The organism is Lelliottia nimipressuralis, from assembly GCF_004115925.1.
Taxonomy (GTDB): Bacteria; Pseudomonadota; Gammaproteobacteria; order Enterobacterales; family Enterobacteriaceae; genus Enterobacter; species Enterobacter nimipressuralis.
On sequence record NZ_SDDX01000008.1, the window covers coordinates 402,437 to 509,082 of the forward strand.

86 protein-coding genes and 1 riboswitch (1 of these 87 cut by a window edge) are annotated in these 106,646 nt (G+C 56.6%); of the genes, 36 read left to right on the plus strand and 50 right to left on the minus strand.

Translation table 11 applies throughout. The annotated features are described in order from the left end of the window. The 3 genes from ETG88_RS08255 to ETG88_RS08265 all read right to left on the minus strand — a co-directional run. Positions 1-825: the 5' portion of a protein-disulfide reductase DsbD family protein gene (locus tag ETG88_RS08255; RefSeq protein WP_129035147.1), read on the minus strand. 408 nt of this gene lie to the left of the window's left edge; 825 of the gene's 1,233 nt are visible here — the first part of the coding sequence; its start codon is at positions 823-825; its stop codon lies off the left edge, out of view. Between the two features lie 31 nt (positions 826-856). Continuing rightward, positions 857-1,408 (minus strand): peroxiredoxin, encoded by a 552-nt coding sequence (locus ETG88_RS08260; RefSeq protein WP_100778946.1) that lies wholly within the window; start codon positions 1,406-1,408, stop codon positions 857-859. A gap of 94 nt (positions 1,409-1,502) precedes the next feature. Then, entirely contained in the window at positions 1,503-3,128 is a 1,626-nt protein-coding gene (locus ETG88_RS08265) for an EAL domain-containing protein (protein ID WP_338091934.1), read from the minus strand. Between the two features lie 322 nt (positions 3,129-3,450). Between ETG88_RS08265 and ETG88_RS08270 the strand changes: the two genes are divergently transcribed. Then, positions 3,451-4,317, plus strand: coding sequence for a MarR family transcriptional regulator (locus ETG88_RS08270; RefSeq protein ID WP_102104758.1), 867 nt, complete (start codon positions 3,451-3,453; stop codon positions 4,315-4,317). A 55-nt stretch (positions 4,318-4,372) separates the two neighbouring features. Here ETG88_RS08270 and ETG88_RS08275 read toward each other — a convergent pair whose 3' ends face one another. The 10 genes from ETG88_RS08275 to ETG88_RS08320 all read right to left on the minus strand — a co-directional run bounded on the left by ETG88_RS08275 (position 4,373) and on the right by ETG88_RS08320 (position 31,928). Beyond that, a complete protein-coding gene (locus ETG88_RS08275; protein ID WP_100778944.1) occupies positions 4,373-5,548 on the minus strand; it encodes an HlyD family type I secretion periplasmic adaptor subunit in 1,176 nt (391 codons plus the stop codon). After that, positions 5,545-7,737, minus strand: a complete 2,193-nt coding sequence (locus tag ETG88_RS08280) for a type I secretion system permease/ATPase (protein WP_129035148.1) — start codon at positions 7,735-7,737, stop codon at positions 5,545-5,547. The genes ETG88_RS08275 and ETG88_RS08280 overlap by 4 nt, the downstream gene beginning before the upstream one ends. Positions 7,738-7,914: 177 nt before the next feature. Then, positions 7,915-22,329 carry an Ig-like domain-containing protein gene (locus tag ETG88_RS08285; RefSeq protein ID WP_129035149.1) on the minus strand — a complete coding sequence of 4,805 codons (14,415 nt, stop codon included), beginning with the start codon at positions 22,327-22,329 and terminating at the stop codon, positions 7,915-7,917. 123 nt (positions 22,330-22,452) lie between these two features. Next, positions 22,453-23,712 carry a TolC family outer membrane protein gene (locus tag ETG88_RS08290; RefSeq protein ID WP_233446079.1) on the minus strand — a complete coding sequence of 420 codons (1,260 nt, stop codon included), beginning with the start codon at positions 23,710-23,712 and terminating at the stop codon, positions 22,453-22,455. Positions 23,713-24,511: 799 nt separating this feature from the next. Next, positions 24,512-26,383: a bifunctional glutathionylspermidine amidase/synthase gene (gene gss, locus ETG88_RS08295; RefSeq protein WP_129035150.1), complete on the minus strand. Its 1,872-nt coding sequence runs from the start codon at positions 26,381-26,383 to the stop codon at positions 24,512-24,514. 159 nt (positions 26,384-26,542) lie between these two features. Next, a complete protein-coding gene (locus ETG88_RS08300; protein WP_123428469.1) occupies positions 26,543-27,520 on the minus strand; it encodes an ABC transporter ATP-binding protein in 978 nt (325 codons plus the stop codon). Next, positions 27,517-28,494, minus strand: a complete 978-nt coding sequence (locus ETG88_RS08305; protein WP_129035151.1) for an ABC transporter ATP-binding protein — start codon at positions 28,492-28,494, stop codon at positions 27,517-27,519. The genes ETG88_RS08300 and ETG88_RS08305 overlap by 4 nt, the downstream gene beginning before the upstream one ends. Next, positions 28,487-29,332, minus strand: a complete 846-nt coding sequence (locus ETG88_RS08310; RefSeq protein WP_100778937.1) for an ABC transporter permease — start codon at positions 29,330-29,332, stop codon at positions 28,487-28,489. Before ETG88_RS08310 ends, ETG88_RS08305 begins: the two co-directional genes overlap by 8 nt. Before the next feature lie 6 nt (positions 29,333-29,338). Next, the gene (locus ETG88_RS08315; RefSeq protein ID WP_129035152.1) at positions 29,339-30,292 is read right to left on the minus strand and encodes an ABC transporter permease; all 954 of its coding nucleotides are present in this window, start codon (positions 30,290-30,292) and stop codon (positions 29,339-29,341) included. A 46-nt stretch (positions 30,293-30,338) separates the two neighbouring features. Next, positions 30,339-31,928 (minus strand): ABC transporter substrate-binding protein, encoded by a 1,590-nt coding sequence (locus ETG88_RS08320; RefSeq protein WP_100778935.1) that lies wholly within the window; start codon positions 31,926-31,928, stop codon positions 30,339-30,341. A 247-nt stretch (positions 31,929-32,175) separates the two neighbouring features. On the opposite strand from ETG88_RS08320, the gene yghU reads away from it, so the two are divergent. Continuing rightward, positions 32,176-33,045 (plus strand): glutathione-dependent disulfide-bond oxidoreductase, encoded by an 870-nt coding sequence (gene yghU, locus ETG88_RS08325; protein ID WP_129035153.1) that lies wholly within the window; start codon positions 32,176-32,178, stop codon positions 33,043-33,045. 44 nt (positions 33,046-33,089) lie between these two features. Here the strand turns inward: yghU and ETG88_RS08330 are convergent, their stop codons facing one another. Next, positions 33,090-33,773: a molybdate ABC transporter substrate-binding protein gene (locus ETG88_RS08330; protein ID WP_129035154.1), complete on the minus strand. Its 684-nt coding sequence runs from the start codon at positions 33,771-33,773 to the stop codon at positions 33,090-33,092. Next, a complete protein-coding gene (locus tag ETG88_RS08335; protein WP_129035155.1) occupies positions 33,773-34,825 on the minus strand; it encodes an ABC transporter substrate-binding protein in 1,053 nt (350 codons plus the stop codon). The genes ETG88_RS08330 and ETG88_RS08335 overlap by 1 nt, the downstream gene beginning before the upstream one ends. Positions 34,826-35,146: 321 nt before the next feature. On the opposite strand from ETG88_RS08335, the gene ETG88_RS08340 reads away from it, so the two are divergent. Continuing rightward, positions 35,147-36,130: a sensor domain-containing diguanylate cyclase gene (locus ETG88_RS08340; RefSeq protein ID WP_129035156.1), complete on the plus strand. Its 984-nt coding sequence runs from the start codon at positions 35,147-35,149 to the stop codon at positions 36,128-36,130. Continuing rightward, positions 36,127-36,843 (plus strand): L-fucose operon activator, encoded by a 717-nt coding sequence (gene fucR / locus ETG88_RS08345; protein WP_107702835.1) that lies wholly within the window; start codon positions 36,127-36,129, stop codon positions 36,841-36,843. The genes ETG88_RS08340 and fucR overlap by 4 nt, the downstream gene beginning before the upstream one ends. Here fucR and ETG88_RS08350 read toward each other — a convergent pair. The 3 genes from ETG88_RS08350 to yghX form a co-directional block, all read right to left on the minus strand. Next, positions 36,825-37,112, minus strand: coding sequence for a DUF2623 family protein (locus ETG88_RS08350; protein ID WP_095283363.1), 288 nt, complete (start codon positions 37,110-37,112; stop codon positions 36,825-36,827). The genes fucR and ETG88_RS08350 overlap by 19 nt on opposite strands. Positions 37,113-37,210: 98 nt before the next feature. Further along, positions 37,211-38,848: a methyl-accepting chemotaxis protein gene (locus ETG88_RS08355; RefSeq protein WP_129035157.1), complete on the minus strand. Its 1,638-nt coding sequence runs from the start codon at positions 38,846-38,848 to the stop codon at positions 37,211-37,213. Between the two features lie 212 nt (positions 38,849-39,060). Beyond that, the gene (gene yghX / locus ETG88_RS08360; RefSeq protein ID WP_129035158.1) at positions 39,061-39,948 is read right to left on the minus strand and encodes a YghX family hydrolase; all 888 of its coding nucleotides are present in this window, start codon (positions 39,946-39,948) and stop codon (positions 39,061-39,063) included. Positions 39,949-40,030: 82 nt separating this feature from the next. On the opposite strand from yghX, the gene ETG88_RS08365 reads away from it, so the two are divergent. Beyond that, on the plus strand, positions 40,031-41,071 hold the full coding sequence (locus ETG88_RS08365; protein WP_102104854.1) for an aldo/keto reductase: 1,041 nt from the start codon (positions 40,031-40,033) through the stop codon (positions 41,069-41,071). A 69-nt stretch (positions 41,072-41,140) separates the two neighbouring features. Here the strand turns inward: ETG88_RS08365 and ETG88_RS08370 are convergent, their stop codons facing one another. Then, positions 41,141-41,644, minus strand: a complete 504-nt coding sequence (locus ETG88_RS08370; protein WP_100778927.1) for an ESA_00282 family adhesion-associated protein — start codon at positions 41,642-41,644, stop codon at positions 41,141-41,143. A gap of 102 nt (positions 41,645-41,746) precedes the next feature. Here ETG88_RS08370 and ETG88_RS08375 point away from each other — a divergent pair, with 102 nt between their 5' ends. The 3 genes from ETG88_RS08375 to ETG88_RS08385 all read left to right on the plus strand — a co-directional run bounded on the left by ETG88_RS08375 (position 41,747) and on the right by ETG88_RS08385 (position 43,595). Next, entirely contained in the window at positions 41,747-42,151 is a 405-nt protein-coding gene (locus ETG88_RS08375; RefSeq protein WP_095283367.1) for a hypothetical protein, read from the plus strand. Further along, entirely contained in the window at positions 42,144-42,608 is a 465-nt protein-coding gene (locus ETG88_RS08380; protein ID WP_129035159.1) for a cytoplasmic protein, read from the plus strand. Before ETG88_RS08375 ends, ETG88_RS08380 begins: the two co-directional genes overlap by 8 nt. A 90-nt stretch (positions 42,609-42,698) precedes the next feature. After that, the gene (locus tag ETG88_RS08385) at positions 42,699-43,595 is read left to right on the plus strand and encodes an SDR family oxidoreductase (protein WP_100778925.1); all 897 of its coding nucleotides are present in this window, start codon (positions 42,699-42,701) and stop codon (positions 43,593-43,595) included. A gap of 128 nt (positions 43,596-43,723) precedes the next feature. On the opposite strand, the gene exbD is transcribed toward ETG88_RS08385, so the two are convergent. Together exbD and exbB are read right to left on the minus strand one after the other, a co-directional pair. Continuing rightward, positions 43,724-44,149: a TonB system transport protein ExbD gene (exbD, locus tag ETG88_RS08390; RefSeq protein WP_129035160.1), complete on the minus strand. Its 426-nt coding sequence runs from the start codon at positions 44,147-44,149 to the stop codon at positions 43,724-43,726. 6 nt (positions 44,150-44,155) lie between these two features. Beyond that, a complete protein-coding gene (gene exbB / locus ETG88_RS08395; protein WP_100778923.1) occupies positions 44,156-44,887 on the minus strand; it encodes a tol-pal system-associated acyl-CoA thioesterase in 732 nt (243 codons plus the stop codon). 251 nt (positions 44,888-45,138) lie between these two features. Here exbB and metC point away from each other — a divergent pair, with 251 nt between their 5' ends. After that, positions 45,139-46,326 carry a cystathionine beta-lyase gene (metC, locus tag ETG88_RS08405; protein ID WP_100778922.1) on the plus strand — a complete coding sequence of 396 codons (1,188 nt, stop codon included), beginning with the start codon at positions 45,139-45,141 and terminating at the stop codon, positions 46,324-46,326. 142 nt (positions 46,327-46,468) lie between these two features. Beyond that, on the plus strand, positions 46,469-47,128 hold the full coding sequence (gene yghB / locus ETG88_RS08410; RefSeq protein ID WP_100778921.1) for a DedA family general envelope maintenance protein YghB: 660 nt from the start codon (positions 46,469-46,471) through the stop codon (positions 47,126-47,128). A 36-nt stretch (positions 47,129-47,164) separates the two neighbouring features. Here yghB and ETG88_RS08415 read toward each other — a convergent pair whose 3' ends face one another. Together ETG88_RS08415 and ETG88_RS08420 are read right to left on the minus strand one after the other, a co-directional pair. Beyond that, positions 47,165-48,064, minus strand: coding sequence for an AraC family transcriptional regulator (locus tag ETG88_RS08415; RefSeq protein WP_100778920.1), 900 nt, complete (start codon positions 48,062-48,064; stop codon positions 47,165-47,167). After that, positions 48,061-48,279: a hypothetical protein gene (locus tag ETG88_RS08420; RefSeq protein ID WP_102104772.1), complete on the minus strand. Its 219-nt coding sequence runs from the start codon at positions 48,277-48,279 to the stop codon at positions 48,061-48,063. Before ETG88_RS08420 ends, ETG88_RS08415 begins: the two co-directional genes overlap by 4 nt. On the opposite strand from ETG88_RS08420, the gene yqhD reads away from it, so the two are divergent. Both yqhD and dkgA read left to right on the plus strand, forming a co-directional pair. After that, positions 48,259-49,422, plus strand: a complete 1,164-nt coding sequence (gene yqhD, locus ETG88_RS08425) for an alcohol dehydrogenase (protein ID WP_129035161.1) — start codon at positions 48,259-48,261, stop codon at positions 49,420-49,422. The two genes, ETG88_RS08420 and yqhD, sit on opposite strands and share 21 nt — an antisense overlap. A 104-nt stretch (positions 49,423-49,526) precedes the next feature. Beyond that, positions 49,527-50,354: a 2,5-didehydrogluconate reductase DkgA gene (gene dkgA / locus ETG88_RS08430; protein ID WP_100778917.1), complete on the plus strand. Its 828-nt coding sequence runs from the start codon at positions 49,527-49,529 to the stop codon at positions 50,352-50,354. Positions 50,355-50,410: 56 nt separating this feature from the next. Here the strand turns inward: dkgA and ETG88_RS08435 are convergent, their stop codons facing one another. The 5 genes from ETG88_RS08435 to ETG88_RS08455 form a co-directional block, all read right to left on the minus strand. Then, positions 50,411-52,582, minus strand: a complete 2,172-nt coding sequence (locus ETG88_RS08435; protein ID WP_129035162.1) for a YgiQ family radical SAM protein — start codon at positions 52,580-52,582, stop codon at positions 50,411-50,413. Positions 52,583-52,764: 182 nt separating this feature from the next. After that, a complete protein-coding gene (gene ftsP, locus ETG88_RS08440) occupies positions 52,765-54,177 on the minus strand; it encodes a cell division protein FtsP (protein ID WP_129035163.1) in 1,413 nt (470 codons plus the stop codon). 57 nt (positions 54,178-54,234) lie between these two features. After that, positions 54,235-54,972: a 1-acylglycerol-3-phosphate O-acyltransferase gene (plsC, locus tag ETG88_RS08445; protein WP_100778914.1), complete on the minus strand. Its 738-nt coding sequence runs from the start codon at positions 54,970-54,972 to the stop codon at positions 54,235-54,237. A 122-nt stretch (positions 54,973-55,094) separates the two neighbouring features. Then, positions 55,095-57,353, minus strand: coding sequence for a DNA topoisomerase IV subunit A (gene parC, locus ETG88_RS08450; protein WP_100778913.1), 2,259 nt, complete (start codon positions 57,351-57,353; stop codon positions 55,095-55,097). 119 nt (positions 57,354-57,472) lie between these two features. After that, entirely contained in the window at positions 57,473-57,874 is a 402-nt protein-coding gene (locus ETG88_RS08455) for a YgiW/YdeI family stress tolerance OB fold protein (RefSeq protein ID WP_129035164.1), read from the minus strand. 149 nt (positions 57,875-58,023) lie between these two features. Here ETG88_RS08455 and qseB point away from each other — a divergent pair, with 149 nt between their 5' ends. The 4 genes from qseB to ETG88_RS08475 all read left to right on the plus strand — a co-directional run bounded on the left by qseB (position 58,024) and on the right by ETG88_RS08475 (position 61,119). After that, positions 58,024-58,683 carry a quorum sensing response regulator transcription factor QseB gene (gene qseB / locus ETG88_RS08460; RefSeq protein ID WP_129035165.1) on the plus strand — a complete coding sequence of 220 codons (660 nt, stop codon included), beginning with the start codon at positions 58,024-58,026 and terminating at the stop codon, positions 58,681-58,683. Then, positions 58,680-60,029, plus strand: a complete 1,350-nt coding sequence (gene qseC, locus ETG88_RS08465) for a quorum sensing histidine kinase QseC (protein ID WP_129035166.1) — start codon at positions 58,680-58,682, stop codon at positions 60,027-60,029. Before qseB ends, qseC begins: the two co-directional genes overlap by 4 nt. Positions 60,030-60,135: 106 nt before the next feature. Continuing rightward, complete coding sequence (locus ETG88_RS08470; protein WP_100778909.1) at positions 60,136-60,717, plus strand: NAD(P)H-dependent oxidoreductase; 582 nt, start codon at positions 60,136-60,138, stop codon at positions 60,715-60,717. A gap of 87 nt (positions 60,718-60,804) precedes the next feature. Next, positions 60,805-61,119 (plus strand): putative quinol monooxygenase, encoded by a 315-nt coding sequence (locus tag ETG88_RS08475; RefSeq protein WP_100778908.1) that lies wholly within the window; start codon positions 60,805-60,807, stop codon positions 61,117-61,119. Between the two features lie 92 nt (positions 61,120-61,211). Here the strand turns inward: ETG88_RS08475 and ETG88_RS08480 are convergent, their stop codons facing one another. Genes ETG88_RS08480 through ETG88_RS08490 form a run of 3 tightly spaced genes read right to left on the minus strand, consistent with a single transcriptional unit; the run spans position 61,212 to position 65,544 of the window. Continuing rightward, positions 61,212-62,399, minus strand: a complete 1,188-nt coding sequence (locus tag ETG88_RS08480; protein ID WP_129035167.1) for a glycoside hydrolase family 88 protein — start codon at positions 62,397-62,399, stop codon at positions 61,212-61,214. Between the two features lie 28 nt (positions 62,400-62,427). After that, on the minus strand, positions 62,428-63,693 hold the full coding sequence (locus ETG88_RS08485) for an oligosaccharide MFS transporter (RefSeq protein WP_100778906.1): 1,266 nt from the start codon (positions 63,691-63,693) through the stop codon (positions 62,428-62,430). A 33-nt stretch (positions 63,694-63,726) separates the two neighbouring features. Then, positions 63,727-65,544, minus strand: coding sequence for a DUF2264 domain-containing protein (locus ETG88_RS08490; RefSeq protein ID WP_129035196.1), 1,818 nt, complete (start codon positions 65,542-65,544; stop codon positions 63,727-63,729). A gap of 166 nt (positions 65,545-65,710) precedes the next feature. On the opposite strand from ETG88_RS08490, the gene ETG88_RS08495 reads away from it, so the two are divergent. Next, a complete protein-coding gene (locus ETG88_RS08495; RefSeq protein ID WP_129035168.1) occupies positions 65,711-66,550 on the plus strand; it encodes a helix-turn-helix transcriptional regulator in 840 nt (279 codons plus the stop codon). Between the two features lie 21 nt (positions 66,551-66,571). Here the strand turns inward: ETG88_RS08495 and ETG88_RS08500 are convergent, their stop codons facing one another. From ETG88_RS08500 to ETG88_RS08520, 5 genes are read right to left on the minus strand one after another with little or no spacing between them, the layout of a single operon-like run. Beyond that, positions 66,572-67,459: a MurR/RpiR family transcriptional regulator gene (locus tag ETG88_RS08500; RefSeq protein ID WP_100778903.1), complete on the minus strand. Its 888-nt coding sequence runs from the start codon at positions 67,457-67,459 to the stop codon at positions 66,572-66,574. Then, entirely contained in the window at positions 67,456-68,403 is a 948-nt protein-coding gene (locus tag ETG88_RS08505; protein WP_102104779.1) for an iron-siderophore ABC transporter substrate-binding protein, read from the minus strand. The genes ETG88_RS08500 and ETG88_RS08505 overlap by 4 nt, the downstream gene beginning before the upstream one ends. Positions 68,404-68,415: 12 nt before the next feature. Beyond that, positions 68,416-69,468: a FecCD family ABC transporter permease gene (locus ETG88_RS08510; protein ID WP_129035169.1), complete on the minus strand. Its 1,053-nt coding sequence runs from the start codon at positions 69,466-69,468 to the stop codon at positions 68,416-68,418. Continuing rightward, on the minus strand, positions 69,465-70,448 hold the full coding sequence (locus tag ETG88_RS08515) for a FecCD family ABC transporter permease (protein ID WP_129035170.1): 984 nt from the start codon (positions 70,446-70,448) through the stop codon (positions 69,465-69,467). The genes ETG88_RS08510 and ETG88_RS08515 overlap by 4 nt, the downstream gene beginning before the upstream one ends. Then, a complete protein-coding gene (locus tag ETG88_RS08520; RefSeq protein ID WP_129035171.1) occupies positions 70,445-71,257 on the minus strand; it encodes an ABC transporter ATP-binding protein in 813 nt (270 codons plus the stop codon). The genes ETG88_RS08515 and ETG88_RS08520 overlap by 4 nt, the downstream gene beginning before the upstream one ends. Positions 71,258-71,637: 380 nt before the next feature. Between ETG88_RS08520 and ETG88_RS08525 the strand changes: the two genes are divergently transcribed. Further along, entirely contained in the window at positions 71,638-73,779 is a 2,142-nt protein-coding gene (locus ETG88_RS08525; protein WP_129035172.1) for a TonB-dependent siderophore receptor, read from the plus strand. 83 nt (positions 73,780-73,862) lie between these two features. Here the strand turns inward: ETG88_RS08525 and parE are convergent, their stop codons facing one another. From parE to nudF, 5 genes are read right to left on the minus strand one after another with little or no spacing between them, the layout of a single operon-like run. Next, positions 73,863-75,755, minus strand: a complete 1,893-nt coding sequence (gene parE / locus ETG88_RS08530) for a DNA topoisomerase IV subunit B (protein WP_129035173.1) — start codon at positions 75,753-75,755, stop codon at positions 73,863-73,865. A 27-nt stretch (positions 75,756-75,782) separates the two neighbouring features. Next, the gene (yqiA, locus tag ETG88_RS08535) at positions 75,783-76,364 is read right to left on the minus strand and encodes an esterase YqiA (RefSeq protein WP_102104785.1); all 582 of its coding nucleotides are present in this window, start codon (positions 76,362-76,364) and stop codon (positions 75,783-75,785) included. Next, on the minus strand, positions 76,364-77,191 hold the full coding sequence (cpdA, locus tag ETG88_RS08540) for a 3',5'-cyclic-AMP phosphodiesterase (protein ID WP_100778895.1): 828 nt from the start codon (positions 77,189-77,191) through the stop codon (positions 76,364-76,366). The genes yqiA and cpdA overlap by 1 nt, the downstream gene beginning before the upstream one ends. A 27-nt stretch (positions 77,192-77,218) precedes the next feature. Continuing rightward, positions 77,219-77,641 (minus strand): DUF1249 family protein, encoded by a 423-nt coding sequence (locus ETG88_RS08545; protein WP_102104786.1) that lies wholly within the window; start codon positions 77,639-77,641, stop codon positions 77,219-77,221. Next, positions 77,638-78,270 (minus strand): ADP-ribose diphosphatase, encoded by a 633-nt coding sequence (gene nudF / locus ETG88_RS08550; RefSeq protein WP_100778894.1) that lies wholly within the window; start codon positions 78,268-78,270, stop codon positions 77,638-77,640. The genes ETG88_RS08545 and nudF overlap by 4 nt, the downstream gene beginning before the upstream one ends. Positions 78,271-78,472: 202 nt before the next feature. On the opposite strand from nudF, the gene tolC reads away from it, so the two are divergent. The 3 genes from tolC to ETG88_RS08565 all read left to right on the plus strand — a co-directional run bounded on the left by tolC (position 78,473) and on the right by ETG88_RS08565 (position 81,939). Continuing rightward, positions 78,473-79,951, plus strand: coding sequence for an outer membrane channel protein TolC (tolC, locus tag ETG88_RS08555; RefSeq protein ID WP_123428410.1), 1,479 nt, complete (start codon positions 78,473-78,475; stop codon positions 79,949-79,951). 159 nt (positions 79,952-80,110) lie between these two features. Then, positions 80,111-80,776, plus strand: coding sequence for a DUF1190 family protein (locus ETG88_RS08560; RefSeq protein WP_129035174.1), 666 nt, complete (start codon positions 80,111-80,113; stop codon positions 80,774-80,776). Between the two features lie 2 nt (positions 80,777-80,778). Then, entirely contained in the window at positions 80,779-81,939 is a 1,161-nt protein-coding gene (locus ETG88_RS08565) for a glutathionylspermidine synthase family protein (protein WP_100778891.1), read from the plus strand. 90 nt (positions 81,940-82,029) lie between these two features. Here the strand turns inward: ETG88_RS08565 and ygiD are convergent, their stop codons facing one another. Further along, a complete protein-coding gene (gene ygiD, locus ETG88_RS08570; protein WP_102104790.1) occupies positions 82,030-82,818 on the minus strand; it encodes a 4,5-DOPA-extradiol-dioxygenase in 789 nt (262 codons plus the stop codon). Between the two features lie 196 nt (positions 82,819-83,014). Between ygiD and zupT the strand changes: the two genes are divergently transcribed. Further along, positions 83,015-83,788, plus strand: a complete 774-nt coding sequence (gene zupT, locus ETG88_RS08575; protein ID WP_100778889.1) for a zinc transporter ZupT — start codon at positions 83,015-83,017, stop codon at positions 83,786-83,788. Between the two features lie 31 nt (positions 83,789-83,819). Here the strand turns inward: zupT and ribB are convergent, their stop codons facing one another. Next, the gene (ribB, locus tag ETG88_RS08580; protein ID WP_095283406.1) at positions 83,820-84,473 is read right to left on the minus strand and encodes a 3,4-dihydroxy-2-butanone-4-phosphate synthase; all 654 of its coding nucleotides are present in this window, start codon (positions 84,471-84,473) and stop codon (positions 83,820-83,822) included. A gap of 105 nt (positions 84,474-84,578) precedes the next feature. Continuing rightward, a riboswitch (FMN riboswitch) is annotated at positions 84,579-84,729 on the minus strand. A 237-nt stretch (positions 84,730-84,966) separates the two neighbouring features. Between ribB and ubiK the strand changes: the two genes are divergently transcribed. Beyond that, a complete protein-coding gene (gene ubiK, locus ETG88_RS08585; RefSeq protein ID WP_095283407.1) occupies positions 84,967-85,260 on the plus strand; it encodes a ubiquinone biosynthesis accessory factor UbiK in 294 nt (97 codons plus the stop codon). 139 nt (positions 85,261-85,399) lie between these two features. Here ubiK and hldE read toward each other — a convergent pair whose 3' ends face one another. Genes hldE through ETG88_RS08600 form a run of 3 tightly spaced genes read right to left on the minus strand, consistent with a single transcriptional unit; the run spans position 85,400 to position 91,048 of the window. Then, positions 85,400-86,830, minus strand: coding sequence for a bifunctional D-glycero-beta-D-manno-heptose-7-phosphate kinase/D-glycero-beta-D-manno-heptose 1-phosphate adenylyltransferase HldE (gene hldE, locus ETG88_RS08590; protein ID WP_129035175.1), 1,431 nt, complete (start codon positions 86,828-86,830; stop codon positions 85,400-85,402). Positions 86,831-86,870: 40 nt separating this feature from the next. Then, the gene (glnE, locus tag ETG88_RS08595) at positions 86,871-89,726 is read right to left on the minus strand and encodes a bifunctional [glutamate--ammonia ligase]-adenylyl-L-tyrosine phosphorylase/[glutamate--ammonia-ligase] adenylyltransferase (RefSeq protein ID WP_123428406.1); all 2,856 of its coding nucleotides are present in this window, start codon (positions 89,724-89,726) and stop codon (positions 86,871-86,873) included. A 20-nt stretch (positions 89,727-89,746) separates the two neighbouring features. Beyond that, the gene (locus ETG88_RS08600) at positions 89,747-91,048 is read right to left on the minus strand and encodes a CYTH domain-containing protein (RefSeq protein ID WP_100778885.1); all 1,302 of its coding nucleotides are present in this window, start codon (positions 91,046-91,048) and stop codon (positions 89,747-89,749) included. Between the two features lie 229 nt (positions 91,049-91,277). Here ETG88_RS08600 and ETG88_RS08605 point away from each other — a divergent pair, with 229 nt between their 5' ends. Together ETG88_RS08605 and ETG88_RS08610 are read left to right on the plus strand one after the other, a co-directional pair. Beyond that, on the plus strand, positions 91,278-91,898 hold the full coding sequence (locus tag ETG88_RS08605; RefSeq protein ID WP_100780817.1) for a TIGR04211 family SH3 domain-containing protein: 621 nt from the start codon (positions 91,278-91,280) through the stop codon (positions 91,896-91,898). A 61-nt stretch (positions 91,899-91,959) separates the two neighbouring features. Then, positions 91,960-93,201 carry a multifunctional CCA addition/repair protein gene (locus ETG88_RS08610; protein WP_107702818.1) on the plus strand — a complete coding sequence of 414 codons (1,242 nt, stop codon included), beginning with the start codon at positions 91,960-91,962 and terminating at the stop codon, positions 93,199-93,201. Between the two features lie 14 nt (positions 93,202-93,215). Here ETG88_RS08610 and bacA read toward each other — a convergent pair whose 3' ends face one another. Both bacA and folB read right to left on the minus strand, forming a co-directional pair. Next, positions 93,216-94,037 carry an undecaprenyl-diphosphate phosphatase gene (bacA, locus tag ETG88_RS08615; RefSeq protein WP_100778883.1) on the minus strand — a complete coding sequence of 274 codons (822 nt, stop codon included), beginning with the start codon at positions 94,035-94,037 and terminating at the stop codon, positions 93,216-93,218. Between the two features lie 105 nt (positions 94,038-94,142). Next, the gene (gene folB / locus ETG88_RS08620; protein ID WP_129035176.1) at positions 94,143-94,511 is read right to left on the minus strand and encodes a bifunctional dihydroneopterin aldolase/7,8-dihydroneopterin epimerase; all 369 of its coding nucleotides are present in this window, start codon (positions 94,509-94,511) and stop codon (positions 94,143-94,145) included. A gap of 107 nt (positions 94,512-94,618) precedes the next feature. On the opposite strand from folB, the gene plsY reads away from it, so the two are divergent. The 8 genes from plsY to ureG all read left to right on the plus strand — a co-directional run bounded on the left by plsY (position 94,619) and on the right by ureG (position 100,321). Further along, entirely contained in the window at positions 94,619-95,233 is a 615-nt protein-coding gene (gene plsY, locus ETG88_RS08625; RefSeq protein ID WP_100778881.1) for a glycerol-3-phosphate 1-O-acyltransferase PlsY, read from the plus strand. A gap of 137 nt (positions 95,234-95,370) precedes the next feature. Next, positions 95,371-96,198, plus strand: a complete 828-nt coding sequence (locus ETG88_RS08630) for an urease accessory protein UreD (protein ID WP_129035177.1) — start codon at positions 95,371-95,373, stop codon at positions 96,196-96,198. 9 nt (positions 96,199-96,207) lie between these two features. Further along, positions 96,208-96,510: an urease subunit gamma gene (locus tag ETG88_RS08635; protein ID WP_039031754.1), complete on the plus strand. Its 303-nt coding sequence runs from the start codon at positions 96,208-96,210 to the stop codon at positions 96,508-96,510. Positions 96,511-96,520: 10 nt separating this feature from the next. Further along, positions 96,521-96,841 (plus strand): urease subunit beta, encoded by a 321-nt coding sequence (locus ETG88_RS08640; protein ID WP_129035178.1) that lies wholly within the window; start codon positions 96,521-96,523, stop codon positions 96,839-96,841. Further along, positions 96,834-98,537: an urease subunit alpha gene (gene ureC / locus ETG88_RS08645; RefSeq protein ID WP_129035179.1), complete on the plus strand. Its 1,704-nt coding sequence runs from the start codon at positions 96,834-96,836 to the stop codon at positions 98,535-98,537. The genes ETG88_RS08640 and ureC overlap by 8 nt, the downstream gene beginning before the upstream one ends. A 9-nt stretch (positions 98,538-98,546) precedes the next feature. Continuing rightward, positions 98,547-99,005 (plus strand): urease accessory protein UreE, encoded by a 459-nt coding sequence (ureE, locus tag ETG88_RS08650; protein WP_129035197.1) that lies wholly within the window; start codon positions 98,547-98,549, stop codon positions 99,003-99,005. A gap of 14 nt (positions 99,006-99,019) precedes the next feature. Beyond that, on the plus strand, positions 99,020-99,694 hold the full coding sequence (locus ETG88_RS08655) for an urease accessory protein UreF (RefSeq protein ID WP_129035180.1): 675 nt from the start codon (positions 99,020-99,022) through the stop codon (positions 99,692-99,694). Between the two features lie 9 nt (positions 99,695-99,703). After that, on the plus strand, positions 99,704-100,321 hold the full coding sequence (gene ureG, locus ETG88_RS08660) for an urease accessory protein UreG (protein WP_102104800.1): 618 nt from the start codon (positions 99,704-99,706) through the stop codon (positions 100,319-100,321). A gap of 74 nt (positions 100,322-100,395) precedes the next feature. Here ureG and tsaD read toward each other — a convergent pair whose 3' ends face one another. Then, positions 100,396-101,409: a tRNA (adenosine(37)-N6)-threonylcarbamoyltransferase complex transferase subunit TsaD gene (gene tsaD / locus ETG88_RS08665; protein ID WP_100778874.1), complete on the minus strand. Its 1,014-nt coding sequence runs from the start codon at positions 101,407-101,409 to the stop codon at positions 100,396-100,398. A gap of 227 nt (positions 101,410-101,636) precedes the next feature. Here tsaD and rpsU point away from each other — a divergent pair, with 227 nt between their 5' ends. From rpsU to rpoD, 3 genes are all read left to right on the plus strand, one after another. After that, a complete protein-coding gene (rpsU, locus tag ETG88_RS08670) occupies positions 101,637-101,852 on the plus strand; it encodes a 30S ribosomal protein S21 (RefSeq protein ID WP_001144069.1) in 216 nt (71 codons plus the stop codon). 237 nt (positions 101,853-102,089) lie between these two features. After that, a complete protein-coding gene (gene dnaG, locus ETG88_RS08675) occupies positions 102,090-103,835 on the plus strand; it encodes a DNA primase (RefSeq protein WP_129035181.1) in 1,746 nt (581 codons plus the stop codon). A gap of 206 nt (positions 103,836-104,041) precedes the next feature. Continuing rightward, positions 104,042-105,889 (plus strand): RNA polymerase sigma factor RpoD, encoded by a 1,848-nt coding sequence (gene rpoD, locus ETG88_RS08680; RefSeq protein ID WP_100778872.1) that lies wholly within the window; start codon positions 104,042-104,044, stop codon positions 105,887-105,889. 76 nt (positions 105,890-105,965) lie between these two features. Here rpoD and mug read toward each other — a convergent pair whose 3' ends face one another. Next, entirely contained in the window at positions 105,966-106,472 is a 507-nt protein-coding gene (gene mug / locus ETG88_RS08685) for a G/U mismatch-specific DNA glycosylase (RefSeq protein ID WP_129035182.1), read from the minus strand. Positions 106,473-106,646: the final 174 nt, after the last annotated feature.

Consider the following 106,646-nt stretch of genomic DNA (forward strand, 5'->3'; position numbering starts at 1 on the left):
CGGTAACGGCACGATGGCGACAACAAAAAACGCCACCGTGATAGCCAGCAGCACTTTGTAAGAGTGGCCGAGATAGCGTCTGCGCTGCGCGATACCGTACAGCCACGCGGCAAAGCTCACCACCACTGCGCTCGCCAGCATCACCGCCAGCGCCGTGGTGCCGGCCTGCTGCGCCAGCACCCACACCAGCCAGGCAAAGGCGCCCAGCATTGGAAACGCTAGCCCACGCTTGAGCACATCCATCCACGCACCAGGGCGCGGCAGGCGACGGGCAATTGCCGGGAACAGGGAGACGAGGGTAAAGGGGGCGGCAAAACCGAGCGCCAGCGCGAAGAAAATGGCCAGTGAAACCGCAGGCGGCTGCACCAGAGCATAGCCCACGGCACCCGCCATAAATGGCGCGGAACACGGCGTGGCCACCACAATCGCCAGCGCGCCGGTCAGGGCAGAACGAACAAATGCTCCGCGACCGACAGAGATCTCCCCTGCCCGCTGCAGCGACAGCCCAACCTCAAATACACCGAGCAGGTTGAGTGCAGCCCCGAGAATAATCAGCGCCAGAACCGCAATCACCAGCGGTGACTGCAGCTGAAATCCCCATCCCACGGCGGTTCCCCCGGCGCGAAGCGCCAGCAGCAGCGCCGCCAGCGCCATCATGGTGAAAATCACCCCGAGCAGAAAACCCAGCCCTTCGGTTCGTGCGCTTTTCGTGTCGCCCTGATGGCGCATGATCCCCAGCGCTTTCAGGGAGATCACCGGGAAAACACAGGGCATGAAATTCAGGATCACGCCGCCCAGAAAGGCGGCAAAAATGGCGGTTAACATAGCAAACCTCGAATGCGAACGTCGGCGTTAATCAGGAGTGCGATTTCGCATATTGCTTCACGGCGTCCATCGTTTTCTGAATGTGCGCATCCGGGTTGCGGTCGGTGTAGCTCAGCAGAATTTTGCCATCCGGGGCGATGACGAAAGAGGTGCGATCGGAGAGGGTTTTACCGTTCATCTGCATCAGCGTTTCATACTCGGCCGCCACTTTCGCACCAGGATCGGCTGCCACCGCAAACTTATCGCGGCACTCCAGTTTCGAGAATTCATCCACCTGGTCGACGTTACCGGCGGTTACCCCCACCACCGTGGCGCCCAGTTTTTTGAAATCATCCGTCGCTTCGGCGAAGGCGTGGGCTTCCAGCGTGCAGCCCTTGGTAAATGCCGCCGGGAAGAAATAGAGCACCACCGGCCCTTTTTGCAGCGCCTGCTGTAAGGTGAACGTCAGCGGTTTACCGCCGAGCGCGCCCTGAAGGGTAAAATCGGGCGCTTTCGCTCCGGCTTCGAGCGCGGCCTGGGTGTTCATGGAAAACAGTGAAAGGGTCAGTACGGCGGCGGCGGACGCGATTTTCAAACGTTTCATGGTCAACTCCATCAGGGAAAAGGGGGGCTATCTGAATAATAGTTCGTTAGCCCGCGAGCAAAAGTTTCGCCCGACCATAAAAAATGTATCGCTGTTAGCTAAATTTACGCACCAGAAAATCGAGATCCTCTTCTTTTACCGCTCTGGCAAGGTAATAACCTTGAAAACTTTTGATGCCAGCGGCGGATAAGGTATTAAATTTTTCCTCGCTGTCCACCCCTTCGGCGACACAGGCAACGCCAGTAATATCGCTGTAATACTGCATCGCTTTAATCAGACTGAAATCACTGTCGTTTGCGGCAAATTTATCAACGATATCTTTATCAAGTTTCAGGCCATCAAAAGGAATTTGTCTCACCGGGAACATAACGTGATCGCTTGAAAAACAGTCATCTAAAAACAATCTGCACCCCGTTTGGCGCAGGCGCTGCATGGTGTCCGCAATCCCTTTATCCAGCGTTACATCAATCGTTTCGGCGAACTCAAACACCAGTTTTTCTGCCCAGTGTTCATCACTTAACATTTCAACGGCTTTTTTTGCCATCCCTGGTAAGGCATTTCCGGATGCCAGTTCAGGAGGGATATTAACGGAGAAATAATATTTCCCATTATATTTGTTAATCCCGCGAACGGCGGCATCAATAACCAGAGCCATCAGCTGCAACCAGATATTTTTATCATGCAAGTTCGCCAGAAAATCTGCCGGTTTAAGGATGACGCCTTTACGATTCCAGCGCAGTAATATTTCAAAGCCAACGCCTCTTTTATCACTGTCGGTAATAATCTGATACACCGGAAATATTTCTTTATTTATCAGCGCGGTGGTGAAACGCCCGTCTAAATAAGCATTATCATGACTCACAGGCTCGCCTGAAACAGCGAATGTCGCCCGAAACAGCGCGCCACGGCTTAAAAAGGTATTGATCAGCTGCAATTTCCGCAGGCCCTCTTTGCGATAAACGTATATCGTTTTGATCGCCAGACCACAGGCTTTTGCCTGGGCTTTGACCGACACGCCACGATAGAAAGAGAGCACAGAATCTAACTCCCGGCTCGTCAAACCCTTTTCAAAACAATCTTTTACTTTTCTCTCAAGGAACGCGGCCTCTTCCAGCGGCGGGAACACTGCCGTCACAATATCCTGACAGGGGTGCGATAAATTCGCGACGCGTATATTTCTGAGTTTATTTTTATCCCTGATCAAACTGTACAATGTGCGGTAAAGCCAGTTTGCCGGTAATTGACTGTAAATAAGGACGGTGACTTTCGCAGGTTTGGCGTTGAGCAAGACGATCATTTTTTTCAACGAACCTAAAATTTCGCAGATATCTCCTTTAAGGAATACAGAAATCGTTGCACCTGCACTGGCGTACACCGCATTCAGTTCTTCCTGGGATGGCTCATCACCATCGACCATAATACGGTAAGCGCAGATCCCGCTGTTATTCAGAAGCATTTCATACCCTTGCCAGGCATAGCTGCAGGAAGAAATGACGTATTGATTCTGAAAACGTTTCAGGTAGTTGGCACGTGCATCCCAGGCCATGATAATCTCCAGCGAAATATAAATGAGGGTAAAAATGTTTATTGCGAAAAGACGATAGCTGTCAAAATCAATGACCAGAAATAAAAAATAATGATGTTTGCGAACGCCTTTGACACCTTTGCCACTGCGTCTCTGAATAGCGAGATCATAACAAACCGGGAATGTTATCACCATAGATTTAATATCGTATTTTTGTATAAAACAGGTATCTCCTGTGTTTTTTGTTTAAAACAAAAACATTACTCATCGCGACAGGTGGACATATTTACGTTAATTACCCAACGTATTTAACGTAAATATGTTCATTCAGTAAACATCCACACATTCATTCAACTTCATTTCGTCATCCTCTGCCCACCACGCAAATACACACTTCCTGAATATTATTCATAAATACCAAAAGTAAATTCCACTTATCACATGTATAATAGTGAAGCTAAACATTCAATAGAGAAATGAATACCCCCATTGGCTCGTCTCAACATAGGACAACCGTATGGATATCCATATATCATCAAGGGCTTTACTGCTTCGAAGGGATGTGATTAAAAATAACCCAAGATTCAGCGAAGCAATAAAACAACACTTCACCATTAATGATGCCATCTACAAAAAACAACCGTTGTTCTACAAAACGATGCTCCAGGAGTCACGGTTCAATATTGTGTTATCGATGTGCTGTTTTGTTTTTGGCGATCAGGCCTCTTCAGTATCAGAAATAAAAGAGTTATGTACCCGATATAAAATTGCCAGTCCAAATAGTGTCATAGCCATCATTACTTTACTCAGAACTACCAACAGAATTAAAACCTGGCGGTGCACCGAGGATCGGCGCAAGACCATCATCGAACCAACAAAAAAAGGATTAGACGAACTTAAAAATTATATGTCCGGGGCCTTTTTACCCGTAAGCACTTTATATCCTGATTACAACGTCAATATTAACCTGCTGGATAATGATACGCTCAGACACAGTTTTTTTCGGCGGGCCGCAGAATATCTTTTTCGTGGTGTTACCTTTAAAAAGATTTTGCCAGAGGTAGGATTATTTATTGAGAAAGATGGCGGGCGCATGATCATGCTGTATCTTTATCTGCAGGCGATGAAGAATAAAAATGCTCACGGTGCAACCATTGATTATTCAGCCAGCGTGCTGGCAAAAGAGTTTTTTGTTTCCAGAATTCATGTAAACCGGATCATGAAATCCGCTCAGGAGGCTGGCTATCTGAAAGAGCGAGAAGATGGACGCATCAGTATTTATCCAAATTTTTTACAGCTGGTCGAAAACTATGCCGGACTTTACTTTGCCTACGTCACGCATTACCTGAATATTCATCCTAAAGAGCGACTGTCTTCTGTCTGATTAAATTTCACCGGAAAATTGAACTGGCGAGCGGTTTTCCGATCGCCAGTATTCATTATCTTTCGCGCAGGGCCTCTTTGGTTTTATTCAACGGTTTCAGCAGGTAGTCAATGATGGTTTTACTGCCCGTTTTAATATCCACGGTCGCAATCATCCCTGGAAAAACAGGAAATTCTTTCCCCTGCTTATTCGTCAGGTGATTACTCGTGGTTCTGATATAGACCCGGTAATAGTAAACATCTCTTTTAACATCATCCTGAATCGTATCAGGAGAAATCATGGTCACTTCGCCTTCCAGCCCGCCATAGATGGAGTAGTCATAGGCCGTCACTTTGACCAGCGCTTTTTGCCCCGGATGGATAAAGGCCACATCGCGCGGGGAAATTTTGGCTTCAATCACCATCTGATCGTCGAGCGGCACTAGGCTCAACAATTTTCCATTTGGCGGGATCACGCCTCCGACGGTAGTGACATCAATATCTTTAACAATCCCGCGGACCGGCGCGTTGAATGTCAGACGGGTGAGGGAATCTTCACGCCCTTTCATCACCGAACGCTGGGCTTCGATTTCCGCATTCGCCTTGGCTAACTCTTCACGGGCGCGAACGTAATACTGGTTTTGCATTTCCGTGATTTTATTCTCAAGCTCATTTTTTTGACGCTCAAGACGCAGAACTTCCACCTTGCTGGCCGCCCCCTGGGTGACCAGCGGTCGGGTCAATGATAGCTCGCGCTGAATAAGTGTTACCCCCTGGCGCAAACCGGTAAGCCCTTTTTCCAGGCTGTCGCGACGAGAGTGATACAGCGCGGTCTCCTGTTTGACCAGCTCAACGTCATCGTCCAGCTCTTGCGGGAAAACCAGCGCACTTTGATTGGCCTCCGCGTTCAGGCGCGCGGCAGTTGCCATCGCGGCATTCAGCCGGGATTCACTCTCCAGCACGCTGGACTCGGTTTTGGTGCGATCCAGCTGCGCCAGCTGTTGCCCACGCTCGACGATATCCCCTTCACGCACCAGCAGCTTATGGATAATCCCCCCTTCCAGCGACTGAATAACCTGCTCATGCGAAGAGGGAATCACTTTACCGCTCCCGGTGGTCACTTCATCAAGCTGGAACATACTTGCCCAGATCGTGAAAAGAGCAAAGAGCGCAAACAGAGACCAGGCAACCAGCGTCGAGCGCGGGAGTTTAGGCTCCTGAAGACGGCTGTTGAAACGAGAAAAATCACTCATGCCACCCCCTCCTCAGTTGCGGCCTTCGCGGGAGCGGACGGCTTCATTTTCACGGTGCGCTGCGCCGCCTTCTGCGGGGCCATACCATGGTTATTCAGGATCTTGTCGCGCGGGCCATCCATAATAATTTTGCCGTTTTCCAGCACGATGATGCGATCGACCAGTTCCAGAATCGGCAGACGATGCGTGGCCACCACCAGCGTTCGCCCGTCGCCGAGCCAGTTTTTGAGATGATGGATAAACTGCTTTTCGCTCACTTCATCAAGCCAGGCGGTCGGCTCATCAAGCAGCAGGATATTCGGTGCGGTGAGTAACGCGCGCGTCAGCAACAGGGCCTGTCGCTGGCCGCCGGACAATCCGGCCCCGCCTTCGCTGATCACATAGTTCAGCCCCATTTTTTGCTTGCGAACAAACTCCAGCGCCCCGCTGACGGTTAATGCCTGATGAATCTCCTCGTCAGTCGCCAGCGGATTCCCCATCACAATGTTGTCGCGCACGGAGCCAAAGAACAGGCGCGCCTGCTGGCTGAGGAACTGCATATCGCGGCGCAGATCGGCCGTGTCGAGGTGATTCAGCGCCACATCATCGAGCAAAATGGTGCCCTGCTGCGGTTCCTGCATCCCCGCCAGAAGCTGTAACAGCGTGCTTTTGCCGGAACCATTGCGCCCCAGAATCGCAATCCGCTCGCCCGCATTGATGCTCAAACGGGGGATGTTCAGGACGTTTTGCTTCTCTTCTTCGTCGTAATAAAAGCCGACCTCCTCCAGCACGTAGTGGCCACGCAGATGGGCTTTATGCACCTTTTTACCCTGCAGGGGATCGTCAATCGGACGCTGCATCAGATCGTCCAGCCCCTTGCGGGCCACTTTTGCCGACTGCCAGCGCGACAACACGCCGGAAATTTGCGACAGCGGCGCGATAGTGCGCGAAGCAAGAATCGATGTCCCCACCAGCGCACCGGTGGTCATGTCACCGCTGATCACCAGATAACAACCAATCAGCAGGACCACGGCATAGACAATCGACTGAACTTCCTGCGTCCACGTCAGAAGCAGGCCGGTGAGCCAGCGCTGTTTCATCCCGACGCTCGCCGCCACGTCGTTCGAGTTGTTCCACTGGTTCTGAAAACGCTGCTCCGCGCGCATCAGTTTAATGTCTTCGATGCCCTGCACCGCCTCGACCAGCGTGGCGTTACGAATGGCCGATTCGCGCATCCCTTCCGTGGAGAGCTTTCCGAGCGGACGCTGGATCAACAGACCCGGAATCAGCAGCAGCGGTACCGCAAGCAGCACCACCAACACCAGCGGGCCGCCGATCATCCACAGAATGAAAACGAACAGCAGGAAAAACGGCAGATCGGAAATCGCCGCAATCGTCGTGGAGGTGATCAGCTCGCGAACAGACTCCAGCTCGCGAATCTGGGCGATAAAGGAGCCGGTTGATTTTGAGCGGGCACCGTTTTTAATGCGCAGGGCGTGGGCGAACACCCGCTCCGAAATGCGCAGATCGGCGCGCTTCCCGATCACGTCTGAGATGTGTACCCGCAGCATACGCATCACAAATTCGAAGGTAATGGCGAGCATCACGCCGCCAAACAGCACCCACAGGGTGGCCTCAGACTGAGAGGGCACCACGCGATCGTAAACCTGCATGGAAAACACCATCCCAGACAGGGCCAGCACGTTCGCCACCAGCGCCACCAGCATGATGTCGCTGTAGCGACGCCAGTCTTTCAGCGCCAGCTGCCAGAACCAGTTCTTTTCATAAGGTTTGATGTAATCATCGACCCTCGCGTCGGGCGTCGACTCCAGCGGGCGCAGCACGATTAACCCCGTCAAACGGGTACCCAGCGCGTCGCGCGTCAGACTCGTTTCCAGTCCACCGTCACCGCTGAACTGCAGGCTGACGTTGCCCTCTTTGTCCATCCGGTTGATGACCGCAACCTGCCCGCCATCAAACTCCGCTAACAACGGCAGACGCCACGGATCAATCAGTGCTGCATCCGCCGGCACAACGCGCAGCCTAAGCCCGAGCTGGCGCGCCATATCGTTGAGCACCTGCTCTCGCGGAGAGTGGCTCTCGTGATGAATCGTGACCCGGACGTGTTCTTGCGAATAGTCCAGCCGGTAATGTTTTGCAACGAGCACCATGGCCTCAAGCCAGGGTTCGTACTGCGGGTGAGTCTTCATTTAGCAACGTCCTGTTCAGGGCGAAGATGTCGCTCTGAAATGATATCCCTGTGGAACGGCCAGAATGTAAACCCTTTCTGAACGTGTCGACAAAAATACCTTAATATTTATGTGGTTAGTCGTATTACTGTAAAGATACGAAAAATGCCGCGAGAATCGCTTCTCGCGGCCTGAGGTTTACGCAACTAACAGCTGATGGTTTGCCAGCAAGGTGGCCAGATCCGTCTGTACCCCGTTCAGAGTGACCACCGTAGTCGGATCGAACTGGCTGCCCGTTCCGTCGCGGTCGATCTGAATTTCGGTGTTACTGCCGTTCTGCACCACGCGCAGGTAATCCGTAATATTCCCCGCGCTGCTGTCCAGAGTGGCGACACCGTTGACATAGCTCGCCGAGCCGGTGCCGGTATACCCGCTGTCGGATAACAGCTCGCGCAGGTCGATACGGTCGGTATCCGCCGTCCCTTCCCAGGTCCCGACGGTGAAGCCGTTAACCTGATCGCTGCCGTTACCGCCCGTGGCGTCAGCGGCGTTGATGAGCTTGTACAACAGCGTGTCGTGCCCGCCGCTGCCAATATTGAAGGTGTCGTTCCCGCCACGGCCTTCGAACTGGTTATCCCCGCTGTTGCCGGTGATCACGTCGTCGAAGTCCGAGCCTGCAATCCCTTCAATATTCTTCAGGGTGGTGGTGTTAAACCCGGTGTCTTGGGCTGTCGTGACGCTCAGGTCCACCGTGATGCCCGCGCTCGCATTGCGGTAATCGACCACATCCATCCCGCCGGTGTTGCTCCAGGTATCGTGATCCGACGTGGTGCTCCAGCCGCCGGAACCGTTGTAGGTATAACTTCCTTCTTCGGCGATAAAGGTGTCGTTATAGCCGGTCCCGGTCAGCGTTCCGCTGTGGCCCCCCGTTGCGGCATCGGCTGTCAGCACATAGCCTTCTTTGCCGTTGCCTGCTTCCAGTCCGTCCCAGGTCACGTTGGCGGAAGCACCGTTGGTGAACTTCACAATCTCTGCGGAGTAGGTTTCATCCGGATTCAGGCCGTAGAAACTGACCAGCGCCGAGCTGTCATTCACCCCGAAACCGGACTGGGCGTTGATGATTTGCGACGCCACCAGCTCACCGCGCGCGTTGTACAGATTCACGGTGTTGCCGTAATAGCTGTTGATGCCTTCGCTATCGACAATACGCAGGTGCATGGCCGTGCCGTCTGCAATGGTCTGTTTGTTCTGCACATAGACCACTTTGCCGTTCTGCTGAGACACCAGCAGATCCTTCGCGCCATCCCAGTTGTAATCCACCGCCGCAATCCCGGTGACATTCACCAGGCCAGTTGCCAGCTGGCTTGACGTCCACGTCGTTCCGTTATTGTTGTTGGTGAACAACGTTGCGGTTTGCGAGCCGCCGTAGGTGCTGAACTTGATCACGTCCATTTGGCCGTCACCGTTCCAGTCCACCGCCGCCGACAGATAACCCGCCGTGGCGTTTGAGGCTTCCACCGCACTCTTCGAGGCCGACAGCTGGCCGTTACCGTCGTTGTAATAGATCACACCGCCGGTATTGCCGTAGCTGCTGCCGAGATAGAGATCCATATACCCGTCGCCGTTGAAATCAGCCCAGGTCATCGACGCCGCCGTGGTGGTGTTTGCCGCGTTCACCACAAACACGTTGGTGATGTTTTGCCCGACAGTGAGCGTGCCATTCCCGCCGTTGTTGATGACCGTCATCGAGTACGCACCGCTGCGGTTGGTGTGCTGGACGATATCCACGGTGCCGTCGTTGTTAATGTCCACCCCGGAGATTTCACGTCCTGAGTCAAACTGGCCGTAGAAACCGCCTTCCCCGCCGGTTCCATCCGGTGTCAGCGTGCCGTTGTTGTTGATCAGGTAGGTCAGGGAGTCCATCCCGGCATCGCCGTAGGCCATGTCCAGATAACCATCACCGGTCTTGTCGTAGGCAATCACGCCGCCGTACCAGATAGTGGTGCCCATCGCCAGCTGGCTGGCGGTGTAGCTGGTGCCGTTGTAGGTCCACATCACCTGCGTTGAACCGGCGTAGGTAGTCTCGGTGGCGAAAATATCCGCTGTACCGTTTCGGTCGAAATCTGCCGCCGTCTGGCTCACCACGTTATAGCCACGGGTGTTGGTCAGCGCGGTATTGCTGTAGGTCGACATATCGCTGCTGGAATACGAGCGTCCGTTAGCGATGATATTCCACAACCCGCTGCTGTTCATGCCGAGCGTCATGGTGGAGTTGTCGCTGCTGCCGGTGGTGCTGGCCCAGTCGGTATTCACCGAGTCGGTTCCGATGGTCAGGCTGCCGGTGGTGGTGCCTGTCGTGTTGCCGTTACCCGCGCTGCTCTTCACCTGCGCCGTCACGCTGTAGCTGCTGGCAGCCAGCGCATCGCCGTCCGGTATCTGCACATACCAGGTGTTGTGATTCGGGTCGACCACTACCGCACCGCCGGTTTCGGAGGTGTAGGTTTTGCCGTTAACTGTGACCACCAGATACTCGCCATTGGTCAGCTCAGCGGACAAGGTCCCGCTCAGGATCGGCGTGGTGTCCGACGTGGTCTGCCCGGTGATCGCCGCCGTAGTGGTCGGAATGCTGGTATCGACGCGCAGCACGAAATCATCGGAATCCGTGCTGTTCCCCGCCGTGTCGGTGACACGCAGCACGTAGGTGTGGTTGCCGTCAATCAACCCGCTGTCCTGGAAGTACCAGCTGGTCGCCCCGTTCATCGTGACCTGACCCAGCTTCACGCCGTCGCGGTACAGTTCGGCAATTTCACCCGCCGCCAGGGCCTGATTCAGCGTCCCGTTGATCTGTGGCGTGGTGTCATCGGTGGCGACAGACGATCCGAAATCGCTCTGGCGCTCGCCTTCGTTGTCCGTGTAGCTCACCACGGTACCCTGCGTGACAGGCGGTGTGGTATCGACCGTCACCACCTGCTGCGCGGTCGAGCCGACGTTGCCCGCCTCATCGATAATGCGCACCTGGTAGGTGTGGTCACCTTCCGGGAGCACGCGAGGATCGGTGTAGCTCCACTGCGTCTGTGTCACCGTGGCATCGGTCCAGGTGGCACCGCCATCCATACTAATCTGCACGCGCTCGTCGCTGGCAAGCGCTCTGCCAAGCGATCCGCTGACCGTCAGGGTGGTATCGTTGGTGATAAAATCACTCGCGGATTGCCCGGTGTCATCGCTGATGGCATCAACCGTAATACCGTATTGCGGTGCCTGGGTATCGACAGTCACCACCTGCGAGGTGGTCGCGCCCACGTTGCCCGCCTGATCCACCACGCGAACCTGATAGCTATGGTCGCCATCGCCCAGCGTACGCGTGTCGGCATACTGCCATTGGGTGCCGTTGACCGTGGCATAGACCCAGGTCTGCCCACCGTCGAGACTCACCTGGACAAACTCATTCGCCCCGAGCGTTGCCCCTAGCGTGCCATGCAGCGTGTAAGAGGTTTCGCTGGTCAGGAAGTCATTGTTATCAAAGCCGGTATCGACGGTGATGTTATCCACCGTAACGGTAATCGCCGCATCAGGCGCAATCGTATCGACGGTCACCTGCTGATGAGCGGAATTCCCCACGTTACCCGCCGTATCAATGACGCGTACCCAGTAGTCGTAAGTCTGGTTTTGCAGCGTGCGGCCGTCCGCGTAGTACCAGCTATTGCCTACCACGGTGACGTTCTGCCAGGTATTGCCACCATCCAGGCTAATCTGCACGTACTCGCCGTCCGACAGCGTCGCACCCAGCGAGCCGTGCAGGGTCAGGGAGGTATCCTGGGTGACAAAGTCACTGTTGCTCAGCCCGGTGTCGTCGCTGATGCTGTCGATGGTGACGGTTTTACTCGCGTCCGGCACCACCGTATCAATGGTCACCACCTGGCTGGTAGTGGCGCTGATGTTGCCTGCGTCGTCAATCACGCGCAGCTGATAGTTGTAATCGCCGTCGGCCAGCGTGCGGCCATCGACCCAGGTCCAGCCCAGGCCGCTCACGCTCACGTTAGTCCAGGTCACGCCGCCATCAGTGCTGATTTGCGCATATTCGCCGTTGCCCAACGCCGCGCCCAGCGTCCCTTTCAGGGTGATCTGGTTATCGCTGGTAATAAAATCGCTGCCGGATAGCCCCGTATCCTGGGTCACGGAATCCACGGTAATGGTGGTGGAGGCAGGTGCAGTGAGATCGACCACCACGTTCTGGCTGTCGGTCGCGCCCACGTTACCCGCGTTATCCACCACCCGGACCTGATACGTGTAAGTCCCGTCCGTCAGCGTGCGGCCATCGGTATAGCGCCATTGCGTGCCGGTGACCGTCAGATCGCTCCAGGTCACGCCGCCATCAAGGCTGATCTGCGCCTTCTCGTTATTGCCGAGCTGTGCGGTCAGGGAGCCGTTGACGATAACCTGATTATCGTTAGTGATGAAATCGCTGCTGCTCAGACCGGTGTCGTTGTGCAGAGAATCAATGCTGATCCCCATCGACGGCGCGGTCAGATCCACCGTCACGTTATGGCTATCGCTGGCGCTGTTGCCGATGGTGTTGCTGACCTCGGCATGAATGACATATGCGCCACCGTCGGCCAGTGCGGTCACATCCGCGCTGCCCAGGGTGTATTCCCAGCTGCCGTCGTTTTGAACGGTTGTGGTGTAAGTTTTGCCGTTCAGCGTGAGGGTGACCGTCCGGCCCGCAGGTGCGTCGGTGGTGCCGCTGATCACCAGCGGGGTGCCGTGCTCTGCGGCGTTGACAATATCATCGTCGGCAAAGGTGTTGATGCTGATGGTCGGCACGTCACCGTTCAGGGTCACGTCATGCGTGGTGCTGCCAGGGTTTCCGGCTTTATCGCTGACGGAGGCGGTAATGGTGTAATCACCGTCGCTCAGGCCGAGGAAATCGCGCCCGGAGACAAACACCGACCATTTACCGTCGGCGTCAACCATCGCCTGATAGCTGTGGCCGTTGAAGGTCACCGTCACCCTCTGGCCCTGTTCGGCGGTCGTTGTGCCGCTGAGGGTTTGCCCCGCCAGCTGTTCGCTGTTGTTTACGATATCGTCGCCCGCCACGGTATCAATGGTAATGACCGGCGCAACGGTATCCACCGTCAGGGTATGGGTGGTCTGACCGCTGTTACCGGCTTTATCGCTTACCGACGCAGTGACGGTTAACGCCCCTTCGTTCAGCGCCGCGAGATCCGTTGCCGGAACATTCAGCGTCCAGGTTCCGTCGCTGGCGATCTGGGCGGTATAGGTCTTGCTGCCCAGCGTGACGGTAACCATTTGTCCCGCTTCCGCGCTGGACGAACCGTGGATCGTCAGCGGCTGCTGCTGTTCGACGGCATTCAGAACATCGTCGCCCGCGAGCGTGGCGATACTGACCACCGGCGGCGTGGTATCGACGCTCACCGTGTGGGTGGATGACGCACTGTTACCCGCGCTGTCCTGGGCGGAGACGGAGACCTGATAGTGCGCTCCATCCGCCAGCCCCGCGACGTCTGCCGCAGGAACAGTGGTCGTCCAGGAGCCATCGCTCTGGATGTTCGCCGTATAGTTTTTACCATTCAGCGTAACGGTCACCTGCGTCCCGCTGGCGAACTGGGTGCTTGAGCCGCTGATGGTCAGCGCGCTGCCCGCTTCCGCCGCGTTAATCACATCATCGCCGCTGATGGTTGCCACCGTCAGGGAGACAGAAGCGGTGTTCACCACCACGTCGTGCGTCTGAGTGCTGCTGTTACCCGCGCTGTCCGTCACGGTGGCGCTGATGGTCACCGTACCGTCCTGCAACGCTGAAATCACGCTGGCTGGTACACCGACGCTCCACTTGCCGCTGGCATCCACCGTGGTGGTGTACTGCTGGCCGCCGATCGTGATAATGAGCTTATCGCCCACCGCCGCGCCCGTCGCCGTACCGCTGACAATCTGCGCCTGTCCGTGCTCAACGCTGTTGATGACGTTATCGCCCGCCACCGTATTGAAGCTGATAACGGGCGGCGTGGTATCGAGAGTGATCGCCTTGCTGGCGCTGCCTGGGTTTCCGGCGTTATCGCTCACGCTGACCTGCACCGAATAGCCGTTATCCGCCATCGCCGCCAGATCGCCCGCCGGAACAGAGAGGTTCCAGCTACCGCCAGCCTCTACCTGGGCGGTGTACGTTTTACCGCCCAGCATGACGGTCACCGTCTGGCCCACTTCTGCGGTAGTGGTACCGGAAATCACAATCCCTGCGGCGGCTTCGCTACCGTTGATGACGTTATCCCCGGCGACCGTATCAATCGTGACGGTCGGCGCAGTGCTGTCGACGCTGTACTCGCGCCCCGCCGAGGCGCTGTTGCCGTTGACGTTGGTGACGCTCACCTGCACGCTGGCGTCGCCCTCTTTCAGACCGTTCAGATCCGCCGAAGGCACCGTGACGGTCCATTTCCCGTCTGCATCCACCTGCGCGGTATAGGCTTTCCCGCCAAAGGTGATGTTGACCGTCTGATTCGCTTCGACGTTCGTGGTGCTGCCGGAGAGCACCAGGTCCGCCCCTTTTTCCGCCGCATTGATCACATCGTCGGTCGTAATGGCATCGATACTGATCGCCACATCCGCCAGATCGACTTTCACGTCGTGGTTGATGGAGACCGGGTTTCCGGCGCTGCTCTGGCCTGCCACCGTAATGGTGACGTTGCCTGCCGCCAGCGCACCGACGTCTGCCGCAGGGACAGCGGCGCTCCAGGTGCCGTCCGCCAGCACCGTCGCCGGATAGGTTTTGCCGTTGACGGTGACGGTCAAGGCACTGCCCGCCGGGAGGCCGTCGCTGTCGCCGGTGATAATCAGGTTCTGCCCGTGTTCAATGCGGTTGATCACGTCATCGCCCGCCACAGTATCCACGCGCAGGCCTGGCAGGCTGGCGTCGATGGTGATGTCGCGCTCGCCGGAACCGCTGTTGCCCACGCCATTGGTGACGGAGGCGGTGACGGTCAGATCGCCGTTGCCCAGCGCCGTCAGCACGTCCGCCGGGACGTTCACCGACCAACTCAGATCGTTTTGTACTGTGGTGGTGTAGGTATTGCCGCCAATGGTGACGGTCACGGTGTTGCCCTGCTGGGCATTCACCACCATACCGCTGATGGTCTGGCCCGCCGCCACTTCGTCGGCGTTAATCACGTTGTCCGTAGCAATCGCATTAATAGTGACGCCTGGTAGCGCCGTATCCACCTGCAGGTTTGCACTGCCGCTGATGCTGTTGCCCACGCCGTTGGTGGCGCTGGCGTTAAGGGTGTAGTTTGCTTCGCCGAGACCCGCGAGGTCGGCTGCCGGTATTGTCAGGCTCCAGCGACCATCTGCGGCCGTTGTGGCGGTGTACTGCTTACCGTTCAGCGTGACCGTCACCCGTGTGCCTTCGGCCAGGTTTGCGCTGATCCCGTCGACGCTCAGGTCGTGACCCTTTTCTACGGCATTCAGCACGTTATCGCCGGAAATGGCATTGAAGCCCAGAGACGGCAAACCGGTATCGACAGTTACGTTATGGCTGCCGCTGCCGGTGTTGCCTGCTGCATCGGTGACGTTCACGGAGACCGTCACCGTGCCATCGCTGAGCGCCGAAATCACGCTGGCTGGCACGCCAACGCTCCAGTTGCCGCTGGCATCCAGCACCGTGGTGTACGTCTGGCCGCCGATGGTCACAGTGACGCTATCGCCTGCCGCCGCGCCGGTGGCTGAACCACTGATGATTTGCGCCTGAGCATGCTCGGCCACGTTAATGACGTCATCGCCCGCAATAGTATTGATGGTGATCACCGGAACGGTGACATCCACCGTCAGGTTGCGATCGACCGACGCCGGGTTACCGGCTTTGTCAGCCACCGAGGCGTGGATCGTGGTAACGCCGTCCGCCAGGTTCGCCACATCCGCCGCCGGAACGTCCAGCGTCCAGCTGCCGTCTGCGCCCACCGTGGTGGTGTAAGTTTTATTGTTCAGCGTCACGACGACCGGCTGGCCCGCTTCCGCCGTGCTGGTGCCGCCGATCGTCAGATCAGCTTGCGCTTCTGCCGCGTTGAGAATGTCGTCTGCCGCAACAGTGTTGATCGTCACGCCCGGCGCGGTGCTGTCGACGCTGTATTCGCGTCCCGCCGAGGCGCTGTTGCCGTTAACGTTGGTGACGCTCACCTGCACGCTGGCATCGCCCTCTTTCAGCCCGTTCAGATCTGCTGATGGCACCGTGACGGTCCATTTCCCGTCCGCATCCACCTGTGCGGTATAGGCTTTCCCGCCAAAAGTGATATCGACCGTCTGGTTTGCTTCAACGTTCGTGGTGCTGCCGGAAAGCACCAGGTCCGTCCCTTTTTCCGCCGCATTGATCACATCGTCTGTCGTGATGGCATCGATACTGATCGCCACGTCCGCCAGATCGACTTTCACGTCATGGTTAATGGAGACCGGATTCCCGGCGCTGCTCTGGCCTGCCACCGTAATGGTGATGTTGCCTGCCGCCAGCGCGCCGACGTCTGCCGCAGGAACGGCGGCGCTCCAGGTGCCGTCCGCCAGCACCGTCGCCGGATAGGTTTTGCCGTTGACGGTCACGGTCAGGGCACTGCCCGCCGGGAGGCCGTCGCTGTCGCCGGTGATAATCAGGTTCTGTCCGTGTTCAATGCGGTTGATCACGTCATCGCCCGCCACGGTATCCACGCGCAGGCCCGGCAGGCTGGCATCAATGGTGATGTCGCGCTCGCCGGAACCGCTGTTGCCCACGCCATTGGTGACGGAGGCGGTGACGGTCAGATCGCCGTTGCCCAGTGCCGTCAGCACGTCCGCCGGGACGTTCACCGACCAGCTCAGATCGTTCTGTACCGTGGTGGTGTAAGTGTTGCCGCCAATGGTGACGGTCACGGTGTTGCCCTGCTGGGCGTTCACCACCGTACCGCTGATGGTCTGGCCCGCCGCCACTTCATCGGCGTTGATCACGTTGTCCGTAGCAATGGCGTTGATGGTGACGCCTGGCAGTACGGATTCCACGTTAACCGTATGCACCGCGCTCCCGCTGTTGCCTGCGCTGTCGGTTGCCGACGCGCTAATGTCATACAGCGCTTCGCCCAGCGCCCCGACCTGATCCGCCGGAACGGTGGTGGTCCATTTGCCCTCGCCGTTGACGATGGCGCTGTAGGCTTTGCCATTGAGCATCACCGTCACCATCGCGCCAGCCGCCAGGCCCGTCGCGGTACCGCTGATCGTCAGCTCCTGGGCTTTTTCGGCGTTGTTGATGACGTCGTCACCGGAGACCGTATCAATGGTTAAGACGGGCGCAGTGAGGTTGACCGCCACGTCATGGGTGGTGGTGTCGCTGTTACCCGCTTTGTCCGTCAGCGTTGCCGTGAGGGTATGATCGCCCGCGATCAAGGCTCCCACGTCTGCGGCCGGAACGCCCACGATCCAGTTGCCAGAGGCATCCAGCGTGGCGGTGTAGGATTTGTTGTTGAGGGTGACGGTCACGACATCGCCCGCTTCAGCGCCCGTCACGTGGCCCGTGACGATCAGCGCCTGGCCATGCTCGGTGCTGTTGATGATGTCATCGCCGGAAAGGGTATCGATGGTGAGCTGCGGCACCGTGGCGTCCACCAGCACGTCACGGTCGGCGCTCGCCGGGTTGCCCGCTTTGTCGGCCACGGATGCGGTCACGGTGTACTGACCGTCGCTGATTCCAGCCATATCGGCCGCCGGAACGGTGACGCTCCAGTTGCCCCCCGCCAGAACCGTGGTGGTGTACTCTTTTCCGTTCAGCGTGACGGTCACGGGTTGACCCGCTTCGGCGTTGGTCGTCCCGTTCACCACCAGATCCTGCTGCGCTTCCGCCGCATTGACGATGTTGTTATCGCTGATGATCTCGATAGAAAGTGACGGCGCGGTGGCATCAACGCTGTATTCGCGGCCCGCCGAGGCGCTGTTGCCGTTGACGTTGGTGACGCTCACCTGCACGCTGGCATCGCCGTCTTTGAGACCCGCCAGATCCGCCGATGGCACGGTGTACGTCCAGTTGCCGTTGGCATCGACGGTCGTGGTATAGGTTTTGCCCCCAAAGGTCAGGGTGACCGTCTGGTTCGCTTCGACGTTCGCCGTGGTGCCGGAGAGGACCAGATCGGTCCCTTTCTCCACCGCGTTGATCACATCGTTGCTGGCAATCGCGTCAATGCTGATCGCCACATCCGCCAGATCGACCTTCACGTCATGGCTGATGGAGACCGGATTTCCGGCGCTGCTCTGGCCTGCCACCGTGATGGTGACGTTGCCTGCCGCCAGCGCACCGACGTCAGACGCAGGAACGGCGGCGCTCCAGGTGCCGTCCGCCAAGACCGTTGCCGGATAGGTTTTGCCATTGACCGTTACGGTCAGCGCGGAGCCAGCCGACAGGCCGGTGCTGGTGCCCGTCACCATCAGATGCTGGCCGTGTTCAACGATGTTAATCACATCGTCGCCCGCCACCGTGTCCACGCGCAGCCCCGGCAGATTGGCGTCGATAGTGATATCGCGCTCACCCGTACCGGTATTGCCGTGACCATTCGTAACCGACGCTTCGACCGTCAGATCGCCGTTGCCGATTGCGCTCAGCACATCTGCAGGGACATCCACCGACCAGCTGAGATCGCTTTTAACGGTCGTGGTGTAGGTGTTGCCGCCGATAGTCACCGTAACGGTATCGCCGTTCGCCGCGCCGCTGACTTTACCGCTGAGGGTCTGCCCGGTCGCCACTTCCGAGGCGTTGATAATATCGTCGCTGGCGATGGCGTTTAGGGTGATCACCGGCAGGGCGCTGTCGACCAGCACGTCGTGCGTGGTGCTGCTGTTATTGCCCGCACTGTCCGTGACGCTGGCCGTCACGGTGTAATTCGCCTCACCCAGCGCGCTGACCGCCGAGGCCGGAACGGTTACCGTCCAGTTCCCGCTGTCATCCGCGATGGCCGTGTATTGGATGCCGTTGAGCGTGACGGTGATCACCGTGCCCTGCGGCTGGTCGCTGGTGCCAGAAAGTGCCAGATCTGCGCCTTTTTCAGCCGCATTGATCACATCGTCATCGGCAAGCGTGTTGATCGCAATCACCGGTTTTGCGGTGTTCACCACCACGTCCACCGAGTTACTGCCCGTATTGCCGGCACTGTCAGTCACGGAGACGTCGATAGTCCAGGTTCCGTCTGCCAGCCCCTGAATCACGGAGGCGGGCAGGCCCAGGCTCCAGTTGCCCGCCGCATCCACTGCGGTGGTGTAATTCACGCCGTCAATGGTAACGGTCACCAGATTGCCTGCGGCCGCGCCCGTCACCGAGCCACTTAAAATCTGCGCCTGCGAGTGGGCGGTGTAGTTCACGGTGTTGGTGTCGGTGACAAAATCATTAATCGTCACCTGCGGAACCGTAGCGTCGACCAGGCCGATTCGATCGGTGCTGGCGCTGTTTCCAGCCACATCGCTGACGCTCGCGTTGATCGTCACGTTGCCGTCGGCGAGGGCACCCACATCGGCGGCAGGAACGCTCAGCTGCCAGCTGCCGTCATTCTGCACGAGAGCCTGATAGGTTTTGCCGTTCAGGGTGAGGGTCACGGTCTGGCCCGCTTGCGCGCTGGTGCTGCCGCTTAAAATCAGATCCTGCTGCGCTTCTGCAGCGTTGATGATGTTGTCGTCGGTCAGGTTGTCGATAGCAATCGTCGGCGGCTGGGTGTCCACCGTGATCACGCGTGACGCATCGGCGCTGTTGCCGCTGGTGTTGGCTACGCTCACGCTAATCTGCGCGCGCCCGTCGCTCAGCCCGTCCATCGCGCTGGAAGGGACCGTCAGGCTCCATGAGCCGTCCTGCTGAACCTGGGCCGTGAAGGTCTGATCGGCAAATTTCACTACCACCGTCTGGCCCGCTTCAACGCCCTGCGTCTGGCCGGAAAGGGTAAGATCAGCCGCTTTCTCGGCGGCATTCAGCATGTCATCAAGGGTCACCGTGTCAATGGACACGGCGACAGGAGAGAGATTCAGTTCAATGGGATGTTCAGCAGAAACGGTATTGCCCCACTGATCCTGCGCGCTGGCCACAACCAGAATATCGCCCGCGGTCCAGTTTTGCAGGTCTGCCGCCGGGACACCGATCTGCCAGCTGCCGTTGGCGGCAATGACCGCCGGATAATCGATATTGTTGATGGTGACGGTCATCTGTGAGCCTGGCGCCAGGTGGCTGCTCGAGCCGGTGACAGTCAGATCCTGGTGCTGCTCGATGGCGTTAATAACGTCGTCGCCAGAGATGGTGTTGACGCGTAGGCCCGGCAAGGCGGCGTTGATATTAATATCGCGCTCGCCGGTGCCCGTGTTGCCGTGAGCGTTGGTCACCGATGCCGTGAAGGTCAGATCGCCGTCGCCAAACGCGTTCAGATCGGCGGACGAAATCGATACATTCCAGCTCAGATCGTTGCCGACGATGGCGGTGTAGCTTTTGCCGCCGACGGTAATGGAGACGGTGTCGCCCGCAGCCGCACCAACGACGCGGCCACTGAGCGTCTGGTCAACGGCAACTTCCGCATTGTTGACCAGATTATCGCCCGCAAAGGTATTGATGATCACCTGCGGCAGCGCCGTATCCACCAGCAGCATGGCGTCCGCGCTGCCGACGTTGCCCACGCTGTCCGTTCCGCTCACGCTTACGGTGTAGAGGGTATTCGCCAGATTCAGCACGTCAGTCACCGGCACCTGCACCAACCAGACGCCGTTCTCCACGGTGGCCTGGTAGCTGATGTTATTCAGGGTTACGGTTACCGCGCTGCCGTTCGGCAGATTACTTGTACCGCTGAGATCGAGTGGCAACATCGCTTCCTGAGCGTTCAGCACGTTGTCCTGGCTGATAGGGTCGATCGTTAACTCAGGTGCTGCACCGCTCAGGGTAAAATCGTGAGTGGCATTCCCGGTGTTACCGGCCGCATCCGTCACCGCAACGGAGAGCGTAAAGTGACCTTCGCCGAGCGCGCTGATTTCGTTTGCCGGAACGCCCACGCTCCAGCTGCCATCGGCTTGCACGACGCCCGTATAGTGCTTACCGCCCAGCGTCACGGTAACCACGTCACCTTCGGCTGCGCCGCTCGCGCGACCGGAAATAATCTGCGCCTGACCCTGCTCATCGGCATTGATCACGTCATCACCCGCGACGGCGTTCACCGTCACGACAGGGGCTACGGTATCGACGCTGAAATCAGCGGTGGTGGAGGTGGGATTTCCGGCTTTGTCGTTGACGTTTACCGTGACCGTATGGGAACCCTCAGCGAGTGCGTTGACGTCGCTGTTATTCAGGGTCAGGGACCATGTGCCGTCACTGCCGACGGTGGTGGTGTAGTTTTTGCCGTTGAGGGAGACCGTGACAATTTGCCCGGCCTCGGCGTTGGTTTTACCGCTCAGCGTTAATGGCTGGCCGTGCTCGGCGGCGTTGAGGATGTTGTCCTGCGAAATGGCATCCACGGAGAGCGTCGGCGCGTGGGCATCGACGTTCAGCGTCTGATTTCCGGTGACGGTATTGCCCGCCGCGTCTTTGCCGGTCACGGTGACCGTCCAGGTGCCGTCCGCCAATGCCTTCGCATCAGCCGCCGGAACGTTAACGCTCCATGCACCGTTCGCGCCGACTTCGGTGGTGTAGGTCTTACCGTTCAGCGTGACGGTCAGGTCGGTGCCCTGCGCGAGATTTTTGCTGCTGCCGGACAGGGCAAATCCTGCGGACTGCTCGCTGGCATTGATGACGTTATCTCCGGCAGTGGTGCTCAGCGTGACGCTGGCATCGGCGGTGACCACATTCACGGTGATGCTGCCCGCAGAAGTCGTTTTGCTGCCGTCGATTTGCACTACCGACCAGGTGTGTTCGCCGTCGGCTTGCGTCGGCAGTTTTACCGTCCAGGTGCCATTGGTGCCGACCATCGCGCTGGCGATGGTGTTGCCGCTGCTGTCCTTGATCTGAATGGTCGCGCCTGGCTGGCCGGTGCCGCTAAAGGTCGGGGTGTTATCGTCCGTGACCTCTTTTGCACTCAGCACACCCTGCTTGTCACCCTGTTTATCCGTCACGAGGAAGGTCGGCGTCGCACTTTCGACCTCTTTGGTGTTGTCGATGACTTTGGTTTTGGTGTCACCATCCCCGCCGTGTGCCAGCAGCGCGCCAATCGCCCCGCCGCCTAACGCGGCCCCTGCGATCCAGCCCCATGGGGCATCGCTTAAGCTACTGGCCTGTTCCAGGAACGGCTCGATGGTGGAAATCGGCGTGGCCTGCGCGCTTAATTCCACCGCCGCCATCCCCGCGGCCTCTTCCGTCTCTGCAAAGGTGATATGAGTCAGTTCCTGCTGGTCATTGAACACCAGTTCGGAATGGTTTTTGCCCTCTGGATCGTCGAGAAAATAGTTATTGCATCGAATCACGCTGCCATCTTTCATGTAAATCAGCAGATCCTTACCCTGGCGCATATAACGTGCGACATCCTGGGCCGATCCGTGGATTTCAATGACACTGGGTGCAGAAACAGATACCGAGAGATTTCCCTCTCCGGTCAATACTGTTTTCTCAGCGGTTTTGCGAATAATGACATCGACAATCTTAGCGTTACTCATATTTCTCTCCTTGCAGGTACACGGGTGCCTGTGAGTATTTCTATCCTGAGGATGTGACTATCCCCGGGAATGAAAATCTCCCATTCTTCTTGAACTTATATCCGCAGCGTCAGCCGCGTTTCTCTAACTTAAATCAGGTAATTTGGCCGCAGCGTTTTTTTCAATTCCAATACGTTGCATGAGATTATCAACGGCTGACGCATAATTAACTGCACTCGCCCAGCTATCATATTCTGCTGATATTTTGGAGGAGGTTGCCTGCCAGACATCTTGTTCGACGCTCAGGAGATCGTTAATACTTCGCTTACCGAGGGTATATTCATTTTTATAAACTTCACGGGCGCGTAACGCATTTTCCAGCTGGACATTTCCGGCCTCCATTCGGCCACGCGCCCCGCTCCAGTCTGCCATTGCGACTGAGGCTTTTTGCAGGACATCAAAGCGAGCCTGATCCACCTGCGAAGCGGCCATAGCACGCGCCCCTTCAGCCTGGCGAACCCTGGCGGACACTGCGCCGCCCTGGTAAAGAGGGGCATCAATATTCAGCTGGATCTGGTCGTCCCAATAGGAGCGATTATCCGATTCATAGCGCGTTCTTCCCCCTTTCAGGCTCAGGGTCGGCCAGTGCTGGGATTTCGCCCGTTCAATGCCGTACTGGGCAGAACTCTCCATGGTTCTCGCCGCCAGAACGGAGGGGATCAGCGTGTAGTCGATGCTATCAAGGGAATCCTGCTGCACCTCAAGCGTGGACGGTAACGGGGAGAGCTGTTGTGCATCAATTCCCGTCAGAACCGACAGCCTGGCGCGGGCACTTTTCAGCGCCGCGTTGTATTGCTCAAGGGTTGCCTGCATTCCCGCCACGCGGGTTTGCGTTTGCAGCTCATCAGAGGTGGAGCTAAGGCCCGCACTGGAGCGTAATTTCGCCAGCTGTTGCACATTTTTCAGGGCGAGGATGTTCTCCTGCGCGGCCTGGGTCAGGTCTGTATAGCGTTTCACATCCACATAGCTCAGCGCGGTTTTCTCTGCGACCGACGATAACGTCGCCATCAGCTGATACCGATAGCTGTCATGCTGGGCGGAAGACTGGCTGATCGCGCTATTGGTTTTGCCAAAGTCGTACACAAGCTGCGTCAGGCTCAAGCCCCACGCCGCCGAATTTTTCAGCGAACCGCTGGAGTCCGTCGTCTGGCTATGGCCCGTATTGCCGTTCAGTGAAATTTGCGGCATCCACCCGCTTCGGGCTTCATCAATCTGGGCCTGACCAATCCCCATCTGAGCGGCTTGCTGGCTCACGGAGGGATCGCGATCGAAAGCAAAAAGAATGCTCTCTTTTAATGACGTGCGTGCGACGGGAGCGCTGCCAATCGTCCCGTTATTTGCCATCGATGAGGACATCGTGGCCGCAAATAAAACAAGGGCGGCAGGTATCTGGGTATATTTGAACGCTCTCAAGATAGATCTCCCTTACTATTCCACCCCTGAGGATGGTGTATATCGTTTTCTTCGCCTCCCCCACTTAGCCAGTGGTAAAAATCTTACACGTAAGAATTTTTCAACGTTTAATGAATGTGCGAAAAAGCCTAAGCACCAATTTTCACTAACGGAAATCAGTAGCAGATAATCGTTTTTAAGAATTTACTTATTCAACATTTCTTAACGGCGAGCATAACAAAATGTCTTAAGTGGAACTATACCCACAATGTTAACAAGGTGTTAATGCTAAGAGAAAAAATGCGGTTTCCAGACAAACCGTGAAAATAGGGCCTAAATCGGCCTGGAATAAACGCATTGTTATTTAAGAAAATATTTAAAATACCTACCTGTACATTTTTGCGTTTATTTCTCAATGAATATGACACAAAGATTTTCAAAGAAATGTCAGTTTTAGTGCCATGGTTATTATTTAAACAACAAAGAAAAAATAATCCCTTAAGAAACAGGATACTGCGCCATCAATTGTTAATAATTGGCATTTAACACCAGTAATTTCTTTATAAGCAGTCATTCAATCTAAATGTGAAAAAATAAACAGAACAATAACAATATAACAGGTGAATTATTAGCACATTCGGGATAACTCATTACGTTTATTCATCAATCGATGGCATCAGCCCGAAAACGGCAATAAAAAACCCGCAGTGGAATCTGCGGGTTTTACCGTTTCGACGCGCGTTGTGCCGGATTAGCTCTCCTTATCCTTCTCCACAATCAACGGCTCGATATCGCTCTCTTTCTTGATCACCAGCGAATCATCCCCGCGCAGGCAGGTGCCGCCGTAGTTGCCGCCGACGGTAAAGGTGCAGACCTGGATGTATTTCCCGTCCACTTTCGGCAGGCACCACAGCTGCTGGTAGATATTTTTACGATCCGTGAATTTACCGCTGGATTTATCCAGCAGCTCCTCTTCGGCGCTGATCAGATCGATATTGCTGCCGCAGCGACCGGCGATAGGTTTCACCGCATAGCCGGTTTTGGTGAGCAGTTCGTTGACCTCGAAATCCGTATCCAGCAGATAGCGGTGGTTCGGGAACAGCTGCCACAGCACCGGCAGAATCGCTTTGTTACCGGGGATCACGGTCCACAGCGGTTCAAATACCAGCACTTCCGGGCGCAACAGCACGTCAATTAAACGCACCTCTTGCTGGGGATGACCGGTGCGAATCGGCACGGCGGCGTATTCGGTTTCGCTCACTTCACGCACCTGCTCGATCGCCGTTTCCCACGCCCAGGTTTTCCAGACACAGTTCACCGCGCGACCTTCGTCATCGATAAGCTGCCCTGCCGCATCCCAGCTCAGCGCTTCCAGACCGTGCAGAATTTTGGTGTCAAAACCGGCCTGCATCAGCGAGCGCTGGATAAAGAGCGCGTGATAATCCTCTTCGATATCGTTGTCCTGCATGATATGCACGAACGGACGCGCATGGCTGTGTTTCCACGCGCCGGTCAGCTCTTCGAGCAAGCCTTCCGCCGGGTTATGCCCGGTGCCGCGATAGCCATTTTTCACCCACTCTTCGAGGATCAAACCGCCTTCCGTATGGCAGGAGGCGGAATCGGCGTTGTACTCGTACACCTTCAGCCCGCGCTCATCCATACAAAAATCCATACGACCGGTGATCATATGGTGACGACGCCACTGCCAGGAGAGGCGCAGGCGCGGCCAGAGGATTTTCGGGATGTCGAAAAGCGCGAGTAAGTTGTCGTCTTTCAGCACTTTATCGGTGGCGTGGAGATACATCAGATGCAGCTCGTTGGTGGCCTTGATCAGCTCCTGCTCGGCACTTTCGGTGATGGTGAAATACTGGCAGGGATCTTTGTTGATCACATGCCCGTTGGCGCGAACGTAAGCCTGCTGGAGAGCATCCTTTTCGTTGAGCCATTTCCCGTCGAACTGGCGTTTGTTGGGCAGTCGCGCCCCGCTGATTTTCAGCTGTTCACCGCCGATTTCCGGCTGCGGCAGGCTGTGCTCTGTGTCGTCGGTCTGGATCATCCAGCCCAGAATAGTGGTATCCGTGAAGGTGTCGTGCAGGGTGTAGCAGCCTTTTTCGACGGACAGGCGCAGCTCGCGCGTCCACTGCTGCCCGACCGGCAGCGGCGAATGGAGTACGTTCTGCTCGGCAATGCGCACTTTATCGCCCATCAGTTGAGTGATGACGGCCACATGGCCGGTCTCATGAAACTCACCGCCCTTTTGCCAGATGAGCAGCGAACCGGCTTTTGGCGCGCGTTTCGAACCGTTGGCAAACGCCTGAAGCGGCAGGATGGTGTCGTTCACCACGGCGCGCAGGAAGCGCAGGGAGAAGATCTCCCACGCCATGCCGACGTCGGTAAATACCATGCCGTAGTTGAGGAACAGGAAGCGGCGCGCGAACTCTACGCACTGCCATTTGTGGCCCATATATTCGTTGCCGATATAGCTACGAAACTCCGCGTCTTCGGGGTAGTGGCGCGGGTCAAGACTGCTGTAGTTCGAGGAGTAAATTGCCACGCCACCCGGCGCATAACCTAACAACGTCCCAAACGGAGCGTCACTGCTTTGCTTTCCATTATTTCGCATGAATCCAACCTAAAAAGGCAGGCGGCAAGATGATGAGGGTTGTCGTCTGCGTGTTGACATGAATCAGACAGAAGAGGATTTATCATACACCTGATAAAGGGACAATTCACAGTGCGAGCCGGGCGTGCCTTCGCGCCGCCCGGCGTTGTTCGCGGCACCTTAGACCTTAAATAACCAACAGGCCGCAAAATGCCCCGGCGAGATCTCCTGCATGGCGGGCTCCTGCGAGCGGCAAACCGGCATGACGTGCGGGCAACGGCTGCAAAATTTACAGCCAGGAAGCACCGACGTAGGGCCGGGGATCTCCCCGCGCAGGGTCGCCTGCTCAAGATGGCGGATGCGCGGATCGGGCAGCGGAACGGCGGCCAGCAGCGCGCGCGTATAGGGGTGCGCCGGATGGGAATACAGCTCGCCCGCCGGGGCCACTTCCACCAGCTTTCCGAGGTACATTACCCCGATACGGCTGGAGATATGGCGCACCATCGACAGATCGTGGGCGATAAACAGATAGGTCAGCCCCAGCTCCTGCTGCAGGTCCTGCAAAATATTCACCACCTGCGCCTGCACCGACACATCCAGCGCCGAGAGCGGTTCATCGCACAGCACAAACTCCGGGCGCACCGACAGGGCACGCGCAATGCTGATGCGCTGGCGCTGACCGCCGCTGAATTCATGGGGGAAGCGCTGCAGATGTTCCTGTTTAAGCCCCACTTTATAGAGCAGGGTTTCCGTTCGTTCCCGCTGCTCCTCGCGGCTGTAGCCGTGGATCTGCATCGGTTCGGCCACCAGCTGCTGCACCGTCATACCCGGATTGAGCGACGAGTACGGGTCCTGGAAAATGGCCTGCATTCTTTTACGCAGCGGCTTAAGCTGCTTTTCGCTGGCCTGCGCAATCTCCTGTCCGGCAAAGTGAATTTCCCCGGAGGTGATATCAAACAGGCGCAGCATTGCGCGCCCAAGCGTCGATTTTCCGCAGCCTGATTCGCCCACCAGACCAAAGGTTTCTCCGCGCTGAATATCAAAACTCACGCCGTCGACCGCTTTCACCGCCACGCCTTTGCGCAGTAGCCCACCCTGAACCGGATAGTGTTTACGCAGTTCACGAACGCTCACTAAAGGGGCATTTTGCTCGCTCATGCCTGAACCTCCTTATCAGCCCATAACCAGCAGGCCGCACGGTGGCCCTCGCCTACGGAATAAAATGCGGGTTGGCGCTCACATTGCGGCATCCGTTTCGGACAGCGCTCGGCAAACGGGCAGCCCGGCGGCGGATCGAGCAGGCCAGGCGGCGTTCCTTCAATAGGTGACAGGCGGTGATTTGCCTCGTCCGCGCGCGGCAGGGAGGCCAATAACCCCTGGGTGTACGGGTGCGCCGGACGATAAAAAATATCCTCCACACTCCCCTCTTCCATCACCTGCCCGCCGTACATCACCACGACACGGCTGCACACCTGCGCCACCACGCCGAGATCGTGGGTGATCAGCAGAATGGCTGTCTGAGTCTGCTGTTGCAGGCTTTTCAGCAGGCGCAGGATCTGCGCCTGAATGGTCACATCCAGCGCGGTTGTCGGTTCGTCGGCGATCAGTAGTTTCGGGTTGCAGGAGAGCGCGATGGCGATCATCACGCGCTGGCGCATCCCGCCGCTAAACTCGTGGGGAAACTGATCGTAACGGCGCTCCGCTTCGGCAATCCCCACCTGATCGAGCATGGCGATGGCCGCCGCTTTTGCCGCCTTTTTGGACAGCCCTTTGTTGCGAACGAGGATCTCCGACATCTGCCTGCCGATGGTCACCACCGGATTCAGGGCTGTCATCGGGTCCTGGAAGATCATCGCAATGTCGTTGCCACGGATCTTGCGCATTTGCTCGGGGGTCTTCTTCGCGAGATCGTCATTCTGAAAGCGAATACTGCCGCCGGAGATGTGCCCGTTGCTGCCGAGCAGCTGAATGATCGATTTGCAGGTGACGCTTTTCCCGCACCCGGATTCCCCGACGATGCCGACCAGCTCCCCGGCCTGCACATGAAAACTCACGCCGCGCACCGCCTGTACGTTGCCGTCGCGGGTGCGAAACGAAGTGTGCAGATTATCGAGTTCTAATAAGTTATTCATCGCGGTTCGCTCCCGGCTCAAAGGCGGTGCGGAATACGTCGCCGAGCACGTTAAAACTAAACACCGTCAGCAAAATCAAAATGCCCGGGAACATCGCCAGCCAGGAGGCTTCGCCGATGTACGACTGGGCGTTGTTGAGCATACTCCCCCACGACGCAGCGGGCGCCTGCACGCCCAGCCCGAGGAAACTGAGGGTCGATTCCATCAGAATGGCCGATGCGATATTCAGCGTCGCCGCCACAATAATTGTCGGCAGCACGCCGGGAATAATATGGCGCAGAATGATGCGCAGCGGATGCTCGCCGGACGCGCGGGCATACAGAACATATTCGCGCTCTTTGACGCTGAGCGTTTCGGCACGCACCAGCCGCGACATGCTCATCCAGGTCAACAGGCTGATAATCAGGATGATGTTATCCACGCCCGGCTTGAGGTAGGCGTTCACCACCAGCAGCAGGAAAAACGCCGGAATAGCCATCAGAATATCGACGACGCGCATCATCAGGTTATCGAGCCAGCCGCCAAAATAGCCGCTGATGGTACCGACAAGCGTGCCGATCAGCGTGGAAAAAAGCATCGCCAGAAAACCGACCATCAGGGAGATCTGCCCGCCGTACAGGGCGCGGGTGAAGTAATCGCGCCCATATTCGTCGGTGCCAAACCAGTGCGCCGCGTCAGGCGGCAGGGTGCGCGCGCCAAGGGACATCTGATCCGGATCGTAAGGGCTTAGCCCTGCGCACAGGGCGGCGACGATAAAAATAAAGAGAACAAAGAGTGAAAACTGCGCCGGACGGTTGCGGCGCAGCTGGTGACGTACTTGTTGCCAGCGTCTGCTCATCCGGGGTTACCTCAGGGTACGAATACGGGGATCGGCGAAGCGATAGAGCAGATCGGCGATCAGATTGCCGACGATCAGCATCATCGACGACAGCATGATGATCGCCATGATCAGCGGGTAGTCCAGCGAGGTGATCGACTGAATGCCCAGCAGCCCCATCCCCGGCCACGAAAAGACGCTTTCGGTTACGTAGGCCCCCACAACCAGCTCGCCAAACGACAGGCCAAACAGGGTGATCACCGGCAAAAGTACGTTTTTCAGCACATGGCGGAACAGGATACTGGTGCGCGTGGCGCCATACGCCAGCTGGGTTTGCACATAGTCGGCGGAGAGCTGCGAAATGGTGTTCGAGCGGATATAGCGCACGTAGCTGGAGAGGTTATAGAAGGTCAGCGCAATGCACGGCAGCACGCCGTGACGCACCACGTCCAGCCAGTTGTCCTCCATACCGATAGTGCGCATCCCCATGCTGGGGAACCAGTTCAGCTGCACGGCAAAAATGGTGATCAGCAGAATACCGAACCAGAAAATGGGTACAGAAATACCGATATAGGCGAATAAGTTCAGGATGTGATCCAGCCAGCGGTGTTTGAACGCGCCCGCGAGCAGCCCCAGCGGAATGGCGAGGAGGATCGCCATCACCAGCGACGCGCCCATCAGCCCAAGCGTGGCCGGAATGCGTTCGCCGATCATCTCCAGCACCGGGCGATGGTAAATCAGCGAATAGCCCAGGTCGCCCTGCAAAACGTTTTTCAGCCACAGAACGTATTGCGTCACCAGGGGCTTATCCAGCCCCATGCTCTGGCGGATACGTTCGATATCTTCCGGGGCCATTCTCGGCGTGATGTACGCCGCCACCGGATCGCCGGGCGCGAGTTTGACCAGCAAAAACGCCACCAGCGAAATAAAGAAAAGCATCGGCAGCAGTTGCAGCAGCCGACGCGTCAGTAATGTGTTCACGACATGCCCTTAAAAAACACCCCGGCCAGTTGGCCGGGGCAACGACTTATTTTTGATAGATTTTTGAAAGGTCCTGGAACATATAAACCGGTTTCGGTTCGGCTTCCTGCGTCCCGCCAAAGCGTTTGTCCACGGCAACTGTCGCGTTGGTGTAGGCGATGGGGTAGTAGGTCATGTCGTTGGCGACGGTCTGCTGAATTTGCTTGTAGATTTCAGCACGTTTGCCGCTGTCGGTTTCTACTGCGCCTTTGTCCCACAGGGCGTCGAACTGCGGGTTTTTATAGTGCGCATAGTTGTAGGCTTCGTTGCTCATGAACAGGGATTTGTAGCCATCCGGCTCCGCACCCATGATGTAACCGCCGAGGTTCAGCTCCCACGCGGTGTTGTTCATATCCAGGCTGCGCTGAGACATGGCGTTGGAGTCGAGCGGCATCAGTTCCACATTCACGCCAATGCCTTTCAGCTGCTGCTGAATGTAGAGCGCCATGCTCTCCTGGGTTTTGTTGGTGTTCACATAGGCCAGGCGCAGCTTGAGATCGGCTGGCGCGCCGGACGCTTTCAGCAGTTCTTTGGCTTTTTGCTGATCGAACGTGTACTGCTCAACGTCGTTGGTCTGATAAAGCGTGTCCGGCGTCAGGAACGAGCTGGCCGGTTTAGCATAATCCAGCGAGGTGAACGCGGTTTGGGTCAGTTCGTCTTTGTTGATGGCATAAGCAATCGCCTGACGAAGCGGTTTGCTTTTCATCACCGGCACGTTCTGGTTGAAAGTCATGTACGCCAGACGGCCTTCCGGATAGACCACAAAATCAAATTTGCCGGTATTCTTCAGGCGGCTGACGTCCTGCGGGTCGACCATCTTCAGATTGATTTCGCCGTTTTGCAGCGCAAGGTTTGCGGAGTTGCTGTCTTTGGCAAAGCGATAGGTCACGGAGTCGAGCTTCGCTTTGCCGTTCCAGTAATCGTCAAAACGGGTCAGGGCGTAATATTGCCCCGCGCGGTACTCTTTAAACTTGAACGGACCGGAACCTACCGGCGCATCGTTTTTGGTGCTCTTTTCCAGATCCGCTTCTTTTGCGAACACGTGTTCCGGAATCGGGTAGATCTGCACCAGCGTTCCGGTAAAGGCGGCGCTGACCTGTGGCAACGTGAACTTCACGGTGCGATCGTCGACTTTACTCACTTCGACAGGCTTACCGCCGTAAGTAAACATGCTGCGGAAGAAGCTGTGCTGTTTGGCTTCGAGGAGCTTATTAAAGGTGAAGACCACGTCGGAGGCGGTCAGCGGCTGGCCGTCCTGCCATTTCAGATTCGGTTTTAAGGTCAGGGTATAGCTGAGATTATCGGCGGACGGCGTCAGGCTTTCGGCCAGGCCCCATTCGATTTTGCCGTCGTTAAAACTGTAGAGCGGCGCGTACAGCGCCTGCATGATGGTCAGCGTGGTACGGTCGCTGGCGTAGAGTGGGTTTACGGCCAGCGGGTCGCCGGACGTGATACCGATAATGAGCGAGCCACCCTCTTTTGGCGCATCACTTTTTGCTGCTGGCGCGTTCGCCGTTTCATTCTTTTTAGCATCGTCACAGCCCGCTGCGGCTAATGCCATGGACACCAGAACAGCAGATAACAGTAGCTTGCGCATATCTCACTCACTCCTTGCCTCAATAATATTAAATACTGAAAAGTTCTTTTTATTCAGGAGCATCATATTCAGCTTTGTCATATTGCGCATTAACAATGAAAATGCGATTTTCGATTAAGCTTATAACCAATTTGATATATATAAGCGCCAGAAGGAATAGGGCCTAATCAATTGCGCTCGCAACGTTAAAGGGTTCACGAATCTCCTGCTACACTGCCTCAACACATCACTAAAAAGGCAGATCAACATGTCAGACAACACCTACCAGCCACCGAAAGTGTGGGAATGGAAACAGAACAGTAACGGCGGCGCGTTCGCCAATATCAACCGCCCGGTTTCTGGCGCGACGCATGAGAAAACGCTGCCAGTGGGCGCGCATCCCCTGCAGCTCTACTCCCTCGGCACGCCAAACGGCCAGAAAGTGACGATTATGCTGGAAGAGCTGCTGGCGCTTGGTGTGACAGGCGCGGAGTATGACGCGTGGCTGATCCGCATCGGCGAAGGCGATCAGTTCTCCAGCGGGTTTGTGGACGTGAACCCAAACTCGAAAATTCCGGCACTTCGTGACCACTCTGTGAACCCGCCACTGCGCGTATTTGAATCCGGGAATATCCTGCTTTATCTGGCAGAAAAATTCGGTCACTTCCTGCCAAAAGATCCGGCGGGACGCACCGAAACCCTGAACTGGCTGTTCTGGCTGCAAGGCTCTGCCCCGTTCCTTGGCGGCGGTTTCGGCCATTTCTTTAACTATGCGCCAGTGAAAATTGAGTACGCGATTGACCGTTTCACCATGGAATCAAAACGCCTGCTCGACGTACTGGATAAGCAGCTGGGGCGCGGTCGTTTTGTCGCGGGAGATGAGTACAGCATCGCCGATATCGCCATCTGGCCATGGTTCGGCAGCGTGGTGCTTGGCAACGTGTACAACGCCGCCGAGTTCCTGGATGCAGGCAGTTACAAGAATGTTCAGCGCTGGGCCAAAGAAGTTGCCGAGCGCCCGGCGGTGAAACGCGGTCGCATCGTCAACCGTACCTTTGGCGAGCCAAGCGAACAGCTGCATGAGCGCCATGCCGCCAGTGACTTCGACACCCAGACCGAAGACAAACGTCAGGCGTAATACGCTGACAGATTGCCCGGTGGCGCTGCGCTCACCGGGCAAAATTACACGCCGAAACCGCCCTGCTGCAAAATCGCTTTTGCCTGATCCGACTGTAAATAATCCGCCAGCACCAGCCCCTGGGGCGTCATAACTGCGCTTGCATATTCCGCTCGCGGGTTAAAAGGCGCAGGTATGTCCAGCACGCTCAGGCCGGCAATCTGACGAAGCGCGGGCGCATAGCTGGCGTAGCCGATAAACAGATCCGCCTGATCACTTTCAATGATCCACTCTGCCGCCAGTTTACCCTGCGGAACCGGGGCAGACGCCCGCCCGCCGACCAGCGCCATCGCCCGCTCCCGCACAGGGATGCCCGCTTCGCCCATACGTGTGAACAGCTCCTGGGTGTAGTCGCCGGAGGGATCGCACCCCGCCGTGGAAGTGCCGAGGCGCAAATCGGGCCGCGTAAGCAGCGAGAACCAGTCATCGTCGTCGCGAAGCACCTCGCTGCGCGCTGTCAGGCAGAGCTGATTGCGGGCAAATACCGCCACGGAAGATGCCAGCCCCTTTATGAGCAATGCCTGAGGATGGGCGACATTTGCTGACGCAAACAGATCACACGGCTCTCCGGTTTCAATCCGTTCCCGCAGCAATCCGGCCGGACCAAACTGCGTCTCAACCGGATGCGGGAAATGGGCCAGTAATTGCGGCCATATACCGCGCAGGCTGCCCGCTGCCAGCACGCGCATCAGTCGATACCCTGGTAATGGGTGCGGTAGAAACGCTGATACCATTCGTCGGCGATTTTGCGCATATCAACGTCTTTAAACTTCTCAGGATAGAGTTTTTTCGCCATCCACAGTTCGCCAATGCCCATCGCTTCCGGCATCGGGTAGCCCCAGGCTTTGGCGTAGTCCGGCATCAGGTAGACGCGATGGTTTTTCACGGCGTCGATCACCTGCCACTGGGCCGAACCCTTGATTTCATCGACCACCGATGGATAGCGATCCTGCACAAAGATGACCTGCGGATCCCAGGCGATAACCTGCTCCATCGCCACGGTTTTAAAACCCTGAATGGTCGCCGCCGCCACGTTGACTGCGCCCGCATGGGCCATCATCAGACCGGTGTATTTCCCCGAACCGTAGGTGGTCAGTTCCGGATTGGCCATATAGGCGCGAATACGTTTCTCTGCAGGGATATCCTTCAGACGGTCGCTGACCATCTTGCGCCCTTTATCTGTGGCGGCGATCAGATCTTTGGCCTCCTGCGGTTTGTTGACGATCTCACCGATCAGCGTGATCCCCTCGCGCAGACCCAGATCGTAGGCTTTTTCTTCGTCGGCAAGGGTTGGGTTCAGCTTCGCTTTTTCGCCCGGCGCGTCGTGGCGCAGGGAGATGGCGATCACCGGGATACCCAGGCTGCTGATTTTGTCGATCATCTCCTGCGGCGCGTAGTTGGTGACAAACACCACCTGCGGATGCAGAGCGATCAGTTTTTCCGGGTCCACATGGGTGAGATCGCCGAGCGTCGCTTTCTGGTTCAGCTCCGGTGCCAGGCGGGCGTAGCCCTCGCCAAGCTGCTGTTTCCAGTTCCCCATCACGCCGACGATTTTGTCGGTCGCGTTCATTTGCACCAGTAAGTTCAGCGTCTGATGCTGAAGCACTACCACGCGGTCGACCTTATCGGGAACGGTGACGGTACGGCCAATTTGATCGGTTATCTGGCGGGATGCCTCAGAAGATAACGGGAGTAAAATCAGTAAACTAAAGGTAACTGCCTGCCAAAATCGATTGTTCATAATGCCCTCGCACTTTCGTTATGCACAGAATTATATAACGATTTGTGACGCAGATCTTCGCCTGCTTTGTGGGTAGGCATTATTGCCATGAAAAAATGAACACCCCGGCATTAAATAATTCCCTGACCGGTTTCGTCTTTTGCAAATAAAAGGCAAAGGGCGAGAGTGAAAAAATAATCCGCTGCGAAAAATTATTTCATCCCTATTTTCTTAAAAGAAAACAGATGTACTTATTGCAAATCACGCTCTTTTTTCAACAGCATATTTACAACCGACGCTAAACTGGCAAGAATAATTTTTATTTCCCCTAAGAAACGTCCCATGTCAGAACAGGCGCTACGACAGCAGATTCAGAATCTGAAAAAGCATAACGCCCGGCTTGCCAGGCTGGCGCGTGACGCCCGCAGTAAGCTCAGCGCTGCGCTGGACGGCACGGGCCTGTGTCTGTGGCAGCTCGACGTGCCCAGTGGGAAGTTAATTATCTACAATCGCCGCTGGGGCTCGATGCTCGGGTACCAGCCGAAAGAGCTGAATGCGCAGTTCGACGTCTGGCGCGAGCACCTTCATGCCGATGATAAACAGATGGTGCTGGATGCGTTTTATGACCATCTCCACGGCAAAACCCCGTTCTACGAAGCCCTGCACCGCATGCAGCATAAAAATGGCACCGTCAGTTGGGTGCTCGATCGCGGGCGTGTCAGCGAATGGGATGAGCACGGGAATCCGCTCAAGGTCACCGGCACCCACATTGATATGACGAAGGAAAAGCAATACGAGGAGCAACTCGCGCTGCTGGCGAACCACGATCCGCTGACCGGCCTTGCCAATCGTCATGCGCTAATCAAACAGTTCCGCGCCCTGAAAGAGCAGGGTCCACTCTGCGTGGCTTTTATCGATCTGGATGATTTCAAAACCGTTAACGACACCTTTGGCCATCGCAGCAGCGATGAACTGCTGATTCAACTGAGCCAGCGCCTGCGCGAAACCTGCCCGCAGGGTTCTGTCGTAGGGCGTCTGGGCGGCGATGAGTTTGTTCTGCTGTTGCCCTTCCCGCTCTCCAGTCTGTGGGTGAACAGCACCGCGCACAGCTGTTTGCGCGCGGCGCTGACCCCTTTCGAGCTGGATAACGGCCAGGCGCAGGTGGGGGCATCGATTGGGATAGATGAGGTTCAGCCGCAGGATGATTTCGTAAACGCCCTGCGCCGCGCCGATCAGTCGATGTACCAAATCAAACACACCGGAAAGAACGGGGTGGCGATCGGCTCCACGCTTATCTCGATTTCCCGTACCGGAACGGACGCGTGAAGGCCAGCCGCCAGCAGAGCATTATCCAGCTACTGAGCGACTGCGACGGGTTGACCACCGACGCGCTGGCAGAGCAGCTGGCGGTCAGCAAAGAGACTATTCGCCGCGATTTGAAAGGGCTGCAGCAGCAGGGGAAAATTGTGCGTCACCATGGCCGCGCGCGGGCCATTCACCCGGACAACCGCGACGGCGGTGAGCCGTTTGGCGCACGCCTAAAGAGCCATTACGCCGATAAAGTGGATATCGCCCACCGCGCGCTGGACTGGGTCAGCAGCGGAATGACTCTTGCCCTCGACGCCAGCTCGACCTGTTTTCATCTGGCGCGCCAGCTTCCGGACATCGACCTGACGGTGTTCACTAATAGCCTGCCCATCTGTCACGAAATGGCGAAACGCGAGCGCATCACGCTTATCTGCACCGGCGGCACGCTGGATCGTAAGTATCGTTGTTACGTCAATCCGGCGCTGATCTCCCTGCTGAAAGGCGTGGAGATAGACCTGTTTATCTTTTCCTGTGAGGGGGTGGACGAACAGGGCGATATGTGGGACCCGGCCGAGCACAGTGCGCTCTTTAAAACGCAGCTGTTACGCCGCGCCAGCCAGTCGCTGCTGTTGATTGATAAGAGTAAGTTTCAGCGTGCGAGCGAAGTCAAAATCGGCTCGCTGTCGCAGGTGACGCAGATGATTACCGATGCTCACCCCTCCAGACGGTAGCCCGCCATAAAGTAGCGCAGCGTGGTACTCGACTGATTTTCTTTGAAAAAATCCATCACCATATCGCGGTCCAGCCCGTAGCGGCGTGTCAGGATACCGGCCTCCCACGCGCTGAGCTGGCGATCGCCGGTTTTCTCAAACATCCGGTGCGAAAATCCCAGCACAAATCCCCGTTTATAGTCAGAGCAGAAATGCGCGACGTTCTTTGCGGTATCCGCCTGTGCCGCGCGCATCCCCGCCATCAACCCTTTGCCAAAATGGTTTTCCATTGATTTACCCTCAATCGCTATATATTAAATTATATAGCGATATTTTGAGCGATGGCTAGTGGAAATTAAGGCCGCACGGGGCGGCCTTTAGGGATGAATCAGAACGAAACCCACTCGTCGGGCGTACCCGATGCGTTAGCCCGCGCGGGCGCTTTCGGCGACGCAGTAGGCGCACCGTTTTGCGGTTCCTGCGCGGACAGGCGGAATTTCTGCACTGAGCGTTGTAGCTCTTCCGTCTGACGTTCCAGCGCCGGGGCGGCGGCGGAGACCTGCTCTACCAGCGAGGCGTTCTGCTGCGTTACGCCGTCCATCTGGGTGATCGCCACACCGACCTGGGAAATGCCTTTGCTCTGCTCTTCCGACGCCGACGCGATCTGCTTCATGATGGTGGTCACTTCGGTCACGGCACGCAGGATCGCTTCCATGGTGGTCCCGGTATCGCTGACGATTTTCGAACCCTGCTCGACGCGTGAAACGGAATCGGCGATCAGGCCTTCGATCTCCTTCGCCGCATTTGCGCTTCGGCTGGCCAGGTTACGCACTTCGCCTGCCACCACAGCAAATCCCCGGCCCTGTTCACCGGCACGCGCCGCTTCGACCGCCGCGTTGAGTGCCAGAATATTGGTCTGGAAAGCGATGCTGTTGATGACGGTAGTGATCTCGGCAATCTTCTTCGAGCTGGCGGAAATTCCGCTCATGGTGGTAACCACGTCATCCACCAGCGAACCGCCACGGCTTGCGGTAGTGGAGGCAACATCGGCCAGCTGGCTCGCCTGACGCGCATTTTCGGCGTTGAGTTTCACCGTGGCGGTGAGCTGTTCCATGCTCGCGGCGGTCTCTTCCAGTGCGGCGGCCTGCTCTTCGGTGCGTGAAGAGAGATCGTTATTTCCGCTGGAAATTTCAGTGGCTCCGCGCCAGATATTCTCGCTGCCGGAGCGGATCGAGCTGACCGCTTCGCGCAGGCTGTCCTGCATTGCGGTTAACAGAGGCACCAGGCGGCCCACGCAGTTACGCCCAAACGGCGTAATCGGCTGGCTGAGATCGCCCTGCGCAATCTGGCGAAAATGCTCGCGAATGCGATCCAGCGGTTTCACCAGCATCGCCACCAGGTAACGGTCGGTGAAGAGGAGGATCAGCAGACCGATAATCGTCGCGGCGATGATCACAACGCGCGTCATGCTCGTCAGGCTGTCCACCACGTCACGCGTACTGTCGAGCGTGCTGGCAGCGGAAGTGTTGAATTTATCCGCCGCTGCACCGAAAGCGCGGCTCAGCGGTGGCGTGACGTTGTTGGCCTGCTGACGATATCCCTCGATCGTTCCCTGTTGCGCCTGCTGCATTTGCAGGGCAATCCCCTGATCCAGTAACGCCTGCCAGCTGCTAATCACTTCAGCAGAGACGCTTTCGTCCATCGGGCCTGGCGAAATGGCCTTCATCTCGTTCAGCTTCTTGCTCATATTCTCCAGCGCCTGCTGCGCGGGGGCTAAATCGGGATTTCCACCCGCAACTTTGGCTTCCATTGCGCGGCTGAGGCGCGTGACAAAGCGGAAATATTGATCGTTACCCTGACTCAAAATAGTCATTTGTTTCACGATCTGGCGATCGATGTCATTACCGTCTGAGACCCTGGAAAGTGACCAGGTGCTGTAAAGCCCAACCCCTGCCCACATCAAACAAAAAATACCCAGAATCGTCAGCATGACGAACCGGATAGTAAAATTACGAAGCATTTGCATAAGAGTATCCTTGCCGTTAGGGAAAACTCGCTTGAGACGAGTCTTATCTTCGTTATCGGCAATGCCTACACTTTAAGGAGTATTTTTATAAAAACTTGCACATCTAAACTTTTAAAAAAAATAATATTGCCTAATACCCTTATAATTAGCACGCAAATATAATAGAAAAAGACCGGAATTTTCCGGCCCTTTTTTGAAACATTAAATTCATATTACTTCAAATATTTCTCAAACCATCCCAGAGTCCGTTTCCATGCCAGCTCCGCTGCGGGCTCGTCATAACGCGGGGTCGAGTCATTATGGAAGCCATGATTTACGCCGGGGTAAATATAGGCTTCATAGACTTTATTATTCGCTTTCAGGGCGGCTTCGTACGCTGGCCAGCCTTCGTTGATGTTCTTATCCAGCTCGGCATAGTGCAGCAGCAGCGGCGCGTTGATTTTCGGGACATCAGACGCCGCGGGCTGGCGGCCATAAAACGGCACCGCGCACTCCAACTCCGGATAGGCCACCGCGGCGGCATTCGAGACGCCGCCGCCGTAGCAAAATCCGGTAATCCCCACGTTGCCCGTCGCATCGGGATGTTTTTTCATAAACTCCACGGCGGCAAAGAAATCATTCATTAATTTGGTGGGGTCCACTTTCTGCTGCAGCACTTTCCCCTCTTCATCATTCCCTGGATATCCGCCGACGGAACTTAATCCGTCCGGTGCCAGCGCAATATATCCCGCCTTCGCTACCCGGCGGGCAACGTCTTCGATATACGGATTTAAACCGCGGTTTTCATGGACCACGACCACCGCCGGCACTTTTCCCGTCGTCTTTGCAGGCTTCACCAGATAACCCCGCACTTCACCGTGTCCGTTGGGTGAAGGGTAGTGAATGTATTCCGGCAAAATATCGGGATCGGTGAATTTCACCTGTTCAGCAAGGGCGTAATTCGGTTTGAGCATATTGAATAACGCCAGCGCCGTAACACCGCCTGCCGCGTAGCGCGCCGCAAGATTGAGAAACTCGCGTTTGGTTATTTTGCCGTGGGCGTAATAGTCATAGTAATCGAGCAATTCTTGCGGAAAATCTTTCGCGGTCAGCCGGGTCATCGCATATCTCCAGGAATTGTGATTTTATAAGGATAGAATGAAAACGCTGTTTCGAAAATTCATCACTAAAAAAGGAGATATCATGTCCTGGACCCCTACTTCAAGCCGCTACGACACCATGCAGTACCGTTACTGCGGGAAGAGCGGCCTGCGTTTGCCCGCGCTATCACTTGGATTGTGGCACAGCTTTGGTCACGTTCAGGCGCTGGACAGCCAGCGCGCACTGCTGCGCAAAGCTTTTGATTCAGGCATTACCCATTTTGATCTCGCGAATAACTACGGCCCGCCTCCAGGCAGCGCGGAAGAGAATTTTGGTCGTCTGCTGCGCGAGGATTTTGCCGCGTATCGCGATGAACTGATTATCTCCACCAAAGCCGGATACGACATGTGGCCTGGCCCGTACGGATCTGGCGGTTCGCGGAAGTATCTGCTCGCCAGTCTCGACCAGAGCCTGAAACGCATGGGCGTAGAGTATGTCGATATTTTCTATTCCCACCGCGTTGACGAAAACACGCCGATGGAAGAGACCGCCGCCGCGCTGGCACAGGCTGTTCAGAGCGGGAAAGCGCTCTACGTGGGGATTTCCTCTTACTCGCCGGAACGCACGCAGAAAATGACTGAACTGCTGCGCGAGTGGAAAATTCCACTGCTGATCCATCAGCCGTCCTACAACCTGTTAAACCGTTGGGTGGATAAAAGCGGCCTGCTGGATACCCTCGTGGCAAACGGCACCGGCTGTATTGCTTTTACACCGCTGGCGCAGGGGCTGCTGACGGGCAAATACCTGAACGGTATTCCGGATGGTTCGCGTATGCAGCGTGAAGGCAAAAAGGTGCGCGGGTTGACGGAAAAGATGCTGACCGACGCGAACCTGAACAGCCTGCGACTGCTCAACGAAATGGCGCAGGCGCGCGGGCAGTCAATGGCACAGATGGCCCTGAGCTGGCTGCTAAAAGATGAGCGCGTGACGTCTGTGCTCATCGGCGCCAGCCGCCCTGAGCAGATCGAAGAGAACATTCAGGCGCTGCAAAATCTGCACTTTAGCGACGATGAGTTGAAGAGGATTGATCAGCACGTTGCGGATGGAGAGTTGAATTTGTGGCAGGCATCGTCAGATAAATAGAGAACGCGGCGTGATGCCCTCCGTCGCCTCTCATGGCCCGGTAAGCGTCGCGCCACCGGGCCTGCTAGCCTACACCGTAGCAGGGTCCACCACCGGGCGCTCGTACTCCGGCCAGACCAGCACCACCAGCTCCGGGTAAGCTTCCAGACTGAATTCGCGGAAACACTGACGTAAATTCAGCACGTCCAGATCGGAATGCGAGACCTTCTCACCATTCAGGCAGCGCTTTTTGATATTGTCATAATATTTATAGACCGCCGAGTTCAGATCGCTGCAACGGCGCTGGGCTTCAAAAAGACCGGGGCGGTCGTTTATTTCCGTCATCTTCATCCGCTTAATTGTGGCATGAAGAAAGTCGATATATTCATGATTGACGCGCCAGTACCATACCGGCGTTATCGCATTCATCAGCAGTGAGAAATGGTCCTCACCCTCTTCTTTGGTCATCGGAATCGGCTGGGATGACTCGCCAGTTTGCTGTAAGTCTTTCGTTTTATTGAACTCACGCATCAATAAAAGAACACCAGCGGTAAGCAATAGCAATGTAATGACAGAATAAAAAATGCTGTTCATGGGATGGCTCCATTTTTTTTGATTTTAAATTTGCCTCATGTTATTGTCAACGAATCTCACGCCCTATTTGAACCTACCCTGTTGAAATTAAAGGATATTAAAATGCTGCCCGACAATCTTGTGCCGGTCCGGTACCACATCGCCTCTGTGGTCCCTAAATCGGCGGAAGCAGAAAGCAATGCTAATTTCACTCAGGGAAAAAGAAAACTATCCGATTTTGAGGCTGACATATTAATTGGTGTTACCCGTACCGGTAAATCACGTAATATGCTGTTAGAAGAGCATGACCGCCATATAAAAGATCGGCTATTTCGCGTGGTGAAGATTGAAGCCTTTGCCCACCTGCTTAACGACCTGCAGGCCGAGGGAGAAATAGACGCTCAAACATTAAGTCAAATAATGGCTGAAAAAACCGAAGAAATAAACGAAGCTGGCAACGAAATTTGGCTTAATCTAATTACCCGAGAAAAAAACAACCCTATTTTTTATAAACTAGAGGATGATTAACGTGAAAGAAGTTGAAGATAATAACGTTTATTTGACTTTAGATAACCATAAAAGCGATGAGTTTATCTTAAAGCAAAATCTCGACGCATTAATAAAACATAAAAATGACGAGATGACCCGCATTGCGCAAGACATGGTATCGATCCCGGCTGCGCTGGTTCGCCTGAAGTGGGAAAATCGCCGCGAGATCTACTCGTTGCAGGTGAAAGAAGAGATTTATGGCGCGATGATTAACGCGGTCATATCCCTCAAGCCCGAACTGAAAGAGAAAATCATGGGCCGCATTGAGAGCAACTACCAGCATCTGCTCTCCAGAGAGGCCTCCACGCTGCGCTTGACGCGCAAACTGGCTGACGGTGGCTATCACACCTCGAACGTCACCACCGTCGCTCTCGACGAAGATGCGCTGGCGGCAAAAGTGGACGCCCCTTCCCACACGCCTGCAGAGCCGAAATAGCCTCACCAGTCAGATTCCCCCGAATACGACAACCTCCTCCTCTCGCTCTTCTACACTTAATGGCCTAACTCACCCAACAGGAGAGGCCTTATGTCAAAACATCAGACACATATCCAGGACCCAACCACCCAGTACTACACCGGCGACTACCCTAAGCAAAAGCAGCCAGCGCCTGGCGTGCAAGCGAAGATGACGCCCGTGCCAGACTGCGGCGAGAAGAGCTACAAAGGTAGCGGCAGGCTCCAGGATCGTAAGGCACTGGTGACTGGGGGTGATTCCGGTATCGGGCGCGCCGCCGCCATTGCTTACGCGCGTGAAGGCGCTGACGTGGCGATTAACTATCTGCCTGCGGAAGAAGAGGACGCCCAGGAGGTCAAACAGCTGATCGAAGAGGCGGGCCGTAAAGCGGTGCTGATTCCAGGCGATCTGAGCGATGAGTCCTTTGCCCGCTCGCTGGTGCATAAAGCCCGCGAAGCGCTGGGCGGGTTGGATACGCTGGCGCTGGTTGCCGGTAAACAGGTCGCTGTCGAGAAGATTGCCGATTTGACCACCGAACAGTTTACGCAAACCTACGCGGTGAACGTGCTGGCACTTTTCTGGATCACACAGGAGGCAATTCCCGTCCTGCCTGCCGGTTCCAGCATCGTGACTACCTCGTCCATTCAGGCCTATCAGCCAAGCCCGCATCTGCTCGATTACGCCTCGACGAAAGCGGCGATACTGAACTACAGCCGTGGGCTGGCAAAACAGGTGGCAGAGAAAGGCATTCGCGTTAACGTGGTTGCCCCTGGCCCGATCTGGACGGCACTGCAAATTTCTGGCGGCCAGACGCAGGAGAAAATTCCGCAGTTTGGTCAGAAGACGCCGATGAAACGTGCGGGGCAGCCTGCTGAACTGGCTGGAGTGTATGTCTATCTGGCGAGTCAGGAGTCGAGCTACGTTACGGCAGAAGTGCACGGCGTGTGCGGCGGGGAACATTTAGGCTAGTGCTGTCAGTCTGCCCGGGGGCGCTACGAATATCGCGCCTGCGGGTTTGTCCCGCCTGAGACTTTCTCTTACACGTTACTCACGAAAGAGAGAAAACAAAACGGCAACTTGCGTTGCCGTTTTTACGTTTATTTCGCCGCCGTTTTCTCTTCGCCGACCAGTCCGATTTTGAGATAGCCCGCCTGGTGCAGCGTATCCATCACTCTCATCATGGTCTCGTAGTCGACGGTTTTATCCGCGCGGAAGAAGACGGTAGTGTCTTTTTTGCCCTGGGTCAGCGCATCCAGTGCCGGAATAACGGATTGATCGGTGACCGGGTCGTTGCCCAGGAACATCGATTTATCAGCTTTCACCGACAGGTAAATCGGTTTTTCCGGACGCGGCTGCGGCTGGCTGGAAGAGGCCGGCAGATTGACCTTCACGTCCACCGTCGCCAGAGGCGCGGCCACCATGAAGATAATCAGCAGAACCAGCATAACGTCGATAAACGGCGTTACGTTGATTTCGTGCATTTCGCCGTTATCGTCCAGATTTTCATTAAGACGCATTGCCATAACGTATCAACCTACACGCAGTTTCGAAGCAGAATGTACCGGCTTAACGGAGCTGGCGCTGAGGTCGAGATCGCGGCTTTGCAGCAGCAGAACCTGTGCGGCAACATCACCGAGCGTGGCTTTGTAGCTGCCAATCATACGCGCGAAGATGTTATAGATAACCACCGCCGGAATAGCAGCGATAAGGCCGATAGCCGTTGCCAGCAGCGCTTCCGCGATGCCCGGTGCCACTACGGCGAGGTTGGTGGTTTGCGTCTGAGCAATACCGATGAAGCTGTTCATGATGCCCCACACGGTACCAAACAGACCCACGAACGGGGAGATCGCACCGATAGTTGCCAGATAACCATTTCCGCGGCCCATGTGACGGCCCACGGCGGCAACGCGACGTTCCAGGCGGAAGCCCGTACGCTCTTTAATGCCTTCGTTATCTTCACTGCCTGCGGAGAGTTCCAGTTCGTTCTGAGCTTCGTTGACCAATTGGGTGGTCAGGCTTTTCGCATGGAACGCGGAGGTGATGTCAAATGCCTGATTCAGCGAGCGTGCTTCAGCCAGCTGCTGTTGCTCGCGCTTAAGGCGGCGCTTTTGAGAAATCAGCTCAACGCTTTTGCTGAAGAAAATTGCCCAGGTGATCACGGACGCCAGAATCAGGCCGATCATCACAATCTTAACCACGATGTCAGCATGTTGATACATGCCCCAAACGGAGAGATCCGTCTGCATCAAATTATTACCCACTCTGTATCTCCAGGACGCAAATCACAAATTCTGAGCATAATAATATCAAAACCACGTCGAATTGATAGTAGTTCTCATTAGTATTTGCATAGTGCCGTAAATTTCGCTCATTTTCCTTGCGCTTACGCAGTAAAAATTTCTTATGCGTATTTTTCATAAAATATTGTGCTTATTCGCTAAGCATCCGGATGCAGATTTTCGCAATCGTGGTAGTCTGGACGTCCAGACGGATAAAAACAGGTTTAGCGAACATGACAGAGAAGCATCTTGATACCACGCTTGTGCAGGCAGGACGCAGTAAAAAGTACACTCAGGGTTCGGTAAATAGCGTGATTCAACGCGCCTCCTCGCTGGTCTTCGATACTGTTGAGGCCAAGAAGCACGCCACCCGCAACCGCGCGAAAGGCGAGCTGTTTTATGGGCGTCGCGGCACCTTGACCCATTTCTCATTGCAGGAAGCGATGTGCGAGCTGGAAGGTGGCGTCGGCTGTGCCCTGTTCCCGTGCGGTGCCGCTGCGGTGGCGAATACGATTCTGGCGTTCGTTGAACAGGGCGATCATATCCTGATGACTAACACCGCCTACGAGCCAAGCCAGGATTTCTGCACCAAAATCCTGACCCGTCTGGGTGTCACCACCGGCTGGTTCGATCCGCTGATCGGCGAAGGCATTGCGGAGCTTATCCAGCCGAATACGCGCATTGTGTTCCTGGAATCTCCCGGCTCTATCACCATGGAAGTGCATGACGTTCCGGCGATTGTCCGCGCGGTGCGTCGCGTGGCGCCAGACGCTATCATCATGATCGATAACACCTGGGCGGCGGGCGTGCTGTTTAAAGCCCTTGAGTTTGACATCGATATCTCGATTCAGGCGGCAACGAAATACCTGATTGGCCACTCAGACGGCATGATTGGCACGGCGGTGTCTAACGCCCGCTGCTGGGATCAGCTGCGCGAAAACGCCTACCTGATGGGGCAGATGGTAGATGCTGATACCGCTTATATGACCAGTCGCGGGCTTCGTACGCTGGGCGTGCGTCTGCGTCAGCATCACGAAAGCAGTCTGAAAGTGGCTGAATGGCTGGCGCAACATCCGCAAGTCGCTCGCGTGAATCACCCTGCGCTACCGGGCAGCAAAGGCCACGAATTCTGGAAACGTGACTTTACGGGCAGCAGCGGTCTGTTCTCATTTGTTCTCAATAAACGACTGAGTAACGACGAGCTGGCAGCCTACCTGGATAACTTCTCGCTCTTTAGCATGGCTTACTCCTGGGGCGGCTTTGAATCGCTCATTCTGCCGAATCAGCCTGAACAACTTGCCGGTTTGCGGCCGGGCGGAGAAATCGACTTTACCGGCACGCTGATCCGACTGCACATCGGTTTAGAAAATGTTGATGATCTGATCGCGGATTTATCGGCAGGTTTCGAACGCATCGTGTAGAGTGCGGGCTGTAAATGTACTCCCGGACCGTTTTACAGACACGTGCAGCAGAAAAGACTGCATTTGTTGGGTCCCCGATCAACCCCACTGGGCGAAATCAGGAGTACAATAGCCACATATCAGTTGTTCCACAGGAAAGTCCATGGCTGTCATTCAAGATATTATCGCTGCGCTCTGGCAACACGACTTTGCAGCGCTGGCGGACCCGCACGTTGTAGGTGTTGTTTATTTCGTTATGTTCGCCACGCTTTTTCTGGAAAACGGTCTGCTGCCGGCCTCGTTTCTTCCGGGCGACAGCCTGCTGTTATTAGCCGGGGCGTTAATCGGTAAAGGCGTTATGGACTTCGCCCCCACGATCGTGATTTTAACGTCGGCCGCCAGCCTCGGCTGCTGGTTGAGCTATGTGCAGGGCCGCTGGCTCGGCAATACGCGCGTGGTGAAAGGCTGGCTGGCGCAACTGCCCGTGAAATACCACGAGCGCGCCACCTGCATGTTTGACCGCCACGGCCTGTTGGCTCTGCTCGCCGGACGTTTTCTGGCGTTTATTCGCACCCTGCTGCCAACGATGGCCGGGATTTCTGGCCTGTCGAACCGCCGCTTCCAGTTCTTCAACTGGCTGAGCGCCCTGCTGTGGGTCGGCGTTGTGACCTCTTTGGGTTATGCCCTGAGCATGATCCCGTTTGTGAAGCACCACGAAGATCAGGTGATGACCTTCCTGATGATCCTGCCGATTTTCCTGCTGGTTGCAGGCCTCGTCGGGACGCTGTTTGTGGTGATCAAGAAGAAATGCTGTAACGTCTAATCTTGTCCGTCTTCTCCCTCCCCGGGAGAGGACGCTTTACATTCCCTGCATCGTTCTGATACGCGCCGCATCTTCCCCCGGCGTCACGCCAAAATAGCGTTTAAACTCACGGCTGAACTGCGACGCACTTTCATAGCCAACGCGCATCGCCGCAGCGCTGGCTTTCATCCCATCGTGAATCATCAGCATCCGCGCTTTGTGCAGGCGATAGCTTTTCAGGTACTGCAACGGCGACGTGCTGGTGACGGATTTAAAGTTATGGTGGAACGCCGAGACGCTCATATTGGCCTCTGACGCCAGCTCATCCACGCTCAGGTTTTCCGTGTACTGGCTCTCAATACGTTTTAATACGCGGCTGATGAGGCTGAAATGGGTCTGACGGCTCACTAGTGCCAGCAGCGCCCCGCCGCCCGGTCCCATCAGAACGTGATAGAGGATCTCGCGGATTATCTGCTTGCCGAGAATACGCGCGTCGAGCGGGCGTTCCATAACGTCCAGCAGACGCTCAATGGCGCACAGAATCTCATCGGAGAGCGTCGCGGAGTTAATGCCGCTCGCCGCCATCGCGGGCTGGAACAGTTCGTCTTCACCGATATCCATCAGCAGTTCCTGAAGCTGGAGAATATCTACGTTGACGCGAATGCCCGCCAGCGGAACGGCCTCAGTCGCATAGGTTTCACATTCAAAGGGTAAAGGTACTGTGAGGAGTAAATATTCGTTGGTGTCGTAACGGAACACGCGCTCATTGATATAGCCAATTTTATGGCCTGAAAAGAGAAATACGATGCCGGGCTGGTACATCACTGGCGTGCGCGTACCGGGCTGTGTGCCGTATAAAAGACGTATATCCGGCAACAGCTCAGTGAGCGTATTTTCTTTATCTTTCAGTCTGTTAATTTGCCCCGTCAATTGCAGGCAAATCTCATCGCGGTTCATTCAGGTTTACTCCCGATACGGTTTCCATTGTTGCCAGTTTGCGCACCTTTTCGCATTTTCTCCAGCCCTCTGTAGAAATGGGCAAGACAACGGCAGGAATGTGCATTGAGAGGCGTGCCTTCGATGGCCACAATGGGCACCATCAGGCAGCCATCGACGCCGCCACGTTTTTCACCCACATAAGGGAACGAGCAATGAATAATTTTAATCTGCATACCCCAACCCGCATTCTGTTTGGTAAAGACGCCATCGCCGATCTGCGCGACCAGATCCCAGCCGGGGCGCGCGTCCTGATCACTTACGGTGGCGGCAGCGTCAAAAAAACCGGCGTGCTGGACCAGGTGTACAGCGCGCTGGAAGGCGTGGACGTACGTGAATTCGGCGGCATCGAGCCAAACCCGTCCTACGAAACGCTGATGAACGCAGTTAACATCGCCCGTGAAGAGAACATCACCTTCCTGCTGGCAGTCGGCGGCGGGTCGGTTCTCGACGGCACCAAGTTCATCGCGGCTGCGGCCCATTACGCCGATGGCGTGGACCCGTGGGAAATTCTGCAAACCGGCGGCAGCAAAATCACCAGCGCCATCCCGATGGGCTCTGTACTGACTCTGCCAGCGACCGGTTCTGAATCCAACAAAGGCGCGGTCATCTCCCGTAAAACCACCGGTGACAAACAGGCCTTTATGAACGAACACGTTCAGCCTGTGTTTGCGGTGCTGGACCCGGTTTACACCTACACCCTGCCGCCGCGTCAGGTGGCTAACGGCGTAGTGGATGCCTTCGTTCACACGGTTGAGCAGTACGTCACTTATCCGGTCAACGGCAAAATTCAGGATCGCTTCGCGGAAGGTATTCTGCTGACGCTGGTAGAAGACGGCCCAAAAGCGCTGAAAGAGCCAGAGAACTACGATGTGCGCGCAAACGTGATGTGGGCGGCGACTCAGGCGTTGAACGGTCTGATTGGCGCAGGCGTGCCACAGGACTGGGCGACCCACATGCTGGGCCACGAACTGACCGCGATGCACGGCCTGGATCACGCCCAGACGCTGGCGGTGGTTCTGCCAGCTCTGTGGAATGAAAAACGCGACACCAAACGTGCCAAACTGCTGCAGTATGCAGAACGCGTATGGAACATCACTTCCGGTTCTGAAGACGAGCGTATCGACGCGGCAATCGCGGCGACCCGTAACTTCTTCGAGCAGCTGGGCGTGCCGACTCGCCTCTCCGGTTACGGCCTGGATGGCAGCTCTATCCCTGCCCTGCTGGCTAAACTCGAAGAGCACGGCATGACGCAACTGGGCGAGAATCACGACATTACGCTGGACGTCAGCCGTCGCATTTACGAAGCGGCCCGCTAAGCGTTTTTGTCATCCCGCCTTTCGTTTTTTGACATTTCGTCCAGACTTAATGCACACCACATCACCGGGGACACCCCCGGTGATGAGCAAATGGAGGAGGAAAAATGGCAAACCAAACCGTAATTAAGCTTCAGGACGGCAACGTCATGCCCCAGCTGGGACTGGGCGTATGGAAAGCCGGTAATGACGAGGTCGTGTCCGCCATTCACAAAGCACTGGAAGTCGGCTATCGGTCTATCGATACCGCCGCCGCGTACAAAAATGAAGACGGCGTCGGCAAAGCGTTGGCCAGCGCCAGCATCCCGCGCGATGAGTTATTCATCACCACTAAACTGTGGAACGACGACCAGAAACGCCCACGCGAAGCCCTGCTGGAAAGCCTAGAAAAACTTCAGCTCGATTTCGTCGATCTCTATCTGATGCACTGGCCGGTTCCGGCAATCGATCACTACGTTGAGGCCTGGAAAGGTCTGATCGATCTGCAAAAAGAGGGGCTGGTGAAGAGTATTGGCGTCTGTAATTTCCAGATCCATCATCTGCAGCGGCTGATTGATGAAACGGGCGTCGCGCCGGTGATCAACCAGATTGAGCTGCATCCGCTCATGCAGCAGCGTCAGCTGCACTCCTGGAACGCCACGCACAAAATTCAGACCGAATCCTGGAGCCCGCTGGCTCAGGGCGGCGAAGGCGTTTTCGATCAGAAAATTATTCGCGACCTGGCCGAGAAGTACGGCAAAACCGCCGCGCAGATCGTCATTCGCTGGCATCTGGACAGCGGTCTGGTGGTGATCCCGAAATCGGTCACCCCGGCGCGTATCGCCGAGAACTTCGACGTCTGGGATTTCCGCCTGGATAAAGAGGAGTTAAGCGAGATAGCGAAGCTGGATCAGGGCAAGCGTTTGGGGCCAGATCCGGATCAGTTTGGGGGGTAACACCCTCGTTCAAAAGCCCGACAAACGTCGGGCTTTTTTATTGCCGGGCGACAGGCTTAGCGCCCTGCCACTTTCCCGCGTTTTTTGTTCGCCGCCGGCGTCTGGCGCTGATGCGCAACAGGCGTGTGTTTGGTCAGTGCCGGACGCGTATTGCGGTTCTGGCGACGCGCTTCGCGCATCTCATCCAGAGTCGGCGCAGGCACCAGGCATTCGCGGCGCGAGCCAATCAGATGCTTTTTACCCATATCTTCCAGCGCCTGACGGATCAGCGGCCAGTTGGCCGGATCGTGATAGCGCAGCAGTGCTTTATGCAGTCGACGCTGTTTGTCACCTTTCGGCACCACCACATCTTCACTCTTGTAACCAATTTTACTCAGCGGGTTCTTGCCGGTGTAATACATGGTCGTCGAGTTAGCGAGCGGCGACGGATAGAAGTTCTGCACCTGATCGAGACGGAAACGACGCTGCTTCAGCCACAGAGCCAGATTCACCATATCCTCATCGCGCGTACCAGGGTGCGCTGAGATGAAATAGGGAATCAGGTACTGCTCTTTACCCGCCTGTTTCGAATAGGTGTCAAACAGCTCTTTAAAGCGATCGTAGCTGCCCATGCCCGGCTTCATCATCTTCGACAGCGGGCCTTCTTCCGTATGCTCAGGGGCGATCTTCAGATAGCCGCCAACGTGATGGGTCGCCAGCTCTTTGATGTAGCGCGGATCTTCCACCGCGATGTCGTAACGCACGCCGGAGGCGATCAGGATCTTCTTGACGCCTTTCAGATCGCGGGCGCGACGATACAGGTTGATCGTCGGCTGGTGGTTGGTGTCCATGTGCTGACAAATATCCGGATAGACGCACGACAGACGGCGGCAGGTCTGCTCCGCGCGCGGTGATTTGCAGCGCAGCATATACATGTTGGCGGTCGGGCCGCCCAGATCGGAGATCACGCCGGTAAAGCCCGGAACTGTGTCGCGAATGGCTTCGATCTCGTTAACGATCGAATCCTCAGAGCGGCTCTGAATAATGCGCCCTTCGTGCTCGGTGATCGAACAGAACGAGCAGCCGCCGAAGCAGCCGCGCATGATGTTGATCGAGAAGCGGATCATCTCGTAGGCAGGAATTCGGCTATTGCCATAGGAAGGATGCGGCACGCGTTTGTACGGCAGTGCAAACACGCTGTCCATCTCTTCGGTTGAGAGCGGAATGGCTGGCGGGTTAACCCAGATATAGCGCTCGCCGTGCTTTTGCATCAGCGCACGTGCGCAGCCTGGGTTAGTTTCATGATGCAGAATGCGTGACGCGTGCGCGTAAAGCACCTTGTCGCCTTTCACTTTTTCAAAGGACGGCAGCAGAACGTAGGTTTTTTCCCACGGTTTTGGGCGCGGCGGCTGCACGACCACGGCTTTGGCTTCGGCTTTCTTCGGTTCGACCGGTTTGTTGTCCGCACACGGCAAATCTTCGCCATACGGGTGCGGGATCGGGTCGATTTTGCCCGGCATGTCGATGATACGGGAATCCACCCCGCTCCAGCCCGGTAGCGCTTCTTTCACCATGATCGCCGTGTTACGCACGTCGCGGATATTACCGACAGGTTCGCCCTGCGCCAGGCGGTGCGCCACTTCCACCAGCGGACGCTCGCCGTTGCCGAAAATCAGCATATCGGCTTTGGAATCCACCAGCACCGAACGGCGCACGGTATCAGACCAGTAATCGTAGTGCGCGGTACGGCGCAGGCTCGCTTCGATTCCCCCCAGGATGACCGGCACGTCTTTCCATGCTTCTTTGCAGCGCTGGGTATAAACCAGCGTGGCGCGATCCGGACGCTTACCGGCGACGTTATCGGCGGTGTAGGCATCGTCGTGGCGCAGTTTGCGATCGGCTGTGTAGCGGTTGATCATCGAGTCCATGTTCCCGGCGGTAACGCCGAAGAACAGGTTGGGTTTGCCGAGGCTCATGAACGCGTCTTTGCTGTTCCAGTCTGGCTGGGAGATGATCCCTACGCGGAAGCCTTGCGCCTCCAGCATACGGCCACAAATGGCCATGCCGAAGCTCGGGTGATCGACGTACGCATCGCCCGTCACCAGAATAATATCGCAGCTGTCCCAGCCCAGTTGGTCCATCTCTTCGCGGGACATCGGCAGGAATGGCGCCGGTCCGAAGCAGGCAGCCCAGTGCTGGGGCCAGGAGAAGAGGTCTCGATCCGGCTGGATCAGGGATATTGCGCTCATAATGCTTCCGAAGAAAAAATAGACAAAGGGCGGGGATTATACGCTGGATTTATACATGAAATGAAGGGGTATTATGCGGGCATTTTCGCCGCTCGCCCGGCGGCGCTGCGCTTAGCGTGCCTGGGTTCGCGGAATCTGTAAGCCGGGTAAGGCGAAGCCACCGCCCGGCCTGTGGAGGCGTGCTAGGCCAGCGGATTCACCAGCAGCTGCCCTACGGAACCGCGATCCGACATCTCCAGCGTCTGGCTGTGGAACAGGAACGGGAAGTGCGGCCATGAAGGCTGTCCGTAGTAGACCAGCAGCTCTACCTGCCCATCGACCCAGACCGTGTCTTTCCAGCCGCGATCCTCCGGGAACGGCATCGCGCCGTTGACGTTACGGATCAGGAAACTCACCCCTTCGATATGGAACGCCTGCGGCATCTCTGCACGCACCGTCCAGCGCTCCCAGGTGCCCTGCTGCGCTGTAATATCGATACGATTGACGTCCCACAGCGCACCGTTGATACCCGGATCGTCGCCGAGGCTGATATCACGACTGCGCACCGGCGTCCCGCTCAGGATCTCCTCCGGCAGCAAACGCATCGGCAGACTGTCCGTCACCAGCGGTAACAGACCCGTCGGACGCAGGGTCAACACCAGCGTAGACACCAGAATGCTCGACGGCTCGAAGAAGCCGCGAATACGATCCACGATGCTCGCCGCCTCGCCGCAGGTAATCGACACTTCATCCCCGTTGGTCATATCCACGAGGATTTCACGCCGCTCACCCGGCGCCAGCGCCAGCTGTTTAACGGAAACCGGCGCGGGTAAAAAGCCCTGATCGCCGGAGATCACATGCAGCGCGCGGCCATCGCTCATCTGCAGCTGATAGCGCCTGGAGTTGGACGCATTCAGCAGACGCAGACGGACCCAGCCGCGAGAGACTTCGACGTACGGGCTTTGCGCGCCGTTCACCATCAGCGTATCGCCGACAAAACCGCCGCTGCCCGGCTCGCTGTACTCCGGCGAGCCAAAGTTATCGAGGCGTTTGTCCTGAATGATGACCGGGAAATCATCGACACCGTAGTGGTTCGGGATCGGCAGCGATTTACTCACCTCGTCTTCCACCAGCCACATTCCGGCCAGACCGTTGTAGACCTGCTGCGCCGTGCGGTTTGGCGTGTTCGCGTGATACCACAATGTCGCGGCACTCTGGCGAATCGGCAGTACGGGTGCCCAGTCAGCGCTCGGCGTCATCATGCGCGCCGCGCCGCCCATCAGTGGGCCGGGGACCTGCAATCCGCTGATGGTCATGGCGACGTTTTCCGCCAGGCGGTTGCTGTAAATGAGCTTTACGTCATCCCCGCTCCAGACGCGGATCGTCGGCCCGAGATAGCGGCCATTCACCCCCCAGACCGATGCGCGCGTGCCCTGGGTAAAGGACCAGTGCGTGCGCTGCATGGTAAGGAAAAGCGGTTGCCCACGACGAGATTCCAGTAACGGCGGAATGGGCAGCGGCTGTTGCTGCCCGGCGGCGTTGGCTGTCAGCGGAACCGCGCCAGCACAAAGGGCGATTCCCGAAGCCTGAATAAACTGACGCCGACTGAGTGACATATTTGCTCCATGTGAAACGACGATAAAACGCGGGAATTCATTTCCCTGAAACTCCGGTTAAATCTTGCCGGAGGCTTCTCTCTCTGCGACTTCTTTGTCGAGCACTTCGATTTGACGCGCCATCAGCTCACGGCAATGGGCAGCCAGTTCACGCACCTGGTCTTTACCGTATTTGCTGGTGTCCACGGGTGGCAGCATCTCAACAATTACCAGCCCGTTTTTCAGGCGGTTAAGGTTAATTTTATTCGAAGTATTGGAAACACACACAGGAATAATTGGCACACCTGCAGCAATTGCGGCGTGAAACGCGCCAGTTTTAAATGGCAGCAGGCCGCGACCACGGCTGCGCGTCCCTTCCGGGAACATCCAGATAGAGATTTTGCGTTTCTTAAAGTGATTGACCACTTCGGCAATGGTGCTGTGCGCTTTGGCGCGGTTATTACGATCGATCAGCAAGTTACCCGTGAGCCAGTACAGCAGGCCGAAGAACGGCACCCACAGCAGGCTCTTTTTACCCACCGTGACCGTTGGCGGCAGCACGATGTTCGCGGCGGTGACCATATCGTAGTTATTCTGATGATTACCGATATAGATGGCGTTGCCGAAATTTTCTGCGCCTTCCGGCAAGCGGGTTTCGACCTTCAGGCCATACAGCGGCGCCAGTCGACCAAACATGCGGCCAAAGGTGGAGACATGCTTCGGGTTACGCGGGCTGAACAGGCAGTAAATGCAGCCGAACACGCAGACCAGAATGCAGTAGATAACGGTGAGAATTGCACGAACAATGAATAGCATAGCGACCTCAGAAGCCCTAACAGCTGACAATTATATACTCCAATGCCAGCCAGGTAAGGACTTTGTGTAAAGACAGATAATTTTAGCGAGAACCCCCTCCCGAACGGAGGGGGAGAGGCACATTACTCTTCGCTATCGCCCGATTTCGCACGCAGTGGAGAGTCAATCTCCACGCGGTCGATACGCTGCAGCCCGCGCATCAGCGAGCCGCGACGCCCGCGCTCGCCCACCACTTTCTGCAACTCTTCCGGACGCAGTTTGATCTTACGCTTGCCGACATGAATGGTCAGCGTGCTTTGCGGCGGCAGAATGAAGAGATGCGCCAGACCGTCTTCGCCTTTTGCGGCTTCCGCCGCCGGGATATTGATGATCTTGTTGCCCTTGCCTTTCGACAGCTGCGGCAGGTCGCTGACCGGGAACATCAGCATCCGTCCAGCCTGGGTGATCGCCAGCAGCATATCGCTGTCGTTCTCAATCACCAGCGGCGGCATAACGTGGGCGTTATCCGGCAGGCTGATCATCGCTTTACCCGCGCGGTTACGGGCAATCAGATCGTTGAAGGTACAGATGAAACCGTAGCCGGCGTCGGAGGCCATCAGCAGTTTCTGCTCTTCACCTTCCATCAGCATATGATCAACGGTCGCACCCGGTGGCAGCGTCAGCTTGCCGGTGATCGGCTCGCCCTGCCCGCGCGCCGACGGCAACGTGATCGGGTCGATGGCGTAGCTGCGCCCGGTGGAATCAAGGAACACCACCGGCTGGTTACTCTTGCCTTTCACCGCCGATTTGAAGCTATCGCCGGATTTGTAGCTCAGCCCCGGCGCGTCGATATCGTGGCCTTTCGCGCTGCGCACCCAGCCGCTCTGGGACAGCACGATAGTCACCGGCTCAGACGGCTGCATGTCGTGCTCGTTCATCGCTTTCGCTTCTTCGCGCTCCTGCAGCGGTGAACGACGGTCGTCGCCAAAGGCTTCCGCATCCGCCTGCAGCTCTTTCTTCAGCAAATTGCTCATCTTGCGTTCGGACGCCAGAATCGCCTGCAGCTGATCGCGCTCTTTCGCCAGCTCGCTCTGTTCGCCGCGAATTTTCACCTCTTCCAGTTTGGCGAGGTGGCGCAATTTCAGTTCGAGGATCGCTTCAGCCTGGGTTTCGCTAATGCCAAAACGTGACATCAGCGCGGGCTTCGGCTCATCCTCGGTGCGAATGATCTCAATGACTTCATCGATATTGAGGAACGCCACCAGCAAACCTTCAAGGATATGCAGGCGCTTAAGGACTTTTTCCAGACGATAGTTCAGACGACGGCGCACCGTATCGCGACGGAACGCCAGCCACTCAGTCAGGATCTCCAGCAGGTTTTTCACCGACGGACGACCATCCAGACCGATCATGTTCAGGTTGATGCGGTAGCTTTTTTCCAGATCGGTAGTGGCGAACAGGTGGTTCATCACCTGGTCCATATCGACGCGGTTAGAGCGTGGGACAATCACCAGACGCGTCGGATTTTCGTGGTCCGATTCGTCGCGCAGGTCATCGACCATCGGCAGCTTTTTATTGCGCATCTGGGCGGCGATCTGCTCCAGCACTTTCGCGCCGGACACCTGGTGCGGCAGCGCGGTAATGACCACGGCGCCGTCTTCTTTATTCCACACCGCGCGCATGCGCACAGATCCGCGACCGTTCTGGTAGATTTTGCGGATTTCAGCGCGGGAGGTGATGATCTCCGCTTCGGTCGGATAGTCCGGCCCTTGCACGATATCCAGCAGTTCATCCAGCGTGGTTTTCGGCTGTTCAATCAGGGTAATGGCGGCTTTCGCCACTTCACGCAGGTTGTGCGGTGGAATATCCGTCGCCATGCCAACCGCGATGCCGGTGGTGCCGTTCAGCAGGATATTCGGCAGACGGGCAGGCAGCATTTTCGGCTCCTGCATCGTGCCGTCAAAGTTTGGCACCCAGTCCACCGTGCCCTGGCCGAGTTCGCCGAGCAGCAGTTCTGCATATTTTGATAAGCGCGATTCGGTGTAACGCATCGCGGCGAAGGATTTCGGATCGTCCGGTGCCCCCCAGTTTCCCTGGCCATCGACCAGCGGATAACGGTAGGAGAAAGGCTGCGCCATCAACACCATCGCTTCGTAACAGGCGCTGTCGCCGTGCGGATGGTATTTACCCAGCACGTCACCCACGGTACGGGCGGATTTTTTGAATTTGGCGCTGGCGTTCAGGCCCAGCTCAGACATCGCGTAAACGATGCGACGCTGAACGGGTTTCAGGCCATCGCCGATAAACGGCAGTGCCCTGTCCATGATGACGTACATGGAATAGTTCAGATAGGCGTTTTCAGTGAATTCATGTAGCGCGAGGCGCTCTGCCATATCGCTCATTAAATGTCATTCCTCAACTCAGAAACCTGTGGGTTTCAGGCAATATTGCCGCAGATACTACCCTATCTGACGAGTTGAGTCACAAAGAAAAAGGGCCGCAGAATCGGCCCTTTTCGTCATTATTTGTTCAGTTTGATAACTTGTTTGACGTCGATTTCAAACTCATTCCACTCTTTATCGACCTTACCCTGAATCTCGACCTGATCCTGCGGGGTGATGGTCTGCCCGTTCCAGCGTTTGTGGTCAATTTCCACATTCACCGTACCGGTGGTGTCGCGGAACAGGTAGCGGTCGTCGGACAGGCGCTCGGTAATGTTACCGCGCAGTTTGACCCAGCTGTCGTCCTTCTGATCTTTGACTTTGGCCGCGGTGGTCAGGTTAGCGTTATTGTCCACAAATCCGCCCTGCTGGGTTTGGGTTTGCGCAGGCGTTGCAGATGGACCGTTAAAGCCGCCTTCTGCAGCAAATACCGGAGCCGTGGTCATCATCATGATTGCCGTAATAGCTGCGAATTTTCTCATCGTTATCTCTCCCTTTAATGTTGTTTAGAACGCCATTAAACAGGGTAAACCTTAACAACTTCTTAAGGGGAAAATTTAAATTTTTTGCTGTACAGCATGATGTCACAGGGGGTTTACTGCACATAAACCGCAGCATCAAGGAGGGGAACATGCGCATCTTACTGGTAGAAGACGACAGGCTGATTGGCGACGGCATCAAAGCGGGCTTAAGCAAAATGGGCTTTAGCGTTGACTGGTTTACCGACGGCAGCACAGGCAAGGCCGCGCTCTATACCGCCCCTTTCGATGCGGTGGTACTCGACCTGACGCTACCGGGCATAGACGGCCTCGACATCCTGCGCGACTGGCGCGAAAACGGGCGCAGCGAGCCGGTGCTGATCCTCACCGCGCGCGATGCCCTCGATCAGCGCGTCGAAGGTCTGCGTCTCGGCGCGGACGACTATCTGTGCAAACCCTTTGCCCTGGTCGAAGTGGCGGCGCGGCTCGAAGCACTGCTGCGCCGCAGCCACGGCAAATCCCGCAGCGAACTGCGCCACGGCAACGTGACGCTGGACCCCACAAGCCTGGTCGCTACGCTTAACGGCGAAACGCTGGCCCTCAAACCGAAAGAGTTCGCTCTGCTGGAGCTGCTGATGCGTAACGCCGGGCGCGTGCTGCCGCGCAAGCTTATCGAAGAAAAGCTCTATACCTGGGACGACGACGTCTCCAGCAACGCCGTCGAAGTCCACGTTCACCATTTACGCCGCAAGCTCGGCAGCCATTTTATCCGCACCGTTCACGGCATCGGCTATACCCTGGGTGACGCATGAAACTGACTCAACGCTTAAGCCTGAAACTGCGCCTGACGCTACTTTTTCTCGTGCTGTCCCTCGGCGCATGGCTGGCGGCAAGCGTGGTGGCCTGGCAGCAGACCACCCACAAGCTCGATAAACTGTTCGATACCCAGCAGATGCTGTTTGCCAAACGGCTGATGACCATGGATCTCGACGAGCTTAACGCGCCCATGCGGATGAGCGATGTGCCCAAAAAAGCCAAACACGGCCATCTTGATGACGACGCGCTGGCGTTTGCCATCTACGCCAGCGACGGGAAAATGCTGCTGAACGACGGTGAAAATGGCCGGGAAATTCCTTATCACTACCGTCGCGACGGATTTACCGACGGGCAGCTGAAGGACGACAACGACGCGTGGCGTTTCCTGTGGCTGACCGCACCGAACGGGAAATACCGGATTGTCGTCGGGCAAGAGTGGGAGTATCGCCAGGAGATGGCGCTGGATATTGTCACTTCGCAGCTGACCCCCTGGCTGGTGGCGCTGCCGCTGATGCTGCTTTTGCTGATTGTTTTACTCGCGCGCGAACTGCGCCCTCTGAAAAACCTCGCCCTGACCTTGCGCCGTCGTTCGCCCGACGCCACCGACCGGCTGGCAACCGATGGGCTGCCGACGGAGGTGCGCCCGCTGCTCGACGCCCTGAATCATCTTTTTGCCCGCACGCAGGAGATGATGACCCGCGAGCGGCGCTTTACCTCAGATGCCGCCCACGAACTGCGCAGCCCGCTCACCGCTCTGAAGGTGCAAACCGAAGTGGCGCAACTGTCGCTGGACGATCCCGAGGCGCAGGCGAAAGCGCTCAACCAGCTTCACGCAGGCATCGACCGTGCCTCGCGGCTGGTGGATCAGCTCCTCACGCTGTCGCGCCTCGACTCACTGGAAAACCTCGATGATGTTCAGACGATTGCGATGGCCGATCTGCTGCAATCGTCGGTGATGGACAGTTACCATTCGGCGCAGCAGGCGGGCATCGAATTGCGCCTCAACATTCACGCGCCTCAGGTGGCGCGCGCTGGCCAGCCGCTGCTGCTGAGCCTGCTGGTGCGCAACCTGCTGGATAACGCCGTGCGCTATAGCCCGCGTGGAAGCGTGGTGGATGTCACGCTGGATGCACAGAGTTTTACCGTACGCGACAACGGGCCGGGAATTTCGCCGGACGCTCTGGCGCGCATCGGCGAGCGTTTTTATCGTCCTCCGGGCCAGGAGCAGACCGGCAGCGGGCTGGGATTATCCATCGTCAAACGCATTGCGACGCTGCACGGCATGCGGGTAACGCTCGCCAACGCGCGCCAAGGCGGGTTTGAAGTGACAGTAAGCTGGTAGTTGGATTATTGCGCTATAAGCAAAAGACTTTGCACATTTTGCTCATTTTTCAGCACCGTTATTACGGGTAACATGACTGCCAAACTTGCCAGTCTGAGGACAAATTATGAGCAACATTCTGATTATCAACGGTGCGAAAAAATTCGCCCACTCTAACGGCCAACTGAATGACACCCTGACCGAGGTCGCGGATGGTTTCCTGCGCGACGCCGGGCATGATGTTAAAGTGGTTCGCGCCGACAGCGATTACGACGTCAAAACCGAAGTGCAGAATTTCCTGTGGGCCGACGTGATTGTCTGGCAGATGCCAGGCTGGTGGATGGGCGCGCCGTGGACCGTCAAAAAGTACATGGACGATGTCTTCACCGAAGGTCACGGTTCTCTGTACGCCAGCGATGGCCGCACCCGTTCCGACGCCTCTAAAAAATACGGTTCCGGCGGTCTGCTGCACGGTAAAAAATACATGCTGTCCCTGACCTGGAACGCGCCGCTGGATGCCTTCACCGATGAAGATCAGTTCTTCCACGGCGTTGGCGTGGACGGGGCTTACCTGCCGTTCCATAAAGCCAATCAGTTCCTGGCGCTGGAGCCACTGCCGACCTTTATCGTCAACGACGTGATTAAAATGCCGGACGTGCCGCGCTATATCGCAGAATATCGCAAGCATCTGGCTGAGATTTTTGCTTAACTGGTTATTCAATTAAGACCCAATTAATTCAAGTTGCAGCCAACGCAGCTGCAACTAGAAGTATGCCGGGTAGAGAAGGAGTTAACCATGCTTACCGTTATTGCTGAAATTCGCACTCGTCCAGGTCAACATCACCGTCAGGCGGTGCTGGATGAATTCGTGAAAATTATCCCGACCGTTCTGAAAGAAGAAGGCTGCCACGGCTACGCGCCGATGGTTGACGCCGCCGCAGGCGTAAGCTTCCAGACCACCGCGCCCGATTCGATCATCATGGTTGAACTGTGGGAAACCGTGGCACACCTGGAAGCGCATCTGCAAACCGCGCACATGAAAGCGTGGAGCGAAGCGGTGAAAGGGAACGTTCTGGAAACGCATATCCGTATTCTGGAGCAAGGGGTTTAAGTTTTTGTCTTTTGCCGGGCGACACCGCGTTTACCCGGCATTCAAAACCTGAGCCAAAGGCCCGGTAAGCTTAACGCCACCGGGCTTTTTTATTACCAGTACAACTTCCAGCTCTGGGTAAAACGCACCAGCGCCTCCACGTAGAAGTAATCCCCCCAGCTCGCGCACTCATCCACGCCTTTATTGCTCGCCAGATGGTAAACCGAGTGCTTCAGCAGCCCGTTACCCTTCTCGTCTTTACCCATCAGATAGTGACGGGTCAACGATGACATCATCCCTTTCGCCCACTCCAGATAGCGCTCGCGATCCGGGTCCGTCACCGGCAGGTGCTTAACCAATTCCAGCAGGCCGCACACCGCAATCGCCGCCGACGATGAATCGCGCAGGGCATCGGTGCCCACCAGCGCCAGATCCCAGTGACAAACGTAATCCTCCGGCAGGCGGTTCAGGAAATAGTTCGCCAGCCGTTTCGACAGGGCAATCATCGTCTCGTCGCCGGTATAGATGTAGCTCAGCAGGAAACCGTAAATTCCCCACGCCTGGCCGCGCGACCAGCAGGAGTCATCCGCGTAGCCCTGCTGCGTATTGCCGTAGCGCGGCGCACCGGTTTTGACGTCCATGTAGTAGGTGTGGAACGTCGACGCATCCTCGCGGATCAGGTAGGTCGCCGCCTGCATCACGTGCGCTTTCGCCGCGTCGGCAAAGCGCGGATCGCCGGTCTGCTCCGTCGCCCAGTAGAGCAACGGCAGGTTCATGTTGCAGTCGATGATCATTCGTCCGGCCTGCTCCGGGTCGGACAGATCGCCCCACGCCTGGATGATCTTCGCCTTCTCGTGGAAGCGCTCAAGCAGCGCTTCGGCGGCCAGCAGCGAGAAACCACGCGCCTCGCGATTGCCCGTCAGACGCCAGGCCGCCACGCACGACAGGGTATAGAGGAAGCCTAAATCGTGGGTATTGGTATCATGGCGCCCGGCGATGCGCAGGCCAAACGAGCGGACGTTTTTCTCGGCCAGCGCACGGAATTTCTCGTCACCGCTCATCTCCCACGCCAGCCAAAGCTGCCCGGTCCAGAAACTGGTGGTCCATTCCACGTTTTCCGTCAGGGGATAAAAGCCCTCTACACAGGTTTCAGCCGGGAATTTTTCACCGAACTCCGTTAAATGACGGCTAATCAGTTCGAGGACATGATCCCGCGCCGAGCTTAATGCATCACTGAACACGCGCGCATCAACGGGTGCAGGAATATCGGACAGGCGTTCCTCTGCGATACGATTTAACATATTTCGGTTCCTTCTTTGACAGCAAAAATTAGCGTGATGGATTTTGTTCTGCGATGTTGATGGCCTGCGCGCCGCGCCATTTGCTCTGGCAGGCAGATAAGGTAAAGGCAGAAATAAGGGTAAATGTCAGTGCCGTGGCACCCATGATGATATAAGTCTGCTCAAAGCCGATACGGTCATACATATATCCGGCAGGCGATGACACCACCACGTTTCCGACATACAGCATCGCCTGATAGCCTAATAAATACATGGTGGCGTTGACGCGTTTGTCGAAATGCTCAGCGATATATTTAAATACCGACACCAGCAGCAGACAGATTTCCAGGCCGTATAACGGTTTGAGAATCGAAATTAACAGGTGGGAATCGCACATGCCGGAAATAATCAGGCGTGCGCCCACCACTAATCCCACAATTAATAATCCGCGTTTGGCACCTATAAAGTTAACGAACAGCGGGATCACCATATACATCAGGAATTCCATCCCCGACTGTACCGTGCCCAGATAGCCAAAGACCGCGTTGCCCTGATGCACATCGTCGAAGAAGGTGACGAAGTAGCGCGAGAACTGCTGTTCAGCAATAAACATCATCCACGCCACGCCCGCCACATACAGGCAGAAGGCCCAAAACTTGCGATTACGCAGCAGCGCGTAGACGTCCGACGGCGCGATTTTCTCTTTGGTCAGCACTTCCCCGGCATGAACGGAGTTAGTGTTCACTTTCAGGTTTAGCAGGACAATCAGCATGATGACCGACGCGACGCTGCCCATAATAAAGTTATACGCCGGAGAGAGGTTAAACAGCAGGCCGGAGAAGGATGACGCCACCGCCCAGCCGAGGGAACCCCACATACGAATCTGACCAAACTCCATGCCATTCAACCGGCTAAAGCGATCGGAATAGGATTCGCACGCCGCCACGCCCGCATACCAGGCAAAGCTTAAATAGAGCGCACCGATAATAATCCCGAGCAGTGTGTTGGACATCAACAGCGGCTGATAGACGTAAATAAAGAACGGTGCCATCAGGGCCGACATGGCCACCACAAAATAGAGCAGATATTTGCTCATCCCGATTTTATCGAGAATATAGCCGTAAATAGGTTTCAGAATAACGGAGAAGACACCGTTAACCGCAAATACCGTACCAATCACCGAACCGCTCAGGTTCGCTTTTTGGCCGAGCCAGATGGCCAGCAGGCCAATACTGGCCGACCAGGTAAAGAAATAGAGAAAAATAAAGGTACTAATTTTGTAGTATTCGGTTTTATTCGTTGAGCTGATTTTCATAGAATCCTCGCCAACAGGTAGGGTCCAGAGTGTTTATATAAAGAACGACAACTGACGTTCGCTGCCCGGTTCGTGAATCACGACCTGGTTATTGTTTATTTTCAGCCGCGGCGTGACCGCGTAGTTTTTCTGCTCCCCGGAAGCGGTGACAGCGCAGCAGAGCCAGCTTTCCCCGACCGGAATTTGTGTGGCAAGCACGGGAATCGATGCGCATTGCGCAAACATCACGCTGCTGTTCGGCGGCGTAACAATGCTGTCGGGCTGGCGCGAAAGATTGGGCGACAGATCGACAATCACGCTGCTGCCAATTTCCGCATTCAGAACACAGCCGCGCGCCTGCAGGCGATGCGCCGTTTTGATCACCGCAAAGCCCCCTTCCACCGTCTGCAAGGTGCGCGCGCTATTGATGCGATGCAGACGCAGATGCCACTCGCCGAACGGCACCAGCCAGGTGTCGATCTGCACGTCGTGCCACGGCGACCAGCGCGAGAAAATGAAGTTCTCATCAACGCGCACCGCGTCGCAGTCGCGCCGACCCCGGAAATAGTTATCGCCATCACTGAGCAGCAGCATCGAGTCGCAGGCCGCGTGTTTGATGCCGTAGCGCCCGCGTTCAATGGTGAAACCAAAGCGGCTTGAGTAGGCAAATTTGGTGTACTTCGCCTCGGTGTTGACGTAATTGTTCAGCTCCAGCTGCCCGGCGGTGAGCAGGGTCGCGTGCTGTGAATTGTCGGCGTGGATCAGGATCTGCTGCGCGTTGGGGATAACGTGTTTTTCAGCGCGTTCCGGCAAAGGCTGTTCCTGTGCCTGCCAGAACGGATGATCTTCACCCAGCGCCAGGATCAGGTAGGTTTTCAGCGCCCAGTACGGCGATCCCGGCGAGTTGTAATCCTCGCACATCGCCAGATTGGGATAGGCAAATCCGAGCGTCAGAATACCGTCGCGATCGAGGATCGGCTGCTGCTGCCACCAGCGCAGATGACGCAGAATGATCCCTTTCACAATGCCCGGTGTGAATACATCCAGCTCAGAAAACGCCACCGCGCTCCAGAACGCGACCATCGCAAAACGGTAGGTCAGGCTGCGGCCAAAGGGGATCGATGCCCCGTCGGCGGCAGACATAAAGATAAAATCGTCGGCAAACTGGCGGGCGCGATCGCGCAGCACTGCGGCCCGCGCCTCGTCGCCGCTCAGGGTGGCGTAGATCAGGCCATAGAAGTGGAACGCCATCGAGATGTAATAGTCTTTCGGGCGGCCCACACCATCGGAATACCAGCCGTCGCCGATGTAGTAAGCGTCCATCAGCGCAAAGCGACGATCGATGGCAGACTGGTCGAACGGCAGTCCGGCGCGTTTAAAACCAAGCTGGACCATAATGGCAAAATAGTTCCAGTTGCTGTCCGGCATCTGGGCATCAGTGATCTGATTCAGCCAGGCGCGCAGGTTTTGCACCTCCCGCTCGCTGAAGAGATCCGTGAGCCGGTTTTGCAACAGCGCAAGCCCAAGGCCATAGGCCGCCATCTCCACCAGACGCTGATCGTAAGGCGCGGTTTCGCCCCAGTAACCGGCGCTTTGCGGGTCCGTCCCCTGTTTAATCGCAGTGATGTATTTCTCGCTGTAAGGCGTGCGCTCGCCGGAAGCCAGCAGCGGAAACAGCCCCCACAGGGCACGCGACAGCCCTTCCATTTCGGCAATATCCGTCGCGTAATGCGCGCAGGTATCACCCAGAGAAATGCGTGAACTGCCCGGCGCAAACTGCTTGTCCAGCGCGCCTAACAGGGTATTTAGCTCCGCCACCACATCCTGACGGGAAGACAACGGATTTGATGTTTCTTTCTTTGCCGCCCACATACGCTCGTCCTCGTAATCATCTGCGGCAAAGAATAGTGAATGCATAACCCTCAGAAATGTTAGCCGTGTCACAGGGAAGAGAGATGAATAAACCTGAAGTTGAGAAAATTTAAAAAGGTGGTTTATAACGAGAAAGAGACGGGGAAAAGTTGAGTTTTATTGCACTATGCGCGACACGCCAAAATCCGACCGTCTGGAGCTGATCGCCCTGAATGACACCATCGTGTCGTTCAGCCGCCTGTTCGCTAATACGGTGCGCTATCACCACTGGCATCAGTGTCTGGAAATTCTCTATGTCGAAGAGGGATTTGGCGTGGCGATTGTCGATAACCGCCACTACACCATGCGCCCCGGACGGCTGTTTTTCTTCCCGCCGTTCACCCTGCATAAGGTGATGGTGGATGAACAGGCCGAAGCGATTTATCGCCGCACCATTATCCATCTCGATCACCACGCGGTGCTGAAAGTGCTGCGAGATTTTCCGCAGGCGCAGCAGCGGCTGCAAAAACTGTCGCGACGCGGCGGGCCGGCCTGGGTCGCTGATGTTGCTCACTGTCAGGTGCACATCCATCACCTGCTGAGCTGCTACCAGCCGCCGATGAACAGTGAAAGTATCGCCAGTCTGCTGATTGCGCTGTTTGCCATGCTGCCGGACGACAGCGACGGCGCGCCCGGCAGCAGCCACGGCATCGCCAGCCAGGTGATGTTCTGGCTGGATGAGAACTATCAGGTTAAATTTAGCCTCGATGCGCTGGCGGCGGAACTGGGCAAATCCCGCAGCTACGTTTCCCGCAAATTCCATCTGGAAACGGGCGAGAAAATTCACGATTACCTGAATACGCTGCGGCTGCGAAGAGCCTGTGAATGCCTGTTACACAGCGAAGAGAGCGTGCGGGATATCGGTGCGCGGGTCGGGTTTTCTGACGTGACCTATTTTATCAGCGCCTTCAGGAAGGGCATCGGCGAGACGCCCCTTCAGTACCGAAAAAATCATTCGGGCCGTTGAGCGGTATTTTGCCCGGCAGCTTCACGCGCTTTTCTTCCCCGGCTTTAATCCACGGTGAAATTCATTGATGCGCTTCATGGACTTAATCGTGCGCTGCGGCGCGGTGGAGGCCACCGACAGCACAATCATCTCCAGGCACAGCATCACCGTACCATGCAGCGGGATTTTGCCTTTCTCATTGCCGCGCGGAACGTGGATCACCACGCTCGCCTCTTTACTGAAACGTGAATCGACGGCGTTGGTAAGCAGGATGGTTGGGATCCCCAGACGCCGCGCTTCACGAAGGGTCGTCTGCCCTTCCCGGTGCGCGGATTTTTGCGCCATCATCACCAGCACATCCCCGCGCTGGAGTTCGATCAGCTGCTCGGCAAGGTTAATTCCGGTGCGGTTCAGTGCCGTCGCCGGCAGGCCAATGCGACTGAACAGTCGCGCGGTGTATTCCGCCAGAATTCCCGACGCGCCGATGCCAAAAATCGCCACCTGCCGCGCTTCGCCCAGCAACGCCACCGCCTGCGCCAGGGCGTAGCGGTTGGCCGGTTCAGACAGCACTTCGCAGGTGTGCTGATGCCCTTCGAGGACGAAATCGATGCTCGAATTGACGTCGCTGGTCAGCGCTTTCACCGTGGTGGTGATCTTTTCGCTGGAGCTGAGCGTGGGGCCAAACCAGTGCTCAAGCGTCTGTTTGAGGTCGCGTAAACCGGCAAAGCCCAGCGCCTGAATCGCCCGCACCACGGTGGCATCAGAGGTTTTCAGCAGCGCGGCAATCTCCATCGCCGTCTGCTCCATCACCGCTTCGCGATTATCGTTGATGTAGCTGGCCACCAGCAGCAGACGCGGCGTCAGCTGATGCCCGCGAGCACGAAAACGCTCGCCGTAGAGATCGACCCGCGATTTGTCTTTTCTGATCATTTCGCCTCCGGCAGCGGACGCCCGGCGATTTGCGACTGCACCTGCGCCGCCATTAATCCCAGCGAGGCAAAGGAGTTGGAGATTGCCTCTTCGCGTGAGATCAGCACGTAATGTCCGGTGCGACAGGCATTAAGGAACTGACACCAGCCGGGCATCACCGCCTCCATCGCTGCCAGCTCATCCTGCGGTTTACCGCCCGTATCGCCGCGCCAGGTGGCGAAGACGAAATCCGCATCCAGCTCCGGCAGACGCTCAGCGCTGACGTCGATACGCCCGCCTTCAGGAATCGCGTCGATGAGTTTCGGGAAGGTGAATCCGGCATCGCGCAGTACGCGTCCCAAAGAGTGATAGCTGTGCATCACGGTGATTTTGCCCTGATTAGCCTGAATCACCGCGACGCTGATTTTGTGCGTATCAATCGTCGCTTTAAGCGCCTTGATCTGCTCCTGGTAGCGACGTTCAAGAATTTTCAGCCGCGCCTGCGTGCCGGTTAACTGCGCCAGCTTGCGGTAGATTTCCGGCGCCCCGCCGTCGAGGTGATCGATGCTCACCGTCGGCGCGATTTTCTCCAGCATCGCGACAGGCGTATTGCGGGTTGGTTCGGTGATGATCAGATCCGGCCTCGCGGCGGCGATGGCTTCAATATCGATATCCGCAGTGCCGATAAACTGAATCGCAGAGTTATCGAAATCCACGCCGGTCAGCAGCCCGCCGGAGCGAATAAAATGGCTGCCGTCCGGGCGCGTACGTCCGTGGCTCGCCACCGGCGGCACGCCGAGTTCAATCAGCGGAATAGTGATGTCGAGATCGTGCAGCGAGACGATGCGTTTCGGGTGCAGCGGCACCGTGACCGTGCGCCCCAGATCGTCGGTAAAGGTTTGAACAGGTTCAGCGGCGCTTGCGGAAAAGCCCGCCAGCAGCAGCAACATTAACACTACGCGCATAACACTCCCCTTTTAAAACCGGTCCCGGCGCGCCCAGAGCAGCACCAGGAAAAACGGCCCGCCAATCAGCGAGATAACAATGCCCGCAGGCAGTTGCAGCGGCAGAAACGCCAGCCGCCCGACATTATCTGCCAGCAGAACCAGCAGCGCGCCCAGCGCCGCACTGCCCACAAGCAACGTGGTCTGGCCGCCGCGCAGCAGAAAACGCGCCATGTGCGGCGCAATCAAACCGACAAATCCAATGCTCCCGACGCATGACACACAGGCGGCTGTCAGCAGCACCGGGGCCAGCACGCGAATCAGGGCCAGACGTGCGATGCGCACACCCAACCCGGTGGCCGTCTGGTTACCGAGCAGCGCGACATCTGCCGCGCTGGCCGTTAACAGCAGCAGCGCAGCCCCGGGTAGCGCCCAGCCTGCCGCCACGCTCACCAGCGGCCAGCTGGCGGCATGCAGGCTACCAGCCAGCCACAGCAGCGCGGTCTGCACGTCGCGCACGTCTGCCGTCGTCATAAAGACGCCCATTCCAGCGGAAAAGGTCCAGGAGACGCCGATGCCAATCAGGATAAAACGCGGACGAGAAATATCGCGGGCGAGCACCACCACCAGCAGCGCCGTCATCAAGCCGCCCGCCATCCCCACGACCGGACGCCAGAACACTGACATCGCCGGGAACTGGAAAATCAGCAGCAGTACCGCCACGCTACACCCCTCTTTCACGCCGATCAGCCCCGGATCGGCCAGACCGTTGCGGGTGATGGACTGCATCGCCGCGCCCGCCATGCCCAGCATCGCCCCGCAGAGCACAGCCATCAGCAGGCGCGGCAGACGGATATCCTGCACGATGTAGCGCGCGTCGGGGCTAAGAGCGTCAGGAGAAAACAGCGCGCGGGCCACGTCTGAGGTGGGAACCGGAAGCGTGCCGTGGGTCAGGCCCATGACCAGCAGCGCGGAGATCAACGCGGTTAAAACGGCTAACCCTGCCAGCGCTTTGGGGCGGATTAGGGTTGAAAATCGGCCCCAACGCAGCGGGCGCAATTCGGCGCGCAGAACGGCCCGGCTCATCGGAACATCCTCGCGGCAATCAGGATAAACACGGGCGCGCCCACCAGCGCGGTCATCACGCCGGTCGCCAGTTCGTGGGGCATAAACAGGGTGCGCGCGGCGATATCTGCCAGCAGTAACACCAGCGCGCCGCAGCAGGCCGAGAGCGGCACCATGACGCGCAAATCCACCGACACCAGACGGCGAATCAGCTGCGGAACGACGAGGCCGATAAACCCAATCGGCCCGGCGATCGACACGGCGGCACCGCACAGTAACGCGATGGCGATCAGCGCGAGTATCCGCGTGCGGATAAGGGACACGCCTAGCCCCTGCGCCATGCGATCGCCCAGCGCCAGCATGTTCAGGGAAGGTGAAATGGCTATGGAAAGGGCCAATCCGCCCGCCGCGACCCAGGCGGCGTTTTGCGTGGCCGCCCAGCTTAAGCCTGCCAGATCGCCCGCCAGCCAGGTGCGCATCGCCAGCAGGGTTTGTTCATCAAGGATCAGCACCGCTGCGGTGATGGATGAGGCGAAAGCCGACAGCGCCACGCCGCAGAGCGTCACTTTCATCGGCGTCAGGCCAGTGCGACCGGCAGACGACAGCGCGAGCACCAGCAGGAACAGGAGTGCCGCGCCCGCCGCCGCAATCAGCGGCCGCCCAAACGGCAGCGCCAGCCCGAGGGCGCTGGTTAAAACCACTGCCAGTGCGGCTCCGGCGTTTAGCCCCAGAATATGCGGTTCACCCAGTGGATTGCGGATCACCGCCTGCAGCAGTACACCCGCCACGCCGAGCGCAGCGCCGGTAGTAAGCGCTGCCGCCAGACGCAGCAGGCGCAGGTTGATGATCACATTGTGATCGAAGTTGCGCGGGTCAAACGCCAGAAACGCCTGCACCACGGTCTGCGGGGCGATAAACCGCGCGCCAAGGCCCAGATGGATAATCGCGCCCATAAGCAGCAGCGCCAAAAACAGGGCAGAAGCCAGTCCTGTGCGCATCATGCTTTTTCGCTGCCGCGACGAAATGGGATAAAGAACGGTTTGCCGGTCATCGGGTTGATCGACATTTGCACATCGACATCAAACACCGTTTTGATGAGTTCCGGCGTGCAGACGTCGCCCTCATGAAGCACGCCCTGCACTTTGCCTTCGCGTAAGAAGACCAGCGTATCGCCGTAGTTCACCGCAAAGTTCAGATCGTGGAGGACTACCACCACCGTACGGCCGTGGTGACGGGTGAGATCGTGCAGGAGTTCGAGGATCTCCACCTGATAGCGCAGATCGAGAAAAGTCGTCGGCTCGTCCAGCAGAATCACTGGCGTTTGCTGCGCCAGCGCCATCGCGATCCAGCAGCGCTGGCGCTGACCGCCCGAGAGACTCTCGACGGGCAGATGGGCAAAGGCTTGCGTGCCGGTCAGACGCAGCGCCTCTTCCACGGCCTGTTCGTCGGCATCGGTCCACTGGCGCATAAAATTCTGCCAGGGAAAACGCCCGCGCGAGATCAGCTCAAATACCGTCAGCCCTTCCGGCAGCAAAGGCGACTGCGGCAGAATGCCCAGTTCGCGTGAAACCGCTTTGGTCGGCTGGTCGTGCAGGACTTTGCCGTCGAGCAGCACCGCGCCGCCCATCGGCTGCAACAGGCGCGCCATCGTACTGAGAAGCGTCGATTTCCCGCAGCCGTTCGCCCCGACCAGCACGGTCATTTTTTCAGAAGGGATAGTGAGGGAAATATCATTGACGATAATTTTTTTCTGATAGCCAGCAGAGAGGTTTTCGACAACCACCCCCTGCTTTGTCGCGTTATGAGCCACGTGTGCGCCAACTTAATCAAATAACAAATAAATAAAAATAAATCTCATTCTCTTTTGTGAGTTTGCCGCTGCGCCATGTAGTAGTCAAGGGGATAAACACCCTGAAAAAACCAGGGATTAGTCGACCGATACGCATGTGATAAGAAAGTCATTAATTGATTATTTTCAGTCAATTACATTTTTTAGCAGCATCCCAGATCAGGTGATTTTTTGCTGTAGCCGAATTTTGCTTTTTTCCATTTACTACTACATTCCTGCATGATTGAATGATTCTCAATTACATACCCGACTCCGCACAGGCAAACGGGTAGCGCTTTACGGGCAATGACACACCATCTTCACCCGCGACCATGCGCGGGTATTTCGGGAAAACAGATCCAATGGCTATGTACACACCTTCATTCTCTGGGATTAAAGGGCGCGCGCTCTTTTCACTGCTGTTCCTCGCGCCACTGGCGCAGGCGGCTGACAGCACCACCGCGAAAGACGGCGAAACGCTGACCGTCACCGCCGATCCTTCCGCGAAAACCGATGCCACTAACGGCTATCAGCCGCTGAACACCTCCACCGCCACGCTCACGACTATGCCGATGCTGGACATCCCGCAGGTGGTCAATACCGTGAGCGATCAGGTGCTGGAAGATCAGCACGCCACCACGCTCGACGAGGCGCTGTACAACGTCAGCAACGTGGTGCAAACCAATACCCTCGGCGGGACACAGGATGCGTTTGTGCGCCGTGGTTTTGGCGCAAACCGTGACGGGTCGATCATGACCAACGGCCTGCGCACCGTGCTACCGCGCAGCTTTAATGCCTCGACGGAGCGCGTCGAAGTGCTGAAAGGCCCGGCGTCGACGCTGTACGGCATCCTCGATCCAGGCGGGCTGATTAACGTGGTGACGAAGCGCCCGGAAAGAGAGTTCGGCGGTTCGATCTCGGCGACTTCCACCAGCTTTGGCGGCGGCACCGGACAGCTCGATGTGACCGGCCCGATTGAAGGCACCCGTCTGGCGTATCGCCTGACGGGTGAGTATCAGAAAGAGGATTACTGGCGTAATTTCGGCAAAGAGCGCAGCAACTTTATCGCGCCGTCTCTGACTTGGTTTGGCGATGATGCTACCGTCACGGTGCTCTATTCGCATCGTGATTATCAGACGCCATTCGATCGCGGCACGATCTTCGATTTAACGACCAAACAGCCGGTTGATGTGGATCGCAAGACGCGCTTTGACGAACCGTTCAACATTACCGACGGTGAATCCGATCTGGCCCAGCTTAACGCGGAGTACCGTCTCAACAGCCAGTGGACCGCCAAATTCGACTACAGCTTTAGCCAGGATAAATACACGGATAACCAGGCGCGCGTGATGGCCTACGATTCCGCCACCGGCAATCTGACCCGCCGCGTGGACGCCACGCAAGGCTCGACTCAGCGCATGCACTCCACCCGCGCGGATCTGCAGGGGAACGTGGATATTGCCGGGTTTTACAATGAGATCCTGACCGGCGTCTCTTATGAGAATTACGATCTGCTGCGCACGGATATGATCCGCTGTAAGAACGTTAAAGATTTCAATATTTACAACCCGTCCTACGGCAATCTGAGCAAATGCACGACCGTGTCAGCATCGGACAGCGATCAGACCATTAAGCAGGAGAGCTATTCCGCCTACGTGCAGGATGCCCTCTATCTGACGGATAAATGGATCGCCGTCACCGGCCTGCGCTATCAGTCCTACACGCAGTATGCGGGGAAAGGCCGTCCGTTTAACGTCAATACCGACAGCCGCGATGACCAGTGGACGCCGAAAGCGGGGCTGGTTTACAAGCTCACGTCATCGGTGTCGCTGTTCGCCAACTATTCGCAGACGTTTATGCCGCAATCGTCTATCGCCAGCTATATTGGTAACCTGCCGCCGGAAACATCCAATGCCTACGAAGTGGGCGCGAAGTTTGACCTGTTCGACGGCATTACCGCCAATATCGCGCTGTTTGATATCCATAAACGCAACGTGCTTTACACTGAGAGCGTCGGTGATGAGACGGTGGCGAAAACCGCCGGGCGTGTGCGTTCGCAGGGTGTGGAAGTGGATCTGGCAGGCCGGTTAACCGAGAACACCAATGTGATCGCCAGCTATGGCTACACGGACGCGAAGGTGCTGGAAGATCCGGATTACGCCGGTAAACCGCTGCCAAACGTGCCGCGTCACACAGGTTCTCTGTTCCTGACTTACGACATTAATAATGTGATCGGCGGGAATACCCTGACGCTCGGCGGCGGCGGGCATGGCGTGAGTCGTCGCTCCGCCACTAACGGCGCGGATTATTATCTGCCGGGCTACGTGGTGGCCGACGCTTTTGCCGCGTACAAACTGAAGCTGCAGTATCCGGTGACGCTCCAGCTGAACGTGAAAAACCTGTTTGATAAGACCTATTACACGTCGTCGATTGGTACCAATAACCTGGGGAACCAAATTGGCGATCCGCGTGAAGTGCAGTTTACGGTGAAGATGGATTTTTGATGTAAAAAAGCCCGGTAGCGCTACGCTTACCGGGCTTAGCATTTATTCCCACTCCCTTTCGGGAGTGAGTCAGCATGAGGACATCAGGCCTCAATATCCGCCATATCGCCTTTTTCCTGCAACCAGTTACGTCGGTCTTCTGAACGCTTCTTGGCTAACAGCATATCCATCATTGCGTTGGTCTGCTGCTCGTCTTCGTCGCTGATAATCAGCTGCACCAGACGACGAGTATTAGGGTCCAGCGTGGTTTCACGCAGCTGCATCGGGTTCATTTCGCCCAGCCCTTTAAAGCGCTGCACGTTAGGTTTGCCTTTCTTGCGCTTCAGCTGCTCCAGCACACCCGCTTTCTCTTCTTCCGTCAGGGCGTAATAGACCTCTTTGCCGAGGTCGATACGGTACAGCGGCGGCAGCGCAACGTGAACGTGACCGTTCTTCACCAGCGCGCGGAAGTGTTTCACAAACAGGGCGCACAGCAGCGTGGCGATGTGCAGACCATCGGAGTCCGCATCCGCGAGGATACAGATCTTGCCGTAACGCAGCTGGCTTAAGTCGTCGCTGTCCGGATCGATGCCAATCGCAACCGAGATGTCATGCACCTCCTGAGACGCCAGTACTTCATCGGAGGAGACTTCCCAGGTGTTGAGGATCTTACCCTTCAGCGGCATGATCGCCTGATATTCACGGTCGCGCGCCTGTTTGGCTGAGCCGCCCGCCGAGTCACCTTCGACGAGGAACAGTTCGGTGCGATTCAAATCCTGCGCCGTGCAGTCGGCCAGTTTACCCGGCAGAGCCGGACCGCTGGTCAGCTTTTTACGCACCACTTTCTTCGCCGCGCGCATACGGCGCTGGGCGCTGGAAATCGCCATTTCAGCCAGCATTTCTGCCGTCTGAATGTTCTGGTTCAGCCACAGGCTGAAGGCGTCTTTGACCACGCCGGAGACAAAGGCCGCGCATTGGCGCGAAGAGAGACGCTCTTTGGTCTGACCGGCAAACTGTGGGTCCTGCATTTTGACCGACAGGACATACGCGCAGCGATCCCAGATATCTTCCGCCGACAGCTTCACGCCGCGCGGCAGGATATTGCGGTATTCGCAAAACTCACGCATCGCATCCAGCAGACCCTGACGCAGACCGTTGACGTGCGTACCGCCCTGCATCGTCGGGATCAGGTTGACGTAGCTTTCTGTCAGCAGCTCGCCGCCTTCGGGCAGCCACATGAGCGCCCAGTCGACCGCTTCCGTATCACCGGAGAAGTTACCGAGGAACGGTTTTTCTGGCAGGGTTGGCAGGCCGTTAATCGCTTCGCCCAGATAGTCGTTCAGACCATCCTGATAGCACCAGCGCTGCTCGCTGCCGTTCACTTCGTCTTTGAAGGTAATTTCAACGCCAGGGCACAGCACCGCTTTCGCTTTCAGAATGTGCGTTAAGCGCGAAACGGAGAAACGTGGGCTGTCGAAGAAGCTTTCGTCGGGCCAGAAATGGACGCTGGTCCCGGTATTGCGTTTGCCGCAGGTGCCGATGACCTGCAGGTCCTGAACTTTATCGCCGTTTTCAAAGGCGATGTTGTAGACCTGGCCGTCGCGGCGCACGGTCACTTCCACGCGCTTCGAGAGGGCGTTGACCACGGAGATCCCAACGCCGTGCAGGCCGCCGGAGAACTGGTAGTTTTTATTGGAGAACTTACCGCCCGCGTGCAGACGGCAAAGGATCAGTTCAACAGCAGGGACACCCTCTTCCGGGTGAATATCGACCGGCATACCGCGCCCGTCGTCGATCACTTCGAGGGACTGGTCGGCATGCAGGATCACATCGATGCGTTTGGCATGGCCTGCCAGCGCTTCGTCCACACTGTTATCAATAACTTCCTGGCCCAGGTGGTTTGGGCGAGTGGTATCGGTGTACATCCCAGGGCGGCGGCGAACCGGCTCAAGCCCGGTGAGTACCTCAATGGCATCAGCGTTATAGGTTTGCGTCATGATTTAGCTAGCAATTCGCATTGGTTGTCAGAGGCTGTGCAGCCCAAGAAAATCGACAATCTGGGTGAAATGATTCTCAAAGTCCGTGAAAGCATGGTTTCCGCCTTCTTCTACAGTCTGGCGGCAAGAGGCGTAATACGCCACCGCCTGGCGGTAATCCAGCACTTCATCACCCGTCTGTTGCAGCAGCCAGAGGAGATCTGGCGCGTCAAGCGGGTCTATTTGCATCACTTTGAGGTCGTAAATATGGCGAGACTCTAGCACATATTGCTGCCCGGTGTAGGGGTTCTCGTTCTGGCCGAGAAAGTCCGTCAACAGCTCAAACGGGCGTACCGCCGGGTTGACGACGACCGCTGGCAGCATAAAGCATTGGGACAACCAGGTGGCGTAATAGCCGCCGAGCGACGAGCCGACAACGCCGAAGGATTCGCCGCCGTGTTCCATCACGATGGACTCCAGCATCTCTGCCGCATCCGCCGGATACGGCGGCAGCTGCGGGACAATCATCTCGATATGCGGATGATGTTCGCTGAGCCACTGGCGAAACTGGGTCGCCTTTGCGGAGCGCGGCGAGCTGTTAAACCCGTGCAGATAAAGGAGCGTAGACATCAGTATCCTTCTGAAGCAGTGTCAGGACGGAACTGTGCCCCTTCCAGACGACACACTTCCGTGGTCAGCCGGCCATCCGCATGGAGTTCCAGCCAGCGCCATCCCGGCGCGATGGTATCTAAGGTGAAGTTGGCGCAGTGCGGTTTAAACTGCACACAGGTCGACGGCGTCGCCAGCAGACGGCGGCCATTCCAGTCGAGATCCTGTTCCTGATGAATGTGTCCGCACAGCAGATTGTTCACATGGGGATATTTCGACAGCACGCGGTCGAGCGCGGCAGAGTTGCGCAGGCTGTGCTGATCGAGCCAGCTGCATCCCGCCGGGAGCGGATGGTGATGCAGCAACAGCAGGGTATGGCGTTCGGGTGCGTCAATGAGTTTGCTTTCGAGCCACTCCAGCTGGAAATCGCTCAGCTCGCCGTGCGGCACGCCAAAGACCTGGGTATCCAGCAGCAGAATTTGCCAGTGATCGCCCACGAACACACGCTTGGCCGGTGAAATACCCGCGTCCTGAAGCGCGCTGTACATGGCGGGCTGAAAGTCATGATTACCCGGTAACCAGACGCAAGGCACGCTGAAGCTCGCGATCCCTGTAGCAAAATGCTGATAGGCCGCGGCGCTTTGATCCTGTGCCAAATCCCCCGTCGCAACGATCAAATCACAGTCGCGGTTTTCGAGGTGAATGGCATCAAGTACAGCCTGATAACTCTCCCAGGTATTCACACCCAGCAGCGTTTCATGCTTTTCGGCGAACAGGTGAGTATCAGTAATTTGTAATATCCTGACTGGCGCCCCACCAGCAACAGTCAGGTTCAACAGGCTTTCCAAATGGTGTCCTTAGGTAGGTTTATGACGCTAACAAACCGGAATCGCCATTGCTCCATGTGCTAAACAATATCTTAGCCAGTCAGCTAAAAACTGGTTAATTTGATGCTTTTCGTCGCGTTGATGCAACTTTTTATTAGGATAATCATATCGCGCTTTGAAGCGAAAGATCTGCTGACTCGAACACACTTCAGCCACCATCGCGTCGTGATAAAGCCTGACGGTCATCGACGGCAGGCTCCAGTAGCTGACGGACGGCGCCGTTTGTTTAATCTCGACCAGCGTAGTGTAGCGAGTGGATTCCACAATCGTTAATCGATATTGCGCATTGCTCACCTGATAGCTCACCGTTTCGCCGGCCGCATCGGTGCGCGGCAAAAGGCGACGTAATTGTGCGAAGTTGGTCTCGCACAGACGCATCATTTCTGGGAAGTCAGGTGTATAACGCTTCATTTTTTCCACTCTTTTCGTAAGTCTTGATAATGCAGCTGTAGCCATTGCAAAGCGATGACAGACGCTGCGTTGTCGATTTTCCCCTCATTGACCCATTGATAAGCCTGCTCCCGACTCACCACATGAACACGAATATCTTCGTTTTCATCTGCCAGACCGTGAATACCTTGTGCGGTCGTGGCGTCCACTTCACCCACCAGAATGGAAGAGCGCTCGGTGGTGCCACCTGGGCTTGCCAGATAGCTCAGCACCGGTTTGGTCCGGCCGACAATCAGCCCGGCTTCTTCCTGCGCCTCGCGGCGGGCGACCTCTTCCGGCGTTTCGCCCTCTTCGATCATTCCCGCGACGATCTCCAGCAGCCATGGGCTTTCGCTGGTATCCAGCGCGGCAATTCGAATCTGTTCAATCAATACCACTTCGTCACGCACTGGGTCAAAGGGTAGCAAGACTGCGGCATGCCCGCGCTCAAAAATTTCACGTCGAACTTCGCCACTCATTTCACCGTTAAACAGGCGATGCCTAAAACGGTAAAGTTCCAGTGAAAAAAAACCGCTATAAAGCGTTTCCCGTGCAATAATTTCTACATCGTTTTTAGAGAGCGTCACTGGCAACTTATCTGGTTTTTGCATGGCGATATCCTAGTCACAATTGTGTTGAAATCATGAATTTCAAGGCTGTTTGGCTGCCGTTTGACAGGCTATATGATAGATTGGTGCAAATTACCGCCAGATGGCACGTAACGCCAACCTTTTGGCGTGGATGATTCTGTTAGAATCGGCAATTATTTTTAATTAGATCAGCGCTAATACTGCTTCACAACAAGGAATGCAAATGAAGAAATTGCTCCCCATCCTTATCGGCCTGAGCCTGACGGGCTTCAGCGCGATGAGCCAGGCAGAAAACCTGTTACAGGTTTATCAGCAAGCACGTCTGGGCAACCCTGAGCTGCGTAAGTCAGCCGCCGACCGTGATGCTGCGTTCGAAAAGATTAATGAAGCACGTAGCCCGCTGCTGCCGCAATTGGGTTTAGGTGCAGATTATACCTACAGCAATGGATTCCGTGACAACAACGGTGTGAACTCCAATGTCACCAGCGCCTCACTGCAATTAACGCAGACCTTGTTTGATATGTCCAAATGGCGTGCCCTCTCCTTACAGGAAAAGAGCGCCGGTATTCAGGACGTAACCTATCAGACCGATCAGCAAACGCTGATCCTGAACACCGCTACCGCTTACTTCAACGTACTGAGCGCGATCGACTCGCTCTCCTACACCGAAGCGCAGAAACAGGCGATTTACCGTCAGTTGGACCAAACCACCCAGCGTTTCAACGTGGGCCTGGTCGCCATCACTGACGTGCAGAACGCCCGTTCGCAGTACGACAGCGTGCTGGCGAACGAAGTGACTGCCCGTAACAACCTCGACAACGCACTGGAATCTCTGCGTCAGGTGACCGGCAATTACTACCCAGAGCTGGCGTCTCTGAACGTTGATAACTTCAAGACTGACAAACCGCAGGCGGTTAACGCCCTGCTGAAAGAAGCTGAAAACCGTAACCTGGCGCTGCTGCAGGCTCGTCTGAGCCAGGATCTGGCGCGCGAGCAAATCCGCCAGGCGCAGGATGGTCATCTGCCAACCGTGGGGCTGACCGCATCGACGGGTGTTTCTGATACTACCTACAGTGGCTCAAAAACCAACACCACCCAATTCGATGACAGCAACCAGGGACAGAACAAAATCGGCCTGAACTTCTCTTTGCCTCTGTACCAGGGCGGCATGGTGAACTCTCAGGTGAAACAGGCACAGTACAACTTTGTTGGCGCAAGCGAGCAGCTTGAAAGCGCGCACCGCAATGTGGTTCAGACCGTTCGTTCTTCCTTTAACAACGTGAACGCCTCCATCAGCAGCATCAACGCTTACAAACAGGCCGTTGTGTCTGCGCAAAGCTCCCTGGATGCGATGGAAGCAGGTTACTCCGTCGGTACGCGTACCATCGTTGATGTGCTGGATGCGACCACCACGCTGTATAACGCGAAGCAACAGCTCTCCAGCGCTCGTTATAATTACCTGATTAACCAGCTGAATATTAAATCCGCGCTGGGTACGCTGAACGAGCAGGATCTGCAAATGCTGAACAGCACGCTGGGTAAACCGGTTTCAACAACGCCTGAAAGCGTTGCCCCTGAAAACCCGCAGCAGGACGCCAGCGCTGATGGCTACAATGCCAACAGCACCGCCCCTGCCGCTGAGCCAGCCGCGGCTCGCACCACCACAACAAATAGCACCGGAAACAACCCGTTCCGTAACTAATTGTTGAATAATCCCTCTCCCTTTCGGGAGAGGGTCACATTTGAACGTAAGCCAACGTAAAGATCCCCCTGAATCCCCCTCTGCGCTTCATTTTCGACCACTCATCCTCTATCCTGAGCCTTATTTACTTCGTTCTACCACTGGGTCCTGGAAGACAAAATGAAACGGACAAAAACGATTAATCACGCTTCGTTCCGCAAAAACTGGAACGCACGCCATCTCACCCCTGTAGCCCTGGCATTCACCGCCGTATTTATGCTGGCAGGCTGTGAGCAATCCGATGAAACAGTATCGATGTATCAGAATGCCGATGACTGCTCGTCAGCCACCGGTAAAAGCGCGGAATGTACCACTGCCTATAACAATGCTCTGAAAGAAGCAGAACGTACCGCGCCGAAATACGCCACCCGTGAAGACTGTATCGCCGAGTTCGGTGAAGGTCAGTGCCAGCAGGCACCGGCTCAGGCTGGAATGGCACCTGAAAACCCGGCGCAGGCCCAGTCCAGCGGCAGCTTCTGGATGCCGCTGATGGCAGGTTACATGATGGGCCGCATGATGGGCGGTGGAATGGGCTTCCAGCAGCAGCCGCTGTTCAGCTCCAAAAATCCGTCCAGCCCGGCCTACGGTAAATACACCGATGCGAGCGGCAAAAACTACGGCGCGGCGACGCCAGGCCGTTCGATGACGGTTCCGAAAACCGCGATGGCGCCAAAACCTGCGACCACCAGCACCGTGACGCGCGGCGGCTTTGGCGATTCCGTGGCGAAACAAGCGACCATGCAGCGTAGCGCGACAGGTTCCACCACTCGCTCAATGGGCGGCTGATAATGGAACGAGTCAGTATTGTCGAGCGCCCGGACTGGCGCGAAAAAGCCACCGAATATGGTTTCAACTTCCACACCATGTACGGCGAACCGTACTGGTGTGAAGATGCCTATTACAAGCTCACCCTCGCCCAGGTCGAAAAACTGGAAGAGGTGACAGCCGAACTGCACCAGATGTGCCTCAAGGTGGTGGAAAAGGTGGTTGCCAGCGATGAGCTGATGACCAAATTCCGCATTCCAAAGCATACCTGGGGTTTTGTACGTCACGCCTGGCAGACCCACCAGCCTTCACTCTATTCACGCCTCGATCTGGCGTGGGACGGCGTAGGCGATCCTAAGCTGCTGGAAAATAACGCCGATACGCCGACCTCGCTGTACGAAGCGGCGTTCTTCCAGTGGATCTGGCTTGAAGATCAGGCGGCGGCGGGCAACCTGCCGGAAGGCAGCGATCAGTTCAACTCCTTGCAGGAAAAATTAATCGAGCGCTTCGCTGAACTGCGCGAGCAGCACGGATTTAATTATCTGCATCTGGCCTGCTGTCGCGATACCGTTGAAGATCGCGGGACCGTGCAGTATCTGCAGGACTGCGCAGCCGAAGCGGAAGTGGCGACTGAGTTCCTGTATATCGAAGATATCGGTTTAGGCGAGCGCGGCCAGTTTACGGATACGCAGGACCAGGTGATTAGCAACCTGTTCAAGCTCTATCCGTGGGAATACATGCTGCGTGAAGTGTTCTCCACCAAGCTGGAAGACGCGGGCGTACGCTGGCTGGAACCGGCCTGGAAGAGCATTATCTCTAACAAAGCGCTGCTGCCGATGCTGTGGGAGATGTTCCCGAATCACCCTAACTTGCTGCCTGCGTATTTCGCCGAAGATGATTATCCGCCGATGGATAAATACGTCATTAAGCCGATCTTCTCCCGCGAAGGGGCGAACGTTTCCATTATTGAAAACGGCAAAACCCTCGAAGCGGCGGAAGGCCCATACGGCGAAGAAGGGATGATCGTGCAGGAGTTCTATCCGCTGCCGAAATTTGGCGACAGCTATGTGCTGATTGGCAGCTGGCTTATCAACGATCAGCCTGCGGGGATTGGGATTCGCGAAGATCGCGCGTTGATCACCCAGGATCTGTCGCGCTTCTATCCGCATATTTTTGTGGAGTGATGGGTTTGCCGGGTAGTGGCTTCGCCTTACCCGGCCTGCAAAATCGCACGAACCTGAAGCCCGGTAAGCATAGCGCTACCGGGCTTTTCGTTAGCCAATTTGCACCGACAGCATACTCAAACTGCCCATCTCGATCCCCTCCACCGGCACGGTCACCGGTTCACTGCCGTCCCACGCGCCCAGCACGTACAGCAGCGGCAGGAAGTGCTCCGCCGTTGGATTAGAGAGCGAACCGCCCTCGTGATCCAGATAGTTCACCAGCGGATGTTCTTCCGCAGGTCCTTGCCAGGTGAGATTGGCTTTTACAAAATCATTGAACGACGTCGCCCATGGGTATGGCGTGTTTTCACCGTGCCAGCGGGCAGTGCGCAGGTTATGCACCACGTTACCGCTCGCCACCAGCATGATGCCTTCATCGCGCAGTTTTGCCAGCTTGCGACCGATCTCAAGGTGCCACGCCGCCGGTTTAGTGCTGTCGATACTCAGCTGCACCATGGGGATATCGGCGTCCGGATACATTTTGATCAGCACGCCCCAGGAGCCGTGGTCAAAGCCCCAGGCCTCTTTATCCAGCGTCACCGGAACAGGCGCCAGCAACTCCACCAGCTGTTGTGCCAACGCTGGTGAACCCGGTGCAGGGTAATGGGTGTCATACAGCGCCTGCGGGAAGCCACCAAAATCATGAATGGTTTTCGGTGCTTCCATGGCCGTGACGCCGGTGCCGCGCGTAAACCAGTGTGCAGAGATCACCACGATGGCCTTCGGACGCGGCAACGTCTCGCCCAGGTGACGCCAGGCACGCGTATAGACGTTATCTTCCAGAACGTTCATCGGACTACCGTGGCCCAAAAACAGTGCTGGCATACGAGAAGAAGTCATGGTGATATCCTTACATAGGGTGTTTATTTAATGTCACTACATTACCCGCTATCTGCACAACAAGAACTCAGATAAGCGTGATGAAGATCTTCAGAAAATTTGAATGTAAGAAATATGTAAAGCCGGAAATGTCCTCTCGCTTTGCGGCAGATTAGTCATTAACATTAATGAGAATCATTATCATAAGGAGCATTGAATGTCAGTACCCTTGATTCTGACGATACTTGCGGGTGCCGCCACCTTCATCGGTGCCATTCTTGGCGTGCTCGGACAGAAGCCTTCGAACCGCGTGCTGGCGTTTTCTCTCGGATTTGCCGCCGGGATTATGCTGCTGATCTCCCTGATGGAGATGCTGCCTGCGGCACTCGGCACCGAAGGGATGTCGCCGGTTCTCGGCTACGGCATGTTCGTCGTGGGCCTGCTGGGGTATTTCGGTCTCGACCGGATGTTACCCCATGCGCATCCGCAGGATCTGATGCAGAAAAGCGTCAAACCGTCGCACGGCAACATCAAACGCACGGCCATTTTGCTCACCCTCGGCATCAGTCTGCACAACTTCCCTGAAGGTGTCGCCACTTACGTGACGGCGAGCAATAACCTTGAACTGGGCTTTGGGATTGCGCTGGCGGTGGCGTTGCACAATATTCCTGAAGGACTGGCCGTCGCTGGCCCGGTTTATGCTGCGACAGGCTCAAAACGCACGGCGGTCTTTTGGGCCGGGATTTCGGGTCTGGCAGAGATATTAGGCGGCGTGCTGGCGTGGCTGATTCTTGGCAGCATGATCTCCCCGGTGGTAATGGCCGCAATTATGGCTGCGGTGGCGGGGATTATGGTCGCGCTGTCCGTAGACGAACTGATGCCGCTGGCGAAAGAGATCGACCCTAACAATAACCCCAGCTACGGCGTGCTATGTGGAATGTCGGTGATGGGATTAAGTCTGGTACTGCTACAAACAGCAGGAATTGGATAAAAAAACGCCGGGATAACCCGGCGTTTTTTATTTAGCTGGCTTTACGTTCATGCGCCTGGCGGTAGGCCACCAGATCTTCGATGGTCACCACAGCCATATTGTGTTTCTTCGCAAACTCGATGCACTCTGGCGCGCGGGCCATGGTGCCGTCATCGTTGGTCAGTTCACACAGCACACCCGCAGATTTAAAACCTGCCAGCGTCACCAGATCGATGGTCGCTTCAGTGTGGCCGCCGCGCGTCAACACGCCGCCCGGCTGCGCGCGCAGTGGGAAAACGTGGCCAGGACGGTTCAGGTCTGATGGCTTAGCATTATCCGCGGTGGCAGCACGCACGGTCGTCAGGCGGTCAGCAGCAGAAACGCCGGTGGTCACACCGTGCGCGGCTTCGATGGTGACGGTAAAACCGGTACCGAATGCGCTGGTGTTGTTTTCGACCATCATCGGCAGATCGAGCTGTTTACGACGTTCGTCGGTCAGACAAAGACACACGATGCCACTGCCGTGACGAATGGTCAGCGCCATCTGTTCAACGGTCATGGTTTCAGCGGCGAAAATCATATCGCCTTCGTTTTCACGGTCTTCATCATCGAGAACCATCACACCGCGATGTTCACGGAGTGCGGTAAGAGCAAGCTCTACACGGTCAGTAGAGGTGCCAAAAGCGGAAAGTAGCGTCTGATTCATGGTAAAAAAACCTCATTAAAATTATGGTTACCAGAATCAGGGCAGTCTTAGGAGCACCGCGTAAGCGGTAAAAAAATAACGTGAGCGGGCCTTGCCCGGCTTGATCGTTACTCTCTCCCATCCGGACTCTAACCGTCGGCTCCGGAATTACACCGGATCTGCTGACCTTTGAGTTTTCACCCAAAGCGCTCGCGGGCTTTCAGCGCAAGGCTGATTTACCGCCGGTGGGGAATTTCGCCCCGCCCTGAGAATAAGCGAGATAACTATAACGCTATTGATTATGCTGGGCAATGCATAAGCATCAAACAATTCTGGATTTGCATTTCATTATCCAAATTGCCTTTGCGTCGACGGCCCCCTCAACCCCCGTTCACATCGTTAACGTGACTTTGGGTGGATTTCACGCTTACCGCATCGCAAATGATTTTGTGCAAAAGATCGCGGGTAACGCGCTACAATGTTCGCTAACACCTTCTGATCAAGGGAAACGACCATGATTGACCCGAAAAAAATTGAACAAATTGCCCGTCAGGTTCATGAATCTATGCCGAAAGGTATTCGTGAGTTTGGCGATGACGTCGAGAAGAAAATCCGCCAGGTGCTGCAGTCGCAGCTGACGCGTCTTGATCTGGTGAGCCGTGAAGAGTTCGACGTGCAGACGCAAGTGCTGCTGCGCACCCGCGAAAAGCTGGCGCTGCTGGAGCAACGCCTGACCGAGCTGGAAAACCGCAGCCAGCCCGCAGAAGTGAAACCGGCACCGGCGATTCCGCCCGTCGACCAAGCATAAAAAAGCCGGGTGGCGCCTGCGCCTTCCCCGGCCTGCAAATCGGAAAAAAAAACGGCAACCTCAGTTGCCGTTTTTTGTATTTGCACCCTCTCACTGTGGAGAAGGTTAAGTGAGAGCATCAGCCCGCACCAATCCCATTTTACTGGCTGTCTTTCTGGATCTTCTTAATGATGTTGGTGGTGGAACACCCGTCCTCAAAATTGAGTACCATCACTTCGCCGCCGTTGGCCCAGACCTCTTCACTCCCCGCAATCTGCTCCGGCTTATAGTCGCCGCCCTTCACCAGCAGATCCGGCAGAATGCCAGCAATCAGACGCCGTGGCGTGTCTTCTTCAAAAGAGACCACCCAGTCGACCGCTTCCAGCGCGCCGAGCACAATCATGCGCTGCTCCAGTGGGTTCACCGGACGCGTTTCACCCTTCAGACGTTTGGTAGACGCATCGCTGTTCACCGCGACAATCAGACGATCGCCAAGCTTACGCGCATTCGCCAGATACGAAACGTGGCCGGCGTGCAGAATGTCGAAGACGCCGTTGGTCATGACCACTTTCTCGCCGCGCTTGCGCGCCGCAGCCACCGCAGTTTTCAGTTCGTCTTCGCTCATCACGCCAAAACCGGTATCCGCACGTCCGCGTACCGCATTTTCCAGCTCGATCGGCGAAACGGTAGACGTCCCCAGTTTACCGACCACGACGCCTGCCGCCGCGTTGGCAAAGTAGCAAGCCTCTTCCAGTGAATTGCCCGCCGCCAGCGTCGCCGCCAGCACGCCAATCACCGTATCGCCTGCACCGGTCACGTCGTACACTTCCTGCGCCTGCGTCGGCATATGCAGCGGCGCTTTGCCCGGCTGCAGCAGCGTCATACCCTGCTCAGAGCGGGTCACCAGCAGAGCGGAGAAGTCGAAATCGGCGATGATTTTCATCCCGCGCTCCACGATCTCTTCTTCGTTTTTGCACTTGCCTGCCACCGCTTCAAATTCGGAGAGGTTAGGCGTCAGCAGCGTCGCGCCGCGATAGCGTTCAAAATCGGTCCCTTTCGGGTCGATCAGCACCGGCACACCCGCTTTACGCGCCAGCTGAATCATCTGCTGTACGCTGGCGAGCGCACCTTTGGCGTAGTCAGACAGCACCAGTGCGCCGATATTGCCCAGCGCCTGCGCGATACGCTCGTGTAGCGGCTCAGGATCAACACCTTCAAAACCTTCTTCGAAGTCGAGGCGGATCAGCTGCTGGTTGCGGGACAGCACGCGCAGTTTGGTGATGGTTGGATGCGTTGGCACAGAAACGAAATCACACTTCACGTTCACGTCGGCCAGCGTTTTGCTGAGCGCGCGTGCCGCATCGTCAATGCCGGTCAGCCCTACCAGACGCGAATGCGCGCCGAGAGAAGCAATATTCATCGCCACGTTTGCCGCGCCGCCGGGACGCTCTTCAATGGTATCGACCTTGACGACCGGGACCGGTGCTTCCGGGGAGATGCGGCTTGTCGGCCCGTACCAGTAGCGGTCCAGCATCACATCACCGACAACCATAACTCCAGCACGTTCAAACTCTGGCAGTGTTACTTTCATTCCTGACTCCAGAAAGATTCACAATTTGCGCGCGATAATATCACACTTGTTTTGTTACGCACGGTTCCACCAGCCACTTCTGCCAGCTGGTTCGAACGCGTTCTCGCTCAATGCTGAAACATTCCGCCGCCACATGGCCCGGCTGTTCCTGTAACGCCAGATGATGCAATTCATCGCGAAGCGTGGTGTAGGCGTGGGTTAACGCCTGCGCTTCTTGCTCATCCATAATGTCGTTTTGCGCCAGCAGTTCCAGAATGCGCACGTTATCAGACCAGCGTGTCAGCTTCGGCTTGTCGTGCGCATGACGAAGCACCAGATACTGAGTAATAAACTCGATATCGGTGATCCCCCCCTCATCGGCTTTGATATCAAAGCGATCGCGATGCTTGTTACCGAGATGGGCGCGCATCTTCTCGCGCATCTCTCGTACTTCGGTTTGCAGGGTTTCGCCCTCACGCGTTGCGGTAAGCACATCACGGCGAATGGCGTCGAACTGCGTTTTCAGCTGCGGATCGCCGTACACCACGCGGGCACGCACCAGCGCCTGATGCTCCCACGTCCAGGCTTCGTTTTGCTGATAATCCGCAAACGACTCGGTAGACGTGACCAGCATCCCCGCCGCGCCGGACGGGCGCAGGCGCGCATCCACTTCGTACAAAATCCCGGAGGAGGTGCGGGTGCTGAAGAGGTGCATAATGCGCTGCGCCAGACGCAGGTAAAACTGACGCCCGTCGATTTCGCGGTCGCCATCAGTCATGACATCCACCGGGCAATCGTGCAGGAAAATTAAATCCAGATCGGAGCTGTAGCCCAGCTCCCAGCCGCCCAGTTTGCCGTAGCCGACCACGGCAAAACCCCGTCCTTCGCGATCAGCCAGATGTTTTGGCTGACCGTAGCGCACCACCATTTGGCTCCAGGCCTGCTGGACTACCGCGTCGATGATCGCTTCCGCCAGCCAGGTTAAATGGTCGCTGACTTTCATCACCGGCAGGGTGCCCGCGATATCGGCCGCCGCCACGCGCAGCATCTGCGCCTGTTTAAACTGCCGCAGCGCTTCGAGCTGTTGCTCTTCGTCCTCTTCCGGAACCCGCAGCAGATACTGCCGCAGTTCGTCGCGATACGCATCCATCGCTGTCGGTTGATAGAGGGTGTTAGGGTCAAGCAGCTCATCCAGCAGCAGCGGATAGCGCGCCAGTTTGCTCGCCACCATCGGCGATGCGGCGCAGAGTGAAATTAAATGTTTGAGCGCACCGGGGAATTCACTCAGCAGCTCAAGATAGGTCGTGCGGGTGATGATGCCGGTGAGCAGCGGCGTCAGGCGCGACAACGGAATCGGCGCATCCGCCCGCGAGCAGACGTTGCTTAGCAGGTGCGGCATCAGGTGGTCAAGCACCTGCCGTCCGCGCGGGCCGATGGCGCGTTTGTTCATCTCCATGCGGAAATCGGCGATCAGCGCCACCACGCGATGACGGTCGTCGTCGCTCAAATGCGCCAGCACCGGCGTGGTGTCATCTTCCTGCAGCGCATCCTGCCACAGCTCGCGCCAGTGTTCGGACAGCGTATCGTCCGGCGATTCGCTCTCGTCATCCCCAATCAAATCGTTAAAAATGCGTCGAACGCCCGCCATATGGGCGTCCAGCGTCTCCGTCAGCCCCTGCCAGTCATCAACGCGCATGCCCCAGGCCAGCCGCGCGCGGTTCAGATCGTCGCCCGGCAGCGTCTGGGTCTGTTCGTCATTGATGCTTTGCAGCAGGTTTTCGAGACGACGCAGATAAAGATAGGCATCGTGCAGAGTCTGGGCGTCACCCTCCGGCAGCAGATGCAGCTGTTCGATGGCGTTCAGCGTCGGCAGCAGCGAGCGGGACTGCAGGGACGGCTCACGCCCACCGCGAATCAGCTGGAACACCTGCACGATAAATTCGATTTCCCGGATACCGCCCGCGCCGAGCTTGATGTTGTCTTTCAGGCCCCGGCGGCGCACCTCGCGGGCAATCATCCCTTTCATATTACGCAGGGACTGAATGACGCTGAAATCGATATAGCGGCGGAACACGAACGGGCGCAGCATGGCGCGCAATTCGCTGGCGTAGATGTCGTCTTTGTCGCCCATGATCCGTGCTTTGACCATCGCGTAGCGCTCCCAGTCGCGCCCCTGCTCCTGGTAATAATCTTCCAGCGCGGCAAAGCTCAGCACCAGCGGGCCGCTATCACCGAACGGGCGAAGGCGCATATCCACGCGATAGACGAAACCGTCCTGGGTTGGCTGATCCAGAGCTTTGATCAGCCGCTGGCCGAGACGGGTGAAGAACTGCGCGTTATCCAGTTCGCGGCGGCCCCCACGGGTCGCGCCCTTTTCCGGCCAGGCGAAGATCAGGTCGATATCCGACGAGAAATTCAGCTCACCGCCGCCCAGTTTCCCCATGCCTAAAATCATCAGCGGCTGCGGCGTGCCCTCTTCACTGCACGGCGTGCCCCACTCTTTGCAGCAGGCGTCGTACAGCCAGTCGCGCGCGGCGACAATCAGCGTTTCCGCCAGACAGCTCAGCTGCTGCAGAGTGCTCTCTTCGCTCACCAGCGCCAGCGACTGCGCCCAGGCGATACGCACCATCACGCGACGGCGGAACTGGCGTAAAACGCGCATCAGCGTCGGCTCGTCTGCCACCTCTGCCAGCGCGTCGCTCAGCCACTGAGCGTAGTGCTGCCATTCGTCGGCCTGCGGCGGTGCCGCTTCCAGTTCAGCCAGCCAGTCAGGATTCGCGGTAATGCTCTCCTGCACAAAATCACTAAAAGTAAGCACTTGCTGCGCCTGCTCACTCAGTGAGGCGGCGGGTAATGACTCCGGCAGACGCGCACAAACCGTCTGCCAGTGCTGCTGAAGCTGTGAAGAAAGCGGCATCATGGGGTTCCTTGCCTGAGTTAACGTTTTCCGCTGTGCAGCCAGAACGGCTCTTGCGAAATAGCCTCGTTACGGAAATGTTCAATTTCAATACGCTGGCGCGTCTCTATGGCATGGCGAAGCCCCTGCCAGTTCTCCAGCCACGCCTGCGCTTTCGGCCCATCGTAACTTCCCGATAGCAGCAGAACGCTGTCGATATCACGGTTCAGACGTACCAGCTGATCGCTGTACTGATCGCCCAGCGGGCGGTCAAAAATGGTTTTCAGCTCGGAGTTGCTGCGGGACAAATGGGTATCCGCAAAACGCTTAAACGACTCGGCGATTTTCTTCTGGGTTTTATCATCCAGAAAACGCTGCCAGCCGCGCGTCACCAGGAATTCCGTCAACGCCAGTTTGGCAGCCGCGGTTTGCGGGCTGTAGACCGCCGTTTCGGCAGAAACATCAGTGGCCATCAGCGTTTCGGTCTGGGTCAGGAAATCACGTAAGTGAGTGCTCGCTTTACGTGGTACGACGCCGCCAAACAGCGTCAGGGTACTGCGAACCAGGCCCATCGCCGCAATCACATGTTTCTTCGCGTCGCTCACACCGTGTATCCACAGCTCCTCGTGGTACTGCCACTGGCTCAGGGCCAGCTCCAGCGAGGCTTCCAGACCCTGCTCAACGCTGGACTTGGGTGCCACGTGCAGGATGGTGGTGGCTTTCACCTGACGCGGCGCATTTCCCGCCGCCAGATGGTAGCCTCGCGCGGCCTTGCTCAGGCTGCCCTGACGCAGCCCCGACTGGCCCACCAGCTTACGTGCCAGTTTGAGCACGTCGTCAGCGCTGCCTTCCAGCAGTTCAAGCTCCAGCTCGCAAATCGGTTCCTGGAACTCGCCCGCTTTCACTTCGCCCCGATCGAGGGCAATTTCGATGCGGCTTTTGCCTTCGTTCACCAGCCATTTTTCACGCCAGAAATCGGTGCTGAACAGCGGCTGAACCTGCGCTGACAGCCCGTCCGGCAGTTCACCGTTCGGCCAGACTTCTGCCGGAAGACGATTCAGCTCAAGTTCTGGCTTTTCAATGTCGATATTGTATTCAGGACGCTGATGCAAACCGCCCACCACACGCCCGGCAATTTTCATCGTCATTTCATAGCGCCCGTTCGCACCACGGATGCGCAGCCCCATATCGTGACGACGCAGCCAGTTATCCGCCGTTTCGTAATAGATATTGAGGAGTTGCACCGGCTCGTGGTGCTCGCTGGTCAGCTGATTCAGATGGTTACGCAGCGCATCAACGCTGCCCGTTTCGACGATAAATTTTAATTCGATCTCTTGTGCCATAGCCCTGTACTTTCGGTTGCGTCACAGCCGCGTCAATGAAGGCGAACTTCCTCGCCATTTGTTTGTCAGTACATAGTATTTTGCGCCAAATTGCCACGCAATGAGCAATTTGAGGGGTGTAAAAGTCTGAAGCCGTGACACAGATGATTCCGATTGCTGACGAATGCTTTGCGTGGAGACACTGTTGCCACTACTATCGTTCCACTTTTTATGAAAATAACGACTAATGATGCTTAAATTACGCCTGATTGGACTGACTTTACTTGCTTTCAGCGCCGCGACTGCGGTCCACGCTGAAGAGAAACGTTATGTTTCCGACGAATTGAACACCTGGGTACGTAGCGGCCCTGGAGATAATTATCGCCTCGTGGGTACGGTGAATGCCGGCGAGGAAGTGGTTCTGTTACAAACAAATCAGGACAGTAACTACGGTCAGGTGCGCGACAGTACCGGCCGTACGTCGTGGATCCCGCTGAAAGAGCTGAGCACCGTGCCGAGCCTGCGCACCCGCGTGCCGGATCTGGAAAATCAGGTGAAAACCCTGACCGATAAGCTGACCAATATCGACACCACCTGGAACCAGCGCACGGCTGAAATGCAGCAGAAAGTGGCCCAGAGTGACAGCGTGATCAACGGCCTGAAAGAAGAGAACCAGAAGCTTAAAAACGAGCTGATTGTGGCGCAGAAAAAAGTGAGCGCCGCCAATCTGCAGCTCGATGACAAACAGCGCACCATCATCATGCAGTGGTTTATGTATGGCGGCGGCGTGCTGGGCGTAGGTCTGGTACTCGGTCTGGTTCTGCCACATCTGATCCCAAGCCGTAAACGTAAAGATCGCTGGATGAACTAATTCGTCTTATTCACCATACTTACGTATTATCAGGTGAAAAGAGAATTGGGGAGTTTACGGCGTGAAGATTTATCTGGTCGGTGGTGCGGTTCGTGATGCGTTGTTAGGTCTGCCGGTCAAAGATAAAGACTGGGTCGTGGTGGGCGCCACGCCAGAAGAGATGCTTAACGCGGGCTACCAGCAGGTAGGCCGCGATTTCCCTGTGTTTCTTCACCCTAAAAGCCGCGAAGAGTACGCCCTGGCACGCACGGAGCGCAAAGCCGGTTTTGGTTACACCGGTTTTACCTGCTATGCCGCGCCGGACGTTACGCTCGAGCAGGATCTGCTGCGCCGCGATCTGACGATTAACGCCCTGGCGCAGGACGACGACGGTCATATCGTCGACGCCTACGGCGGCCAGAACGATCTGCACAACCGAATTTTACGCCACGTCTCCCCGGCCTTCTCTGAAGATCCGCTGCGCGTCCTGCGCGTGGCGCGCTTCGCTGCCCGTTATGCCCATCTGAGCTTCCGCATCGCCGACGAAACCATGGCCTTAATGACCGCCATGACCGACGCGGGCGAGCTGGAACATCTCACGCCGGAACGCGTCTGGAAAGAGACGGAGAACGCCCTTACTACCCGCAATCCGCAGGTCTTTTTCCAGGTGCTCCGTGATTGCGGCGCGCTGAAGGTGCTGTTCCCGGAAATCGACGCCCTGTTTGGCGTCCCGGCTCCGGCGAAATGGCATCCGGAAATCGATACCGGCGTTCATACCCTGATGACGTTAAGCATGGCGGCGATGCTCAGCCCGGACGTGGATGTGCGTTTCGCGACGCTCTGTCACGATCTGGGCAAAGGATTAACGCCGAAAGCGCTCTGGCCGCGCCATCACGGGCACGGCCCGGCGGGCGTCAAACTGGTAGACAATATTTGCCAGCGCCTGCGCGTGCCCAATGAGATCCGCGATCTGGCGAAGCTGGTCGCTGAATTCCACGACCTGATCCACACCTTCCCGATCCTCAAACCGGCCACCATCGTGAAGCTGTTCGACAGCATTGATGCATGGCGAAAACCGCAGCGCGTCGAGCAGATCGCTCTGACCAGCGAAGCAGACGTACGTGGGCGCACCGGCTTTGAAGCCTGCGACTATCCGCAAGGACGTTTGCTGCGCGAAGCGTGGGAGATCGCCAGAGCGGTGCCGACGAAAGACGTGGTTGAAGCCGGATTTAAAGGCCCGGCAATCCGCGACGAGTTAACGAAACGGCGGATTCAGGCGGTAACGGACTGGAAGGAAACGCGTTGCCCTCAGCCAAAAGACTGAGGGCAGTGAGTGGCTTAGAAGAAGACCACGTAAACGGCCGCTGCGACGATAAAGCGGTAGATCGCAAACGGGATGAACGAGATACGTTTGATGATCTGCAGGAAGGTTTTGATCGCCACCAGCGCGACCAGGAACGCGGTCACAAAGCCCACGGCGAACATCGGAATGTCACCCACCGTCAGGAAGTGGAAGCTCTTATAGAGATCCAGCGCGGTGGCACCCATCATCATTGGCACTGCCAGCAGGAACGAGAACTCGGACGCCGCATAGCGGCTCACGCCCATCAGCATCCCGCCGGAAATGGTCGCCCCTGAACGGGAAAAGCCCGGCCAGAGCGCCAGACACTGGAAGCAGCCGATGATAAACGCCTGGCGATAGGTCATATCGTCCAGACCCGGCGCTTTCGGCTCTTTGGGTTTCAGCAGTTCCGCCGCTATCAGCAGCACACCGCCGACCACCAGCGCATACATCACGTTAATTGGGTTAAACAGCGATTTGATCGTGTCGTGGAAAACCAGCCCCAGCACCACCGCCGGAACCATCCCAAGCAGGATGTGAATCAGCGTCAGACGCCCTTTCCCCTCGCCTTCGTGCTGCGGCGGGCGGCCAAAGTGAATGCCGATAAGACCGAACAGGCGACGCCAGAACATCACCACCACGGCCAGAATGGAACCCAGCTGAATGACCACTTCAAACGTCTTTGCCGTTTCGCCTTCAAAGCCGAGCAAATGACCGACAATGATCATGTGTCCGGTACTGGAAACGGGCAAAAATTCCGTCAATCCTTCGACCACACCCAGTATTGCCGCCACCAGCAGCGAGTGTACATCGCTCATCTATTAACCCTTCTAAAAATGTAAAAAACGGCGAACCTCAATGGACGCCGTGAAAGAGACAGCTTTAAGACCGGTATAACCGAAAATGGTTTAGCGATTATGACGTTAAATCTTTGCTTTAAGATTATTGCCACGCTCAATGATCACGCCGACGTTCGCCGCGCGCGCCACGGCACCCGGTTTGCTGAGTTTAATGCGCACCCACGGCGAATTAAAACGGCTTAACAGCAGTTCGGCCACCTCTTCCGCTACGCGCTCCACCAGCGCAAAACGTTGCCCTTCGACATGCTTCACCACCGTTTCGCTGATATCCGCATAGCTCAGGCAGTCTTTAACATCATCACTTTTTGCGGCCAGGCGATTATCCCAGCCCATTTCGATATCGAACACCAGCTTCTGCTCGATGGTCTGTTCCCAGTCGTAAACACCAATTGTGGTGATTACCGAAAGTTGCTCTATAAATACAATATCCATCACGACCTGCCTGCTTTTTGGCTAAACCGGATACCACTTCCGGCGAATTATGCGTATTATCCACAGATGCAGAGAATACAGATACATTTTCAAAACGGAACAGCGTTATGAGTGCAATCGCGCCTGGAATGATCTTCCTCGCTTACCTTTGCGGCTCAATCTCCAGCGCCATTCTGGTCTGCCGCATCGCCGGATTGCCTGACCCTCGCGTCAGCGGTTCCGGGAATCCAGGGGCGACCAATGTATTACGAATTGGCGGCAAGGGAGCAGCCGTAGCGGTATTGATCTTTGATGTTCTGAAAGGGATGTTACCCGTCTGGGGCGCCTATGCGCTGGGCGTCACGCCGTTCTGGCTGGGGCTTATCGCCATCGCTGCCTGTCTGGGCCACATCTGGCCAATATTCTTTGGTTTTAAAGGCGGCAAAGGTGTCGCCACTGCGTTTGGCGCAATCGCCCCCATCGGCTGGGATTTGACCGGCGTGATGGCTGGCACCTGGCTGCTAAGCGTATTGTTGAGCGGCTATTCGTCGCTGGGCGCAATTGTCAGTGCGCTGATCGCCCCGTTTTATGTCTGGTGGTTTAAACCCCAGTTCACCTTCCCGGTCTCCATGCTCTCCTGCCTGATTCTCCTGCGTCATCACGACAACATTCAGCGTCTGTGGCGCCGCCAGGAAACAAAAATCTGGACCCGATTTAAGAGAAAGAAAAAAGATCCGCAGTAGTTTGAACCACGAGAATTCCAGAAACCGGCTCAGAAATGAGCCGGTTTTTTTTCATCTATCCATAAGCGACTCATATGACAGGGTTCATTTCTGCCAGGGCATACTGAAGCAGAAAATGGCGAGCGGATGGATGCAGCATGTTAGCAACCCAGGTGACTGATAACGCGTATAAAGGCTGGCTGGCGTCGCTTGCGTTGCAGTTTCGCCACACCCCGCAAAAAACCGTCCTGCACTCGGCGCGACACATCGGCCCACTTACCGTTCAGCGTCCGTTTTATCCCGAAGACGAAACCTGCCATCTCTATCTATTGCACCCGCCCGGTGGCATTGTCGGCGGCGATTCGCTCGATATTTCAGTCCAGCTGGCAGCGAACAGCCATGCGCTGATCACCATGCCGGGTGCCAGCAAGTTTTACCGTAGCAGCGGCGCGCAGGCGCATCTCAATCAGCATTTTTATGTTGAGGAGCAGGCGACGCTTGAGTGGCTGCCGCAAGACACGATTTTTTTCCCCGGCGCTGACGCCCGGCTTCGTTCGGTGTTCCATCTGCATCACTCCAGTACCCTGCTGGCATGGGAGCTGCTGTGCCTGGGCCGTCCGGTGATCGGTGAAACCTTCAGCCACGGCACCCTGGAAAGTCGGCTGGAGGTGTGGCTCGACGATGAACCGTTGCTCGTGGAACGTCAGCACCTGCGCGACGGCGATCTCACGCCGGTAGCGGCTCATCCATGGACAGGCACCCTGCTCTGTTATCCGGCAAACGAAGCTCTGCTGGACGGCGTGCGCGAACGGCTGGCAGCCCTTGGGAATTTTGCCGGAGCAACGCTCACCGATGGCCTGCTGTCGGTGCGTTTTCTCTCTCACGACAACCTGATTTGCCAGCAGGCGATGCGCGACATCTGGCAATACCTGCGACCGCAGGTTACCGCTAAAGCGCCTCACGCCCCCCGAATCTGGCAGACCTAAGAGAATCCTATGGAACTGACTCCCAGAGAAAAAGACAAGCTGTTGCTGTTTACCGCCGCGCTGGTCGCGGAGCGCCGCCTCGCACGTGGCGTCAAACTTAATTACCCGGAATCGGTCGCGCTGATCAGCGCCTTCATTATGGAAGGGGCGCGCGACGGGCAAACCGTGGCGGAGCTAATGGAAGCGGGTCGCCATGTGCTGACGCGCGCGCAGGTGATGGAGGGCGTGCCGGAGATGATCCCGGATATTCAGGTGGAAGCCACCTTCCCGGACGGCTCTAAGCTCGTCACCGTTCACAACCCGATCCTGTGAGGGGAAACCGATGATCCCAGGCGAATATCAGATTAAACCCGGCCAGATCGCCCTTAACGTGGGGCGCAAAACCCAGCGCACGATCGTCGAAAATCACGGCGATCGACCGATTCAGGTGGGATCGCATTACCACTTTTACGAAGTGAATCCGGCGCTGAAATTCGATCGCGAATCCACAAAAGGCTATCGCCTTAACATTCCGGCAGGCACTGCGGTGCGCTTCGAACCGGGGCAAAAGCGCGAAGTGACGCTGGTACAGGTCGCCGGGGCACAGCGCATTTTCGGTTTTCGCGGGGAAGTGATGGGCGAACTGGAGAACCACAATGGCTGAGATTTCGCGTCAGGCGTATGCCGATATGTTTGGCCCTACCACGGGCGATAAAGTGCGGCTGGCCGACACCGAGCTGTGGATCGAGGTGGAAAACGATCTCACGATCTACGGCGAAGAGGTGAAATTTGGCGGCGGGAAAGTGATCCGCGACGGCATGGGCCAGGGGCAGATGACGGCGCAGGCGTGCGTGGATCTGGTGCTGACCAACGCGCTGATCGTCGATCACTGGGGGATCGTGAAGGCGGATATCGGCGTCAAAGATGGCCGGATCTTCGCCATCGGCAAAGCCGGGAACCCGGATATCCAGCCCGGCGTGACGATCCCGATTGGCGCGGCGACAGAAGTGATCGCCGCCGAAGGTAAAATCGTCACCGCCGGCGGGATCGACACCCACATTCACTGGATCTGTCCGCAGCAGGCGGAAGAGGCGCTGGTCTCCGGCGTCACCACCATGATAGGCGGCGGAACCGGTCCGGCGGCAGGCACCAACGCCACCACTTGTACGCCGGGGCCGTGGTATATCGCGCGGATGTTGCAGGCCGTCGATACCCTGCCGGTGAATATCGGCCTGCTGGGCAAAGGCAACGCATCTAATCCTAACGCCCTGCGCGAACAGGTTGCAGCGGGCGCTATCGGGCTGAAAATCCACGAAGACTGGGGCTCGACGCCTGCGGCGATCAACTGCTCGCTGGAGGTTGCCGAAGAGATGGACATTCAGGTGGCGCTGCACAGCGACACGCTGAACGAAGGGGGCTTTGTCGAAGATACGCTGGCGGCGATTGGCGGGCGAACCATTCACACCTTCCATACCGAAGGGGCGGGCGGCGGCCATGCGCCGGATATTATTACCGCCTGCGCGCATCCGAATATTTTGCCCTCCTCCACCAATCCGACCCTGCCGTACACGGTCAACACCATCGATGAGCACCTCGATATGCTGATGGTTTGCCATCACCTCGACCCGGATATCGCCGAGGACGTGGCTTTTGCCGAATCACGTATCCGCCGGGAAACCATAGCCGCCGAAGATGTGTTGCACGATATCGGCGCTTTCTCGCTGACCTCTTCAGACTCCCAGGCAATGGGCCGCGTGGGCGAAGTGATTATCCGGACCTGGCAGGTGGCGCACCGCATGAAAGTGCAGCGCGGGCCGCTGGCGGAAGAGTCCGGGGAGAACGACAACTTCCGCGTCAAACGCTATGTCGCCAAGTACACCATTAACCCGGCACTGACCCATGGGATCGCCCACGAGGTCGGTTCGATTGAAGCGGGAAAACTGGCGGATCTGGTGGTCTGGTCACCCGCGTTTTTTGGCGTTAAACCCGCCACCATCGTTAAAGGCGGAATGATCGCCTGTGCGCCGATGGGGGATATCAACGCATCAATTCCCACGCCGCAACCGGTGCACTATCGCCCGATGTTTGGCTCGCTGGGCGCCGCACGCCACGCCACGCGGCTGACGTTTGTCTCCCAGGCCGCAGCGACCGGCGGTATCCCGCAGCAACTTAACTTACAAAGCGCCATCGCCGTGGTGAAGGGCTGCCGGACAGTGAAAAAGGCCGACATGATCCACAACAGCCTGCAGCCGAACATCACCGTGGATGCGCAAACCTACGAGGTGCGTGTGGACGGTGAACTGATAACCAGCGAACCGGCAGACGTCCTGCCGATGGCGCAACGCTATTTCCTGTTCTGAGGAGAGATGATGATCTACTTAACCCAACGCCTTGATCACCCGCACTCGGTCACCGCAAGCGTCACGCTGCCGATTGATGTGCGGGTGAAAAGCCGCGCCCGCGTGGAGCTGAACGACGGGCGCGAAGCGGGGCTGATGCTGCCGCGCGGGCTGCTGCTGCGAGGCGGCGATCTGCTCACCACCGATGACGGTCTGGAAGTGATCGAAGTGATTGCCGCGCCGGAGTCGGTGTCGGTAGTGCGCTGCGCCGATCCCTATCTGCTCGCGCGCGCCTGTTATCACCTCGGCAACCGCCACGTTCCGCTGCAAATCATGCCCGGCGAGCTGCGCTACCACCACGATCACGTCCTCGATGACATGCTGCGTCAGTTCGATCTCGACGTGACCTTTGCTCATCTGCCGTTTGAACCAGAAGCCGGGGCCTATGCCAGCGAAACCCACGGTCATGCGCATGCGCATTCCCATTAAGGTGCCCTGAAGGAATGGAGCACAACCGCCAGCAGTTACGCCTGATGCAGCTCTCCAGCAGCAGTCTGCCGGTCGGCTCTTTCACCTGGTCCCAGGGGCTGGAGTGGGCGGTGGAAGCGGGCTGGATTTCCACCGCCGCTGAGTTCAGGCAGTGGCAAATTCAGCAGATGGAGCGGAGCTTTTTGTGCGTCGATTTGCCCCTGTTTATCCGTCTGTACCGCGCCTGTGAGGGGAACGACATTGCCGCCGCAAAACGCTGGACGGCGTATCTGCTCGCCTGTCGCGAAACGCGTGAGCTGCGTGAGGAAGAGCGCAATCGCGGCGCGGCCTTTACCCGGCTGATTAAGAGCTGGGAGCCGGAGTGCCCGCCCGAGTGGTTACCGCTGTTTTCCAGCAGCCAGCTGTGCGGCATGGCGTGGCTCGGTGTGCGCTGGGACATTGACGTCCAGGCGTTAGCGTTGAGCCTTGGCTACAGCTGGATGGAGAGCGCCGTTATGGCGGGCGTAAAACTGGTGCCGTTCGGACAGCAGGCCGCGCAGCAGTTGATTATCGAATTGAGCGACCATTTTGCTGCAAAGCTCGGTCAGGCGTGGGAGCGCAGCGATAACGAACTGGGGGCGGCGACACCGCTCTCGGCCATCGCCTCTGCGCGTCATGAAACACAATATTCACGGTTATTCCGATCCTGAGGATTATTTATGGCTGAATACAAACATCCCCTGCGCGTGGGCGTGGGTGGCCCGGTCGGGTCGGGTAAAACCGCTCTGCTGGAATCCCTGTGCAAAGCGATGCGCGACACCTACCAGCTCGCCGTTGTGACTAACGATATCTACACCAAAGAGGATCAGCGCATCCTGACGGAAGCCGGGGCGCTGGAACCAGATCGTATTGTCGGCGTGGAGACTGGCGGCTGCCCGCATACCGCGATTCGCGAAGATGCCTCCATGAATCTCGCCGCCGTCGAGGCCTTGAGCGAGAAGTTTGGCAATCTGGATCTGATTTTTGTTGAAAGCGGCGGCGATAACCTGAGCGCCACCTTTAGCCCGGAGCTGGCGGATTTGACGATCTATGTGATTGACGTTGCCGAAGGGGAAAAGATCCCGCGCAAAGGGGGGCCGGGGATCACCAAATCAGATTTCCTGGTGATCAATAAAACGGATCTGGCGCCGTACGTCGGGGCGTCTCTTGAGGTGATGGAGCGCGACACAAACCGGATGCGCGGTGAACGTCCGTGGACCTTTACCAACCTGAAAGCAGGCGACGGATTAGCGAAGATTATAGATTTTTTGGAAGTGAAAGGGATGCTGAAGGTATAAGCGGGATCCTCAACCGATGCAGGCCGCACATTTTCAGGCCCGGTGAGCGTTGCGCCACCGGGCAAGACAGACACTTACGCCGCAGGCAGCTCAGCCAGCGGCCAGCGTGGGCGCACAGAAACGCTCAAATCCGCCGTCGCGCCTGCTTTCGCACGCACCATGCCCGCGTAAGCGATCATCGCGCCGTTATCGGTGCAAAATTCCGGACGCGCGTAAAACACTTCGCCGCGACGTTTTTGCATCATCTCCGCCAGCTTCGCGCGCAGCGTGCGGTTAGCGCTCACGCCCCCCGCCATCACCAGGCGCTTAAAGCCGGTCTGATCCAGCGCGCGTTTGCACTTGATCATCAGGGTATCCACCACCGCATCCTCGAAGGCGCGAGCGATGTCAGCGCGAGTCTGATCGTCATTTTCATTGTTGCGAATAGTATTCGCCGCAAACGTTTTCAGGCCTGAGAAGCTGAAATCCAGCCCCGGGCGGTCGGTCATCGGACGCGGGAAAACAAAACGTTTTTCAACGCCCTGAGACGCCAGTTTCGACAACATTGGGCCACCCGGATAATCCAGGCCCAGCAGTTTGGCGGTTTTATCGAAAGCTTCACCGGCGGCATCATCAATGGACTCGCCCAGCAGTTCGTACTCGCCTATACCGGTCACGCTGATCAACTGGGTATGACCGCCGGAAACCAGCAGCGCCACAAACGGAAACTCAGGCGGATTCTCTTCCAGCATCGGTGCCAGAAGGTGCCCTTCCATGTGGTGAACCGCAATCGCCGGAACATCCCACGCAAACGCCAGCGAACGCCCTACGGTGGCGCCAACCAGCAGCGCACCGACCAGACCCGGGCCTGCAGTATAGGCAACCGCATCGATATCTTTTGGGGTCAAACCGGACTCTTTCAGCGCCGCCTGAATCAGGGGAACCGTTTTACGCACGTGGTCGCGCGACGCCAGCTCCGGCACCACTCCGCCGTAATCAGCGTGTAATTTCACCTGACTATACAGTTGGTTGGCTAACAGACCTTTTTCGTCGTCGTAAATGGCGATGCCGGTTTCATCGCAGGATGTTTCAATACCCAGTACACGCATGGCTTAATTTACCTCTTTTCTGTACCGCGCAGTGTAGGGCGAATGCGGGTCGATGTATACCCTGAGGGGTGAGTTCGTGTATACTCTTACCCCTTACAAAAGTCCCGTTCAAAAACGGCATTGGTGCTTTACAAAGCAGCATGAGTTGCAGTAAAATTCCGCACCATTTTGAAATAAGCTGGCGCCGATGCCAGCGGCAAACCGAATTTATCAAAGGTGAGAGTTACATGCCGGTAATTAAAGTACGTGAAAACGAGCCGTTCGACGTAGCACTGCGTCGCTTCAAGCGTTCATGCGAGAAAGCAGGTGTTCTGGCGGAAGTTCGTCGTCGTGAGTTCTATGAAAAACCGACTACCGAACGTAAACGCGCTAAAGCTTCTGCTGTGAAACGTCACGCGAAGAAACTGGCTCGCGAAAACGCACGCCGTACTCGTCTGTACTAATCTGTTGAGGGCACACGCCCTCAATGGTCAGACTGAGTTATAGTCGTAAGGCCGTGCTTCCGGAAGGAATGCGCGGCTTATTTTCGTTTATGCGTTAGCAAATACACAAAATCATTCAAGACGCATCACGGCGGCAAGGGAGTGAATCCTCAGCGCTTACATCAGTAAGTGACAGGGTGAACGAGCGCAGCCAACGCAGAAGCAACTTGAGGGATAAGGTGTAATTTTACGGGGCCTATGGCTGGACGAATTCCACGCGTATTTATCAATGACCTGCTGGCCAGAACCGACATCGTCGATCTTATCGACGCGCGGGTAAAGCTCAAAAAGCAGGGCAAGAACTACCATGCGTGCTGTCCGTTCCATAACGAAAAAACCCCCTCTTTCACCGTAAACGGTGAAAAACAGTTTTACCACTGCTTTGGCTGTGGCGCCCACGGGAATGCTGTCGATTTCCTGATGAACTACGACAAGCTCGAGTTCGTGGAAACCGTCGAAGAACTGGCGGCTATGCACAACCTTGAAGTGCCTTACGAAGCAGGCAGCGGTCCGAGTCAGATAGAACGCCATCAACGACAAACGCTTTACCAGCTGATGGACGGTCTGAATTCGTTTTACCAACAGTCTCTTAAGCAACATGCAGCTGAACCTGCGCGTCAGTATCTGACACAGCGCGGATTGAGCGACGATGTGATTGCGCGTTTCGCTATTGGCTACGCCCCGCCCGGCTGGGACAACGTGTTAAAGCGTTTTGGTGGCAATAGCGAAGATCGTAAATCTCTGATCGATGCCGGCATGCTGGTGACAAACGATCAGGGACGAAGCTATGACCGTTTCCGCGAGCGGGTGATGTTCCCCATTCGCGACAAACGAGGCCGGGTAATTGGTTTTGGTGGACGCGTGCTGGGTGACGGCATGCCGAAATACCTCAACTCCCCGGAAACCGATATTTTCCACAAAGGTCGCCAGCTGTATGGCCTTTATGAAGCCCAGCAGGATAACGCTGAACCCCGGCGTTTACTGGTGGTCGAAGGCTATATGGACGTGGTCGCGCTGGCGCAGTACGACATCAACTACGCGGTTGCGTCGTTGGGAACGTCCACCACCGCCGACCACATTCAGCTCCTGTTCCGGGCGACGAATAACGTCATCTGTTGTTATGACGGTGACCGTGCCGGACGCGATGCCGCCTGGCGTGCGCTGGAAACTGCACTACCTTATATGACCGACGGGCGCCAGCTGCGCTTTATGTTCCTGCCCGACGGTGAAGACCCGGATACGCTGGTGCGTAAAGAGGGCAAAGCGGCGTTTGAAGCGCGGATGGAGCAGGCTCAGCCACTCTCCACGTTTCTGTTTAACAGCCTGATGCCGCAGGTGGATTTGAGCACACCAGACGGACGCGCCCAGCTGAGCACGCTGGCACTGCCGCTGATTTCTCAGGTTCCGGGCGAAACGCTGCGCATTTACCTGCGCCAGGAGCTCGGCAACAAGCTCGGCATTCTGGATGACAGTCAGCTTGAGCGTTTAATGCCTAAACTGTCTGAAAGCGGTGCGGTTCGCCCCGCGCCACAGCTAAAACGCACAACCATGCGTATACTGATAGGGTTACTGGTGCAAAACCCTGAGCTGGCGCCGCAAGTGCCGCCGCTCGCGGGGTTGAACCATGAAAAGCTGCCAGGACTTGGCTTATTTTCAGAACTGGTCAACACGTGTATGTCGCAACCAGGTCTGACTACCGGCCAACTGTTAGAGCACTATCGCGGCACAAAAGAGGCCGCCACCCTTGAAAAACTGTCGATGTGGGACGATATAGCTGATAAGGACATTGCAGAAAAAACGTTCACCGACTCACTCAATCATATGTTTGATTCGATGCTTGAACTGCGCCAGGAAGAGCTGATTGCTCGTGAGCGTACACATGGCTTAAGCAGCGAAGAGCGCCGGGAACTCTGGATGTTAAATCAGGAACTGGCGAAGAAATAAACTGAACAAAAACCGTTCACGTTGTATCAAAGCAGAGACAACGTGAAGGATGCAGCATTTAACGGCTTAAGTGCCGAATATCGATCGGGAAGCCCCCGGCAGCCGCACTGAGAGGCAGCGGCAAAAATATAAGTACGCCCTCGCTTCAAAGGTTGGCAGCGACACCGCCGACACCAATTAAACGAATTAAGTGTGGATACCGTCTTATGGAGCAAAACCCGCAGTCACAGCTGAAACTTCTTGTCCAACGTGGTAAGGAGCAAGGCTATCTGACCTATGCCGAGGTCAATGACCATCTGCCGGAAGATATCGTCGATTCAGATCAAATCGAAGACATCATCCAAATGATCAACGACATGGGCATTCAGGTGATGGAAGAAGCACCGGATGCCGATGATCTGTTGCTGGCTGAAAACTCCAACAACACCGACGAAGATGCAGAAGAAGCCGCTGCACAGGTGTTGTCCAGCGTTGAGTCTGAAATCGGGCGTACCACTGACCCGGTGCGCATGTACATGCGCGAAATGGGCACCGTTGAACTGTTGACCCGCGAAGGCGAAATCGACATCGCGAAACGCATCGAAGATGGGATCAACCAGGTTCAGTGCTCCGTTGCCGAATACCCTGAAGCGATCACCTATCTGCTTGAGCAGTACGATCGCGTCGAAGCCGAAGAAGCGCGTCTTTCTGACCTGATCACCGGTTTTGTCGATCCGAATGCTGAAGAAGATCTGGCGCCAACCGCGACCCACGTCGGTTCTGAACTGTCTCAGGAAGAGATGGATGATGACGAAGACGAAGAGGAAGAAGACGGCGACGATGACAGCAGCGATGACGACAACAGCATCGATCCTGAGCTGGCGCGCGAGAAATTTGGCGAACTGCGCACCCAGTACGAACTGGCTCGCGACACCATCAAAGCCAAAGGCCGCAGCCATGCCGCCGCTCAGGCCGAGATTCAGAAACTGTCTGAAGTTTTCAAACAGTTCCGCCTGGTGCCGAAACAGTTCGACTACCTGGTGAACAGCATGCGCGTCATGATGGACCGCGTTCGTACTCAGGAACGTATCATCATGAAGCTGTGCGTTGAACAGTGCAAAATGCCGAAAAAGAACTTCATCACTCTGTTCACCGGCAATGAAACCAGCGAAACCTGGTTCAACGCGGCTATCGCGATGAACAAACCCTGGTCTGAAAAACTGCACGATGTGGCTGATGATGTTCAGCGCGGCCTGCAGAAACTGCGTCAAATCGAAGAAGAGACCGGCCTGACTATCGAGCAGGTTAAAGATATCAACCGTCGTATGTCCATCGGCGAAGCGAAAGCCCGTCGTGCGAAGAAAGAGATGGTTGAAGCTAACTTACGTCTGGTTATTTCTATCGCGAAGAAATACACCAACCGTGGTCTGCAGTTCCTGGATCTGATCCAGGAAGGTAACATCGGTCTGATGAAAGCGGTTGATAAGTTTGAATATCGTCGCGGTTACAAGTTCTCCACCTACGCAACCTGGTGGATCCGTCAGGCGATCACCCGCTCTATCGCGGATCAGGCGCGCACCATCCGTATCCCGGTGCATATGATTGAGACGATCAACAAACTCAACCGTATCTCCCGTCAGATGCTGCAAGAGATGGGCCGTGAACCGACGCCAGAAGAGCTGGCTGAGCGCATGCTGATGCCAGAAGACAAGATCCGTAAGGTGCTGAAAATCGCCAAAGAGCCTATCTCCATGGAAACGCCAATCGGCGACGATGAAGATTCGCATCTGGGTGATTTCATCGAGGATACCACCCTCGAGCTGCCGCTGGACTCTGCGACTACCGAGAGCCTGCGTGCCGCCACTCACGACGTTCTGGCGGGCCTCACCGCGCGTGAAGCGAAAGTCCTGCGTATGCGTTTCGGTATCGATATGAATACCGACCACACGCTGGAAGAAGTGGGTAAACAGTTCGACGTTACCCGCGAACGTATTCGTCAGATCGAAGCGAAGGCCCTGCGCAAACTGCGCCACCCGAGCCGTTCTGAAGTTCTGCGTAGCTTCCTCGACGATTAATCGGCTATGAAAAGTAAAAAGCTCCCAACCGGGAGCTTTTTTTTCATCTTTTTCAGCACAGCAGAACCACAAGCCCTTACCGCCCTCGCACCATCAACGCCTCATCGAGTTCGCGATAGGCTTCGACCAGCTTGTCGAGCGTCGCCCTGTTCAGCCCACTCGGATTTGGCAGCACCCACACCTGCGTTATGCCAATGGTAATCCTCTGTTTGCCCCACTGCGCCCCGCGCTGGCTAAAGGCCTGCTCATACGCCTGCTTGCCAAGGATCGCCAGCGCCGAAGGCTGGTAATCTTCTATTTTCTTCACCAGTTCCCGCCCGCCGCTGCGCAGCTCATGCAGATTCACCTCTGTAGCCTGAACTGTCGGGCGCTCCACCAGCATGGTAATGCCGCAGCGGGTATCCAGCAGATGCTGCTCCTCTTCAGGCTTGAGCAGCCGATCGGTGAATCCTGCCTGATGAATGACCTTCCAGAAACGATTGCCCGGATGGGCAAAGTGAAAACCCGTATGGGCGGAAGACTTGCCTGGGTTGATCCCGCAGAACACCACCCGCAGCCCCGGTGCCAGAATATCGTTGATCATCTCACTCCCCGATGAATGTATCTTGTAGTTAGTATAAAGGATTGATAATGCGTTGTTTATAAAAACAGCAGGCAGGAGGGAATGGCTGGATTGCAGCAGGGAGTTACTTTATAATTCACCGCCACGGCCCCTTAGCTCAGTGGTTAGAGCAGGCGACTCATAATCGCTTGGTCG

What these genes read in the sequence shown, in the direction of transcription:
- ETG88_RS08260 (WP_100778946.1), bottom strand. Translation starts at nt 1,408, where the DNA reads ATGAAACGTTTGAAAATCGCGTCCGCCGCCGCCGTACTGACCCTTTCA.
- ETG88_RS08265 (WP_338091934.1), bottom strand. Translation starts at nt 3,128, where the DNA reads ATGGTGATAACATTCCCGGTTTGTTATGATCTCGCTATTCAGAGACGC.
- ETG88_RS08270 (WP_102104758.1), top strand. Translation starts at nt 3,451, where the DNA reads ATGGATATCCATATATCATCAAGGGCTTTACTGCTTCGAAGGGATGTG.
- ETG88_RS08275 (WP_100778944.1), bottom strand. Translation starts at nt 5,548, where the DNA reads ATGAGTGATTTTTCTCGTTTCAACAGCCGTCTTCAGGAGCCTAAACTC.
- ETG88_RS08280 (WP_129035148.1), bottom strand. Translation starts at nt 7,737, where the DNA reads ATGAAGACTCACCCGCAGTACGAACCCTGGCTTGAGGCCATGGTGCTC.
- ETG88_RS08285 (WP_129035149.1), bottom strand. Translation starts at nt 22,329, where the DNA reads ATGAGTAACGCTAAGATTGTCGATGTCATTATTCGCAAAACCGCTGAG.
- ETG88_RS08290 (WP_233446079.1), bottom strand. Translation starts at nt 23,712, where the DNA reads ATGGCAAATAACGGGACGATTGGCAGCGCTCCCGTCGCACGCACGTCA.
- gss (WP_129035150.1), bottom strand. Translation starts at nt 26,383, where the DNA reads ATGCGAAATAATGGAAAGCAAAGCAGTGACGCTCCGTTTGGGACGTTG.
- ETG88_RS08300 (WP_123428469.1), bottom strand. Translation starts at nt 27,520, where the DNA reads ATGAGCGAGCAAAATGCCCCTTTAGTGAGCGTTCGTGAACTGCGTAAA.
- ETG88_RS08305 (WP_129035151.1), bottom strand. Translation starts at nt 28,494, where the DNA reads ATGAATAACTTATTAGAACTCGATAATCTGCACACTTCGTTTCGCACC.
- ETG88_RS08310 (WP_100778937.1), bottom strand. Translation starts at nt 29,332, where the DNA reads ATGAGCAGACGCTGGCAACAAGTACGTCACCAGCTGCGCCGCAACCGT.
- ETG88_RS08320 (WP_100778935.1), bottom strand. Translation starts at nt 31,928, where the DNA reads ATGCGCAAGCTACTGTTATCTGCTGTTCTGGTGTCCATGGCATTAGCC.
- yghU (WP_129035153.1), top strand. Translation starts at nt 32,176, where the DNA reads ATGTCAGACAACACCTACCAGCCACCGAAAGTGTGGGAATGGAAACAG.
- ETG88_RS08330 (WP_129035154.1), bottom strand. Translation starts at nt 33,773, where the DNA reads ATGCGCGTGCTGGCAGCGGGCAGCCTGCGCGGTATATGGCCGCAATTA.
- ETG88_RS08335 (WP_129035155.1), bottom strand. Translation starts at nt 34,825, where the DNA reads ATGAACAATCGATTTTGGCAGGCAGTTACCTTTAGTTTACTGATTTTA.
- ETG88_RS08340 (WP_129035156.1), top strand. Translation starts at nt 35,147, where the DNA reads ATGTCAGAACAGGCGCTACGACAGCAGATTCAGAATCTGAAAAAGCAT.
- ETG88_RS08350 (WP_095283363.1), bottom strand. Translation starts at nt 37,112, where the DNA reads ATGGAAAACCATTTTGGCAAAGGGTTGATGGCGGGGATGCGCGCGGCA.
- ETG88_RS08355 (WP_129035157.1), bottom strand. Translation starts at nt 38,848, where the DNA reads ATGCAAATGCTTCGTAATTTTACTATCCGGTTCGTCATGCTGACGATT.
- yghX (WP_129035158.1), bottom strand. Translation starts at nt 39,948, where the DNA reads ATGACCCGGCTGACCGCGAAAGATTTTCCGCAAGAATTGCTCGATTAC.
- ETG88_RS08365 (WP_102104854.1), top strand. Translation starts at nt 40,031, where the DNA reads ATGTCCTGGACCCCTACTTCAAGCCGCTACGACACCATGCAGTACCGT.
- ETG88_RS08370 (WP_100778927.1), bottom strand. Translation starts at nt 41,644, where the DNA reads ATGAACAGCATTTTTTATTCTGTCATTACATTGCTATTGCTTACCGCT.
- ETG88_RS08375 (WP_095283367.1), top strand. Translation starts at nt 41,747, where the DNA reads ATGCTGCCCGACAATCTTGTGCCGGTCCGGTACCACATCGCCTCTGTG.
- ETG88_RS08380 (WP_129035159.1), top strand. Translation starts at nt 42,144, where the DNA reads ATGATTAACGTGAAAGAAGTTGAAGATAATAACGTTTATTTGACTTTA.
- ETG88_RS08385 (WP_100778925.1), top strand. Translation starts at nt 42,699, where the DNA reads ATGTCAAAACATCAGACACATATCCAGGACCCAACCACCCAGTACTAC.
- exbD (WP_129035160.1), bottom strand. Translation starts at nt 44,149, where the DNA reads ATGGCAATGCGTCTTAATGAAAATCTGGACGATAACGGCGAAATGCAC.
- metC (WP_100778922.1), top strand. Translation starts at nt 45,139, where the DNA reads ATGACAGAGAAGCATCTTGATACCACGCTTGTGCAGGCAGGACGCAGT.
- yghB (WP_100778921.1), top strand. Translation starts at nt 46,469, where the DNA reads ATGGCTGTCATTCAAGATATTATCGCTGCGCTCTGGCAACACGACTTT.
- ETG88_RS08415 (WP_100778920.1), bottom strand. Translation starts at nt 48,064, where the DNA reads ATGAACCGCGATGAGATTTGCCTGCAATTGACGGGGCAAATTAACAGA.
- yqhD (WP_129035161.1), top strand. Translation starts at nt 48,259, where the DNA reads ATGAATAATTTTAATCTGCATACCCCAACCCGCATTCTGTTTGGTAAA.
- ETG88_RS08420 (WP_102104772.1), bottom strand. Translation starts at nt 48,279, where the DNA reads ATGCAGATTAAAATTATTCATTGCTCGTTCCCTTATGTGGGTGAAAAA.
- dkgA (WP_100778917.1), top strand. Translation starts at nt 49,527, where the DNA reads ATGGCAAACCAAACCGTAATTAAGCTTCAGGACGGCAACGTCATGCCC.
- ETG88_RS08435 (WP_129035162.1), bottom strand. Translation starts at nt 52,582, where the DNA reads ATGAGCGCAATATCCCTGATCCAGCCGGATCGAGACCTCTTCTCCTGG.
- ftsP (WP_129035163.1), bottom strand. Translation starts at nt 54,177, where the DNA reads ATGTCACTCAGTCGGCGTCAGTTTATTCAGGCTTCGGGAATCGCCCTT.
- plsC (WP_100778914.1), bottom strand. Translation starts at nt 54,972, where the DNA reads ATGCTATTCATTGTTCGTGCAATTCTCACCGTTATCTACTGCATTCTG.
- parC (WP_100778913.1), bottom strand. Translation starts at nt 57,353, where the DNA reads ATGAGCGATATGGCAGAGCGCCTCGCGCTACATGAATTCACTGAAAAC.
- ETG88_RS08455 (WP_129035164.1), bottom strand. Translation starts at nt 57,874, where the DNA reads ATGAGAAAATTCGCAGCTATTACGGCAATCATGATGATGACCACGGCT.
- qseB (WP_129035165.1), top strand. Translation starts at nt 58,024, where the DNA reads ATGCGCATCTTACTGGTAGAAGACGACAGGCTGATTGGCGACGGCATC.
- qseC (WP_129035166.1), top strand. Translation starts at nt 58,680, where the DNA reads ATGAAACTGACTCAACGCTTAAGCCTGAAACTGCGCCTGACGCTACTT.
- ETG88_RS08470 (WP_100778909.1), top strand. Translation starts at nt 60,136, where the DNA reads ATGAGCAACATTCTGATTATCAACGGTGCGAAAAAATTCGCCCACTCT.
- ETG88_RS08475 (WP_100778908.1), top strand. Translation starts at nt 60,805, where the DNA reads ATGCTTACCGTTATTGCTGAAATTCGCACTCGTCCAGGTCAACATCAC.
- ETG88_RS08480 (WP_129035167.1), bottom strand. Translation starts at nt 62,399, where the DNA reads ATGTTAAATCGTATCGCAGAGGAACGCCTGTCCGATATTCCTGCACCC.
- ETG88_RS08485 (WP_100778906.1), bottom strand. Translation starts at nt 63,693, where the DNA reads ATGAAAATCAGCTCAACGAATAAAACCGAATACTACAAAATTAGTACC.
- ETG88_RS08490 (WP_129035196.1), bottom strand. Translation starts at nt 65,544, where the DNA reads ATGTGGGCGGCAAAGAAAGAAACATCAAATCCGTTGTCTTCCCGTCAG.
- ETG88_RS08495 (WP_129035168.1), top strand. Translation starts at nt 65,711, where the DNA reads ATGCGCGACACGCCAAAATCCGACCGTCTGGAGCTGATCGCCCTGAAT.
- ETG88_RS08500 (WP_100778903.1), bottom strand. Translation starts at nt 67,459, where the DNA reads ATGATCAGAAAAGACAAATCGCGGGTCGATCTCTACGGCGAGCGTTTT.
- ETG88_RS08505 (WP_102104779.1), bottom strand. Translation starts at nt 68,403, where the DNA reads ATGCGCGTAGTGTTAATGTTGCTGCTGCTGGCGGGCTTTTCCGCAAGC.
- ETG88_RS08510 (WP_129035169.1), bottom strand. Translation starts at nt 69,468, where the DNA reads ATGAGCCGGGCCGTTCTGCGCGCCGAATTGCGCCCGCTGCGTTGGGGC.
- ETG88_RS08515 (WP_129035170.1), bottom strand. Translation starts at nt 70,448, where the DNA reads ATGATGCGCACAGGACTGGCTTCTGCCCTGTTTTTGGCGCTGCTGCTT.
- ETG88_RS08525 (WP_129035172.1), top strand. Translation starts at nt 71,638, where the DNA reads ATGGCTATGTACACACCTTCATTCTCTGGGATTAAAGGGCGCGCGCTC.
- parE (WP_129035173.1), bottom strand. Translation starts at nt 75,755, where the DNA reads ATGACGCAAACCTATAACGCTGATGCCATTGAGGTACTCACCGGGCTT.
- yqiA (WP_102104785.1), bottom strand. Translation starts at nt 76,364, where the DNA reads ATGTCTACGCTCCTTTATCTGCACGGGTTTAACAGCTCGCCGCGCTCC.
- ETG88_RS08545 (WP_102104786.1), bottom strand. Translation starts at nt 77,641, where the DNA reads ATGAAGCGTTATACACCTGACTTCCCAGAAATGATGCGTCTGTGCGAG.
- nudF (WP_100778894.1), bottom strand. Translation starts at nt 78,270, where the DNA reads ATGCAAAAACCAGATAAGTTGCCAGTGACGCTCTCTAAAAACGATGTA.
- tolC (WP_123428410.1), top strand. Translation starts at nt 78,473, where the DNA reads ATGAAGAAATTGCTCCCCATCCTTATCGGCCTGAGCCTGACGGGCTTC.
- ETG88_RS08560 (WP_129035174.1), top strand. Translation starts at nt 80,111, where the DNA reads ATGAAACGGACAAAAACGATTAATCACGCTTCGTTCCGCAAAAACTGG.
- ETG88_RS08565 (WP_100778891.1), top strand. Translation starts at nt 80,779, where the DNA reads ATGGAACGAGTCAGTATTGTCGAGCGCCCGGACTGGCGCGAAAAAGCC.
- ygiD (WP_102104790.1), bottom strand. Translation starts at nt 82,818, where the DNA reads ATGACTTCTTCTCGTATGCCAGCACTGTTTTTGGGCCACGGTAGTCCG.
- zupT (WP_100778889.1), top strand. Translation starts at nt 83,015, where the DNA reads ATGTCAGTACCCTTGATTCTGACGATACTTGCGGGTGCCGCCACCTTC.
- ribB (WP_095283406.1), bottom strand. Translation starts at nt 84,473, where the DNA reads ATGAATCAGACGCTACTTTCCGCTTTTGGCACCTCTACTGACCGTGTA.
- ubiK (WP_095283407.1), top strand. Translation starts at nt 84,967, where the DNA reads ATGATTGACCCGAAAAAAATTGAACAAATTGCCCGTCAGGTTCATGAA.
- hldE (WP_129035175.1), bottom strand. Translation starts at nt 86,830, where the DNA reads ATGAAAGTAACACTGCCAGAGTTTGAACGTGCTGGAGTTATGGTTGTC.
- glnE (WP_123428406.1), bottom strand. Translation starts at nt 89,726, where the DNA reads ATGCCGCTTTCTTCACAGCTTCAGCAGCACTGGCAGACGGTTTGTGCG.
- ETG88_RS08600 (WP_100778885.1), bottom strand. Translation starts at nt 91,048, where the DNA reads ATGGCACAAGAGATCGAATTAAAATTTATCGTCGAAACGGGCAGCGTT.
- ETG88_RS08605 (WP_100780817.1), top strand. Translation starts at nt 91,278, where the DNA reads ATGCTTAAATTACGCCTGATTGGACTGACTTTACTTGCTTTCAGCGCC.
- bacA (WP_100778883.1), bottom strand. Translation starts at nt 94,037, where the DNA reads ATGAGCGATGTACACTCGCTGCTGGTGGCGGCAATACTGGGTGTGGTC.
- folB (WP_129035176.1), bottom strand. Translation starts at nt 94,511, where the DNA reads ATGGATATTGTATTTATAGAGCAACTTTCGGTAATCACCACAATTGGT.
- plsY (WP_100778881.1), top strand. Translation starts at nt 94,619, where the DNA reads ATGAGTGCAATCGCGCCTGGAATGATCTTCCTCGCTTACCTTTGCGGC.
- ETG88_RS08630 (WP_129035177.1), top strand. Translation starts at nt 95,371, where the DNA reads ATGTTAGCAACCCAGGTGACTGATAACGCGTATAAAGGCTGGCTGGCG.
- ETG88_RS08635 (WP_039031754.1), top strand. Translation starts at nt 96,208, where the DNA reads ATGGAACTGACTCCCAGAGAAAAAGACAAGCTGTTGCTGTTTACCGCC.
- ETG88_RS08640 (WP_129035178.1), top strand. Translation starts at nt 96,521, where the DNA reads ATGATCCCAGGCGAATATCAGATTAAACCCGGCCAGATCGCCCTTAAC.
- ureC (WP_129035179.1), top strand. Translation starts at nt 96,834, where the DNA reads ATGGCTGAGATTTCGCGTCAGGCGTATGCCGATATGTTTGGCCCTACC.
- ureE (WP_129035197.1), top strand. Translation starts at nt 98,547, where the DNA reads ATGATCTACTTAACCCAACGCCTTGATCACCCGCACTCGGTCACCGCA.
- ETG88_RS08655 (WP_129035180.1), top strand. Translation starts at nt 99,020, where the DNA reads ATGGAGCACAACCGCCAGCAGTTACGCCTGATGCAGCTCTCCAGCAGC.
- ureG (WP_102104800.1), top strand. Translation starts at nt 99,704, where the DNA reads ATGGCTGAATACAAACATCCCCTGCGCGTGGGCGTGGGTGGCCCGGTC.
- tsaD (WP_100778874.1), bottom strand. Translation starts at nt 101,409, where the DNA reads ATGCGTGTACTGGGTATTGAAACATCCTGCGATGAAACCGGCATCGCC.
- rpsU (WP_001144069.1), top strand. Translation starts at nt 101,637, where the DNA reads ATGCCGGTAATTAAAGTACGTGAAAACGAGCCGTTCGACGTAGCACTG.
- dnaG (WP_129035181.1), top strand. Translation starts at nt 102,090, where the DNA reads ATGGCTGGACGAATTCCACGCGTATTTATCAATGACCTGCTGGCCAGA.
- rpoD (WP_100778872.1), top strand. Translation starts at nt 104,042, where the DNA reads ATGGAGCAAAACCCGCAGTCACAGCTGAAACTTCTTGTCCAACGTGGT.
- mug (WP_129035182.1), bottom strand. Translation starts at nt 106,472, where the DNA reads ATGATCAACGATATTCTGGCACCGGGGCTGCGGGTGGTGTTCTGCGGG.